The sequence below is a fragment of the Streptomyces sp. NPDC024698 genome (assembly GCF_055559015.1).
The window spans coordinates 452166-564789 of record NZ_JBVHLK010000002.1 but is presented as its reverse complement, the minus strand read 5'-3'; the positions used below and the strand labels follow the sequence as shown (position 1 = coordinate 564789).

At 72.1% G+C, this 112624-nt stretch carries 97 protein-coding genes and 1 riboswitch (1 of these 98 running past the window's edge); of the genes, 56 read left to right on the top strand and 41 right to left on the bottom strand.

Annotated elements, in window-relative coordinates:
• Nucleotides 1-225: the 5' portion of a pyridoxamine 5'-phosphate oxidase family protein gene (locus ACZ4AA_RS06950; protein ID WP_467596642.1), read on the bottom strand. 246 nt of this gene lie to the left of the window's left edge; the window shows 225 of its 471 coding nt (coding positions 1-225); the start codon lies at nt 223-225; its stop codon lies off the left edge, out of view.
• 202 nt (nt 226-427) lie between these two features.
• On the opposite strand from ACZ4AA_RS06950, the gene ACZ4AA_RS06945 reads away from it, so the two are divergent.
• Nucleotides 428-1222 carry a class II aldolase/adducin family protein gene (locus ACZ4AA_RS06945; RefSeq protein ID WP_467596637.1) on the top strand — a complete coding sequence of 265 codons (795 nt, stop codon included), beginning with the start codon at nt 428-430 and terminating at the stop codon, nt 1220-1222.
• On the opposite strand, the gene ACZ4AA_RS06940 is transcribed toward ACZ4AA_RS06945, so the two are convergent.
• Complete coding sequence (locus ACZ4AA_RS06940; RefSeq protein WP_467596634.1) at nt 1215-2141, bottom strand: DUF4429 domain-containing protein; 927 nt, start codon at nt 2139-2141, stop codon at nt 1215-1217. The two genes, ACZ4AA_RS06945 and ACZ4AA_RS06940, sit on opposite strands and share 8 nt — an antisense overlap.
• A gap of 323 nt (nt 2142-2464) precedes the next feature.
• Between ACZ4AA_RS06940 and ACZ4AA_RS06935 the strand changes: the two genes are divergently transcribed.
• Nucleotides 2465-3703 (top strand): hypothetical protein, encoded by a 1239-nt coding sequence (locus tag ACZ4AA_RS06935; RefSeq protein ID WP_467596631.1) that lies wholly within the window; start codon nt 2465-2467, stop codon nt 3701-3703.
• Nucleotides 3704-3987: 284 nt separating this feature from the next.
• The gene (locus tag ACZ4AA_RS06930) at nt 3988-4512 is read left to right on the top strand and encodes a DoxX family protein (RefSeq protein ID WP_467596628.1); all 525 of its coding nucleotides are present in this window, start codon (nt 3988-3990) and stop codon (nt 4510-4512) included.
• A gap of 19 nt (nt 4513-4531) precedes the next feature.
• On the opposite strand, the gene ACZ4AA_RS06925 is transcribed toward ACZ4AA_RS06930, so the two are convergent.
• Nucleotides 4532-4747 carry a hypothetical protein gene (locus ACZ4AA_RS06925; protein ID WP_467596625.1) on the bottom strand — a complete coding sequence of 72 codons (216 nt, stop codon included), beginning with the start codon at nt 4745-4747 and terminating at the stop codon, nt 4532-4534.
• Nucleotides 4734-6116 (bottom strand): PspC domain-containing protein, encoded by a 1383-nt coding sequence (locus tag ACZ4AA_RS06920; protein ID WP_467596622.1) that lies wholly within the window; start codon nt 6114-6116, stop codon nt 4734-4736. Before ACZ4AA_RS06920 ends, ACZ4AA_RS06925 begins: the two co-directional genes overlap by 14 nt.
• Nucleotides 6117-6293: 177 nt before the next feature.
• Between ACZ4AA_RS06920 and ACZ4AA_RS06915 the strand changes: the two genes are divergently transcribed.
• Both ACZ4AA_RS06915 and ACZ4AA_RS06910 read left to right on the top strand, forming a co-directional pair.
• Entirely contained in the window at nt 6294-7583 is a 1290-nt protein-coding gene (locus tag ACZ4AA_RS06915) for an ATP-binding protein (RefSeq protein WP_467596619.1), read from the top strand.
• The gene (locus ACZ4AA_RS06910) at nt 7580-8332 is read left to right on the top strand and encodes a LuxR C-terminal-related transcriptional regulator (protein WP_467596617.1); all 753 of its coding nucleotides are present in this window, start codon (nt 7580-7582) and stop codon (nt 8330-8332) included. Before ACZ4AA_RS06915 ends, ACZ4AA_RS06910 begins: the two co-directional genes overlap by 4 nt.
• A gap of 41 nt (nt 8333-8373) precedes the next feature.
• Here the strand turns inward: ACZ4AA_RS06910 and ACZ4AA_RS06905 are convergent, their stop codons facing one another.
• Nucleotides 8374-9471, bottom strand: coding sequence for a C40 family peptidase (locus ACZ4AA_RS06905; RefSeq protein ID WP_467596614.1), 1098 nt, complete (start codon nt 9469-9471; stop codon nt 8374-8376).
• Between the two features lie 524 nt (nt 9472-9995).
• Here ACZ4AA_RS06905 and ACZ4AA_RS06900 point away from each other — a divergent pair.
• Nucleotides 9996-10349 (top strand): hypothetical protein, encoded by a 354-nt coding sequence (locus tag ACZ4AA_RS06900; protein ID WP_467596611.1) that lies wholly within the window; start codon nt 9996-9998, stop codon nt 10347-10349.
• Nucleotides 10350-10409: 60 nt separating this feature from the next.
• On the opposite strand, the gene ACZ4AA_RS06895 is transcribed toward ACZ4AA_RS06900, so the two are convergent.
• Entirely contained in the window at nt 10410-11399 is a 990-nt protein-coding gene (locus ACZ4AA_RS06895) for a tellurite resistance/C4-dicarboxylate transporter family protein (RefSeq protein ID WP_467596608.1), read from the bottom strand.
• Between the two features lie 132 nt (nt 11400-11531).
• Nucleotides 11532-12716 carry a C40 family peptidase gene (locus ACZ4AA_RS06890; RefSeq protein ID WP_467596605.1) on the bottom strand — a complete coding sequence of 395 codons (1185 nt, stop codon included), beginning with the start codon at nt 12714-12716 and terminating at the stop codon, nt 11532-11534.
• A gap of 8 nt (nt 12717-12724) precedes the next feature.
• A riboswitch (cyclic di-AMP (ydaO/yuaA leader) is annotated at nt 12725-12894 on the bottom strand.
• A gap of 271 nt (nt 12895-13165) precedes the next feature.
• Between ACZ4AA_RS06890 and pcrA the strand changes: the two genes are divergently transcribed.
• Nucleotides 13166-15652 (top strand): DNA helicase PcrA, encoded by a 2487-nt coding sequence (pcrA, locus tag ACZ4AA_RS06885; protein ID WP_467596601.1) that lies wholly within the window; start codon nt 13166-13168, stop codon nt 15650-15652.
• A gap of 115 nt (nt 15653-15767) precedes the next feature.
• Here pcrA and ACZ4AA_RS06880 read toward each other — a convergent pair whose 3' ends face one another.
• Both ACZ4AA_RS06880 and ACZ4AA_RS06875 read right to left on the bottom strand, forming a co-directional pair.
• Entirely contained in the window at nt 15768-17405 is a 1638-nt protein-coding gene (locus tag ACZ4AA_RS06880; RefSeq protein ID WP_467596598.1) for a M23 family metallopeptidase, read from the bottom strand.
• A gap of 280 nt (nt 17406-17685) precedes the next feature.
• A complete protein-coding gene (locus tag ACZ4AA_RS06875) occupies nt 17686-18549 on the bottom strand; it encodes an esterase/lipase family protein (protein WP_467596595.1) in 864 nt (287 codons plus the stop codon).
• An 814-nt stretch (nt 18550-19363) separates the two neighbouring features.
• Between ACZ4AA_RS06875 and ACZ4AA_RS06870 the strand changes: the two genes are divergently transcribed.
• Nucleotides 19364-19780 carry a cobalamin B12-binding domain-containing protein gene (locus ACZ4AA_RS06870; protein WP_037626795.1) on the top strand — a complete coding sequence of 139 codons (417 nt, stop codon included), beginning with the start codon at nt 19364-19366 and terminating at the stop codon, nt 19778-19780.
• 347 nt (nt 19781-20127) lie between these two features.
• On the opposite strand, the gene ACZ4AA_RS06865 is transcribed toward ACZ4AA_RS06870, so the two are convergent.
• From ACZ4AA_RS06865 to ACZ4AA_RS06855, 3 genes are read right to left on the bottom strand one after another with little or no spacing between them, the layout of a single operon-like run.
• A complete protein-coding gene (locus ACZ4AA_RS06865) occupies nt 20128-21780 on the bottom strand; it encodes a DUF5691 domain-containing protein (protein ID WP_467596592.1) in 1653 nt (550 codons plus the stop codon).
• Nucleotides 21777-22052 (bottom strand): hypothetical protein, encoded by a 276-nt coding sequence (locus ACZ4AA_RS06860; protein WP_467596589.1) that lies wholly within the window; start codon nt 22050-22052, stop codon nt 21777-21779. Before ACZ4AA_RS06860 ends, ACZ4AA_RS06865 begins: the two co-directional genes overlap by 4 nt.
• Nucleotides 22046-23401 carry an SWIM zinc finger family protein gene (locus tag ACZ4AA_RS06855; RefSeq protein ID WP_467596584.1) on the bottom strand — a complete coding sequence of 452 codons (1356 nt, stop codon included), beginning with the start codon at nt 23399-23401 and terminating at the stop codon, nt 22046-22048. Before ACZ4AA_RS06855 ends, ACZ4AA_RS06860 begins: the two co-directional genes overlap by 7 nt.
• Nucleotides 23402-23534: 133 nt before the next feature.
• On the opposite strand from ACZ4AA_RS06855, the gene ACZ4AA_RS06850 reads away from it, so the two are divergent.
• The 5 genes from ACZ4AA_RS06850 (at nt 23535) to sucD (ending at nt 31068) form a co-directional block, all read left to right on the top strand.
• Complete coding sequence (locus ACZ4AA_RS06850; RefSeq protein ID WP_467596581.1) at nt 23535-24680, top strand: ATP-binding protein; 1146 nt, start codon at nt 23535-23537, stop codon at nt 24678-24680.
• A gap of 101 nt (nt 24681-24781) precedes the next feature.
• Entirely contained in the window at nt 24782-27373 is a 2592-nt protein-coding gene (locus tag ACZ4AA_RS06845; RefSeq protein ID WP_467597113.1) for a DUF5682 family protein, read from the top strand.
• The gene (locus ACZ4AA_RS06840; RefSeq protein WP_467596578.1) at nt 27370-28533 is read left to right on the top strand and encodes a VWA domain-containing protein; all 1164 of its coding nucleotides are present in this window, start codon (nt 27370-27372) and stop codon (nt 28531-28533) included. The genes ACZ4AA_RS06845 and ACZ4AA_RS06840 overlap by 4 nt, the downstream gene beginning before the upstream one ends.
• Before the next feature lie 450 nt (nt 28534-28983).
• Nucleotides 28984-30162, top strand: coding sequence for an ADP-forming succinate--CoA ligase subunit beta (gene sucC / locus ACZ4AA_RS06835; protein WP_081218968.1), 1179 nt, complete (start codon nt 28984-28986; stop codon nt 30160-30162).
• A gap of 21 nt (nt 30163-30183) precedes the next feature.
• Nucleotides 30184-31068 (top strand): succinate--CoA ligase subunit alpha, encoded by an 885-nt coding sequence (gene sucD / locus ACZ4AA_RS06830; RefSeq protein ID WP_329301294.1) that lies wholly within the window; start codon nt 30184-30186, stop codon nt 31066-31068.
• Between the two features lie 110 nt (nt 31069-31178).
• Here sucD and ACZ4AA_RS06825 read toward each other — a convergent pair whose 3' ends face one another.
• Complete coding sequence (locus ACZ4AA_RS06825) at nt 31179-32378, bottom strand: helix-turn-helix domain-containing protein (RefSeq protein ID WP_467597111.1); 1200 nt, start codon at nt 32376-32378, stop codon at nt 31179-31181.
• A 108-nt stretch (nt 32379-32486) separates the two neighbouring features.
• Here ACZ4AA_RS06825 and ACZ4AA_RS06820 point away from each other — a divergent pair, with 108 nt between their 5' ends.
• On the top strand, nt 32487-34343 hold the full coding sequence (locus ACZ4AA_RS06820) for a cell division protein PerM (protein ID WP_467596573.1): 1857 nt from the start codon (nt 32487-32489) through the stop codon (nt 34341-34343).
• A gap of 46 nt (nt 34344-34389) precedes the next feature.
• Here the strand turns inward: ACZ4AA_RS06820 and ACZ4AA_RS06815 are convergent, their stop codons facing one another.
• On the bottom strand, nt 34390-35259 hold the full coding sequence (locus ACZ4AA_RS06815; RefSeq protein WP_467596570.1) for a hypothetical protein: 870 nt from the start codon (nt 35257-35259) through the stop codon (nt 34390-34392).
• A gap of 470 nt (nt 35260-35729) precedes the next feature.
• Here ACZ4AA_RS06815 and purN point away from each other — a divergent pair, with 470 nt between their 5' ends.
• Nucleotides 35730-36350, top strand: coding sequence for a phosphoribosylglycinamide formyltransferase (gene purN, locus ACZ4AA_RS06810; RefSeq protein WP_467596567.1), 621 nt, complete (start codon nt 35730-35732; stop codon nt 36348-36350).
• The gene (gene purH / locus ACZ4AA_RS06805; RefSeq protein ID WP_467596562.1) at nt 36347-37960 is read left to right on the top strand and encodes a bifunctional phosphoribosylaminoimidazolecarboxamide formyltransferase/IMP cyclohydrolase; all 1614 of its coding nucleotides are present in this window, start codon (nt 36347-36349) and stop codon (nt 37958-37960) included. Before purN ends, purH begins: the two co-directional genes overlap by 4 nt.
• A gap of 138 nt (nt 37961-38098) precedes the next feature.
• Here the strand turns inward: purH and ACZ4AA_RS06800 are convergent, their stop codons facing one another.
• Nucleotides 38099-38737: a hypothetical protein gene (locus ACZ4AA_RS06800; protein WP_467596557.1), complete on the bottom strand. Its 639-nt coding sequence runs from the start codon at nt 38735-38737 to the stop codon at nt 38099-38101.
• A 314-nt stretch (nt 38738-39051) separates the two neighbouring features.
• On the opposite strand from ACZ4AA_RS06800, the gene ACZ4AA_RS06795 reads away from it, so the two are divergent.
• The 10 genes from ACZ4AA_RS06795 (at nt 39052) to ACZ4AA_RS06750 (ending at nt 52248) form a co-directional block, all read left to right on the top strand.
• A complete protein-coding gene (locus tag ACZ4AA_RS06795) occupies nt 39052-39906 on the top strand; it encodes a bifunctional methylenetetrahydrofolate dehydrogenase/methenyltetrahydrofolate cyclohydrolase (protein ID WP_081218974.1) in 855 nt (284 codons plus the stop codon).
• 244 nt (nt 39907-40150) lie between these two features.
• Nucleotides 40151-40600, top strand: coding sequence for a DUF3017 domain-containing protein (locus ACZ4AA_RS06790; protein ID WP_467596551.1), 450 nt, complete (start codon nt 40151-40153; stop codon nt 40598-40600).
• A 340-nt stretch (nt 40601-40940) separates the two neighbouring features.
• On the top strand, nt 40941-41813 hold the full coding sequence (locus ACZ4AA_RS06785; RefSeq protein WP_467596548.1) for an XRE family transcriptional regulator: 873 nt from the start codon (nt 40941-40943) through the stop codon (nt 41811-41813).
• A gap of 704 nt (nt 41814-42517) precedes the next feature.
• Nucleotides 42518-43507, top strand: a complete 990-nt coding sequence (locus tag ACZ4AA_RS06780; RefSeq protein WP_467596545.1) for a malate dehydrogenase — start codon at nt 42518-42520, stop codon at nt 43505-43507.
• A 321-nt stretch (nt 43508-43828) separates the two neighbouring features.
• Complete coding sequence (locus ACZ4AA_RS06775; RefSeq protein ID WP_467596542.1) at nt 43829-44857, top strand: hypothetical protein; 1029 nt, start codon at nt 43829-43831, stop codon at nt 44855-44857.
• Between the two features lie 249 nt (nt 44858-45106).
• The gene (locus ACZ4AA_RS06770) at nt 45107-46618 is read left to right on the top strand and encodes an aldehyde dehydrogenase family protein (protein WP_467596539.1); all 1512 of its coding nucleotides are present in this window, start codon (nt 45107-45109) and stop codon (nt 46616-46618) included.
• 54 nt (nt 46619-46672) lie between these two features.
• Nucleotides 46673-48205: a GMC family oxidoreductase gene (locus tag ACZ4AA_RS06765; protein WP_467596536.1), complete on the top strand. Its 1533-nt coding sequence runs from the start codon at nt 46673-46675 to the stop codon at nt 48203-48205.
• Nucleotides 48202-49338: a quaternary amine ABC transporter ATP-binding protein gene (locus tag ACZ4AA_RS06760; RefSeq protein ID WP_467596533.1), complete on the top strand. Its 1137-nt coding sequence runs from the start codon at nt 48202-48204 to the stop codon at nt 49336-49338. Before ACZ4AA_RS06765 ends, ACZ4AA_RS06760 begins: the two co-directional genes overlap by 4 nt.
• Nucleotides 49338-51287 carry an ABC transporter permease gene (locus ACZ4AA_RS06755; protein WP_467596530.1) on the top strand — a complete coding sequence of 650 codons (1950 nt, stop codon included), beginning with the start codon at nt 49338-49340 and terminating at the stop codon, nt 51285-51287. Before ACZ4AA_RS06760 ends, ACZ4AA_RS06755 begins: the two co-directional genes overlap by 1 nt.
• A gap of 1 nt (nt 51288) precedes the next feature.
• Nucleotides 51289-52248, top strand: coding sequence for an ABC transporter substrate-binding protein (locus ACZ4AA_RS06750; protein WP_467596526.1), 960 nt, complete (start codon nt 51289-51291; stop codon nt 52246-52248).
• Nucleotides 52249-52272: 24 nt separating this feature from the next.
• Here the strand turns inward: ACZ4AA_RS06750 and ACZ4AA_RS06745 are convergent, their stop codons facing one another.
• Together ACZ4AA_RS06745 and ACZ4AA_RS06740 are read right to left on the bottom strand one after the other, a co-directional pair.
• The gene (locus ACZ4AA_RS06745) at nt 52273-53025 is read right to left on the bottom strand and encodes an isocitrate lyase/PEP mutase family protein (protein WP_467596522.1); all 753 of its coding nucleotides are present in this window, start codon (nt 53023-53025) and stop codon (nt 52273-52275) included.
• Nucleotides 53022-53564 carry a carboxymuconolactone decarboxylase family protein gene (locus tag ACZ4AA_RS06740; protein ID WP_467596519.1) on the bottom strand — a complete coding sequence of 181 codons (543 nt, stop codon included), beginning with the start codon at nt 53562-53564 and terminating at the stop codon, nt 53022-53024. The genes ACZ4AA_RS06745 and ACZ4AA_RS06740 overlap by 4 nt, the downstream gene beginning before the upstream one ends.
• Before the next feature lie 47 nt (nt 53565-53611).
• On the opposite strand from ACZ4AA_RS06740, the gene pdxR reads away from it, so the two are divergent.
• Nucleotides 53612-55003: a MocR-like pyridoxine biosynthesis transcription factor PdxR gene (pdxR, locus tag ACZ4AA_RS06735; protein ID WP_467596513.1), complete on the top strand. Its 1392-nt coding sequence runs from the start codon at nt 53612-53614 to the stop codon at nt 55001-55003.
• A gap of 4 nt (nt 55004-55007) precedes the next feature.
• Here pdxR and ACZ4AA_RS06730 read toward each other — a convergent pair whose 3' ends face one another.
• From ACZ4AA_RS06730 to rocD, 3 genes are read right to left on the bottom strand one after another with little or no spacing between them, the layout of a single operon-like run.
• Complete coding sequence (locus ACZ4AA_RS06730) at nt 55008-55862, bottom strand: DMT family protein (RefSeq protein ID WP_467597108.1); 855 nt, start codon at nt 55860-55862, stop codon at nt 55008-55010.
• A gap of 21 nt (nt 55863-55883) precedes the next feature.
• Complete coding sequence (locus ACZ4AA_RS06725) at nt 55884-56111, bottom strand: hypothetical protein (RefSeq protein WP_467596508.1); 228 nt, start codon at nt 56109-56111, stop codon at nt 55884-55886.
• Between the two features lie 18 nt (nt 56112-56129).
• On the bottom strand, nt 56130-57344 hold the full coding sequence (gene rocD, locus ACZ4AA_RS06720; protein WP_467597104.1) for an ornithine--oxo-acid transaminase: 1215 nt from the start codon (nt 57342-57344) through the stop codon (nt 56130-56132).
• A 320-nt stretch (nt 57345-57664) separates the two neighbouring features.
• On the opposite strand from rocD, the gene ACZ4AA_RS06715 reads away from it, so the two are divergent.
• Nucleotides 57665-59110, top strand: a complete 1446-nt coding sequence (locus ACZ4AA_RS06715) for a glycine hydroxymethyltransferase (protein WP_467596503.1) — start codon at nt 57665-57667, stop codon at nt 59108-59110.
• 80 nt (nt 59111-59190) lie between these two features.
• On the opposite strand, the gene ACZ4AA_RS06710 is transcribed toward ACZ4AA_RS06715, so the two are convergent.
• The gene (locus ACZ4AA_RS06710) at nt 59191-59937 is read right to left on the bottom strand and encodes a hypothetical protein (RefSeq protein ID WP_467596501.1); all 747 of its coding nucleotides are present in this window, start codon (nt 59935-59937) and stop codon (nt 59191-59193) included.
• Nucleotides 59938-60325: 388 nt separating this feature from the next.
• Between ACZ4AA_RS06710 and trpS the strand changes: the two genes are divergently transcribed.
• Together trpS and ACZ4AA_RS06700 are read left to right on the top strand one after the other, a co-directional pair.
• A complete protein-coding gene (trpS, locus tag ACZ4AA_RS06705) occupies nt 60326-61339 on the top strand; it encodes a tryptophan--tRNA ligase (RefSeq protein WP_467596499.1) in 1014 nt (337 codons plus the stop codon).
• A gap of 226 nt (nt 61340-61565) precedes the next feature.
• Nucleotides 61566-62147 (top strand): 2'-5' RNA ligase family protein, encoded by a 582-nt coding sequence (locus tag ACZ4AA_RS06700; protein WP_467596495.1) that lies wholly within the window; start codon nt 61566-61568, stop codon nt 62145-62147.
• Nucleotides 62148-62204: 57 nt separating this feature from the next.
• On the opposite strand, the gene ACZ4AA_RS06695 is transcribed toward ACZ4AA_RS06700, so the two are convergent.
• Nucleotides 62205-62960 carry a decaprenylphospho-beta-D-erythro-pentofuranosid-2-ulose 2-reductase gene (locus tag ACZ4AA_RS06695; protein ID WP_467596492.1) on the bottom strand — a complete coding sequence of 252 codons (756 nt, stop codon included), beginning with the start codon at nt 62958-62960 and terminating at the stop codon, nt 62205-62207.
• A 124-nt stretch (nt 62961-63084) separates the two neighbouring features.
• A complete protein-coding gene (locus ACZ4AA_RS06690; protein WP_467596487.1) occupies nt 63085-64434 on the bottom strand; it encodes an FAD-binding protein in 1350 nt (449 codons plus the stop codon).
• A gap of 250 nt (nt 64435-64684) precedes the next feature.
• Here ACZ4AA_RS06690 and ACZ4AA_RS06685 point away from each other — a divergent pair, with 250 nt between their 5' ends.
• From ACZ4AA_RS06685 to ACZ4AA_RS06670, 4 genes are all read left to right on the top strand, one after another.
• Nucleotides 64685-65173 carry a phosphatase PAP2 family protein gene (locus ACZ4AA_RS06685; protein ID WP_467597099.1) on the top strand — a complete coding sequence of 163 codons (489 nt, stop codon included), beginning with the start codon at nt 64685-64687 and terminating at the stop codon, nt 65171-65173.
• Nucleotides 65166-66110 carry a decaprenyl-phosphate phosphoribosyltransferase gene (locus ACZ4AA_RS06680; RefSeq protein ID WP_467596484.1) on the top strand — a complete coding sequence of 315 codons (945 nt, stop codon included), beginning with the start codon at nt 65166-65168 and terminating at the stop codon, nt 66108-66110. Before ACZ4AA_RS06685 ends, ACZ4AA_RS06680 begins: the two co-directional genes overlap by 8 nt.
• 95 nt (nt 66111-66205) lie before the next feature.
• The gene (locus ACZ4AA_RS06675; protein WP_467597097.1) at nt 66206-66661 is read left to right on the top strand and encodes a GtrA family protein; all 456 of its coding nucleotides are present in this window, start codon (nt 66206-66208) and stop codon (nt 66659-66661) included.
• Nucleotides 66649-67680: a YihY/virulence factor BrkB family protein gene (locus ACZ4AA_RS06670; protein WP_467596481.1), complete on the top strand. Its 1032-nt coding sequence runs from the start codon at nt 66649-66651 to the stop codon at nt 67678-67680. Before ACZ4AA_RS06675 ends, ACZ4AA_RS06670 begins: the two co-directional genes overlap by 13 nt.
• Here the strand turns inward: ACZ4AA_RS06670 and ACZ4AA_RS06665 are convergent.
• The gene (locus ACZ4AA_RS06665; protein WP_467596478.1) at nt 67634-68962 is read right to left on the bottom strand and encodes a D-alanyl-D-alanine carboxypeptidase family protein; all 1329 of its coding nucleotides are present in this window, start codon (nt 68960-68962) and stop codon (nt 67634-67636) included. The genes ACZ4AA_RS06670 and ACZ4AA_RS06665 overlap by 47 nt on opposite strands.
• 112 nt (nt 68963-69074) lie before the next feature.
• Between ACZ4AA_RS06665 and ACZ4AA_RS06660 the strand changes: the two genes are divergently transcribed.
• The 3 genes from ACZ4AA_RS06660 to ACZ4AA_RS06650 all read left to right on the top strand — a co-directional run bounded on the left by ACZ4AA_RS06660 (nt 69075) and on the right by ACZ4AA_RS06650 (nt 72327).
• Nucleotides 69075-69317, top strand: coding sequence for an SCO4848 family membrane protein (locus ACZ4AA_RS06660; RefSeq protein WP_339131045.1), 243 nt, complete (start codon nt 69075-69077; stop codon nt 69315-69317).
• 16 nt (nt 69318-69333) lie between these two features.
• The gene (locus ACZ4AA_RS06655; protein ID WP_467596474.1) at nt 69334-70626 is read left to right on the top strand and encodes a metallophosphoesterase; all 1293 of its coding nucleotides are present in this window, start codon (nt 69334-69336) and stop codon (nt 70624-70626) included.
• A gap of 144 nt (nt 70627-70770) precedes the next feature.
• Nucleotides 70771-72327: an ABC transporter substrate-binding protein gene (locus tag ACZ4AA_RS06650; protein WP_467596471.1), complete on the top strand. Its 1557-nt coding sequence runs from the start codon at nt 70771-70773 to the stop codon at nt 72325-72327.
• A 104-nt stretch (nt 72328-72431) separates the two neighbouring features.
• Here ACZ4AA_RS06650 and ACZ4AA_RS06645 read toward each other — a convergent pair whose 3' ends face one another.
• From ACZ4AA_RS06645 to ACZ4AA_RS06635, 3 genes are all read right to left on the bottom strand, one after another.
• Nucleotides 72432-74555: a sulfatase-like hydrolase/transferase gene (locus ACZ4AA_RS06645; RefSeq protein WP_467596468.1), complete on the bottom strand. Its 2124-nt coding sequence runs from the start codon at nt 74553-74555 to the stop codon at nt 72432-72434.
• A gap of 202 nt (nt 74556-74757) precedes the next feature.
• Nucleotides 74758-76212 (bottom strand): sensor histidine kinase, encoded by a 1455-nt coding sequence (locus tag ACZ4AA_RS06640; RefSeq protein WP_467596465.1) that lies wholly within the window; start codon nt 76210-76212, stop codon nt 74758-74760.
• A complete protein-coding gene (locus ACZ4AA_RS06635) occupies nt 76209-76898 on the bottom strand; it encodes a response regulator transcription factor (RefSeq protein WP_467596462.1) in 690 nt (229 codons plus the stop codon). Before ACZ4AA_RS06635 ends, ACZ4AA_RS06640 begins: the two co-directional genes overlap by 4 nt.
• Before the next feature lie 160 nt (nt 76899-77058).
• On the opposite strand from ACZ4AA_RS06635, the gene ACZ4AA_RS06630 reads away from it, so the two are divergent.
• Nucleotides 77059-79473 carry an MMPL family transporter gene (locus tag ACZ4AA_RS06630; protein WP_467597094.1) on the top strand — a complete coding sequence of 805 codons (2415 nt, stop codon included), beginning with the start codon at nt 77059-77061 and terminating at the stop codon, nt 79471-79473.
• A 60-nt stretch (nt 79474-79533) separates the two neighbouring features.
• Here the strand turns inward: ACZ4AA_RS06630 and ACZ4AA_RS06625 are convergent, their stop codons facing one another.
• The 4 genes from ACZ4AA_RS06625 to ACZ4AA_RS06610 form a co-directional block, all read right to left on the bottom strand.
• Nucleotides 79534-80217, bottom strand: coding sequence for a TetR family transcriptional regulator (locus ACZ4AA_RS06625; protein ID WP_467597091.1), 684 nt, complete (start codon nt 80215-80217; stop codon nt 79534-79536).
• A 150-nt stretch (nt 80218-80367) separates the two neighbouring features.
• Nucleotides 80368-80883 carry a thiol-disulfide oxidoreductase DCC family protein gene (locus ACZ4AA_RS06620; protein ID WP_467596459.1) on the bottom strand — a complete coding sequence of 172 codons (516 nt, stop codon included), beginning with the start codon at nt 80881-80883 and terminating at the stop codon, nt 80368-80370.
• Nucleotides 80884-80888: 5 nt separating this feature from the next.
• The gene (locus tag ACZ4AA_RS06615) at nt 80889-81296 is read right to left on the bottom strand and encodes a hypothetical protein (RefSeq protein WP_467596456.1); all 408 of its coding nucleotides are present in this window, start codon (nt 81294-81296) and stop codon (nt 80889-80891) included.
• Between the two features lie 212 nt (nt 81297-81508).
• Nucleotides 81509-82495, bottom strand: coding sequence for an ArsR/SmtB family transcription factor (locus ACZ4AA_RS06610; RefSeq protein WP_467596453.1), 987 nt, complete (start codon nt 82493-82495; stop codon nt 81509-81511).
• Nucleotides 82496-82865: 370 nt separating this feature from the next.
• Between ACZ4AA_RS06610 and ACZ4AA_RS06605 the strand changes: the two genes are divergently transcribed.
• Together ACZ4AA_RS06605 and ACZ4AA_RS06600 are read left to right on the top strand one after the other, a co-directional pair.
• Nucleotides 82866-83318, top strand: a complete 453-nt coding sequence (locus tag ACZ4AA_RS06605) for a hypothetical protein (protein ID WP_467596450.1) — start codon at nt 82866-82868, stop codon at nt 83316-83318.
• A gap of 64 nt (nt 83319-83382) precedes the next feature.
• The gene (locus tag ACZ4AA_RS06600; RefSeq protein WP_467596447.1) at nt 83383-84258 is read left to right on the top strand and encodes a hypothetical protein; all 876 of its coding nucleotides are present in this window, start codon (nt 83383-83385) and stop codon (nt 84256-84258) included.
• Between the two features lie 182 nt (nt 84259-84440).
• Here ACZ4AA_RS06600 and ACZ4AA_RS06595 read toward each other — a convergent pair whose 3' ends face one another.
• The 5 genes from ACZ4AA_RS06595 to ACZ4AA_RS06575 all read right to left on the bottom strand — a co-directional run bounded on the left by ACZ4AA_RS06595 (nt 84441) and on the right by ACZ4AA_RS06575 (nt 88615).
• On the bottom strand, nt 84441-85220 hold the full coding sequence (locus ACZ4AA_RS06595) for a succinate dehydrogenase iron-sulfur subunit (protein WP_467596445.1): 780 nt from the start codon (nt 85218-85220) through the stop codon (nt 84441-84443).
• Nucleotides 85220-86974, bottom strand: a complete 1755-nt coding sequence (sdhA, locus tag ACZ4AA_RS06590) for a succinate dehydrogenase flavoprotein subunit (RefSeq protein WP_467596442.1) — start codon at nt 86972-86974, stop codon at nt 85220-85222. The genes ACZ4AA_RS06595 and sdhA overlap by 1 nt, the downstream gene beginning before the upstream one ends.
• Before the next feature lie 23 nt (nt 86975-86997).
• Nucleotides 86998-87489 carry a succinate dehydrogenase hydrophobic membrane anchor subunit gene (locus ACZ4AA_RS06585; RefSeq protein WP_261705971.1) on the bottom strand — a complete coding sequence of 164 codons (492 nt, stop codon included), beginning with the start codon at nt 87487-87489 and terminating at the stop codon, nt 86998-87000.
• Between the two features lie 5 nt (nt 87490-87494).
• Nucleotides 87495-87875, bottom strand: a complete 381-nt coding sequence (sdhC, locus tag ACZ4AA_RS06580; RefSeq protein WP_467596438.1) for a succinate dehydrogenase, cytochrome b556 subunit — start codon at nt 87873-87875, stop codon at nt 87495-87497.
• Nucleotides 87876-88042: 167 nt separating this feature from the next.
• Nucleotides 88043-88615: a 2-oxo-4-hydroxy-4-carboxy-5-ureidoimidazoline decarboxylase gene (locus ACZ4AA_RS06575; RefSeq protein ID WP_467597090.1), complete on the bottom strand. Its 573-nt coding sequence runs from the start codon at nt 88613-88615 to the stop codon at nt 88043-88045.
• 444 nt (nt 88616-89059) lie between these two features.
• On the opposite strand from ACZ4AA_RS06575, the gene ACZ4AA_RS06570 reads away from it, so the two are divergent.
• The 8 genes from ACZ4AA_RS06570 to ACZ4AA_RS06535 all read left to right on the top strand — a co-directional run bounded on the left by ACZ4AA_RS06570 (nt 89060) and on the right by ACZ4AA_RS06535 (nt 97109).
• Nucleotides 89060-90691: a beta-N-acetylhexosaminidase gene (locus ACZ4AA_RS06570; protein WP_467596435.1), complete on the top strand. Its 1632-nt coding sequence runs from the start codon at nt 89060-89062 to the stop codon at nt 90689-90691.
• Between the two features lie 152 nt (nt 90692-90843).
• A complete protein-coding gene (locus ACZ4AA_RS06565; RefSeq protein WP_467596430.1) occupies nt 90844-91575 on the top strand; it encodes a DUF4328 domain-containing protein in 732 nt (243 codons plus the stop codon).
• A 203-nt stretch (nt 91576-91778) separates the two neighbouring features.
• Complete coding sequence (locus ACZ4AA_RS06560) at nt 91779-92351, top strand: hypothetical protein (RefSeq protein WP_467596428.1); 573 nt, start codon at nt 91779-91781, stop codon at nt 92349-92351.
• Between the two features lie 198 nt (nt 92352-92549).
• The gene (locus ACZ4AA_RS06555; protein WP_467596426.1) at nt 92550-92930 is read left to right on the top strand and encodes a hypothetical protein; all 381 of its coding nucleotides are present in this window, start codon (nt 92550-92552) and stop codon (nt 92928-92930) included.
• Between the two features lie 166 nt (nt 92931-93096).
• Nucleotides 93097-93714, top strand: a complete 618-nt coding sequence (locus ACZ4AA_RS06550) for an RNA polymerase sigma factor (RefSeq protein ID WP_467596424.1) — start codon at nt 93097-93099, stop codon at nt 93712-93714.
• A gap of 294 nt (nt 93715-94008) precedes the next feature.
• Nucleotides 94009-94791 (top strand): hypothetical protein, encoded by a 783-nt coding sequence (locus ACZ4AA_RS06545; protein ID WP_467596421.1) that lies wholly within the window; start codon nt 94009-94011, stop codon nt 94789-94791.
• Nucleotides 94792-95370: 579 nt separating this feature from the next.
• Complete coding sequence (locus tag ACZ4AA_RS06540; RefSeq protein ID WP_467596418.1) at nt 95371-96033, top strand: RNA polymerase sigma factor; 663 nt, start codon at nt 95371-95373, stop codon at nt 96031-96033.
• Nucleotides 96033-97109 carry a hypothetical protein gene (locus ACZ4AA_RS06535; RefSeq protein WP_467596415.1) on the top strand — a complete coding sequence of 359 codons (1077 nt, stop codon included), beginning with the start codon at nt 96033-96035 and terminating at the stop codon, nt 97107-97109. The genes ACZ4AA_RS06540 and ACZ4AA_RS06535 overlap by 1 nt, the downstream gene beginning before the upstream one ends.
• Nucleotides 97110-97416: 307 nt before the next feature.
• Here the strand turns inward: ACZ4AA_RS06535 and ACZ4AA_RS06530 are convergent, their stop codons facing one another.
• Nucleotides 97417-98289, bottom strand: coding sequence for a L,D-transpeptidase family protein (locus ACZ4AA_RS06530; RefSeq protein ID WP_467596412.1), 873 nt, complete (start codon nt 98287-98289; stop codon nt 97417-97419).
• A 156-nt stretch (nt 98290-98445) separates the two neighbouring features.
• Between ACZ4AA_RS06530 and ACZ4AA_RS06525 the strand changes: the two genes are divergently transcribed.
• From ACZ4AA_RS06525 to leuE, 3 genes are all read left to right on the top strand, one after another.
• Nucleotides 98446-100026, top strand: coding sequence for an acyl-CoA mutase large subunit family protein (locus ACZ4AA_RS06525; protein WP_467596408.1), 1581 nt, complete (start codon nt 98446-98448; stop codon nt 100024-100026).
• Between the two features lie 92 nt (nt 100027-100118).
• The gene (locus tag ACZ4AA_RS06520) at nt 100119-100697 is read left to right on the top strand and encodes a Uma2 family endonuclease (protein WP_467596403.1); all 579 of its coding nucleotides are present in this window, start codon (nt 100119-100121) and stop codon (nt 100695-100697) included.
• 54 nt (nt 100698-100751) lie between these two features.
• A complete protein-coding gene (leuE, locus tag ACZ4AA_RS06515; protein WP_467596397.1) occupies nt 100752-101402 on the top strand; it encodes a leucine efflux protein LeuE in 651 nt (216 codons plus the stop codon).
• A 12-nt stretch (nt 101403-101414) separates the two neighbouring features.
• Here leuE and ACZ4AA_RS06510 read toward each other — a convergent pair whose 3' ends face one another.
• Nucleotides 101415-102881 carry an FAD-dependent monooxygenase gene (locus tag ACZ4AA_RS06510; protein ID WP_467597087.1) on the bottom strand — a complete coding sequence of 489 codons (1467 nt, stop codon included), beginning with the start codon at nt 102879-102881 and terminating at the stop codon, nt 101415-101417.
• A gap of 77 nt (nt 102882-102958) precedes the next feature.
• Between ACZ4AA_RS06510 and ACZ4AA_RS06505 the strand changes: the two genes are divergently transcribed.
• On the top strand, nt 102959-103618 hold the full coding sequence (locus ACZ4AA_RS06505; protein WP_467596394.1) for a TetR/AcrR family transcriptional regulator C-terminal domain-containing protein: 660 nt from the start codon (nt 102959-102961) through the stop codon (nt 103616-103618).
• Between the two features lie 31 nt (nt 103619-103649).
• Here the strand turns inward: ACZ4AA_RS06505 and ACZ4AA_RS06500 are convergent, their stop codons facing one another.
• From ACZ4AA_RS06500 to ACZ4AA_RS06490, 3 genes are all read right to left on the bottom strand, one after another.
• Nucleotides 103650-104813, bottom strand: a complete 1164-nt coding sequence (locus ACZ4AA_RS06500) for an acyltransferase family protein (RefSeq protein WP_467596391.1) — start codon at nt 104811-104813, stop codon at nt 103650-103652.
• Between the two features lie 341 nt (nt 104814-105154).
• Nucleotides 105155-106489, bottom strand: coding sequence for an alpha-2,8-polysialyltransferase family protein (locus ACZ4AA_RS06495; RefSeq protein ID WP_467596388.1), 1335 nt, complete (start codon nt 106487-106489; stop codon nt 105155-105157).
• Entirely contained in the window at nt 106486-107466 is a 981-nt protein-coding gene (locus ACZ4AA_RS06490) for a glycosyltransferase family 2 protein (protein ID WP_467596385.1), read from the bottom strand. Before ACZ4AA_RS06490 ends, ACZ4AA_RS06495 begins: the two co-directional genes overlap by 4 nt.
• Before the next feature lie 198 nt (nt 107467-107664).
• Here ACZ4AA_RS06490 and ACZ4AA_RS06485 point away from each other — a divergent pair, with 198 nt between their 5' ends.
• The 4 genes from ACZ4AA_RS06485 (at nt 107665) to ACZ4AA_RS06470 (ending at nt 112457) form a co-directional block, all read left to right on the top strand.
• Nucleotides 107665-109002: a DUF6716 putative glycosyltransferase gene (locus ACZ4AA_RS06485; RefSeq protein ID WP_467596382.1), complete on the top strand. Its 1338-nt coding sequence runs from the start codon at nt 107665-107667 to the stop codon at nt 109000-109002.
• Nucleotides 109003-109078: 76 nt separating this feature from the next.
• Complete coding sequence (locus tag ACZ4AA_RS06480) at nt 109079-110386, top strand: cytidylyltransferase domain-containing protein (protein WP_467596380.1); 1308 nt, start codon at nt 109079-109081, stop codon at nt 110384-110386.
• A 14-nt stretch (nt 110387-110400) separates the two neighbouring features.
• Nucleotides 110401-111339, top strand: coding sequence for an N-acetylneuraminate synthase family protein (locus ACZ4AA_RS06475; RefSeq protein ID WP_467596375.1), 939 nt, complete (start codon nt 110401-110403; stop codon nt 111337-111339).
• A gap of 38 nt (nt 111340-111377) precedes the next feature.
• Nucleotides 111378-112457: a hypothetical protein gene (locus tag ACZ4AA_RS06470; protein ID WP_467596373.1), complete on the top strand. Its 1080-nt coding sequence runs from the start codon at nt 111378-111380 to the stop codon at nt 112455-112457.
• Nucleotides 112458-112624 lie beyond the last annotated feature (167 nt).

Here is a 112624-nt window from a genome sequence, read left to right as displayed (position 1 = left end):
CTGGAGCGCGAAGCGCGGGTCGCGGCGCAGGTCGAGCACCTTGAGCGAGTCCGGCATCATGCCGAGCCACAGCTCGCCGTCCAGGAAGCGCACCTCGATCCCGGAGGTGCGCGGTGAGCCGTCCTTGCGCAGGGTCGCGAGGACGTGATGGGTGAAGGCGCCGAAGCGCTGTTCGACGGTGGCGGCGAAGGCCGGTTCCGCGGTGGAGAGAGCTGCCCAGTTCATGGCACCGAGTCTGGCGCCCATACCCGACATCTCCTGTCGGGTTTCGGCTGTGTCTCTCCTCCGTGTTCCGTCGCGGCTCTCTCCCGGCGGCCGGCTCCGGCTCTCGGCCGGCCGGATTTTTCTCTCCTGGAACACCCCTGTTCTCCTGCGCTGACCCCGGGTAACTTCCGCTCGTACCGACCACGCCAGTGCTGGAGGACAGATGCACGGGTCCACTCCGCCGCTGCCCCGCCCCACCGACCAGCTGCGCTTCGCCATGCCGCCGATGCACGAGTCGACGGACGACGAACGACGGCACCGCAAGGAGCGGCTCGCCGGTGCGCTGCGCCTGTTCGGACGGCTCGGCTTCGAGGACGGCGTCTCCGGGCACATCACCGCGCGCGACCCCGAGTACAGCGACTGCTTCTGGGTCAATCCCTTCGGCATGCCGTTCAAGCACGTCACCGTGGGCGACCTGGTCATGGCCAACCAGGAGGGCCAGGTGATCGAGGGCCGCTACCACGTCAACCAGGCGGCGTTCACCGTGCACTCCCAGGTCCACGCGGCCCGTCCCGACGTCGTCGCCGTCGCCCACTGCCACTCCGTGCACGGCCGCGCGCTCGCCGCCCTCGGCGACCTGCTCGACCCGATCACCCAGGAGAGCTGTGCCTTCTACGAGGACCACGCGCTGTACGACGCCTACACCGGAGTCGCCGTCGACGCCGAGGAGGGACGCAGGATCGCGTCCGCGCTGGGCAGCCGCAAGGCGCTGGTGCTGCGCAACCACGGACTGCTGACCGTCGGGGACTCGGTGGACGCGGCGGCCTGGTGGTTCCTGTCCATGGAGCGGTCGAGCCAGGTCCAGCTCACCGCGAAGGCCGCGGGCCGGCCCGTCCTCATCGACCACAAGCAGGCGGTCGCCACCCGCGAACAGCTCGGCGGCGACCTGGTGGCGTGGATCAACTACCAGCCCCTCTGGCAGGACGTCTGCCGCAGCGAACCGGACCTGCTCAGCTAGCGCCGCGACGCGTCTTCCAGGGATCCGCCCGGTCGGCGGGCAGTTGCCGGAATCCCTGGAGGACCGCCGCCTTCGTCAGGGCGAACTCCTCGTCCGTCAGGACGCCGTCACGGTGCAGCTCGCCCAACTCCCGCAGCCGGCGCAGCAGTACGTCGTGATGGTCGGACCCCGACGGCACCGGCCGGGGCCGCTCCGTGTGCGCTCCGCCGCGGGTGGAGGGATGCGGCAGCCGCGCCGTGACCGCCGTGGCGACCAGCGCGGTGAGCAGGTCGCGGCGGGTACTGCCCCACAGATCGAGGGTGTACGGGTCCTTCTCGGGCGGCAGCTTGGAGAAAACGGCCTCACCCGTCACGAAACGCAGGAAACCGTCACCGTAGCCGGAGTTGGGCACCCATTCGACCTGGACCAGATCGCCCAGGTCGATGATCCGCGGGCCCGTCGCCCGTTTGACCCGGTCCGAGGTGTCCGCCCAGTCGATCCGCACCCGCGTCCCGTCGAAGGAGACCGTGCCGTCGCTGGAGCGCACGGACACCGGGACCGGCGGCCCCATGAGCAGATACGCCGTCGCCGGTTCCTTGGGGACCCGGTCCAGGAGCAGCGCGCGGCGGATCTCCTCGGCCAGGTACGCGGCCACCCCGGAACGGTCGGTGTCGACCGACAGGCTGTAGGGGTCCGCCGCTTCGGGCAGCCGGCCCCCGGTCGCCTGGAGCAGCGGGTCCGCACCCTCGCGCAGCCGCAACCGCAGCCGGCCGCGCCTGCGTTCGGGTTCGTGCACGACGCCCGCCACCGCCTCCAGCGGAACGGAGACCTCCCCGTACGTCTGCCGGAACAGCGGCACGCTGCGGTGCAGTCCCGGCGTGATCCTGACCGTGCTGCCGTCGAAGTCCCAGCCGCCGTCGCGCTGGATGATCTCGGCCATGGACGAATTGTCGCAGCCGGGTCAACAACGGGGCATCCGTTTTCGCGCGCGCCGAGCGACCTGTGGCGTGCGCCCGCTGTTCCGTACGGCACAATTCGCTCTCGTCACCGGAGAGTTGCCGGGTGGGGGCGCGGCGGCCGGAGATTCGTGACATTCCGGCTCTACGGAGCTATTTCTGGCGCGGGAAGGCGGCAGCGGGCGTGGCGGTGCAGGAGACGGGACACGGTGCCGGGCCGGGGGGCGTGGCGGGTGCCGGGCGGAGCGGTGGCCCGGGCGGCGGGTCCGGCCGAGGCTTCGGTGCGGAACCGGGCGGGGGATCGGGCGTGCACGAGGGCGGCTGTACGTGCGGGGACTGTCCGCACGGGGCGCGTACGGGGCACCGGCGCGCCGTCGCCGCGTTCCTCGCCCAACGTGACGCGCTGGCGTCCGGGCGGGGGCTGCCCGCCGGGGTCGCGCACTCCGCCTCGGCCTCCCGGCAGTGGGTGTCCGACGAGCTCACCCAGTCCGCGGACCTGGTCGCCGAGCGCGGCCGTCTGGAGGGCGAGGCATGGCTGGGCCGCCTGTGGCGGTACACCGCGTACACCGTCTGGGCCGCCGTCGTCGTCCTTCTGCTCGTGCAGTCGCTCACCGCGATCGGGGCGGGCTGGACGGCGGCGCGGACGGCGGGGCTGCTCGCCGCGGTCGTCCTGGCCGGACTGCTGAGCGGGGCGGCCTGGCTGCACCGGGCGCGGGGCGGGGCCCTGGCGCCGGTCATCGGCGAGGACAACCGGCTCTCCACCTCCCGCGCGGTGGCCGCCGGCTGGGTGCTGCTCGTGGTGTACGCGGTGCTCGTGCTGGTGGGACAGCTGGCGGCGGCCTCGGCGCACGGCCGCCGGGACGAGCTGATCGCCGGGCTCGAACTGGACCGGGCCGCCGGTGTCGTGACCGTCGTCGCCGTGGTGTGCGGGGTCGCGGTGCTGGTGCGGCGGGTGGTCGGGCTGCGGGTGCTGGGGCAGCGGCTCCAGAAGCTCCGCGCGGACCGGCCGCGGGCCGCGGACCTGCTGACCGACGACTCCGGCCGGGGGGCGTTCGCCGACATCCAGTACGTCGTGATCAGCGGGGTCGCCCTGGTCTTCGCGGCGGTGCGGCTGGCCAGGCGGCCGTCGCAGCTGCCCGATCTTCCGTGGGGGCTGGCCCTGCTGGTGCTGGTGTCGGCCGCGACCTATCTCGCGGGGAAGTACGCCGAGGGCGGGCGGCCGGTGATCCTTTCCGTGGTCAGGTCCCGTGAGGCCGGCGATCTGGACGCGCCGATCCGCACCGGGGACGACATCGAGATCCGGGGTGCCGGATTCGTGCCGCCGGGGGCGCGGACCGCGGACCGGCTGTCGCGGATGGTCGTGCGGATCGGGCCGGTCCACGTGCATGTGCCGCTGGTGCCGGTGTCCGGGGGGTTCAGCAATCCCACGGACGCGGTGCTGACGGTGCCGGTGCCGGTGGACGTGGAGCCGGGGCGGGTGGAGGTCCAGGTGATCACGGCGGCAGGCGCGGAGACGAACCGCTACGAGATCGACGTGACGGACTGAGACAGCTCGCCTCCGGCGTGAGACCGGTTCGGTGGGTGGGTCCGGCCCGTCCCTCACGCCGGATTCCGGCTGATTTCAGCCCCTCCGGCGTTTGAGGAGCGGGGGTGCGGGGGCGGCGCCCCCGGTTCGGGTCGGGTAGGGGCGGAGGGGGCGAAAGAAGGTTGTGGTCGGGGGACCGGGGTCGCGGGGCGGAAAAAGGTTCCGAGGGGTGAGTCAGGGAACTGATTCGTACGTATGGTCTGTTGAGTGGTCAACGGCACGCGGGTGAGAGGTGGCGGAGAGCGATGACTCACGGGATGCGGACGGATACTCACACCCAGTATCTGGAGGAACGAGGCGGCTGGCGGGAGACCGCCACGCGCTACTCCCTGCTACCACTCCGGATCTTCCTGGGCGTCACCTTCATCTACGCCGGCCTGGACAAACTCACGAACAGCGCCTTCATGAAGGCCTCAGGCTCGGGTTCGATCGGCGACATGATGCGCACGGTGCGTGACTCCTCCGCGATACCGGCCCTCGTGGACCTGTCCCTGAAGAGCCCCGTCGGCTTCGGCTACGCCATCGCCTTCGGTGAACTCGCCGTCGGGATCGGCACCTTGATAGGCCTGCTGGCCCGCCTCGCCGCGCTCGGCGGCGCGCTCATATCGCTCAGCCTGTGGCTGACGGTGAGCTGGGCCTCCGACCCGTACTACTACGGCAACGACCTTCCGTACCTGTTCCTCTGGACCCCGCTCCTGCTGGCCGGGGCGTCCTACTGGTCGCTGGACGCGGTGATCAAACGACGGCGTCAGCAACGGAGCGCCTACTGACGCTCCGTGCCGCCGCCTTCTAGGAGTTCACGCCCCGCGTCCCGCGGCGTCTGCGGACGGCGTGGTTGACGGAGGCCACGGCGCCCGCGAGGCACAGGCCGATGAGGACGAGGGGGACGACGGCGAACCACGGGGTCTCCCACCAGCCGCCCGCGTCCCCGGCGTAGGCGATGCCCGCGGCGGTGAGGAAGAGGCCCGCCACCAGCTTTCCCGGCTGGAACTCATGACGCGGCACGGGCCACCTCCGCCTGTCCGACGCCGACCTGGAGATCGAGGTCCAGGATGCCGCCCTTCGTGCCGACCGTCGCCGGCGGCAGGGTCGCCTTTTCGTGCTTGCCCGGTTGCACGTCCACGTCCTTCTTGTCGTCACTCGGCAGTTGAATGTCCCCGACGCCCACCTCGACGGTGAGCCGCACGGTCACGTCCCTGGGGACGATCACCTTCAGCCGGCCCGCTCCCACCTGGGCGCCGGTCTTCAGCGTCTGTCCCCCGGCGAGGTCGACCCGGCTGAGGTCGAGCGTGCCCACTCCTGTGCCCAGTTCGTAGCGCGGCCGTACGTCGGCCACGGCCGCCGGGGTCCAGTTCGTCCGCACCCAGTGCGTGTCGATGTCCTTGGGCAGAGCCGCCGAGGCCGCGAGGAGGCCGGCCGTGATCACCGCGAGGAAGACCGTTCCCGCGCCCGTGCGGCCCCGGAGGGAACTCACGGCGATGCCCAGGCCGAACACGATGAGCGCCGCGGCGAGTCCGGCCTGGAGGCTGGTGCCGAGCGCCCGGTCGTGCCAGTGCAGCCCCGTCGTCAGGCCGCCCGCGAGGAGCGCGAGCAGGAAGATCCGGCCGCCGATGGGACGGGGTCCGCGCGGCCCGCGGTCCCGTTCCGTGCGCGGATCGGGACGGGAGGTGCCGCGGGCGATGTTCAGCGCGGCCGCCACATCACGGTCCCGGGTCTCCACCGGGCCCCACATGTATCCCGTGCCGCCGACGTGCGAACCGTCCTTGACGATCGGGTCGCGCCACCAGGAGGGATAGGAGTCGGGGGCGGGCGGGGCCTTCGCCTCCGGCGGGGCGTCGGCGGCGGCCTGCGCGGCAAGGGGATCGGGGTCCGCGGCACCGCGGTTCTGCGACCAGTAGCCCGCGCCCGCCAGCAGCAGGGACAGGACGACGGCGAACGTCAGCACGCTGCCGTTCCTCAGCATGGACAGGAACACCCCGCAGCCCACCAGCGCGAACAGCACGGCGGTCAGCGCGGGGCCGTCGACCCGGCCGGTGAGCAGCTTGCGGACCTCGTTCTCCTCCTCGTCGTCGTACGGGACGAAGAGCCAGGCGAAGCCGTAGAAGATGAGGCCGATGCCCCCGGTCGCGGAGAGCACCGCGAGCACGATCCGGAAGATCACCGGGTCCATGTCGCACTGCCGGCCGAGCCCGGCGCACACCCCGCCGAGCACCTTCTGCCGGCGGTCGCGCCGGAACCTGCCCGGCCCCCCGGAGGAGACGTCGGCGCCGGAGCCCGCGGGCCGTGCCGCGGCCGCTTCCCCGTGAGCGCGCGGCTCGCCGCCCGCGACGGTGCCGGGGTCCGGCTCCGCCGCCGCGTGCTGCTGATCTGTCATGCGTCCATGGTGACGGGCGGGACGGCGCGGCGGCAGCCGGGATGACCCTGGCCGAACCCTGATATCCGCCCGGAGGGGGGCGGGAGAGGCTGTTCTAACGCCGGTTCCTGAAGATCAGGGGAGTCTCGGGGGCCGACCCTGATGCTCCGGTCCGCCGGGCGTGTGACCATCGATGGCATGCCGGAAGCCGTAGTCATGCCCGTCGACGACCCGCGGCCCCCGCGCAAGCTCTACCGCAGCAGCGACGGACGCTGGCTCGGGGGCGTGGCGCGAGGGCTCGCCGGGCATCTCGGGCTGCCCGTGGTCTGGGTGCGGCTGGTGTTCGCCGGGCTGTTCATGGCGGACGGGCTCGGCGCGCTGCTCTACGCGGCCTTCTGGTTCTTCGTGCCGCTCGGCGTCGGCGGCGTCGTCTCCGGCCGCACACCGGCGTTCACCACCGAGACCTCGCCCGACGGCCGGCGCAGACTGGTGGCCCGCAAGCCGGACAAGGGCCAGATCGTCGCCCTTCTCCTCATGGTCGTCGTGGCCATGGTCTTCGTCGGCAACGTGAACCTCGGCGGCGGCACGAAGGCGTATCTGTGGCCGACGGTCCTCGTCGGCGCGGGCGTCGCCCTGGTCTGGCGCCAGGCGGACAACGCCCGGCGGGCCCGCTGGGCGGAGGTCGGCCGCCGCCGCCGTACGCTCACGCTGCTGCGGTCCGCCGCGGGCGTGCTGCTCGTCACCGCCGGCGTCTCCGGGATCTTCGTCCTCCAGGGCTCCGCGGCCCACCTCGGCTCGGTGCTCCAGGCGGCGCTCGCGGTCCTCGTCGGCATCGCGCTGCTCGCCGGCCCGTATCTGATCCGGATGACCCAGGACCTCTCCGAGGAGCGCCTGATGCGTATCCGGGCCCAGGAGCGGGCCGAAGTCGCCGCCCACGTCCACGACTCGGTGCTGCACACCCTGACCCTGATCCAGCGCAACGCGGAGAACGCGAACGAGGTGCGGCGCCTCGCCCGCGCGCAGGAACGCGACCTGCGGGCCTGGCTCTACAAACCGGACGGCAGCGGCAAGGACGAGGACGAGGAGCCCGACACCCTCGCCGAGGCCGTCCGCGGCCACGCCGCCGAGGTCGAGGACAAGCACGGCGTGCCCATCGAGGTCGTCGTCGTGGGCGACTGCCCGCTCGACGACCGGCTGACCGCGCAGATGCAGGCGGCGAGGGAAGCCATGGTGAACGCGGCCAAGTACGGTGGCGAGGGCGGCGCGGTGCAGGTCTACGCCGAGGTCGAGGGAAGGACGGTCTTCGTGTCCGTCCGCGACCGCGGCCCCGGCTTCGACCTCGACGCGATACCCGCCGACCGCATGGGCGTCAGAGAATCGATCATCGGCCGTATGGAGCGCAACGGCGGCACGGCGCGGCTACGCGCGGTGCCGGACGGCGGCACGGAGGTCGAGCTGGAGATGGAGAGGGCGGAGAAAACGTCATGAGCGACACGAACGAGCCTGTGGAGTCCGGCGGTTCGGCCGCGGAGGCCCCTGGCGCCGCCGCATCCGCGGGTGCCGCCGCCGAGGGCGGGCGCCGGGTGCGCGTGGTGCTCGTCGACGACCACCGCATGTTCCGTACGGGGGTGCAGGCCGAGATCGGCGAGACCGCGCGGACCGGCGTCGAGGTGGTCGGCGAGGCCGCGGACGTCGACCAGGCGGTCACGGTCATCACGGCCACCCGCCCCGAGGTCGTCCTCCTGGACGTCCACCTTCCCGGCGGCGGCGGGGTCGAAGTGCTGCGCCGCTGTGCCCCGTTGATGGCCGACGCCGAGCGGCCGGTCCGCTTCCTCGCGCTGTCCGTGTCGGACGCCGCGGAGGACGTGATCGGGGTGATCCGCGGCGGCGCCAGGGGGTACGTGACCAAGACGATCACCGGCACGGATCTCGTGGACTCGGTCTTCCGCGTCCAGGACGGCGACGCGGTCTTCTCCCCGCGCCTCGCCGGATTCGTGCTCGACGCCTTCGCCTCCACCGACGCCCCGCCCGTCGACGAGGACATGGACCGCCTCACCCAGCGCGAACGCGAGGTCCTGCGCCTCATCGCCCGGGGGTACGCGTACAAGGAGATCGCCAAGCAGCTGTTCATCTCCGTCAAGACGGTCGAGTCGCACGTCTCGGCGGTCCTGCGCAAGCTCCAGCTCTCCAACCGCCACGAACTGACCCGCTGGGCGACGGCGAGGCGCCTGGTCTGACCCGGCCGACCCGGTGACCGCCCGGACCGCGGACCGCGCGATCACGCGACCCGGGCCGCCCCCGCGAAGGGCATCTCGCTGATCGGGGCCAGCCGCACGGGCGCCGACGGATTCGGGGCGTGGATCATCTGGCCGTTGCCGACGTAGATGCCCACGTGCGTGACGCCCGAGTAGAAGAACACCAGGTCGCCCGGCTGGAGTTGGGAGAGGGTGACCCGCTGGCCCGCGTTGATCTGCGCATAGGTGGTCCGGGGCAGGGAGATGCCCGCGGAGCGGTACGCGGCCTGGGCGAGCCCGGAGCAGTCGAAGGCGTCGGGGCCGGTGGCGCCCCAGACGTAGGGGCTGCCGAGCTTGGAGTAGGCGTAGGCGACGGCGGCCGCCGCGCGGGAGTTGGGCGCCGCCACCCCGGAGCCGGCCGCGGAGCCACCGGACGCGCCGGACGAGGCGACCGGCGCGGGATCGCGGGCCGCGTCGCGCGAGACGTGCTGCTGGTCGTCCGCGCCCCCGCGCTCCGCGTACTGCGCGCGCTGCCGGGGAGCGAGGCGGTCGAGCAACTGGCGTGCCGCAGTGAGCTTTTCGTTGATCGTCTTCTTCTGCCGCTTCAGCTCGGTCTGCCGTGAGGTGAGCGCGGCCAGCTGGATGTGCGCCGCACCGCGCAACTGCTCCAGCTCGCGCAACTGCTTGCGCACCCCGGTGATCTCCGCCGACTGCCGGGAGCCGACCCGCTCGGCGAACGCGGCCCCCTCCAGATACTGATCCGGGTGGTCGGAGAGGGCGAGTTGCACCACGGGGTCGAGTCCACCGCTGCGGTACTGCGCCGCCGCCATCGAACCCAGCGCGTCCCGGGCCGAGTTGAGCTTGTCCTCCCGGCGGGCCGCCTCGTCGCGGAGCTTGCGCAGGTTCGCCTCCGCCTCGCCGGCCTTCTCCTTGGCGCCGTCGTACTTCTGGGTGGCGGCCTCCGCCTCCACGTACAGCTTGTCGACCTGGGCCTTCACCTGTGCCGGGGTGAGCTGGGGGTCGGCGTGCCCGACTCCGTCGAAGCCGGTGGCCGTCGCCGCGCCCGCGAGGGCGATGGTGGCTGCCGTGCGGGCCGTGTTTCCGCCGATCGAGCGCTGTTTGGCCTTGCGGTGCGCTGCCACGAGGGCCCACATCCTTCCGTGCGACCGCCCCTGAGGTGCGGTCTTGCGGTGACATGTCCGGCGGCGGCTCACAGGGGGAGCGGCCGCCGCCGGACCTTCTCGGCGGTGGTGTCCGACTGCCGTCCCTGGCCCGGACGGTGGTGGGGAGCCGGCCACCTGGTGGAGGACGCTAAACCTGCGCGTGCGCCGTTGGTAACGCTATGTACGGAACTATTGCGTTTGGATCGCTGAGTGACCGTATGAAGGCGATTTATCGGCCACGTGACGCCGAGTCGACGCGGGGTGATGACCGAAGCGGTGCATCGCGTGGAGTCCGTGCGATACCGGTGCTACGGGTGACGCGCGACGGCCGCGAGGAGAGGGAGGGGTGCCGGGGGCCGGAGAGGAGAGGGCGCCCCGGCGGGCGACGGCGGCCGGGAGGGCGGGCCCGGCCGGAAGGGCGTGAAGGGGCGGCCCCGTCGGCAGGGGCTGAAGGGGCGGCCCCGTGTCGGGGGCGTGAAAGGGGGCGATTAGGCTCCGGCCCCATGGGCGTACTCATCCACCTCTTCGTCGGCCTGCACATCATCGGCATCGCCGCGCTCCTCGGCGGCTTCTTCACCCAGATGAAGGCGATGGGCAACGGCACCGCCCGCTTCGTCCCGGCGATGCTGCACGGCGCGCTGACCATGCTGGTGACCGGAGTCGCCCTGGTCGGGCTCAACCAGGCCGACGGCAACACGGTCAACACCGTCAAGGTCGGCGTCAAACTGGCCCTGCTGATCGTGATCCTCGGGCTCGTCTACGTGAAGCGGGACGACGAGACGGTGGACAAGCGTCTCTTCGGCCTGGTCGGCCTGCTGACCGTCACGAACATCTTCATCGCCGTCCTGTGGACCTGATCGCCGGCCTCCGTACCTGATCGCCGGCCTCCGTACCTGATCGCCGGCCTCCGTACCTGATCAGCGCCCTCGCTCCCGCACGGTGGAGCGGAAGGCGAGGGCGGTGCCCACGGCCGCCGCGAGCCACGCCGCCACCGCGATCCACAGCAGCACCTGTCCCGGCCCCCTGAGCCGGAAGACGTCGAGGGCGTCCGCGACCGCGAGGGCCGCCACCGCCGTCATCCCCATCGGGAAGACGGTCGACCACCGCCGTACGTCGTAGCGCCGGCGTGGCCACACCACCTCCGCGACGGCCAGCAGGACGTAGCAGACGAGGTCGAGCGCCAGCAGCGCGCCGGTCGTGGCGCGCAGGACGCCCTGGTCGTCGTTGTTCCACAGATACGGATTCACGTGGTGCGCCGCGACGAGTCCCGCCCCGGCCAGCGCCGAGATGCCCAGCGCGCCGGCCGCCACCCAGTGGTCCCCTGCCCCCTTCCTCACCTCCTCCAGGTCGAAGGAGGCGAACGAGAGCACGTAGAGCACGGTCCCCACCCAGAACAGCGTCATCGCGGCATGGGCGAGCCAGTCCGAGCCCGCCTCGGTGGCGATCGCCGACCCGAGGACCGAGAGCCCCTGCGTGGCCACGCAGACGAGGAACACCTCTCCGGCCATACGGCGCCGCCAGTGCCGCAGGACGGCCAGGAGCAGCACCGGCCACAGGACGGCCGACAGCGCGAGCAGGACTTCGGCGAGCCCCCGCCACCCCAGCGCCGAGAACCGGGTGCCGAGCACGGTGGTCGCCGCGACCGCGTCGAGCCCGGCCGGCGTCGCGGCCCGCCGCGCCCACTGCCGCCGGTCGCCCAGCAGCCGGGCGAGGAAGTCCGAGGCGAGCGCCGCCCAGGCGAGCGAGGCGAGGACCAGCGCGATCCGGGACAGGGCCTCGTGGCCGGTCAGACGCAGGCCGATCGAGAGGATGCCGGTGGCCATCACGGCGGCCCCGGCGGCGGGCGCCCAGCCCACCCACCAGGCGCGGAGCGGAATGGTGTCCGGCATGTCCGGTGTGTCTGGCATGCGTCGATGCTAGGGATCCGCGGAGCGGTTGCGGGTGGGCCACGCGCGGGCGGCGGCGAAAACGCGGGGCGGGCGCACGGGGATCGGTGAGCCCGCGCGCACGCCCCGCGGCAAGGGCGTCCGTGCTCCGGTCTACGCCGGGCGCACCACGCTGTGGATCGCCGACGTGCCGTCGTAGTAGATCGACTCCTCGCGGACGTACGCCCCCGGCTTCGGCGCGTGGATCATCATCCCGTCGCCGATGTAGAGGCCGACGTGGCTGATGTCGTCGTAGAAGAAGACGAGGTCGCCGGGCCGGGCGTCGGCGAGGGGGACCGTCGTGCCGGCGTTCACCTGGTCGTAGGTGACGCGCGGGAGGCTGACGCCCGCGGCCTTCCAGGCGGCCTGGGTCAGACCCGAGCAGTCGTAGGAACCGGGGCCGGTGGCGCCCCAGACGTACGGCTTGCCGATCTGCGCGCGGGCGAACGCGAGCGCGTCGGCGGCCTTCGCCGTGTACGAGGGGTCCGTGCCGGTCGACCCGGACGCCGAGCCCGCCGTCGAGCCGGACCCGGACCCGGACGCGGAGCCGCTGGAGGTGCCCGACGGCTGCGGCTGTGCCGCCTTCGCCGCGGCCGCCTGCTGCCGGGCCAGCTCCGCCGCCTTGGCCGCGGCCTGCTCCCGCTTCTTCTTCTCGATCGCCGCCAGCCGCGCCTTCTCCGCGGTGTTCAGCTTCGAGAGCAGGTCACGGGCTTCGGAGAGCTTGCGCTGCACGGTGGCCTTGGACGTCTTGAGCGCCCGCTGCGAGGCGGTCAGCGACTCCAGGCTCTCGGTGGCCTCCGACCGCTTCTTGGTGGTGGCGGCCTGTTCCGTGATGTAGTCGTCGACGGAAGCCTTCTGGCGGGTCGTCAGACGGCTCATCAACTGCGTCTGGTCGAAGTAGTCCTGGGGGTTGTCCGCCAGGAGCAGGGTCGCGGTGCCGGGCGCGGCGGCCCCCGTGCGGTACTGCGCCGCCGCGAACGAACCCAGCTTCTCGCGAGCGGTGTTGAGCTTCTCGGTGCGCCGGGCGACGTCGTCGAGCAGGGTGTCGACGCGCTTGCGCTGCTCGGCGGTCTTCTCCCGGGTCGCGTTGTACTTGTCCGTGGCCGTCTCGGCCTGGTGGTAGAGGTCGTCGACCTTCTTCGAGACCGCCTCGATGCTGGGCCTGGGTTCGGCCGCGGGAGCCGCTGCGGCCGTCTGGGAGAGCAGGGCCACGGAGGTGAGGGCCGCGGTGGCCAGGACCGGGGTCCGTATGCCGGAGATGCGCGCACCCGTGGGGCGCGCCTTGCGGTGTGACGCCAAGAGAGGCGACTCCTTCCGTCGTCCGCCTGCCGAGTTAGCTGTCGGGTTCGGGCGGGTTGATCCGGAAGGTTTCCCTACGGTCCGTGCCCCACAAGGCGGTTGGACCGATTCACCCCTAAGTCGGTGGGTCCCCGGCTCCGGTGGCCTCGCGGCGTACCGGATTAGGCGGAGGCCGCCCGGCCCGGCGATGTTCGCCGGTGGTGGTCGAGCGGCGTTCCGGCACGCTAGCCAACCGGCGTGGCCCGTGTGAAGGTTGATGTGCGATATGTCCGATACATTTTCGTGACCTCGCGCGGACCCGCCGCCCCGCGGCGACGGAAGCGGGAGCGGCCCCTCGCCCGACGTGTCCGGCCGGACGCTTTCGGTGAAGGTGTCCCGCGTCACGACTTCCGGTGGAGTTCCCGAGGTGGCGGCGGGTTGTCGGTGGGGCGGCCTAGACTCGGAGAGCGATGAGCAGCCTCTTTGACGACAGCTTCCTGGCGGACCTCAAGCCCTCCGCGGCCCACGAGGACGAGCACCCGCCGCCGCCCGAGGACGATCACGTACCGGAACCGGTTCCGGACGATCTGTTCGGCGGGAAGTTCGACGCGCCGCCGACCCGTGACACGTACTACCGCGACGGCGCGCCCAGGCCCGCCGTGGACCCCGCGGCCCTGCTGGACGGACTGAACGAGAACCAGCGCGCGGCCGTGGTGCACTCCGGCTCCCCGCTGCTCATCGTGGCCGGCGCCGGCTCCGGCAAGACCCGCGTGCTCACGCACCGGATCGCGCATCTGCTCGGCGAGCGGAACGTCCACCCCGGCCAGATCCTCGCGATCACCTTCACGAACAAGGCCGCGGGCGAGATGAAGGAGCGCGTCGAGGCGCTCGTGGGCCCGCGCGCCAACGCGATGTGGGTGATGACCTTCCACAGCGCCTGTGTGCGCATCCTGCGCCGCGAGAGCAAGACGCTCGGTTTCACCTCGTCGTTCTCGATCTACGACGCCGCGGACTCCAAGCGTCTGATGGCGCTCGTCTGCCGTGATCTCGACCTCGACCCCAAGCGCTTCCCGCCGAAGTCCTTCAGCGCCAAGATCTCGAACCTGAAGAACGAGCTGATCGACGAGGAGGACTTCGCGGCGCAGGCAACCGACGGTTTCGAGAAGACCCTCGCCCAGGCGTACGCGATGTACCAGTCGAGACTGCGCGAGGCCAACGCGCTCGACTTCGACGACCTGATCATGACCACGGTCAACCTGCTGCGCGCCTTCCCGGACGTCGCCGAGCACTACCGCCGCCGCTTCCGGCACGTCATGGTCGACGAGTACCAGGACACCAACCACGCGCAGTACGCGCTCGTCCGTGAACTCGTGGGGACCTCCGAGCACCCCGTGGACGTACCGCCCAGCGCGTACGACCTGCCTCCGGCCGAGCTGTGCGTGGTGGGTGACGCGGACCAGTCGATCTACGCCTTCCGCGGCGCGACGATCCGCAACATCCTCCAGTTCGAGGAGGACTACCCGAACGCGACGACGATCCTCCTGGAGCAGAACTACCGCTCCACCCAGACGATCCTGTCCGCCGCCAACGCGGTCATCGAGCGCAACGAGTCCCGCCGTCCCAAGAACCTGTGGACCAACGCCGGCGCGGGCTCGAACATCACGGGTTACGTCGCGGACACCGAGCACGACGAGGCCCAGTTCGTCGCCGACGAGATAGACCGTCTCACCGACGCCGGCGAGGCGCGGGCCGGCGACGTCGCGGTCTTCTACCGCACGAACGCGCAGTCCCGTGTCTTCGAAGAGGTCTTCATCCGCGTCGGCCTGCCGTACAAGGTCGTCGGCGGTGTCCGCTTCTACGAGCGCAAGGAGGTCCGGGACGTCCTGGCGTACCTCAGGGTGCTGGCCAACCCCGAGGACTCGGTCCCGATGCGCCGCATCCTGAACGTGCCCAAGCGCGGCATCGGCGACCGCGCCGAGGCGATGATCGACGCTCTGTCGCAGCGCGAGAAGATCAGCTTCCCGCAGGCGCTGCGCCGCGTCGACGAGGCCTACGGCATGGCCGCGCGCTCCACCAACGCGGTCAAGCGGTTCAACACGCTCATGGAGGAGCTCCGTACGATCGTCGAGTCCGGCGCGGGCCCGGCCACCATTTTGGAGGCCGTCCTCGAACGCACCGGCTATCTCGCCGAGTTGCAGGCCTCGACCGACCCGCAGGACGAGACCCGGATCGAGAACCTCCAGGAACTCGCCGCCGTGGCCCTGGAGTTCGAGCAGGAGACCGGTGAGGACGAGACCCCGGCCGGACTCTCCGCGTTCCTGGAGCGGGTCGCGCTCGTCGCCGACTCCGACCAGATCCCGGACGAGGAGGACGGCAACGGCGTCATCACCCTGATGACCCTGCACACCGCCAAGGGCCTCGAATTCCCCGTGGTCTTCCTGACCGGTATGGAGGACGGCGTCTTCCCGCACATGCGCGCGCTCGGACAGGTCAAGGAGCTGGAGGAGGAGCGGCGCCTGGCGTACGTGGGCATCACGCGTGCTCGGGAGCGGCTCTACCTCACCCGGTCCTCGATGCGCAGCGCGTGGGGACAGCCCTCGTACAACCCGCCCTCCCGCTTCCTGGAGGAGATCCCGGCGACCCATCTGGACTGGAAGCGCACGGGGGCGACCGCGCCCATGCCGGCCGGTCCCGTCTCCGGTGTCGCCGCCTCCCTCTCGTCCTCGCGTGCGCGGTCCGCGGCCTCGGGTGCCTCCGGGTTCGCCACCCGCCGCGGCGCCGCCGAGAAGCCGGTGGTCTCACTGTCCGTCGGGGACCGGGTCACGCACGACCAGTTCGGCCTCGGCACCGTCGTCGGGGTGAAGGGGACGGGCGCGAACGCGGAGGCGACGGTCGACTTCGGAGAGCCCAAGCCGAAGCGGCTGCTGCTGCGGTACGCGCCCGTGGAGAAGCTGTAGTCCGCGCGAGCGGGCCCGGGATCTGATCGCGGGATCCCCGGCCGTCCGATGACGGCCGGGGCGCGCGGTCACGCGCCGGCCGGGCGGTCACCGACTCCCCGGACGGGGGCCGCTGTTACGTGGGATCCAGACCGTGGCTGCGCAGCCACGGCAGCGGGTCGATCGCCGCGCCGCCGGCCGGGCGGACCTCGAAGTGCAGGTGCGGGCCGGTCGAGTTGCCGGAGTTCCCGGAGAAGGCGATCTGGTCACCGGCCTTGACGGTGGTGCCGGAGGGGACCTTGTACGTCGAGAGGTGGCAGTACCACGTCTCGGTGCCGTCCATCGCGGTCACGATCATCATGTTGCCGTACGCGCTGTTCCACTGCGTCCGCACGGTCCCGTCGATCGCGGACATCACCGGCGTCCCGTACGAGACGGGGAAGTCGATGCCCGTGTGCACGGACATCCAGTTGACGCCGGCCTGGCCGAAGTAGGCGCTCAGGCCCCGCTGCGTCACGGGAAGGACGAACTTCGGACGCAGCCGCTCCTTGCGGGCCGCCGCCTCCGCCGCCTTCTTCCTCTCCGTCGCCTGCTGGGCCTTGAGGTCGATGCGTTCCTGCGTGCGGCTCGCCCGGTCGGCGAAGTCGTCCGCGCCCGCGGACAGACTCTGGAGCTGGGTGTCCAGTTTGATGTTGGCGGCCGACGGCTTCACCGAGGTCGCGTCGGGGGCGCTGGCCGTCGTGTCCTTCGCGTCGCTTCCTCCGAGGCCGCCGACCCCGCCCACGGAGGCGGCGGCGATCCCCGCGACCCCCATCACGCAGGCCGAGGGCACCGCGACGGTCAGCAGCGCGGAACGCTTGGCGGGGCTGCGGCGCCGGGAGCGGGAAGCGGCACGGCCCGCGGGATGCCGGACCGGGGCGATCTCCTCCTGGTCCTCCAGCAGAGGCCGCTCGCGTCCCTCGTCGTAGGGGTCGCGGCCGTCGTCGTATCCGTTGTCGGGGCCGTCCGTGCCCGTGAAGTCCTCGGCCGCGTCGAACTCGTCCTGCTGCGAGGCGTGGTCGCCGTGGACCGCCTGGTCGAAGGTCGCGGTCGCCTGCTGGTCGAAGGGGACCGGGTCCGCCGCGTCCGTGTACGTCATGTCGAGCTGGGTGAGCTCATGGCCGTACGGCTCGGACTCCGCCCGCGGCTGTTCGTACGACTCGGCCGGCTGGTGCTCGTAGGCCTGGTAGGCGTCCTGGCCCCCGGCGCCGTTCCACTGCGTGGCGTCGTACGCGCCCGTGTCCTGCGTCGGCACGGTCCACTGCTGGGTCCCGTCGAGCGGCTGGTCCGGCTGGGTCCAGGCGTTCGCGTCCCACTGGCCCGAGGCGTCGGGGCCCGGGTGCTGGGCGGGGACGTCGGCGAGCTGCTGGTAGCCGTCGGTCCAGGCCGTCGTGTCGTGGGCGCCGGTGTCGTAGCCGGTGTGCCGGCCCGCGTACGGGTCGTAGCCCATCGGCTGCTGGACCCCGGCGTTCCACTGCGTGGCGTCGTACGAGCCGGTGCCCGCCCCGCCCGGCATGGTGCCGAAGAGCGGGTCGCCCGCGAAGTCGGAGGTGGGGTAGCCGCCCGCCGCGGCCGTGTTCGCGCCCGAGTCGGAAGGAGCGGCGGCGTAGTCGCCGTACGCGGTGAAGTCACCGTACTGGGCTTCGTGCGCGCCATAGGGCCCGTAGAGCGCCGAGGCGGCGTCGGAAGCCGGAGCCGGGGGAGTCGCGATCCCCGACGGGTGACGGTCGTTCACCAACTTCTCTTTCGCCTCGACAACAGGGGCTGGCAGAGCAGTGCGGCGACTGTACCCGGCGGTATGCGCGCGCGACAATCTTCGGCAGGTTTCCCCGTCGCAGGAAACGGGCATTCGGCCGTGTTTCGGGGGAGCGCGGGCAAGGCCTTGGCCTGGCGTTCGATAAGTGTTCGAGATTTCCGGTCGGTGCAAGGGCCGTCGGGCGGCCGTCAGCCCTCCCGACGGCCACCCTCGGGCCGGTCCGCGGTGCCCCTGGTACCACCGTGGGGCCTGGCGCCCTTCACGCCACCGTGAGGCCGCCGGTCCTGGCCACGGCGCGGGGCCCCGACATCTCGATGTCGAGTGCCTGCCGGATTCCGGTCGCCACGGCCGGATGCACCGGAAGCGCGAGATGGCCGACACCGCTCACCCGGACGTTCTGCGCCAGCAGGTCGGGATGCTCGACGCAGGCGGTCTCCAGCGGGTCCATCAGATGGTCGAGGTCGCTCCAGAAGCTGACGAACTGCGTGCGGCAGCCCGGCGCTGGACCGGTCAGTTCCTCGATCACCGCGGAACCGGGGCGCATCTGGCGCACGATCGGGTGCGCGTTCATCAGCGGCGCGACGCGGGTGCCTGAGTGCGGGGTGCCGAGCGTGACGAGGGTGCGGACATGGATGTCGCCGCCCAGGCACTGAACGTAGTAGCGCGCGATCAGTCCGCCGAGGCTGTGCCCGACGATGTCCACCCGGTCGTGGCCCGTGCGCTCGCAGATCTCCTCGATGTGCCGGCCCAGCAGCTCCGCCGCCGTACGGATGTCGCACGTCAGCGGTGAGTAGTTCAGGGACTCGATGTGCTGTCTGCCGTGCTGCGCGAGGTTGCGGCGCAGCAGCAGGAACACGGAGCGGTTGTCGATGAAGCCGTGCAGGAGGACCACCGGGGGCTTGGACTCGGTGGGCAGCCGGTCGGCGGCCTCGGGCCCGGGAAGCGGGTGTCCGGTGCGGCGTTCCTGGGTGATGCCGGAGGGATACAGGAGGAGGTGCCCGGCGAGGATCGCCAGCTCCAGGGCCGTCGCCTTCAGCAGGGCCACCGAGAGCCCCGCCAGTTTCGTCGGGAACAGGCGCTGGCACAGGGGCAGAAGGGGCGACGCAGCCTCAGTGACCTTCATGGCCGACCTCCAGTCGGCACGCGGGAGGACCACTCCGTCCCCCGTGTGCCCTAGTGGAAAGCCGTGAGGTCGGCGACGACGGCGGCCGACGGCGCGTCCGCGGTGGGTGAGACCGGTGACGCTGCGGAGTGCTCGGCCGAAGGATGCGGAAGACGACGCCGACCCCGGCTCCCCGACCGTCTGCCGCGCCGACTGCGGCGGCCTCGTGTCGTGGCGTGGAGTCGCCCTCGCGTTCCCCTGGTCCTCTGGCCCGGCCTCGCTCCCCGCTGTCGTGCCGTCGTCGATGTGCCCCCGCACCCCGCCGTCCCGCTGACGACGCGATGGTGAGGCCACCTGGTCGCGGCTCTTCTTGCGCCTGCTCCGGCCGTGGCCCGTACGCCGCAGGTCCCTGTGGCGCCAGTGCCGCGATACGGAACCGTGCGCGGCGAACTTGTCCCAGTGTGTGATTTCCCCCTCGGTCTCCACCGCGAAACTGCCGGTTGCGGGATGCTGGCGATAACGTTCGTTCACTTCCCGGACCGAAAGGGCCCGGGACGCGTGTGCCGCTTGGCGCGATCGATGATCCGGAGCGATCCGGAGTGGCGAGCGGAAAACTGAGCGATATGTGTCGATGGTCAGTACTCGACACGGTCGGTGGGCGCCCGTTGGTGACGACGGGTAGTCGCATAGGGTCGATCGGTGCATCATCGATCGGCCACCGACCGTGGGCGGCCGACTGTCGGCCGCCGGCCGCCGTCCGTGGTGGCCGGCGCAGGCGTGTGCCGGCAGTCCTCGCCGGTGCAGGGTGTGAGGTAGTCCGTTCATGGAGGCAGTGATGGGTGTGGCAGCCGGTCCGATCCGCGTGGTGGTGGCCAAGCCGGGGCTCGACGGCCACGATCGTGGGGCCAAGGTGATCGCGCGTGCGCTGCGCGACGCCGGTATGGAGGTCATCTACACCGGGCTGCATCAGACCCCCGAGCAGATCGTCGACACCGCGATCCAGGAGGACGCCGACGCGATCGGCCTGTCCATCCTGTCCGGTGCGCACAACACGCTCTTCGCGGCCGTCATCGCCCTCCTCAAGGAGCGCGAGGCCGAGGACATCAAGGTCTTCGGCGGTGGCATCATCCCCGAGGCGGACATCGCCCCGCTCAAGGAGAAGGGCGTCGCGGAGATCTTCACCCCGGGCGCAACGACGGTGTCCATCGTGGACTGGGTCCGCGCGAACGTCCGCCAGCCGGCCGGCGCCTGACCGTCCGGGCGTCCGCGCCGTCCGGGCGTCCGCTCCGTCGGGCGTGAATCGCGGGGAGCCTCGGCCACCCGTGACCGCCGGACGCGTCGCCGTCATCCGGGCTCACGGCCCTTCCGGCCCCTGGCCTCTCGGGGGCACGCGGGGTGCGAGGGGCGCGTGGAGCGTGCGGGGGCGCTCGGCGTTCCTCGGGGGCTCCTTTCGATCCCGAGCGGCGGAATCCGGGGCGGGCCGGGACTCCGGGCCCCTGAACGCAGCGACCCCTGAACGCCGCGAGGCGGGGCAGGAGACGGGCCGGGGCGGAATCCGGCTCGGCCGGGAACGGGCGGGCGTGAGGTGATGGACGGCGGTCATGGCGCGGTGAGCTCGGCGGACATGGTCGCTCTCAGCCGCAGCGTCGTCACGAGCCGCTGGAAGGCCTCAGCCCAGTAGTCACCGGCACCCGGCGCCGCGTGCTCCGACTCGTCGGGCACCGAGGTGAGACCTTCGAGCCGCCCGGCCTCCGCGGGGTCGAGACAGCGCTCGGCCAGCCCCATCACCCCGCTGAAGCTCCACGGATAGCTTCCGGCGTCCCGCGCGATGTCGAGCGCGTCGACCACCGCCCGCCCCAGGCTCCCCGACCACGGCACCGCGCACACCCCGAGCAGCTGGAACGCCTCGGACAGCCCGTGCGTACCGATGAACCCGGCCACCCACTCCGCCCGCTCCCCGGCGTCCAGCGTGGCGAGCAGCTTGGCCCGCTCGGCCAGGGACACCGCCCCCGGCCCCCCGGCCTCCGGAGCGGAGGGCGACCCGAGGAGCGCCCTCGACCACGCGGGATCGCGCTGCCGTACCGCCGCCCGGCACCAGGCCGCATGCAGCTCGGCCTGCCAGCCGTCCGCCACGGCCAGCGCCACCATCTCCTCCGGCGAACGCCCCCCGAGCCGGTCCCGCCAGGTCCCGAGCGGCGCTGCCTCCACCAACTGGCCCAGCCACCAGGACCGTTCACCCCGGCCGGCCGGTGGTTTCGGCACCACCCCGTCCCGTTCCATCGCCGCGTCGCACTCGTGCGGCGCCTCGACGGTGATCACCGGTGTCCTCTGTGTACGGTCCACGGCCACACAGGTGACGGCCCTGGCCGCCATCCTCGCGGCGAGCGCGGACCCCGGCAGGGCGGAGAGCAGCTCGGCCGCCGTGGCCCGTACGTTGCGGCTGCGGTCGGCCAGGGCCCGCTCCAGGAACGCCTCGTCCTCGGCGCACAGCCCGGACCGCAGCAGGTCGAGGAACATCAGCCGGTCCTCGGCACGCTCCGTCGCCCAGGTCGCGACGAGCAACTCCCGCCCGGCGGAAGGATCCTTGGCCCGGACCGCCGCCAGCAGGGCGACCCGCTCCGCGAACAGGCCCTCCTGCCAGAGCCGTTGGATGTGAACGGCGTCCTCCGGCAGCGCGGCCGCCCCTCCCGACGAGGAACGCAGCGCGAACCGCCACTCCGGGTTCAGCCGGGCCAGCCACAGGGCCCGCGGCCCGGCGAAGGCGAGTGCCGCGGGCCGCAGGTCCGTACGCCCACGGGCCGCGTCGAGGAGCGCCGGAAGGGTCTGCGGGGGTGCGCCGAAACCGCGGGTGTTCGCCAGGGCGAGCCACTGGGGCAGCAGTTCCATGAGGTCGGGCGCCGCGCCTCTGCGGCCGCCGCCGCCCGCGCCGGGGCGGTCCGCCAGCAGCGTCGCCAGCCGCCGGGCCGCGGCGGGCGGCAGTGCGGGGCGCGGGTCCGGCGCCGCGGGCTCGGGCCGTTCCGCCGCCCGCGCCGGCCGGATTCCGGCCCGTCGCCGTACGGTCTCCACGGCGGCCGCGTCCAGCAGCGCCAGGGGGGCCTGCCGCCCAGGGTGCTGTTCCGGGAGCGCCCGTCGGTCGGTGCCGAGGAGCGCCACGGTGACGAGTTCCTCCCAGGAACCACCGGCGGGCGCGCCGGCCGGAGCCGGAGCCGGACCCGAGGCCGTGGTCGAGGCGGGGCTGGGGGTCGGGTTCATGAGCGTCCTTTCTGCGCGGAGGGCATGGGCTTCAGTGGTGTCCTGCGGCCGGCCGCGGGGCTGTGGGCCTGGGTGACGAGAGTGGCGAAGGCGGGGGTGGGGTGAGAGTGGTGCTCCCGGCGTACCCGGCACACTCGGTGGGCGTGGCGAAGCCGGCGGGTGGCGCTCTCGGCGCGCTCGTCGTACCCGGCGTACTCGGTGGGCGTGGTGAGTTCGGTGGGCGGGACGGTGGCGGGGGAGTCGCTGGGGCCGGTGACGGGCTCGGTCAGCACAGGGGCACCGCCTCGCCCTCGCCCTCCGGCCACGCCGTCAGGGGAGTGAACCCGCGGTGTCCGCACTCCCCGAAGACCGTCACCGGCGCGCCGCCGGACAGGGCGACCAGCCGCCACAGTTCGGGGCGTGCCCGCGAGGAAGGACTGAGCGGCAGGGCCAACTCGCCATCCATGTCGGCCAGTTGCCATGAGTCGCCGTCCGGGGTCGGCACGACCCGGTCCAGGGTGACCGGACAGGAGTCCAGCCAGGGGTCCTCGCGCAGGGCCTCTCCGTAACGGGCGGCGGCCTGGGTGGTGGTCAGCCCCGTCGGCCGTACCGCCGCGGGCGCCGGGGCGGTGAACCATTCGCCCAGCGCCGACCGCAGTTGACCGGCTCCCGGGTACGCGGACAGTTCCGCCTCGAAGGCCAGCCCGACCGGAAGCGCCAGTTCGGGTGCCCGGCCCGCCGCGCCGTAGGAGAGGAGCAGGGCGGTTCGGCCCGACTCGGCGCCGTACAGCCAGATCCTGCGGGTCGTGAGCCGGGCGTCCGCCGTGTCGTACTGAGCGAGCACCAGCCAGCGGTCCCGCAGCGGCGGGCCGTCCGCGGAGCCGGGCAGCCCGACACGGGAACGGACCGTCGCGGCCACACTGTCCGGCAGTCGCTCGCGCCGCAGCCAGCCCTGGTCGAGGAGATGCAGCAGCGCACACTCCTCCAGCAACCGCACGGGCCAGCCCGGACCCGAGGACGGGATCGCCCCCAACTCCCGTACCCGCGAGGCCAGGCCGGGGGCCTGGGCGTCGACCATCCGGGCCGCCGTCTCCTCCCACATGCCGTACCCCGCCCGCTCGGCGGAGGCGAGACCGCCGCGCAGCAGGTCCGCGAGCCGCTGCTCCAACTCCGCCGCCCCCGCGGTGATCCGCTCCGCCCTCCGCTCGGCCCTGCGTCGCGCCGCCTCGGGATCAGCCGTCGAGGAAGCTCCAGATCCCCCGCCCGCCGCGTGCCTCTCCTCCGCGCGCCTGCGTCGTGCCTCCAGCCACTGGGCGGCCCAGTCCGGCGCCTGCCCGGCCGGCACCGCCCCGTCCCCGCCCGCCCAGAGCAGCAACAGCCCCAGCGCGTGCTTGCACGGGAACTTCCGGCTCGGGCAACTGCACTTGTAAGCAGGACCCGCAGAGTCCGCGATGTCCGCGACCGTCTGATACGGCTTGCTGCCACTTCCCCTGCACAGTCCCCATACCGTCCCCTCCTCGGTAGTGCCCGCCCCCGACCATGGTCCGGCCGCGCCGAGCTTGCTCCCCGCCTTGCGTGACGCGACGTCAGGCGCCAGTGCCAGCACCTGATCCGCCGTCCAGCGCACCGCCTGCTGTGTCATGCCATCGAAGGTAGATCCCGCCACTGACAATCGACCGTCGCGAACGCATTTGCGCAGGTCAGGGCGCATTGTCAGTGGCGTGGTGCACGGTGGAACCAGATCCGAACCGGCCGAGCTGGAGGGGGACCGAGCCATGTCCGTGTCCGTTGAACCGACGTCCGTCGACGCACCCACGGGAGAGAGGGGGGAGAGCCGGCCGAGCGAGGCGCTGCGACCGCATGCCGAGCACGCCTTCGCCGCCGAACTCGCCGCGCTCGCGGCCCAGGACGACCGGCCCCGCCCGGAACGCTGGCTGCTCTCGCCCTGGGCCGTGGCCACCTATCTGCTGGGCGGCACCCTGCCGGACGGCACCGTGATCACCCCCAAATATGTCGGGCCGCGCCGCATCGTCGAGGTCGCCGTCACCACCCTCGCCACCGACCGGGCGCTGCTCCTGCTCGGTGTGCCCGGCACCGCGAAGACCTGGGTGTCCGAGCATCTGGCGGCCGCGGTCAGCGGCGACTCGACGCTGCTCGTGCAGGGCACAGCCGGCACCCCGGAGGAGGCCATCCGGTACGGCTGGAACTACGCGCGGCTGCTCGCGCACGGGCCCAGCCGGGACGCGCTCGTGCCGAGCCCGGTCATGCGGGCCATGGCCGAGGGCATGACGGCCCGCGTCGAGGAACTCACGCGCGTCCCCGCGGACGTGCAGGACAGCCTGATCACGATCCTCTCCGAAAAGACCCTGCCGATACCGGAACTGGGCCAGGAGGTGCAGGCCGTGCGCGGGTTCAACCTGATCGCCACGGCCAACGACCGCGACCGCGGTGTCAACGAACTCTCCAGCGCGCTGCGCCGCCGTTTCAACACCGTGGTGCTGCCGCTGCCGGAGAGCGCCGACGCCGAGGTCGACATCGTCTCGCGCCGTGTCGACCAGATCGGCCGCTCCCTCGATCTGCCCGCCGTGCCCGACGGCGTGGACGAGATCCGCCGGGTCGTCACCGTCTTCCGTGAACTGCGGGACGGGATCACGTCCGACGGCCGGACGAAGCTGAAGTCGCCCAGCGGCACACTGTCCACGGCCGAGGCGATCTCCGTCGTGACCAACGGCCTGGCCCTGGCAGCCCACTTCGGCGACGGCGTCCTGCGGGCGGGTGACGTCGCCGCCGGCATCCTCGGTGCCGTCGTGCGCGACCCGGCGGCCGACCGCGTCATCTGGCAGGAGTATCTGGAAGCGGTCGTCCGCGAACGGGACGGCTGGAAGGACTTCTACCGCGCCTGCCGCGAGGTGAGCGTATGAATGCCGGGCGTGACGCCGGACCGCCCGCGCCGGACGCCGGACCGCCCGCGCCGGACGCCGGACCGCCGGACGCCGGACCGCCCGTGCGGCGGAAGGGGGCGATGAGCCGGGATCCGGGGCCGTTGCTGCTCGGTGTACGGCATCACGGACCCGGGTCGGCCCGGGCCGTACGGGCGGCGCTGGAGGCGGCGGCCCCCCGGGTCGTGCTGATCGAGGGGCCGCCCGAGGCGGACGCGCTGGTCCCGCTGGCCGCCGACAAGGAGATGCGGCCGCCCGTGGCGCTGCTCGCCCATGTCGTGGACGAACCCGGCCGGTCGGCCTTCTGGCCGCTCGCCGAGTTCTCCCCGGAGTGGGTGGCGATCCAGTGGGCCCAGGAGCACGGGGTGGCGGCCCGTTTCATCGACCTTCCGGCCGCCCACACCCTCGCCTGGGAGGACGAGGAGGCGGCCCTCGACCGGGACGGGACGGACACCGGGCCTGCCGATGCGGACACCGGCCCGGCCGGGACGGATCCCGACGGAGCCAGCCCGGGGCACGCGCCGTTCGGGGACCCGCTCGACCCGCTCCCGGCCGGGAACACCGACACCGCCGGACCCGGAGGAGACACCGGCTCCGGGGGAGACATCGACCCCGGAGGCGATCCCGGTCTCCCGGGGGACCGCGGCTCCGCGGGCGCCCCCGGAGGGCCGGCCGCGGCCGGGGGTTCCGGAAGCCCGCCCGACGTGAGCGCCGTCCGGATCGACCCCCTCGCGGTGCTCGCCGAGGCGGCCGGGTACGACGACCCGGAGCGCTGGTGGGAGGACGTGGTCGAGCACAGGGCCGGGACGGCGGACGACCCGTTCGCTCCGTTCACGGTGCTGGAGGAGGCCATGGGGGCGCTGCGCGAGGTGTACGGGGCCGGAGGGCACGACCGGGACCCGGTGCGCGAGGCGTACATGCGGCTCCAGATCCGTTCGGCGCGGCGGGAGTTCGGGGACGACGTGGCCGTGGTGTGCGGGGCCTGGCATGTCCCCGCGCTGCGACAGGGGGCCACCGTCGGCGCCGACCGAGCGCTCCTCAAGGGCCTGCCGAAGGCCAAGGTCCAGCTGACCTGGGTGCCCTGGACCCACCGCAGGCTGTCCCGGTCCAGTGGGTACGGCGCGGGCATCGACTCGCCGGGCTGGTACGGACACCTGTTCAGCGCTCCCGACCGCCCTGTCGAGCGCTGGATGACCAAGGTCGCCCGGCTGCTGCGAGACGAGGACCGGGGTGTGTCGTCGGCCCATGTCATCGAGGCCGTGCGACTGGCCGGCACACTCGCCGCGATGCGCGGCCGCCCGCTGCCGGGGCTGACCGAGACCACCGACGCCGTCCGGGCCGTGATGTGCGAGGGCTCGGACGTCCCCCTGGGGCTGGTGCGCGACCGGCTCGTGGTCGGCGACGTGCTCGGGGAGGTGCCGGAGTCCGCTCCGGCGGTGCCGTTGCAGCGGGACCTCACCCGGTCCCAGCGGCGATTGCGGCTCAGGCCCGAGGCACTGGAGCGGGAGCTGGAGCTCGATCTGCGCAAGGAGACCGACGCGGGGCGCAGCACCCTGCTGCACCGGTTGCGGCTCCTCGGCGTCGCGTGGGGCGAGCCCTCGGCGTCCCGCGGCAGCACGGGCACCTTCCGGGAGACCTGGCGGCTGCGCTGGGAGCCGGAGCTGGTGGTGCGGGTCGCCGAGGCCGGCGTCTGGGGCACGACGGTCCCCGCCGCCGCGACGGCCAAGGCCGAGGCGGACGCTGTCGGTGCGCCCTCGCTCGTGGAGGTCACCGCACTCGCCGAGCACTGCCTTCTCGCCGGGCTCGCGGACGCGCTGCCGGTGGTGATGCGGGTGCTCGCCGACCGCGCCGCCCTCGACACGGACGTGGGCCGGCTCGCGCAGGCCCTGCCCGCACTCGTCCGCTCCCTGCGCTACGGCGACGTGCGCGGCACCGACACCCGCGCCCTCGCCGAGGTCGCGGCCGGTCTCGCCGAGCGGGTGTTCGTCGGTCTCCCGCCGGCCTGTGCCGCCCTGGACGGCGACGCCGCCCAGGAGATGCGCGGCCACGTCGACGCCGTGCACGGGGCGGTGGGACTGCTGGAGGAGGCGACCGCGGGGGCCGCCGAGGCGGGCGGTGTCCGCGGACGCTGGTACGCGGTGCTGCGGGTGCTCGCGACACGGGACACCGTGCCGGGGGTGGTCAGAGGCCGGGCGGTCCGTCTGCTCCTCGACGAGGGGGAGCTGGCGCAGGAGGAGGCCGCGCGGCTCATGGGTCTCGTGCTGTCGCCGGGGACGGCGCCGGCGGACGGGGCCGCGTGGATCGAGGGCTTCGTCGGAGGTGGTTCCGGCGGCATGCTGCTCGTGCACGACGAACGGCTGCTCGCCCTGGTGGACGTGTGGCTGACCGGGGTGCCTGCGGAGGCGTTCACCGATGTGCTGCCGCTGCTGCGCCGGACGTTCTCGGCCTACGAGACGGGGGTGCGCAGGACGCTGGGCGAGCTCGTCCGGCGCGGCCTGGCCCCGCGGGCGACCACCGAGGCCGGCGGCTCCGGCTCCGGTGTACCCGGGTTCGCCCCCGGTCTGGACACCGGGCGTGCCGACGCCGTCCTGCCGCTGCTGAGCCTGCTCCTGGGGCTCGGCGACCCCGAAACCGACCTCCACACCGGAAACGATCTTGCGAGGGTGGCCCCATGACCGAGGTGACGGTGGACGCCGGGGAGGAGCGGCTGCGGCGGTGGCGGCTGGTGCTCGGCGGCGACGAGGCGGACGGCACCGGATGCGCGCTCTCGGGCCGGGACGCGGGCATGGACGGGGCGCTGAGCGCGCTCTACGGAAAGGGAGGCGGCGGGCGGCCGGGGCGGGACCGGTCGGCGGGGCTCGGGGCGTCGGCGCCGTCGGTCGCGCGCTGGCTCGGCGACATCCGGACCTACTTCCCCTCCTCCGTCGTCCAGGTGATGCAGCGGGACGCCATCGACCGGCTCGGGCTGTCCGCGCTGCTCCTGGAGCCCGAGATGCTGGAGGCGGTGGAGGCCGACGTGCACCTGGTCGGCACCCTCCTCTCCCTCAACAAGGCCATGCCGGAGACGACGAAGGAGACCGCGAGGGCCGTGGTGCGCAAGGTCGTGGAGGACCTGGAGAAGCGGCTCGCCACCCGCACCCGGGCCACCCTCACCGGCGCCCTCGACCGCAGCGCCCGGATCAGCAGACCCCGCCACCACGACATCGACTGGAACCGCACGATCGCGGCCAACCTGAAGCACTACCTGCCCGAGTACCGCACGGTCGTCCCCGAGCGGCTGATCGGCTACGGGCGGGCCTCGCAGTCCGTGAAGAAGGAGGTCGTCCTCTGCATCGACCAGTCGGGGTCGATGGCGGCGTCGGTCGTCTACGCCTCCGTGTTCGGTGCGGTGCTGGCGTCGATGCGGTCCATCGCCACCCGGCTCGTCGTCTTCGACACGGCCGTCGTCGATCTCACCGACCAGCTCGACGACCCGGTCGACGTCCTCTTCGGCACACAGCTCGGCGGCGGCACGGACATCAACCGGGCGCTCGCCTACTGCCAGTCGCAGATCACCAGACCGGCCGACACGGTCGTCGTCCTCATCAGCGACCTCTACGAGGGCGGCATCCGCGAGGAGATGCTGAAGCGGGTCGCGGCGATGAAGGCGTCGGGGGTGCAGTTCGTGACGCTGCTCGCGCTGTCCGACGAGGGGGCGCCGGCCTACGACCGTGAACACGCGGCGGCGCTCGCGGCGCTCGACGCGCCGGCCTTCGCCTGCACGCCCGATCTGTTTCCCGAGGTGATGGCGGCGGCGATCGAGAAGCGGCCCCTTCCGATACCGGACGCGGGGTGAGACCGGCCCCTGGCCGTGAATGCGGCAATGGCAGTGAATGGTCTTGAATGATCGGTTTCGAGTGGTTCGGGGACCCGGACGGCCGAAGGGAGACGGCTCCACCTGACCGGACGCCCGGCTCCACCCGACCGGACGCCAAGGTCCACCCGACCGGTCTCCCCGGGTTGCGGGAGCGGTCGCGCGGGGCGCTCGGCGGCTGCTCACAGGGCCTCACCTGGTGATCCATGGCCTGGTGAGGGCCCCTCCGGGCCCGTTCTGTGACAGGTATCACCGCTGTGGTGTGAGCTGCGATTTAGGGTCCCGTGCCCCTCGGCGATAACCTGCGAGACGGACATGCCGCGCGCTCGGACATCGTGTGCGCCACCCTTGTGACAGCGGACGTCACGTTGCCCTTCGCGGCACGCCCACGCATCCAACGAACCGCGAGATCACTGATAGGGACGGACGCGCGTGGACCTGTTCGAGTACCAGGCGAGGGACCTCTTCGCCAAGCACGGTGTACCGGTGCTGGCCGGTGAAGTCATTGACACGCCTGAGGCAGCCCGCGAGGCGACCGAGCGTCTTGGCGGCAAGTCCGTCGTCAAGGCCCAGGTGAAGGTCGGTGGCCGAGGAAAGGCCGGTGGCGTCAAGCTCGCCGCCACCCCGGACGAGGCCGTCGCCCGCGCGACGGACATCCTCGGCATGGACATCAAGGGCCACACGGTCAACAAGGTGATGATCGCCGAGACCGCGCCCGAGATCGTCGAGGAGTACTACGTCTCGTACCTCCTCGACCGCACGAACCGCACCTTCCTCGCCATGGCGTCCGTTCAGGGCGGCGTGGAGATCGAGGTCGTCGCGGAGGAGAACCCCGAGGCCCTGGCCAAGGTGCCGGTCGACGCCAACGAGGGCGTCTCGATCGAGAAGGCCCGCGAGATCGCCGCCCAGGCGAAGTTCCCGGCCGAGGTCGCCGAGCAGGTGGCCGAGATCCTGGTGACGCTGTGGGACACCTTCATCAAGGAGGACGCCCTCCTCGTCGAGGTGAACCCCCTCGCCAAGGTCGCCTCCGGCAAGGTCATCGCCCTTGACGGCAAGGTGTCGCTGGACGAGAACGCCGAGTTCCGTCAGCCCGACCACGAGGCGCTGGTCGACCACGCGGCCGCCAACCCCCTCGAGGCCGCCGCCAAGGCCAAGAACCTCAACTACGTCAAGCTCGACGGTGAGGTCGGCATCATCGGCAACGGCGCGGGTCTCGTCATGAGCACCCTCGACGTCGTCGCGTACGCCGGTGAGAACCACGGCGGCGTCAAGCCCGCCAACTTCCTCGACATCGGCGGCGGCGCCTCCGCCGCGGTCATGGCGAACGGCCTGGAGATCATCCTGGGCGACCCGGACGTCAAGTCCGTCTTCGTCAACGTCTTCGGTGGCATCACCGCCTGTGACGAGGTCGCCAACGGCATCGTCCAGGCGCTCCAGCTGCTCGCCGACAAGGGCGAGGCCGTGACCAAGCCGCTGGTCGTGCGTCTCGACGGCAACAACGCCGAGCTGGGTCGCAAGATCCTGTCGGACGCCAACCACCCGCTGGTCCAGCGCGTGGACACCATGGACGGCGCGGCCGACAAGGCCGCCGAGCTCGCGGCTGCGAAGTAAGGGACGAGGGACTAAACAGCCATGGCTATTTTCCTCAACAAGGACTCCAAGGTCATCGTCCAGGGCATGACCGGTGCCACGGGTATGAAGCACACCAAGCTCATGCTCGCGGACGGGACGAACATCGTCGGTGGCGTGAACCCGCGCAAGGCGGGCACCTCCGTCGACATCGACGGCAACGAGATCCCCGTCTTCGGCACGGTCGCCGAGGCGATCGAGAAGACGGGTGCCAACGTGTCCGTCCTCTTCGTGCCGCCGGCCTTCGCCAAGGCCGCCGTGGTCGAGGCGATCGACGCGGAGATCCCCCTCGCGGTCGTCATCACCGAGGGCATCGCCGTCCACGACTCCGCCGCCTTCTGGGCGTACGCGAAGTCGAAGGGCAACAAGACCCGCATCATCGGCCCGAACTGCCCCGGTCTCATCACCCCGGGCCAGTCCAACGCCGGCATCATCCCGGGCGACATCACGAAGCCGGGCCGCATCGGCCTGGTCTCGAAGTCCGGCACGCTGACGTACCAGATGATGTACGAGCTCCGTGACATCGGCTTCTCGTCCGCCGTCGGCATCGGTGGCGACCCGGTCATCGGCACGACGCACATCGACGCGCTCGCCGCGTTCGAGGCCGACCCCGACACCGACCTGATCGTCATGATCGGCGAGATCGGCGGCGACGCCGAGGAGCGTGCGGCGGACTTCATCGCGAAGAACGTGACGAAGCCGGTCGTCGGCTACGTCGCCGGCTTCACCGCGCCCGAGGGCAAGACCATGGGCCACGCCGGCGCCATCGTCTCCGGTTCCTCCGGCACGGCCGCCGCGAAGAAGGAGGCCCTCGAGGCCGCGGGCGTCAAGGTCGGCAAGACCCCGACCGAGACGGCCAAGCTGGCGCGCGAGATCCTCGCCGGCTGAGCACGCGCCCGACCGAACGCCGGTGGGCCCGCACCCTTTCGAGGGGTGCGGGCCCACCGGCGTTCGGCGTCACCGGGGTTCCGGGTCACCGGCCCTCAGTGCCGCTGACCTCAGCGGTTGTCCGGGATCAGCCGCTCCGGGCCGTTCATCTCCTGGGACCTCAGCCGGGCGCGAAGCTTCAGCTGCGCCGCGGAGAGCGGCCCGGGGGCGCCGCGGGGCGGCAGACCGTGGACGGTCTCCGGTGGCGCGAGGGGCTCCTCGTAGTGGTCCGGGGCCGTGCCCAGCGTCACGAGGGTCACCCCGATCAGCAGGACGGTGAAGGCGATCGCGGCCCGGGTCCACTGCTGGGCCCGGCGTTCGCCGTACCAGCGGACCGTACGGGGCTTCGCCGCGCGCAGCCGCTCCGCGCTCGCGAGTTCGGCGAGCCGCCAGTGCAGGTCCTCGGGCGACGCCAGTTCCGGCAGCTTCGTGGCGACGGCCTCGCGCGCGTGCAGCACCCGGTTGGCCGCCGCGGGCGTGCTCGCCTCCGTCTCGGCCGCGGTCTCCGGCAGCCCGAGTCCCACACCGTCGTAGAGGACGAGCGTGCGCCGGTACACGGGCGGCAGTTCGAGGAGCGCGTCCAGCAGGGCGCGGTCGGCGGCGCCGGCGGGCGGTGCCTCCGGGTGGCGGTAGCGGGGGCGCAGCCGGTGCCAGGGGGAGAGCGCGTACTCGTACGCCGTCGCGCGCACCCATCCGGCCGGGTCCCGGTCCACGGCCACCTCGGGCCAGCGGTACCAGGCCTGCTGGAAGGCCCGCTCCACGGACTCGCGGGCCAGTTCGCGCCGCCCGGTCAGCAGATAGGCCTGTCGTACGAGGGCGGGGGCGCAGAACGCGTAGAGCGCGTCGAAGGCCTGAGCGGGCGTCAGTGACGGTTCGCGGAGCCCGGAGAGCCCGTCATCGGTGACGCGCTCCTCGGCGAGACGGTCCTCGGCGGGGTGCAGCGCGGACCGCGCCCCGGCTCGGGCGGAACGTTTCTCTACCCTCGCGTCTGGCTCCCCGCGGACAGCGGCGGCCCCCACCGGCTCGGTGCCGGTCTCCTCCTGAGGGGTGTTCACCTCCGCCGGGGCGGAGGCGGGATCGGCCAGGAGCAGCCTCGTGTACGCCTCCCGCATCCGGCCGCGCGGGGCCGAACGGCCGGTCTCCCACGAGCGGACCGTCGCCCGGCTGACGCCGAGCCGGGTCGCCATGTCGGCCTGGGACAGGGACCGGTTCTCGCGCAGACGGCGGCGCTCCTTGGGCGCCGGCAGCGGGGTGGCGGGGCTCTGTGTCAGATCGGATTCCACAGAAGGCCCCTTCGTACGAAAAAGTACATAACTGCATATTGAGCGACACATCCAGGGTTCGCCTGTTACGACGAGAAAGCGCGTGTCGTTGGGAGCATGAGGGGCGTGACTCAAATCACCCACCGCAGGCTCCCGTTGTCGCACCTGCTCACCCGGATGCGTGACCGGTCACCCGGACTGGCCGCGAGCGTCCTGGGCGGCGCCCTCGCTGCGGGGCTCGGGCTCGCCTCGCTCGCCGTCCTCGTCATGGTGCTCTGGATCAGCTCGCCGTTTCCGGACAGCGGTCCGGGCGGCGCGCTGCATGTCGCCGCGGCGCTCTGGCTGCTCGCGCACGGCGTGGAGCTGATCCGCACCGACACCCTGTCAGGCCTGCCCATGCCGGTCGGGGTGACACCGCTCCTCCTGCTCGCCCTGCCGGTGTGGCTGCTGCACCGGGCCGCCCGGGAGGCGGCCGACGCCACGGCGCGGTCGTCGCCGGGCACGGCGTGGGCCGGTGTCGTGGCCGGCTATCTGTCCGTGGCCTGGGCCGCGGCGCTGTACGCCTCGGGCGGGACACTGCGCCCCTCCTGGGCCTGGGCCGCGGTCTGTCTGCCGCTCCTCACGGTGATCGCCGCGGGAGCGGGGGTCTGGACGGCGAACGGGCGCCCATGGACGCCGGGACCGTTCCCGGGGAAGCGGGCCGCGAAGGCGCTTCCGCTTCCCGGCGGGCGACTGCCCGAAGGGCGTCCCGCGGTCTCGGCCGTACGCCGTCTCGCCGCCGACGACCGGATGCTCGGCGGCGCCGCACGGGCCGCCGCGGCCGGGGTCGCGGTCCTCGTCGGAGGCGGGGCCCTGCTCGTGGTGGCCTCGCTCGTGTGGCACGGGGACACGGCGCGCACCGCGTTCGTCCAGCTCACCGGGGTGTGGTCGGGCCGGTTCGCCGTACTGCTGCTGTGTCTGGTCCTGGTGCCGAACGCGGCCGTGTGGGGGGCCGCGTACGGACTCGGGCCCGGCGTCGTCCTGAGCGCGGGGCATGTCGCCGGACCGCTGACCGCGGCGATTCCGGCGGAGCACGCGCCGACCGATCTGCTCCCCGCGTTTCCGCTGCTCGCCGCCCTGCCGCGAGCGGGTTCGGACGCGCCCTCCGCCTGGCTGAGCGCGCTCGTGCCGCTGGCCGCCGGTGTCACGGTGGCGTGGTCCGCGGTGAAGGCGGGCGCCGCGCAGGGAACGCCGGGCCGCGCGGAGCCCTGGCCGCTCCGGCGGACGGTGGTCGCCGTCTCGATCGCCGCCGCATGGTGCGGTGTCGCGCTCGGGGTGCTCGCCGGGCTGGCCGGAGGGCCGCTGGGGGTCCGCACCCTGACCCATTTCGGGCCGGTGTGGTGGCAGGTGGGGCCCGCGACGGCGGTGTGGACGGCGGTCGTCGGGATTCCCGTCGCGGTGGGTGCGGCCGAGTGGAGGGACCGGGGTCGCGCGACTGCCGGGCGCCCGGGTGCCCGCCGGTTCGGGCGCGGGACCGGATGGACGGCGCGGCTCCGGCCGCGCGTCCGGCTGCCGTGGCGCGGGGGCATCTCCGCGGTGCCGACGCCGGTTCCGCTCCAGGGCGCGCGGCCGGCTTCCGGCCGGGTCGACCCCACGGTGCTGGAGTCCGTCGTCGAGAGTTTCGACCCGTACGAGGCCTACGACCCCGACGACTCCTACGACCCGTTCGAGCCGTACGACCTGCTGCCGGGGGAGGCCGCGCCGGGCGCCTGGTACGGGGACCTGTCGAAGGAGACCCGCCGGGAGACCCTGCGGAAGGCGAGCGGGTCCCCCGAGTCCGGGCCGGAGGGTCCGACGGGTCCTGAAGGCCGGAAGGAGCCGGAGTCGCACGACCGGGACGCGGAACGCCCGGAGGACGCGCCGGACGAGGGGAATCCGCACGACGCGGAACACCGGGACGGCCCGGACGCGGTGGGCGGCGGTTCCCCCCGCTGACCGCGGTGCCTCCCGTCCGGCGGCGGAGCCGGGCGGGAGGCGGGTGTCAGTTCCGGCTGCCCAGCAGCCCGCGCAGATCCTTCGGGAGAAGGTCGTTGCAGGACTGCTTCGCGGCGTTCGTCAGGGCGTCGTCCGCGCAGGAGTAGTAGTCGCTGTAGACGAGGTGCGCGGTGAAGACCCCGGCGACCAGCACGATGGCCAGCGAGGCGGTGACGATCCCGCTCACCGCGGCCGTCATCTGCGGGCGCAGGTTCGGATCGGGCGCGGGGGCGTCCGGGTCCGGCGTGCGCCCCTTGGAACGCAGCGCGCTGCCGCCCCAGTACAGGGCGAGCGCGCCGAGCAGCAACGCCACGTACGGCCAGCCGAAGAGGACGAAGAAGAATGCCCACATGCCGGAGAGCAACGCGTACCGGGCGCGGCGCTGGGCCGGGTCCTTCGGGTCCCAGCGCATACCGCCACCGGGGGTGCCGCCGGGGCCCTCGGGACCGCTCCGTCCCTGCTGCTGCGAGCCCGGCCGGTCGCCGAAACCGCCGCCGCTGGAGGGTCCGGGCTGCCGGTCGCTCCACTGGCTTCCCCAGGGGGAGTGCCCCGGGTCCTGCTGTCCGTCCCCGCCGCTCCCGCCGGAGCCCGCTCCTGGCCGGCGCGGCTGCCAGGGCCGGTCGGGTGTTCCCTCCGGCGGCGGCGCGAACGGGTTGTCGTCCTGGCCGGAGGCAGACTCCGGGCCGGACGGGGGAGTGCCGGGCGCGTCGGAGCCGCGCTCGTCCGAGGGGCCGCCGCTTCCTCCCGCCGAGCCGCCCTCACCGCTCGCGGAACCGGGCCCGCCCGTGGGGCCTTCCCCTTCCGGCCTCGGCGGGGTGGACGAAGAGCGCCGCTCGCGCAGCAGGAGCGGAGGGAGTCGGAGACTGCGGTCCGGCATCAGGTGAGCGTCTTCCCCTTGGTGGTTCTGGCAGGCGGTATGTCCACACGGTCTGGCCGCTCGTGACGCGCCCCCGGGCCGGTCCTCCCGGGCTGACGCCTCGGCCGGTCCGCCCCGGACGGACGCCCCGAGCTTCGCACTCCGGACTCGCGTCCCGAGCTTCGTGCCCCCGGACACGCGCTCCGGAGGTCTCCGGGGCCCGTGCCGCAGGTGGTGCCGGGGCCGTGCCCCGGACGTTCGTCCCCGTCCCGGATCAACGTCCCGCGCGCACAGGGCGTTCCCCGTGCCGGAGGCGTTCCCGGGTGGATCCTCCCCAGACGCTACCTTCCGGCCTCGCCCCCGTCCCGTGGGGGCCGCCCGGTGTGCCGGTATCGTTGCTGACGGTCGGCCGCTTCGTAGACTTCCCCGTATCCCGGGGCGCGAAGCATTCGTACGACCGTACAAACGCTCCCCCGAGAAAGGGCCCCGTCGTGGCCAAGGCCAAGCGCCTCGTCGTGCTGGTCTCCGGATCAGGTACGAATCTGAAGGCACTGATCGACGCCGTCGCGGAGGCGGGCCCGGCGGCCTACGGTGCCGAGATCGTGGCCGTCGGCGCCGACCGGGACGGCATCGAGGGGCTCGCGCGGGCCGAGCGGGCCGGGCTCCCGACCTTCGTGTGCAAGGTCAAGGACCACGCCGGCCGGGACGCTTGGGACCGGGCGCTCGCCGAGGCGACCGCCGCGTACGAGCCCGACCTCGTCGTGTCCGCCGGGTTCATGAAGATCGTGGGGAAGGAATTCCTCGCCCGGTTCGGCGGACGGTTCGTCAACACCCATCCCGCGTTGCTGCCCAGTTTTCCCGGCGCCCACGGAGTCCGTGACGCGCTCGCGTACGGAGTCCGGGTCACCGGCTGCACCGTCCACTTCGTCGACGACGGCGTCGACACCGGCCCGATCATCGCCCAGGGCGTGGTCGAGGTCCGCAACGAGGACGACGAGAGCGCTCTGCACGAGCGCATCAAGGAAGTCGAGCGAAGACTGCTCGTCGATGTCGTGGGGCGGCTCGCCCGCAACGGCTATCGCATTGAGGGACGAAAGGTAGTTATCCAGTGACCGCCGACAGCACAGTCACGGCCGAGAGCACCGAGGGCACCAAGCGGGTCATCCGGCGCGCGCTCGTCAGCGTGTACGACAAGACCGGACTCGAGGAGCTGGCCCGCGGGCTGCACGCGGCCGGTGTCGAGCTCGTCTCCACCGGTTCCACCGCCGCGCGGATCGCCGCGGCCGGCGTGCCCGTCACCAAGGTGGAGGAGCTGACCGGCTTCCCCGAGTGCCTGGACGGCCGCGTCAAGACCCTGCACCCCAAGGTCCACGCCGGCATCCTCGCCGACCTGCGTCTGGAGAGCCACCGGCAGCAGCTCGCCGAGCTCGGAGTCGAGCCGTTCGACCTCGTCGTCGTCAACCTCTACCCGTTCCGGGAGACGGTCGCGTCCGGGGCCACCCCCGACGAGTGCGTCGAGCAGATCGACATCGGCGGTCCCTCGATGGTCCGCGCGGCGGCCAAGAACCACCCCTCCGTCGCCGTCGTCACCAGCCCCGGCCGCTACGGCGACGTCCTCGCCGCCGCGCAGGGGGGCGGCTTCGACCTGCACACCCGCAAGCGGCTCGCCGCCGAGGCCTTCCAGCACACGGCCGCATACGACGTCGCCGTCGCCTCCTGGTTCGCGTCCTCGTACGCGCCGGTCGACGCCGCGGCCGACGGCGGCTCCGACGCGGGGCAGTTCCCCGACTTCCTCGGTGCCACCTGGCAGCGCGCTCACACCCTGCGCTACGGCGAGAACCCGCACCAGCCCGCGGCTCTCTACACCTCGGGCACGGGCGGCCTCGCCGAGGCGGAGCAGCTGCACGGCAAGGAGATGTCGTACAACAACTACACGGACACGGACGCCGCGCGCCGTGCCGCGTACGACCACGAGGACCCCTGCGTCGCGATCATCAAGCACGCCAACCCGTGCGGGATCGCGGTCGCCTCGAACGTCGCCGAGGCGCACCGCAAGGCGCACGCCTGCGACCCGCTGTCCGCGTTCGGCGGTGTGATCGCGGTCAACCGCCCGGTCACCAAGGAGATGGCCGAGCAGGTCGCGGAGATCTTCACCGAGGTCATCGTGGCGCCCGAGTACGAGGACGGCGCCCTCGAAGCCCTCGCCAAGAAGAAGAACATCCGTGTGCTGCGGGCCCACAACGCCCCGGCCGACCCCGTCGAGATCAAGCCCGTCGACGGCGGCGCGCTGCTCCAGGTCACCGACCGGCTCCAGGCCCCCGGCGACAACCCGGCGAGCTGGACGCTCGCGACCGGTGACGCCCTGAGCGAGGGCGAGCTCGACGAGCTGGCCTTCGCCTGGCGCGCCTGCCGCGCGGTGAAGTCCAACGCGATCCTGCTCGCCAAGGACGGCGCCTCGGTCGGCGTCGGCATGGGCCAGGTCAACCGGGTCGACTCCGCGAAGCTCGCGGTCGAGCGGGCAGGCGCCGAGCGCGCCCGCGGCTCCTACGCCGCCTCGGACGCGTTCTTCCCGTTCCCCGACGGCCTGGAGATCCTCGCCGACGCGGGCGTCAAGGCCGTGGTCCAGCCCGGTGGTTCGGTCCGCGACGAGCTGGTCGTGGAGGCCGCGAAGAAGGCCGGCGTCACGATGTACTTCACCGGCACGCGGCACTTCTTCCACTGATCACGTCGATCGGGTCGGTCACGTCGGTCACGGCGATCGGGCTGATCCCGCCGATCGGGCTGATCCCGTAGACGACGCGAGGGCCGTGTCCCACCCCGGCAAGGGGTGGGACACGGCCCTCGGTGCGTACCGGAGCGTTCAGTAACGGGGGCGGTTGAACCACGCGGAGCCCGACGGCGCGATCATCGCCGCCGCCATCACACCGCCGAAGCCGATCCACAGCAGCGCGAACACGAGCGCCGCCGAGGAGTTGACGTTCGACGCGTTGATCAGGCCGAGGACGCCGAACAGGGAGCCGATGATGCCGTACACCATGGTGGTGATCCGGATCCCCTGGCCGCCTCTGCTGAACTTGACGCCCAGCGTGATCGACAGGCCCGCGAGGGCGAGGAAGAGCAGCGCGATCACGAAGATGATGCCCGCGGAGTCGTGGCCGATGTCGGACAGGCCGTTGTTGCCGAAGGTGTCCTCACCGGCGTTGGAGGCGTCGTTGATGGTGGCCGCGCCGAAGATGGCGAAGATGCCGATCAGGACCTGGACGCCCGCCACGATGAAGAGCAGCACGCGCGCGGTCATCATCAGACCCGGCATGGTCTGCGGCATCATGTTGCCGCCCGGGTAGCCGGGGTAGGCCGGCTGCTGCGGATAGCCGTAGCCCTGCGGGGGCACGCTGGGCGGCGCCTGCGGGTACCCGTACCCGGGAGGAGCGGCCGGCGGCGCGACGGGAGGCTGCTGCGGCGGCGGGCCGTAGGGGTTGTTCGGGTCGCCGAAACTCATGGCGGGTTTCCTCCGTTGCCTGGTGCGGGGACTACGCGCGGCACGGTTCGGAGGAATTTCTACAGAGCGGTCCGTCCCCCCGGTACTGCCCGCGGCACTGTATGTGCTCATCGTTCTTTAGCAGACTCTTACTTGTCCAGCGCCATTCGGTATGTGTTGTCCAAGTGCAACATGAGTGATCATGGCTGGATACGGGCGAATCGGTCGGCCGGGAGCCGCCGGGAGGCCGTTCGGACACCGCTGAGCGGGCGCTTACGGGGCTGCCGCGGCCCCGGATTGGAACCTGGGCCGCGTCATCCGGGAGGATGGGGGGCATGACCGCCCAGATTCTCGATGGCAAGGCCACCGCAGCCGCGATCAAGTCCGACCTGACCGTCCGCGTGGCGGCCCTGAAGGAGAAGGGCGTCACGCCCGGCCTCGGGACGGTCCTGGTCGGGGACGACCCCGGAAGCCAGAAGTACGTAGCGGGCAAGCACCGCGACTGCGCCCAGGTCGGCATCGCCTCCATCCAGCGCGAACTGCCCGCCACCGCCACGCAGGAAGAGATCGAGGCGGTGGTCCGCGAGCTGAACGAGGACCCTGCCTGCACCGGCTACATCGTCCAGCTGCCGCTCCCCAAGGGCATCGACGAGAACCGCATCCTGGAACTGATGGACCCGGACAAGGACGCGGACGGCCTGCACCCGATGAACCTCGGGCGCCTCGTCCTCAACGAGCCCGCCCCGCTGCCCTGCACCCCCAACGGTGTCCTCACGCTCCTGCGCCGCTACGGCGTGGAGATCAAGGGTGCCGAGGTCGTGGTCGTCGGCCGCGGTGTGACCATCGGGCGCCCGATGCCGCTGCTGCTGACGCGGCGCAGCGAGAACGCGACGGTCACCCAGTGCCACACCGGCACCCGTGACCTCTCCGCGCACCTCAAGCGCGCCGACATCATCGTCGCCGCCGCCGGTTCCGCGCACCTCATCCGGGCCGAGGACGTGAAGCCGGGCGCCGCCGTCCTCGACGTCGGCGTCTCGCGCAGCGCCGAGGGCAAGATCGTCGGTGACGTCCACCCGGACGTCGCCGAGGTCGCCGCCTGGATCTCCCCGAACCCCGGCGGTGTCGGCCCGATGACCCGGGCCCAGCTGCTCGTCAACGTGGTGGAAGCGGCGGAACGCAGTGTCGGCTGACGGGAAGACGCACGCGTCCGGTGCCGGCGCTGAAGCAGTTTCCGGGGCCGGGGCCGGGGTCGAGCCCGAGTCCGGGGCTGAGGCTGTGATCGCGGCTGCGGGCGGGGCCGGGGCCAGGTCAGAGGCTGGGACCAAGTCAGAGGCTGGGCCTGGGTCCGGGGCCAAGTCCGAGGCCGGGGCCAAGTCTGGGTCTGGGGTCAGGTCTGAGGCCAAGTCCAAGTCCGGGTCTGGGGCCGAGGCCGAGGTGGAGGCCGAGACCACTGTGCGGGACGCGATCAGCGCGCCCGACGCCCAGGGGAACCCGCGCCGCACCACGCGGCGCTTCCCGCTGTTCACGCGGGACACGGCACGGCCCGAGGGCGGCGGCCGGGCCGCGCCCCGGGACGCCCCGGCGCCCGCGCGCCAGTGGCCCATCCTCACCGTGCTGTCCACCGTCGCGCTCGGGCTCCTGCTCACCGCGCTCGACGCGTTCCGCGTCGGGACGATCCTGATCGGCGTGGCGCTGCTCGCGGGTGCGGTGATGCGATGGATGCTGCCCAGCGTCGGCATGCTCGCGGTCCGCTCCCGCTTCACGGACATGCTCACCTACAGCGTCCTGGGCATCGCCATCGTGGTGCTCGCGCTGATGGCGCAGCCCAGCCCGTGGCTGGAGATCCCGTTCCTCGACGACACCCTGCACTTCACGGTTCGCTGACCGGCGGACGGCTCCCAGGGCCCGCCCTCTCCTTCCGGGAGGGCGGGCCCTGTCGTCTCCCCGGCCACGCGTGCGGGTCCGGCAAACGACGGCGGCCCATCCTCTCCCCCGAGTCAAGGACGGGCCGCGATCGGGCGAGCGTTCCGCCCGGGGTCAACCCTTGTGCACGCGAACGTGCCGTTCAACAGCCCGCGGTCCCCTGTGGCACGGAAGTGACCATTCCGGCACGGTGTGCGCGCCCTATGACAGGAACCGGCCCAACTCCGCCTCGCGGCAGGGTCATTGCGATACTTGATCTTCTGCCCCATGGGGCATGTGTCAGGGGAGGTAGGGGGAGGGAATGCCGCGTTGGAAGGCTCTGCCGGATGAACTCGATCCGCGGGTGACGGAGTTCGTCGGCCAGTTGCGCCTGCTCGTCGACCGGAGCGGGCTGGACCTCGCGGCCGTGGCCGACCGCACGGGCTACGCCAGGACGTCCTGGGAGCGTTATCTGAACGGCGGGCTGCTCGCGCCCAAGGGGGCGGTCGTCGCGCTCGCGGAGGTGACCGGGGCCAGTCCCGTGCATCTGGCGACGATGTGGGAGTTGGCCGAGCGTGCCTGGAGCCGGTCGGAGGTGCGCCGCGACTCGGCGATGGAGGCGATGCGGATGTCCAGGGCGCGGGCCGCGCCGGAGCCGCGGGACGCGCGGCCTGCGGGGGCCGGTGCGGGGGGCTCCGCTCGGCGGAGGCGGCTCTGGACCGTGATCCTCGCGGGTGCTGCGGGGGTTCTGGTCGTCGTCGTGGCCGTCGTCCGATTCACCGGCGGCGGGGAGAAGGCGGCTTCCGGCGGTGTGCCGAAGGCGTCGGCGGCCTCCGTGAGCGCTCGGCCCGAGCTGCCGCCCGGGGTGAAGTGCGGCGGAGCCTCGTGCGCCGGGAAGGACCCGGAGACCATGGGCTGTAGTGGCAGGCTGGCCACGACGACCACCAGTGTGACGGTGGGGGCCGCGCTGGTGGAGGTGCGGTACAGCGCGACGTGCGGGGTCGCCTGGGCCCGGGTCGCGCGGGCGGGGGTGGGGGACCGGGTCGAGGTGTCGGCGCCGGGTTCCGCCGGGACGCGGACGGCTGTCGCGGGCACGGACGTGTACACGTACACACCGATGGTCGCCGTGAAGGACGCCGGCTCCGTGAAGGCTTGTCTGGTGCCGAGTTCGGGGCGACGGGAGTGCACCTCGTAGTGGGTTCGTTCGCGGGTGCGGCTTCGGTCCGGTGGGTGGGTGGGTCGGGGCCGTGCCGGTGCATCAGCCCGTCGCCGTCGGTGAGGAGTGGGCGTCGGTGGCGACGGGCATCGATGTACCGGCACGTCCCCTCGCGCCGTATTCCGGCTGCGGGTGCATCGTGGTGACCGGCCCATATTTCGGCCCCGGCCAGGGGAAGTTTCAGCCCCTCGTGTGCGTGATTTTCAGCCCCTCCGGCGATTGAGGAGCGGGGGTGCGGTGGCGGGGGCCCCGGGGTCGGGTCGGGTAGGGGCGGAGGGGGCGAGAAGGAGGTTGTGGGCAGGGGTGGAGGAAACTTCCGGTTTGGGGGGTTGAGTTGGTTCCGAGGGGGCAGGGGCCTCGTACCCCCACGGGATCCGGTGCTGTCGGGAAGGAGGGAGATTCCTTCCCGCGAGCCCCCGGTACCCCCCTTTGGCGGTCGCCGAGTTCACCCTCTCCCGAGCCCGGCGACCGCCAACCCCGGGTCATCCCGGGACATCTGTGGGGTGGGCCACACGCACCCTGACGTCCGGCGTCCCGGATGCGCGATAGCCTGACGGCGGATCTCTCTTGACGCCGAGAGATCGATCATCGGGACCTTTGATCGATCATTGCGGTGGTTGCAGGGGACGATCCTGCACCCGGGGCAGGGACGCCCCACCGCCAGCTGTCATACGGAGAACGCCATGACTCGCACTCCCGTGAACGTCACCGTCACCGGCGCGGCCGGCCAGATCGGTTACGCCCTGCTCTTCCGCATCGCCTCCGGCCAGTTGCTCGGCGCGGACGTGCCGGTCAAGCTGCGCCTGCTGGAGATCACGCCGGCGCTGAAGGCCGCCGAGGGCACCGCCATGGAGCTCGACGACTGCGCCTTCCCGCTGCTTCAGGGCATCGACATCACGGACGACCCGAACGTCGCCTTCGACGGCACCAACGTCGGTCTGCTCGTCGGCGCCCGCCCCCGCACCAAGGGGATGGAGCGCGGTGACCTGCTCTCGGCCAACGGCGGCATCTTCAAGCCGCAGGGCAAGGCGATCAACGACAACGCCGCCGACGACGTCAAGATCCTGGTCGTCGGCAACCCGGCGAACACGAACGCGCTGATCGCCCAGGCCGCCGCTCCGGACGTACCCGCCGAGCGCTTCACCGCGATGACCCGTCTGGACCACAACCGCGCGCTGACCCAGCTCGCGAAGAAGACGGGCACCACGGTCGCCGACATCAAGCGTCTGACCATCTGGGGCAACCACTCCGCCACCCAGTACCCCGACATCTTCCACGCCTCGGTCGACGGCAAGAACGCCGCCGAGGTCGTGGGCGACGAGAAGTGGCTGGCGGAGGAGTTCATCCCGACCGTCGCCAAGCGCGGTGCGGCGATCATCGAGGCCCGTGGCGCGTCCTCGGCCGCCTCGGCCGCCAACGCCGCCATCGACCACGTCCACACGTGGGTCAACGGCACCGCCGAGGGCGACTGGACCTCCATGGGCATCCCGTCGGACGGTTCGTACGGTGTGCCGGAGGGCCTCATCTCCTCCTTCCCCGTCACCACGAAGGACGGCCGGTACGAGATCGTCCAGGGCCTGGACATCAACGAGTTCTCCCGCACCCGCATCGACGCCTCCGTCAAGGAGCTCGAGGAGGAGCGCGAGGCGGTTCGCGCCCTCGGCCTGATCTGATCCGGCGCGAACCGGGCTGAGCCGGACCGAGCCGGACTGCTGTCCGGCCGGCCCGACTCGGCGGCGTTCGTTCCGCGGCGGTACCCGTGATGCCCGGGTGGTGATCAACCACCCGGGCATCCGTGTGTTCGGGGGTCATTGGGCGTAGGGAAAGTACGCGCCGAACGTATGTGCTTTGTCGCCATAAAGAGGGGTGCCGATGGCGAAAACCTCACTATGGTCGTGAGGTGCGGTCCGCCGGGGGGCTGGGCGCGGCAGGGTACGGCGGACAACACGCCGGGATCGGGCCGTCGGGTGGGGCCGACGGGGAGCGGGGGCGGCATGGCGCAACGATGGGACGCGGACCGTCGGCAGTGGGTCGACGACGGTACGGGCCCGGCGGACGGCGGGGTCCAGGACGGTGCGGACGCCGGCGGAGCGCCGCCGGCCGGGGACCAGCAGTGGTGGGCGGCGGCCACGCAGACGGGTCCGCCGCGACCCGACGCCTTCCCGCCCGCGGGCTTCACGCCGCAACAGCCACCGCTTCCTCCGCAACAGCAGCAGCAACAGCAGTGGGCCCAGGCGCAGCAGCAGGCCCAGGCCGCCTGGTCGCACCAGCAGTCGCAGCAGCCGCAGACCTGGCCCGGCGGGGTGATGCCGCCCGGGAACGGTGGCCGGCCGCCGGGTTCCGGTGACGCGCGGAAACTGCTTCTGGTGATCGTGGCCGTGGCCGTCCTCGCGGGCGGCGTGGGCGGGGGACTGTGGGCGGTGACCCGGGGTGGCTCGGCGCGCCATCCGCAGGCGCACTCCTCCGGTCCCTCGGTCGGCGTCACGACTCCACAGCCCGGCGTCACGCCGGAGAACTCGAACGTCTCCGGCGGCGAGGGCACGTACACCGCTCCGGCCGTGAGCACCGCACCGGCGCCCGCTCCCGGGTACAGCCGCTCGGTCGATCCGGTCGGCTACACCGTGGACGTGCCGTCCGGCTGGTCGCGTCAGGAGAAGCAGGGCAAGCTGGCGCCCGTCGTCACGTACACGGCACCCGGCGGTGACCGCAGCCTCCTGGTCTTCGAGATCAAGGAGGACTCCGTGGCGGAGTCCTCGGCGCAGGCCCAGTCCATCGCGGAGGGCGCCCAGGACTACCAGTACCTGGACCGGCGCAGCGGCAGCGACTGGACGGAGTTCAGCTACCGCTACGACAGCAAGCAGACCGGGCCCACCCAGAACATCGACCACCGGTTCCAGGCCGCCGACGGTACGCCGTACGCCATCGTCGCCAGCAGCCCGCCGGGCACGGACATGACCGAGCAGCTCACGACGGCCGTGAACTCCTTCTGCCCGAGCGGGTACGCCTGCGCGAACCCCACCTGAGACCCGCTCGACGCGGCGGCTGCCATCCGTTGACGGGCAGCCGCCTCTCTCGAACCGGTGCGCCGCGTACGCATGTCACTTCAGGGCGCCCGTTCCTGTCCCTTTTCGTGGGATTTTTCAGTGACCCGGAGCACTTCGGACGCCCGATCGCGCATGCGGCGGGGGCCGAAGGGCAGGTGCTCACAGCTCACGGGGGCGAAACCACCGTGACGCAGGGGGATCGAACAGGAACGGAAGGCAACACCGACCATGGCAGGACAGCAGGCAGAACAGACCATCCACGTGGGCGGCGAGTGGCGCCCTGCGCTCTCCGGAGCGACACGCGAGATCCTCGACCCCGCCGATGCCGAGCCGTTCGCCGTGGTCGCCGAGGGTGACGAGAAGGACGCGGACCTCGCGGTCGCCGCCGCGCGCCGCGCCTTCGACGAGGGCCCCTGGCCGCACACCCCCGTCGCCGAACGCGCCGCCCTGCTGCGCCGCGTGGCCGATCTCCTGGTCCGTGACCGCGAGACGCTCGGGCTGCTCGAAAGCCGTGACGCGGGCAAGACGGCGGAGGAGGGGCGCGTCGACATCGACTGTGTCGCCGACGCCTTCCGCTACTTCGCCGACCTCGTGGTGGGAGAGGGCGGCGGCCGCGTCGTCGACGCCGGATCGGCCGACGTCCACAGCGTGGTCGTGCACGAACCCGTCGGTGTGTGCGCCCTGATCACCCCCTGGAACTACCCTCTGCTCCAAGCCAGTTGGAAGATCGCCCCGGCCCTCGCCGCCGGCAACACCTTCGTGGTCAAGCCGAGCGAGATCACCCCGATGACGACCGTCGCCCTGCTCCGGCTGCTGGCCGAGGCGGGCCTGCCCGAGGGGGTCGCGGGTCTCGTCACCGGCCCCGGACACACCGTCGGCGCCCGCCTCGCCGAGCACCCCGACGTCGACCTCGTCTCCTTCACCGGTGGCCTGGCCAGCGGGACGAAGGTGGCGCGCGCCGCCGCCGACACGGTCAAGAAGGTCGCGCTCGAACTCGGCGGCAAGAACCCCAACATCGTCTTCGCCGACGCCTGCGCCACCGCGGAGGGCTTCGACACCGCCGTCGACCAGGCGCTCAACGCCGCCTTCATCCACAGCGGTCAGGTGTGCTCGGCCGGTTCCCGGCTCATCGTCGAGGAGTCGGTGCGCGAGCGCTTCGTCGCCGAACTCGCCCGCAGGGCGGGCGCGATCCGCCTCGGCCGCGGCACCGAGGACGGCGTCGAGTGCGGACCGCTGGTCTCCGAGGGACAGCGCGCGAAGACCGAGGAGTACGTCGCCTCAGCGCTCGCCGAGGGAGCGGTGCTGCGGGCCGGCGGCAGGCGGCCCGAGCCGTCCGAAGTCCGGCCCGCCACCGGGTACTTCTACGAGCCGACCGTGCTCGACCAGTGCCACCGCGGGATGCGGGTCGTCCGCGAGGAGGTCTTCGGACCCGTCCTGACCGTCGAGACGTTCGCCACCGAGGACGAGGCCGTCGCGCTCGGCAACGACACCGAGTACGGCCTCGCGGGCGCCGTCTGGACCGCCGACGCCGGCCGCGCCCGCCGGGTCGCGGGGCGGCTGCGCCACGGCACCGTCTGGATCAACGACTTCCACCCCTATCTCCCGCAGGCGGAGTGGGGCGGCTTCGGACGCAGCGGCGTCGGACGCGAACTCGGCCCCGCCGGGCTCGCCGAGTACCGCGAGAGCAAGCACGTCTACCAGAACCTCGCGCCGAAGCCCGTCCGCTGGTTCGCCGGCTGACTCCCGCCGACCGGCGAACTCCCCACCTTCCCAGGACTTCTGGAGCACCCCTTCATGTCCCAGCACGAGAACACGTACGACTACGTCGTCATCGGCGGCGGCACCGCGGGCTCCGTGATCGCCTCCCGCCTCACCGAGAACCCGGATGTCAGCGTCGCCGTCATCGAGGGCGGCCCCAGCGACGTGGGACGCGAGGACGTCCTCACCCTGCGCCGCTGGATGGGCCTGCTCGGTGGTGAGCTCGACTACGACTACCCGACCACCGAACAGCCGCGCGGCAACTCGCACATCCGGCACAGCCGCGCCCGGGTGCTCGGCGGCTGCTCGTCGCACAACACCCTGATCGCGTTCAAGCCCCTGCCGTCCGACTGGGACGAGTGGGAGGCGGCCGGCGCCAAGGGCTGGGGCGCGGCGGGGATGGAGGCGTACTTCACGCGGCTCCTGAACAACATCGTCCCCGTCGACGAGAAGGACCGCAACGCCATCGCGAGAGACTTCGTGGACGCCGCCCGGTCCGCCCTCGACGTGCCGCTGGTCGAGGGCTTCAACCGGCAGCCCTTCACCGAGGGCGCCGGCTTCTTCGACCTCGCCTACCACCCCGATGACAACAAGAGGTCGAGTGCCTCGGTGGCGTATCTGCACCCCGTGATGGACGAGCGGCCCAATCTGACACTCCTGCTGGAGACCTGGGCGTACAAGCTGGAACTCGACGCGAAGCGGGTCACCGGCGTGCACGTCCGCACGAAGGACGACGAGGAGGTGCTCGTCCACGCGCGCCGCGAGGTCCTGCTGTGCGCGGGCGCCGTCGACTCGCCCCGCCTGCTGCTGCACTCCGGCATCGGACCCGCCGGTGACCTGGAGGAGCTGGACATCCCCGTCGTGCACGATCTGCCGGGCGTCGGCGAGAACCTGCTCGACCACCCCGAGTCGGTGATCGTCTGGGAGACGCACGGACCGATCCCGGAGAACTCCGCGATGGACTCCGACGCGGGACTCTTCGTGCGCCGAGACCCCGGACAGGCGGGCCCCGACCTGATGTTCCACTTCTACCAGATCCCCTTCACGGACAATCCGGAGCGCATCGGCTACGAACGGCCCGCGCACGGCGTCTCGATGACCCCCAACATCCCCAAACCGCGCAGCCGCGGCCGCCTCTACCTCACCAGCGCCGACCCGACCGTCAAACCCGCCCTCGACTTCCGGTACTTCACGGACGAGGACGACTACGACGGCCGTACCCTCGTCGACGGCATCAGGATCGCCCGTGAGATCGCCGCGGCCGAACCGCTCGCCGGCTGGCTCAAGCGGGAGGTCTGCCCGGGGCCCGACGTCACCGGCGACGAGGAACTCAGCGCGTACGCACGCCAGGTCGCGCACACCGTGTACCACCCGGCGGGAACCTGCCGGATGGGTGAGGTCATGGACGAACTCGCCGTGGTGGACCCCGAGTTGAGGGTCCACGGTCTCGACGGCATCAGGATCGCCGACGCCTCCGTGTTCCCGGCCATGCCCGCGGTGAACCCGATGATCGGGGTGCTCATGGTCGGCGAGAAGGCGGCCGACCTGATCGGCGGTGACGCCCGATGAACACACCTACCGAGAACACCGAGAACATCCGGAGCACCGAGAACACCCGGAGCGCCGGGAACGCCGTGCCCACGACCGCCGAGAGCACCGCCCCCGGCACCGTCTTCTCCGTACGCGGTCTGTGGAAGGTGTTCGGTCCGAAGGCCGACCGCGTCCCCGGCGATCCCGAACTCGCCTCCCTGGACGCCGCCGCGCTGCGCGAGGCCACCGGCTGCACCGCCGCCGTCCGTGACGTCGGCTTCGATGTACGCAAGGGCGAGGTCTTCGTCGTCATGGGCCTGTCCGGTTCCGGCAAGTCCACCCTCGTACGCTGCCTCACCCGGCTGATCGAACCCACCTCGGGCAGCCTCGCGATCGACGGCGAGGACGTCCTCGCGATGGACAAGGGACGGCTGCGTGAACTGCGCCGCCACCGTGCCGCCATGGTCTTCCAGCACTTCGGCCTGCTGCCGCACCGCACGGTCCTCGACAACGTGGCCTACGGCCTGGAGATCCAGGGCGTCCCGCGCGAGGAACGCCGGAAGCGGGCCGCCGAGGTCGTGGCCAAGGTCGGCCTTGAGGGCCTGGAACAGCGCAGGCCCGCGGAACTCTCCGGCGGTCAGCAGCAGCGCGTCGGACTGGCCCGCGCGCTCGCCGTCGACCCCGAGGTCCTGCTCTTCGACGAGCCGTTCAGCGCGCTCGACCCGATGATCCGGCGCGACATGCAGGAGGAGGTCGTGCGGCTGCACCGCGAGGAGGGTCGCACGATGGTCTTCATCACCCACGACCTGACCGAGGCCCTGCGTCTCGGCGACCGCATCGCCCTGATGCGCGACGGCCGGATCGTCCAGCTCGGCACCCCGGAGGAGATCGTCGGCTCCCCGGCCGACGCCTACGTCCGCGAGTTCGTCCGGGACGTGCCCCGCGAGCAGGTCATGACGGTCCGCACGGCCATGCGGCCCGGGGACTGCGGCGGCCCGGAGCACCCCGGCGCCCTCGCCCCCGACACCGTGGTCGCCGACGCGATCAAGGCCGTCGCCCGCACCGGCCGCGCCGCCTGCGTCGTCCACGAAGGCCGCTGCCTCGGTGTCGTCGACCAGGAGCGGCTGCTCCAGGTCGTCGCGGGCCCGGACGCGATCGGGGAGGCGGCGTGATGGCAGCTGTCACCGCATCCGCTCCCCGTACGGTCCTGCCCGGCCGACTGCGGCACCCGGCCGTCGGCAAGCTCGCGCTGCTCGCCGTCGTCGCCGCGGTGCTCGTACCGCTCGCCGAGGCCCGCTGGTCCGGCGGCAGCTGGCCGCACGCCCTGACCGTCGACCTGACCGGACCGCTCGGCCGGGCCGGCGACTGGATCATCGACAACCGCGACAGCCACCCGCTGTTCCTGTACTTCTTCGGCTACGTCAGCAACGCCGTCGTCCTGTCCGTCCGCGCCGTCTATCTGCTGCTCCTCGCGGCCGGCTGGGCCGGAGTCACCGGCCTGGCCGCGCTGGTGGCCTGGCGGGCCGCCGGAGTGCGCCAGGCCCTCGGCGCGGGGGCCGCGTTCCTCGTCTGCGGACTGCTCGGCATGTGGGTGCCCACCATGCAGACCCTCGCGGTCATGACGGTCGCCGTGCTCGCCTCCGTCGTGCTGGGCCTGCTACTCGGCCTCGCCGCCGGGCTCTCCGAGCGCACCCACCGCGCGCTGCGCCCCGTCCTCGACACCATGCAGGTGCTTCCGGCGTTCGCGTATCTGCTGCCCGTCGTGCTGGTCTTCGGCATCGGCGTCCCCGCGGCCGTGCTCGCCACCGTCGTCTACGCCGCCCCGCCCATGGCCCGTCTCACCGCGCTCGGCCTGCGCGACGCCGACGAGGGGGTGATGGAGGCCGTCGCCTCCCTCGGTGCCACCGCCCGCCAGCGCCTGTTCACCGCCCGCCTCCCGCTGGCCCGCAAGGAACTCCTCCTCGGCCTCAACCAGACGATCATGATGGCGCTGTCCATGGCCGTCATCGCCTCCGTGATCGGCGCCGGCGGCCTCGGCGACCGTGTCTACCAGGCCCTCGCCTCCGTGGACGTGGGCGCCGCCCTCTCCGCCGGCATCCCGATCGTGCTCCTCGCCGTCGTCCTCGACCGGGTCACGGCCGCCGCCGGGGAACGGATCGGAGCGGCCCGCGGGAACCCGCCCCGGCTGTACTCGGCGCTCGCCGCCGTCGCCGTCGTGGCCCTCGCCCTCACCGGCCGGCTCACGGGCGGCACTGACTGGCCCGACGCCTGGGTGGTGAACATCGCCGAGCCGGTGAACAGCGCCGTCGACTGGATGACCGGGCATCTGTACTCGGGCGTCCCGTACATCGGCGGCACCGCCGACTGGGCGGGCCACTTCACCACCTGGGTCCTCGACCCGCTCCGGGACGGACTCCAGTGGCTGCCCTGGTGGGCCGTCCTGCTGGCCGTCGCCGCCCTGGCCTGGCTGATCGGCACCTGGCGCACCGCCCTCACCGCCGTCCTCGCCATGGCCGCGATCGGTGTCCTGGGCGCGTGGAAGCCGTCCCTGGACACGCTCTCCCAGGTGCTCGCGGCGGTCGCCGTGACCCTGGTGCTCGGCTTCGCCACCGGGATCGCCGCCGCGCGCAGCGAACGCTTCGAGCGTCTGCTCCGGCCCGTGCTCGACGTCTTCCAGACCATGCCGCAGTTCGTCTATCTCATCCCCGTGGTCGCGCTGTTCGGTGTCGGCCGCGCCCCCGCCGTCGCCGCGGCCGTGGTCTACGCGCTGCCCGCCGTCGTCCGCATCACCACCCAGGGGCTGCGGGCCGTCGACCCCGCCGCACTGGAGTCGGCCCGCTCCCTCGGCGCGACCCCCGGGCAGCAACTGCGCCAGGTCCAGCTCCCGTTGGCGCGGCCCGCACTGCTGCTGGCCGTCAACCAGGGTGTCGTCCTGGTCCTCGCCGTGGTCATCATCGGCGGCCTGGTCGGCGGTGGCGCGCTCGGTTACGACGTCGTGTTCGGCCTGGCCCAGGGCGACCTGGCGACCGGGCTGGTCGCGGGCGCCGCGATCGTCTGCCTCGGACTGATGCTCGACCGGGTGACCCAGCCGACCGGGCGCCGCGCGAAGAAGGGAGCCTGACATGCGACTTCGTACGACATCCGCGGTGGCCGGAGCCTCGGCCCTGCTGCTGCTCACCGGCTGCGGCGCCGCCGACATGACCAAGCAGGCCTCGCCCTTCGCGAACGCCCGGGGCGCCAGGACGGTGACCCTGTCCGTGCAGTCGTGGGTCGGCGCGCAGTCCAACGTGGCGGTGGCGCAGTACCTCCTCGCCCACGAGATGGGCTATCGCGTCGACACCGTGCAGGTCGACGAGGTGCCCGCCTGGGACGCCCTCAGCCAGGGCCGTGTCGACGCCATCCTGGAGGACTGGGGCCACCCCGACCAGGAGAAGCGGTACGTCGAGGACAAGAAGACGATCGCGCCCGGCGGGGACCTGGGCGTGACCGGCCACATCGGCTGGTACGTCCCCACGTACTTCGCGCGACAGCATCCCGACGTGACGAACTGGAAGAACCTGAACAAGTACGCCGACCGGCTCCGCACCCCGGAGAGCGGCGGCAAGGGACAGCTCCTCGACGGCTCCCCGTCGTACGTCACCAACGACAAGGCGCTGGTGAACAACCTGAAGCTGAACTACCAGGTCGTGTTCGCCGGTTCGGAAGCCGCGCAGATCACGCAGATGAAGCAGTTCGCGAAGGAGAAGAAGCCCTTCCTCACGTACTGGTACTCCCCGCAGTGGCTGTTCGAGAAGGTCCCCATGACCGAGGTGAGGCTGCCCGCCTACAAGGAGGGCTGTGACGCCGACGCCGCGAAGGTCGCCTGCGCCTACCCGCAAACCCCGCTCAAGAAGTACCTCAACGCCGACTTCGCGAGGACCGGCGGCAAGGCGGCCGCGTTCCTCAAGAAGTTCAGGTGGACCACCGGGGACCAGAACGAGGTCTCCCTGATGATCGCCAACGACAAGCTGACCCCCCAGGAGGCGGCGAGGAAGTGGGTGGAGCGCCACCGGTCGACCTGGAAGGCGTGGCTGCCGTCGTGACCCGAACACCGCTCCGGACCCGGCCTAGGATCTGAGCTTCGCCGCGACGTCCGCCAGTGCCTCGGCCGCCCGGCGCTGTAGGCCCGGGCCGAACGTGACGCGGGTGGCGCCCAGTTCACCCAGTTCGGCCGGGGACACCCCGTCGATCCCGGCGAACGCGTTCAAGGGCCCCCGGATGCCGGACCGCAGCAGCGGAAGCGCCTCGGGCGGGGCCCCGATCGGGTACACGCAGTCGGCACCCGCCGCGACGTACAGCGCGGCCCGCCGGACGGCCTGCCCGGGATCGCCGTCGCCGTACGCGAAGACGTCGACCCGGGCGTTCAGGAACAGCCGGTCCGCCGCCTCGCTCCGCACCTCGGCCAGCCAGTCGGCGTGCCGGTCCGCGTCCTGGAGGACTCCGCCCTCGGAGTCCTCCAGGTTGCAGCCCACGGCGCCCGCCTCCAGCAACCGCTCCACCAGTTCCCGGGGCGCCAACCCGTAGCCGCCCTCGACGTCCGCCGACACCGGCACCTCGACCGCCCGGGCGATCCGCGCGACCGCGGCGAACATCTCACCGGCGGGCGTCCGCCCGTCCTCGTACCCGAGCGAGGCGGCCACCCCGGCGCTCGGCGTGGCGAGCGCCGGGAAGCCCGCGTCCGCGAACACCCGGGCGCTCGCGGCGTCCCAGGGCCCCGGCAGCACCAGCGGATCGCCCGGCATCCGCCCGTGGTGCAGCGCCCGGAACCGCTCCGCGCCGCTCGCCGCCGCGTGCTCCCCGCCCACGCCCGGCGCCGTCACTTGTGCCCGCCCGGCCGGTAGTGGCCCGGCACCATGCGGCACGTCACGGCGAACCGGTTCCAGGCGTTGATCACCGTGATCGAGGCGATCAGCTGGGCCAGGTCGGCCGCCTCGAAGTGCCGGGCCGCGCGCTCGTACACCTCGTCCGGAACGAAGCCTTCAGTGATCACGGTGACGGCCTCGGTCAGCTCGATCGCCGCGAGCTCCTTCTCCGTGTAGAAGTGCCGCGACTCCTCCCACGCGCCGAGCTGGATGATCCGCTCCACGCTCTCGCCCGCCGCGAGCGCGTCCTTGGTGTGCATGTCCAGGCAGAACGCGCAGTGGTTGAGCTGCGAGGCGCGGATCTTCACCAGTTCCAGGAGCGTGGGGTCCACCCCGCGCCGGGCCGCCGCGTCGAGCCTGACCATCGCCTTGTAGACGTCGGGGGCGAGCTCGGCCCAGGCCAGCCGGGGGGCGTGCTCGGGCACGTACGGCGCGCCCGCGGCGGGAGCGTCCCGGGTCGTCGGGGTGTGCTGTGTGGTCGTGTCCTGCGTCGTCATGCCATCGACCCTACGAGGGGAGTAGCCCGGGAGTATGGTCCATTCCCATGGGGAAAACATGGGCCACTCTGGGTGTCGACCTCCATGTCGAGCCGACCGGGTCCGGCATCCGCAAGGGGCTGACGGAGGCGCTGCGCGAGGCCGTCCGGGGCGGCCGGCTGGCCCCCGGGACCCGGTTGCCGTCCTCCCGCTCGCTCGCCGCCGACCTCGGCATCGCCCGCAACACGGTCGCCGAGTCCTACGCCGACCTCGTCGCCGAGGGCTGGCTCACCGCCCGCCAGGGCTCGGGCACGCGCGTGGCGGAGCGGAGCGTCGTACGACCGGCGCCGCAGGCCCCGCCCCGCCGCCGTGAACCGGCCGGTCCCGCCTACGACCTCGTCCCCGGCCGGCCCGACCTCGCGTCCTTCCCGCGCGCCGCCTGGCTCAAGGCGGCCCGCCGCGCCCTGGCCCGCGCCCCGCACGAGGCCCTCGGCTACGGCGATCCCCGCGGACGGCCCGAACTGCGCACCGCCCTCGCGGGCTATCTCTCCCGTGCCCGGGGCGTCCGCGCGGACCCCGAGCGCATCGTGATCTGTTCCGGCTTCTCGGACGGACTCACCCTGCTCGGCGTGATCCTGCGCAGGCGAGGGCTCCGCTCGGTCGCCGTGGAGTCGTACGGGCTGGACACGCACTGGAACCTCCTGCACCGGTCGGGCCTGCGCACGACCCCCCTGCCGTTCGACGAACTAGGCACCGACACAAGGGACATGGCCGGGGTGCGGGCCGTACTCCTCACCCCCGCCCACCAGTTCCCCATGGGCGTGCCCCTGCACCCGGACCGCCGGGCCGCCGTCGTCGCCTGGGCCCGCCGCACCGGCGGGCTCGTCCTGGACGACGACTACGACGGCGAGTTCCGCTACGACCGGCAGCCCGTCGGCGCGCTGCAAGGCCTGGACCCCGACCACGTGGTCCATCTGGGCACCGCCAGCAAGTCGTTGGCGCCCGCGCTGCGCCTCGGCTGGCTGGTCCTGCCGCCATCGCTCGTGGACGAGGTCGTCTCCCTGAAGAGGGAGGGCGGCTGGTCCACCGGGGTACTCGACCAGCTGACCCTGGCGGAGTTCATCACCTCGGGCGCCTACGACCGGCACGTCCGCTCCGCCCGGCTGCGCTACCGGCGCCGCAGGGACGCCCTCGTCGCCGCCCTCGCCACCCGCGCCCCCGAGGTGCGCGCCACCGGCATCGCGGCCGGGCTGCACGCCGTGCTCCGGCTCCCGCCCGGCACCGAGGGGCCGGTCGTGCAGGCCGCCGCCTTCCAGGGCCTGGCCGTGCACGGCCTCTCCCACCACCGCCACCCGGACGCGCTCACCCCGCACCAGGACGCCCTGGTCGTCGGCTACGGCACGCCGCCCGACCACGCCTGGGCGGGCGCCCTGGACGCGCTGTGCCGGGCGCTTCCCTGACGGCTCAGGAAGGCACCGGCGCGGAGGGCTCCTTGGCCGGCGCCTCACCGAACCGCGCCAGCGCCAGCGCCCCCGCCACCGCCACCGCGAAACCGAGCACGGCCAGCCAGGTCAGCCCCTCGCGGGTGCGGTCGCCCAGCCACACCACCCCGACCAGCGCGGGCCCGATCGTCTCCCCGATGACGAGACCCGCGGTGGCCGTCGTCACCGAACCCCGTTCCAGGGCCGTGGTGAGCAGCAGGAACGCGGCGCCGCCACCGATCAGCAGGGCGTACGTCGCCGGATTGGCCAGCAGCGTCCCCGGATCGAGGTCGGCGATCAGCCGGACCGCCACCTCGACCACCCCGAACCCGAAGCCCGACCCGAGGCCCAGCGCGAGCGCCCGCCCCCGGTCGGGCAGCCGTCCGCCGACGAGGGCCAGCACCAGGACGGCCACGGACGTCCCGAGCATCGCGTACTTCAGCGCCAGGGAGCCCGTACGGTCACCCTCCGCGCCGGACGCCAGCCCGAGCATCGCGAGTCCGCCGCACACCACCGCCACGGCGCCCCACTCGACCCGGCTCAGCCGCACATGGAGCAGCCGCGCCGCGACCACCGCGGTGACGGCCAGGCTCGCCGCGAGGGCCGCGCCGACCGCGTAGATCGGAAGGGACCGCAGAGCGAGGATCTGGAGCACGAACCCGACGCCGTCGAGGGCCAGTCCCGCCAGATAGCGCCACTGCCGCAGCGCGCGCAGCAGCAGTGTCGCCGCGCCGCCGGGGCCGCTGCCCGTCCCGCCCTCGCCCGCGGCCCGTGCGGCCATCGCCTGTAGAACCGTCGCCGTACCGAAACAGACCGACGCACCGAGGGCACACACCATTCCAAAGAGCACGAAGTGACTCTAGGGGACGGTGTGCCGCCCGGAGTCCGCCGGTGTCGGCGCGGACGAGCGCGCCGCCTCGGCACACACGCCCACGCCCGCGTCGCCGGGCTCGACCATGCCCACGTCTCCGTCGCCGGGCTCACCAGCGCCCGCGCCCCCGTCGCCGGGCTCGCCCGCACCCACGCCCCCGTCGCCGGGCTCGGCCGCGCTCGCCTCGATGCGGACGAGGGCGGCCGGCTGTTCCACCCGAGCCTCCGGACAGTCCTACGCCCCCAGTACGGCCCGCAGTTGGGCCAGGCCCCAGTCCAGGTCCTCCTCGGAGATGACCAGCGGCGGGGCGATCCGGACGGTGACGCCGTGGGTGTCCTTGACCAGGACACCCCGCTCCATCAGCTTCTCCGAGACCTCCCGGCCCGTGCCGTGGGCGGGGGCGATGTCGACGCCCGCCCACAGACCGCGTCCGCGCACCGCCGTGACCTGACCGGAGTCCTTGAGCAGGCCCAGTTCACGGTGCAGCCGCTCGCCGAGCCGGGCCGCCCGCTCCTGGTACTCGCCCGACCGCAGCATCGCGATCACCTCCAGGGCCACCGCGCAGGCCAGCGGATTCCCGCCGAAGGTCGACCCGTGCTCCCCGGGCCTGAACACCCCCAGCACCTCCGCGCTCGACACCACCGCGGACACCGGCACCACCCCGCCGCCGAGCGCCTTCCCGAGGACGTACATGTCCGGCACCACGCCCTCGTGCTCGCACGCGAACGTGCGGCCGGTGCGCCCGAGGCCCGACTGGATCTCGTCCGCGACGAACAGCACGTTCCGCTCCCGCGTCAGCTCCCGCACGGCCGGCAGATATCCGGCCGGCGGCACCAGCACCCCGGCCTCCCCCTGGATCGGCTCCAGCAGCACCGCCACCGTGTTCTCGGTGACCGCCGACCGCAGGGCCGTCAGGTCCCCGTACGGCACGATCTCGAACCCCGGTGTGTACGGGCCGAAGTCGGCGCGGGCCTCGGGGTCCGTCGAGAAGCTGATGACCGTCGTCGTACGCCCGTGGAAGTTGTTGCCCGCGACCACGATCTTCGCCATCTCGGCGGGGACGCCCTTGACCCGGTACCCCCACTTGCGGGCCGTCTTCACGGCCGTCTCCACCGCCTCCGCCCCGGTGTTCATCGGCAGCACCATGTCCATGCCGCACAGCGCGGCCAGCTCGCGGCAGAAGTCCGCGAACCGGTCGTGGTGGAACGCCCGCGAGGTCAGTGTCACCCGGTCCAGCTGCGCCTTGGCCGCCTCGATCAGCCGCCGGTTGCCGTGGCCGAAGTTCAGCGCCGAGTACCCGGCCAGCAGGTCGAGGAAGCGGCGCCCCTCGACATCCGTCATCCAGGCACCTTCCGCCGTCGCCACGACGACCGGCAGCGGGTGGTAGTTGTGCGCGCTGTGCGCCTCGGCCGAGGCGATGAACGCCTCCGTCGTCTCCCTGGCATCCATGGTGGTCACGGGGTCTCCGTTCGTGCGAGGGCGGGCTTGTGGCTCCTTTCCTATCGTCGCTCGCATGGTGGACCGGGGACCCCGGTGATCCGGCGCGCCCGGTAGGCTTCCCGGCGGGGCCGTGACTGGCGCGCTGGGATGGGACCGACCATCGGGGAGCGGCACCCGCGCTGTGGTTTTCCCGGGGCGATCCCGGACCGCTGGACGGAGTGACAGGCCGCCCCGAGGGGCCCGGACCGACCGGGCGAGGAGCCGTGGCAACCGAGTGCCGTGCGCCTGGGCCGACCCGTGAACGCTGAACGCAACGTCCGGAGGCCGTCATGCCAAAGCCCCTTTCCACCGAGTCCACCGCCTTCCGCAGCGCCCTCGACGTGATCAGGGCCGTGGAGCCCCGCGTCGCCGACGCCATCGGCCAGGAGATCGCCGACCAGCGCGACATGCTGAAGCTGATCGCCTCCGAGAACTACGCCTCCCCGGCCACGCTGCTGGCCATGGGCAACTGGTTCAGCGACAAGTACGCCGAGGGCACCGTCGGCCGCCGCTTCTACGCGGGCTGTCGCAACGTCGACACCGTCGAGGCACTCGCCGCCGAGCACGCCCGCGAACTGTTCGGCGCCGAGCACGCGTACGCCCAGCCGCACTCCGGCATCGACGCCAACCTCGTCGCCTTCTGGGCCGTCCTCGCCGCCCGCGTGGAGGCCCCGGCCCTCGCCGAGGCGGGCGTCCGCAACGTCAACGACCTCTCCGAGGCCGACTGGGCCGAACTGCGGCGCGCCTTCGGCAACCAGCGCATGCTCGGCATGTCCCTGGACGCCGGCGGCCACCTCACCCACGGCTTCCGCCCGAACATCTCAGGAAAGATGTTCGACCAGCGCTCCTACGGCACCGACCCCGCCACCGGTCTCATCGACTACGAGGCCCTGCGCGTCTCCGCCCGTGAGTTCAAGCCGCTGATCGTCGTCGCCGGCTACTCCGCGTACCCCCGTCTGGTGAACTTCCGGATCATGCGGGAGATCGCCGACGAGGTCGGCGCGACCCTCATGGTCGACATGGCGCACTTCGCCGGTCTGGTCGCGGGCAAGGTCCTCACCGGCGACTTCGACCCGGTCCCGCACGCCCAGATCGTCACGACCACCACGCACAAGTCGCTTCGCGGCCCGCGCGGCGGCATGGTCCTGTGCGACGAGACCCTCGCCGAGCAGGTCGACCGCGGCTGCCCGATGGTCCTCGGCGGCCCGCTGCCCCACGTCATGGCCGCCAAGGCCGTCGCGCTCGCCGAGGCCCGCCGCCCCGAGTTCCGCGACTACGCGCAGGCCGTCGTCGACAACTCCCGTGCCCTGGCCGAGGGCCTGATGCGACGCGGGGCCACCCTGGTCACCGGCGGCACGGACAACCACCTGAACCTCATCGACGTCGCCTCCTCCTACGGCCTGACGGGCCGCCAGGCCGAGTCCGCGCTGCTCGACTCGGGCATCGTCACCAACCGCAACGCCATCCCGGCCGACCCGAACGGCGCCTGGTACACCTCCGGCATCCGTATCGGCACGCCCGCGCTGACCACCCGCGGTCTCGGCGCGACCGAGATGGACGAGATCGCCGGCCTGATCGACCGGGTCCTGACCGCGGCGGAGGCCGGGACCACCGCCAAGGGCGCCCCGTCCAAGGCGCAGCACGTCCTGGACGCGAAGGTCTCCGACGAGATCGCCCACCGCGCGAGCGACCTGCTCACCGGCTTCCCGCTCTACCCGGAGATCGACCTCGGCTGACGCACGTCACCGGCGCCGGACCCCATCCGGCGCCGGGCACAGGCCGTCCGACCCGACGCCGCTCGGCTCGGGCCGGCCGGTCACGGGACTTCGACCAGCTCCTGGTGCGGCCCCAGCAGCGGCACGGCGTTCTCCCGCCGGGCCCGGACCGCCGCCTGGCTGATGAACCACGCGGCGCCGCCGCCGAGCGCCACGCCCGCCGCGAGTCCGGGCACCGCCCAGAACGCCGGGTCCAGCTGCACCGTGGGGGCGGACGCGACCGACCCTGAGCCGAAGAGCCGTCCGTCCTTCATCAGCTCGTCGAACACCGAGCGCGGCGCCACGTGCCAGCGGATGTCGTGGTTCATCGAGTCGGGCGACAGGTTCGACCGCACCCACGGCGTACCGTCCGAGTCGAGATACACCTGGTCCTGGCGGCTGAGGATGACATCGCCGCCGGGGGTCACATGGGCGGTCCGCGTCCCGTCCCCGGGACCCGTGACCCCCCAGATCACCGTGGCCTGAAGCTCGGGGAGGTGACCGTCCCTCCACCCGTCGGGCGCCTTCTGCGTTCCCGTGTACCGGGGAGACAGCAGCCGCCACAGCCGCCCGAAGTCCGGGTCCGCGTTGTGCAGGGTGGTCGTGCGTCCCGTGTCCCCCGCGATCGTCAGGGCGACGTCCGGGCTGTCGCCCGAGGAGCGCTGCGCGACGCTCTCGCGGACCGCCGGTGCGACCACCGGCCCGCTCGCCGCCGGGCCGGCCACGGCGGACGGCGCCACCGACATCACCGCGGCGGCGGTCGCCCCCAACGCCCCCACCACCGTGACCACTTCACGAAGCCCGCGCATGGAACCCCCAACCGGCCGACGAAGAGTCGGCCCGCACACCGTTGTGCCACATCCTGGGTGCGCCGAAGGACCCGCCGGGGGTTCCCCTCGACGGCGACGTCCGAGCAGCGCTCCGCCCTGCCGAATCCGGTTACCAGGCGGTCCGGCATTCTTAAACGCCGGTGACCTCGAACAACACCCCCTCCAGCAGGAACGTCATCTCACCGTTGCACTTCCATGACAGCGAGTGGCCGAAAGCTGCTCAGGTGAGCGAATCGGTCACCTTCTGTGCCGGTGGTGTGGAGGTCGGGTGGGCGCGGTTCCGGGAGCCACGGCGCGGACCCGCCCGAGGTGCATCTCTTTCCGGCCAGTTCCGGAGCGGGCCCCGGCACCTGAGAGAATGGTGAACATGGCCTCTGACAGTCCTCGCGTGCTCTCCGGAATCCAGCCCACGGCGGGCTCGTTCCACCTCGGCAACTACCTCGGCGCCGTCCGTCAGTGGGTGGCGCTCCAGGAGTCCCACGACGCGTTCTACATGGTCGTCGATCTGCACGCGATCACGATCCCGCAGGACCCCGCGGATCTGCGGGCCAACACCCGGCTGGCGGCGGCGCAGCTGCTCGCCGCGGGCCTCGACCCCGAGCGCTGCACGCTCTTCGTCCAGAGCCACGTCCCCGAGCACGCGCAGCTGGCCTGGGTCATGAACTGCCTCACCGGCTTCGGCGAGGCCTCCCGCATGACCCAGTTCAAGGACAAGTCCGCCAAGCAGGGCGCCGACCGCGCGAGCGTGGGCCTGTTCACGTACCCGGTCCTCCAGGTGGCGGACATCCTGCTGTACCAGGCCCACGAGGTCCCGGTCGGTGAGGACCAGCGCCAGCACATCGAGCTGACCCGCGACCTCGCGGAGCGCTTCAACGGCCGCTTCGGCGAGACGTTCCGGATTCCCAAGCCGTACATCCTCAAGGAGACGGCGAAGATCTTCGATCTCCAGGACCCGTCGATCAAGATGAGCAAGTCGGCGTCGACGCCGAAGGGCCTCATCAATCTGCTCGACGACCCGAAGGTGACGGCCAAGAAGGTCAAGAGCGCGGTCACCGACACGGACACCGTCATCAGGTACGACGCGAGCGCCAAGCCGGGTGTCAGCAACCTCCTGACCATCTACTCCACCCTCACCGGCACCTCGATCGCCGAGCTGGAGCAGGAGTACGAGGGCAAGATGTACGGCGCGCTGAAGACGGACCTCGCCGAGGTCATGGTCGACTTCGTGACGCCGTTCCGGGAGCGCACCCAGCAGTATCTGGACGACCCCGAGACGCTGGACTCGATCCTGGCCAAGGGTGCCGAGAAGGCGCGGGCCGTCGCCGCGGAGACGCTCTCCCAGGCGTACGACCGGGTCGGTTTCCTGCCCGCCAAGCACTGACGGCCGAGGCCGCCACCGCGGGAGTGGCCGTGCCCCGGCCGGACGGCGGCGGCACGGCTCCCTACCACAGCACCTTCGGCACTCAGTACGAGACGAGCGCGACACTCCCGCGACGGCCGATTGCGGGTCATACCGCCGTACAGTCGAAAGCCGGGGAGCCGAGGAATCGCCTCCGCCGCGCAGCACCAACCGGACAGCCCGAGCACCGACGACGACAGGAGACGACGTGGGGACCGTAACGATCGGCGTGTCGATCGCGGTCCCGGAGCCTCACGGCAGCCTGCTCCAGGAGCGGCGCGCGGGCTTCGGCGACCCCGCGGCCTGCTGCATTCCCACGCATGTCACCCTGCTGCCGCCGACCGAGGTCGAGCAGTCGGAGCTGCCCGCGGTCGAGGCGCACCTGGTCCAGGTCGCCGCCGCCGGGCGTCCGTTCCCGATGCGGCTGTCCGGCACGGGCACCTTCCGCCCGCTGTCGCCGGTCGTCTACGTACGTGTCGCCGAGGGCGCCGAGGCCTGCACCCGGCTCCAGCAGCGGGTCCGGGACGCCTCGGGCCCCGTCGCCCGTGAGCTCCTGTTCCCGTACCACCCGCACGTCACCGTGGCCCACGGCATCGGCGAAGAGGCCATGGACCACGCCTTCGAGGCGCTGTCCACGTTCGAGGCCGGGTGGCCCTGCACCGGATTCGCCCTCTACGAACAGGGTGCCGACGGTGTGTGGCGCAAGCTCCGCGAGTTCGCCTTCGGCGGCGCGGTGGTGCCCCCGCAGGCCTCCTCGCCCGAGCGGGACACCACCCTTCCGGCCCTCTGACCGGTCCGTCCGGCCCCCTGTCCGGTCTCTCCGTGGCTCCGCCCGGTCCGCGGGACCTCAGACCGGCAGCCGCCTGAACACCGCCCGGGGCGTGTGCCGCAGCGCCGACATGACCACCCTGAGCGCGCCCGGCACCCACACCGTCTCGGAGCGGCGCCTGAGCCCCAGCTCGATCGCCGCGGCCACCGCCTCCGGAGTCGTCGACAGCGGCACCTCCGGCAGATGGGCCGTCATCCGCGTACGGACGAACCCGGGGCGTACGACCATGACGTGGGCGCCGGTGCCGTGCAGGGCGTCGCCCAGGCCCTGCGCGAAGGCGTCGAGGCCCGCCTTGCTGGAGCCGTAGATGAAGTTCGAGCGACGGGCACGTTCGCCCGCGACCGAGGACAGCACCACCAGGGAGCCGTGCCCCTGCGTCTGGAGCGCCCGCGCGCACACCAGGCCCGAGGACACCGCGCCCGTGTAGTTGGTCTGCGCGACCCGGACCGCCGCGACCGGTTCCTTCTCGTCCAGGGCCTGGTCGCCGAGGACCCCGAAGGCCATCAGCACCATGTCGATGTCCCCCTCGGCGAACACCTTGCCGAGCACGGCCTCGTGGGACTCGGGATCGAGAGCGTCGAAGGCGAGGGTGCGGACGTCCGCGCCGAGCCCGCGCAGCCGCTCGGCCGCCTCCTCCAGGGCGGGCGCCGGCCGTCCGGCGAGCCACACCGTGCGGGTGCGCCGGGTGATCATCCGGCGTGCGGTGGCCAGCGCGATCTCGGACGTGCCGCCGAGGACCAGCAGGGACTGGGGGATACCGAAGGCGTCCTTCATGACAGCGAGCTCCTAGAGACGGGGGAACCGGACGGACGGCCGGGGATGGGGCCGCTGTGCGGGTGGGGGAACGGCGCGGGGGCACCGGTGCGTCGCCCTGCGGGCGGGACCTGGCGGGCACGCCCTAGAGGCCGAGCCGGCGGGACAGGTCCGAGGTGAACACTCCCCGCGGGTCCAGCTCCTGGCGCAGCGCCCGGAACACGCCGAGCCGCGGATACATCGAGGCCAGCAGTTCGGGCCGCAGCCGCGCGTCCTTGGCGAGGTACACGCGCCCTCCGGCGTCCGCCACCTCCTCGTCCAGCTCGTCGAGGAAGCCGCCGAGGCCCGGCAGGCCAGCCGGGATGTCCAGGGCCAGGGTCCAGCCGGGCACGGGGAAGGACAGCCAGCCCGGGTCGCCGTCGCCGAAGCGCTTCAGGACGGCGAGGAAGGAGGGGCAGCGACGCCCGGAGATGCGCCGCACGATCCGGCGCAGGGTCTCCTCCCGGCCGTGCCCGACGACGAACTGGTACTGGACGAAGCCGCCGCGCCCGTAGACGCGGTTCCAGTGCGGCACCCCGTCGAGGGGATGGAAGAAGGCCGGGATCGGCTGGAGTTCGCCGCGCCGGGCGCGCGGCGCCTTGCGGTACCAGAGCTCGTTGAACAGGCCCACCGTCGTGCGTCCGAGGAGCCCCTCGGGCAGGAAGGCGGGGGCGGCCGGCAGACGCGACGGGCGGAACGCCAGCGGGTGCCGGCGCGCCCGCGCGTCCAGCGCGTCCAGCGGCGCGTGATCGCCGCGGGTCAGCACCGCGCGGCCCGTGCCCGCCCCGCGCGCGAGGAGGTCGATCCAGGCCACCGAGTAGCGGTAGCGGTGGTCGGTGGCGGTGAGACGCGCCATCAGGTCGTCCAGGTCCACCGCGCGTTCGGTGTCGACGGACATCAGGCCGCTCTCCACCGGCTGGAGGCGGACGGTGGCCGTCAGGATCACACCGGTCAGGCCCATGCCGCCGGCCGTGGCGTCGAACAGGGGGGTGCCGCGCCCGACCGTCCTGATCTCGCCGTCCGCCGTCAGCAGCTCGAAGGACAGGACATGACGGGAGAAGGAGCCCGACACATGGTGGTTCTTGCCGTGGATGTCCGCGCCGATCGCGCCGCCGATCGTGACGTAGCGGGTCCCCGGGGTCACCGGCACGAACCAGCCCAGGGGGAGGAGGACCTCCATGAGCCGGTGCAGGGACACCCCCGCGTCGCACAGGACCGTTCCGCCGCTCGCGTCGATGGCGTGGATCCGGTCGAGGCCCGTCATGTCGAGCACCGCCCCGCCGGCGTTCTGCGCGGCGTCGCCGTACGCCCGTCCGAGTCCGCGGGCGATCCCTCCCCGTGCCCCGCACTCCCGGACGGCCGCCGCCGCCTCCCCGTAGGTGCGCGGACGGACCAGACGGGCGGTGGTCGGGGCGGTGCGGCCCCAACCCGTGACGGAGACGGAGTCGGCAGGCATGACCGTGACCGTAGCGCCGCGAAGGGAACGCGACGGGGCAATCCACCCAGCGCTCCGGGCTCCTCACCGAAATGGGTGATTAATGGGATGTCGTCCAAGATTGCCGTAATTCTTTGACCGCTCCCTAGAAGAGTGGCATCACATGGACGACCTTGACGACCGTGACGAGATGGATCGGCGGCTTGACGACCATGGCCACCGGGGCGACAGGGATCAACGCCCGAACGGCCACGGCCACCGGGGCGGCGGCATGGACCGACGGCTGCTGTCCGTGCTCCATGCCTACGGCGGGGACCCGCGCGTCGCGGCCGTCGCGCGCGCCCTGTCCTGGAGCGGGGAGCACGGCGCCCTGTGGCTGGCCGCGGGGCTCGCGGGGGCGGCCGCCGACGGCGCGCGGCGCGACGCGTGGCTTCGCGCCACGGCGCTCACCGCGGGCGCGCACCTCGCGAGCATGGGCGTGAAGCGGATCGTGCGCCGCCCGCGTCCGACGCACGTGGCGCCCCGGGCGCGCACCGCCGGACGGCACTCCTTCCCCAGCTCGCACGCGGCCTCCGCCGGCGCGGCCGCGGTGGCCTACGGCATGCTCGGCGCCTACGCCGTGCCGCCGCTCGCCGCCGCGATGTGCCTCTCGCGCCTGGTCGTCGGTGTCCACTACCCCACGGACATCGCCGCCGGCGTGGCCCTGGGCGCCGCGACGGCCGGACTGGGCGCCCGCTGGATCGGAGCCGGCCATGGCTGAGCGCACGGCGCTCCTGGAGCGCGCCCCGGTCCTGGCCCCGCCGCCGAGGACCCTGACCGGGCTGCTGCGGGGCCTGGTCAGGACCGCGCGCCCCCGCCAGTGGGTCAAGAACGTGCTGGTCGTGGCCGCCCCGGCCGCCGCGGGTCGGCTCTTCTCGCCGCACGCGTTCGGCCGGCTCGCCCTCGTGTTCGTCCTGTTCACGGCCTGCGCCGCCGCCGTGTACCTGATCAACGACGCCCGGGACGCCGCCGCCGACCGCGCCCACCCCGTCAAGCGCCACCGCCCCGTCGCCTCGGGCCAGGTCCCCGTCCCGGCCGCGTACGCCGTCGGCGGCGCCCTCGGGGTCCTCGGGCCCGCGGCCGCCGCCTGGTTCTGCTCGGCGGCCGTCTGCGCGCTGCTGACCGCGTACATCGGCATGCAGCTGGCGTACTGCGTCAGCCTCAAGCACGTGCTCGTCGTTGACCTCGTCGTCGTCACGACCGGGTTCCTGATGCGGGCCATGATCGGCGGCCTGGCCCTGGGCATCCCGCTCTCGCGCTGGTTCCTGATCACCACCGGGTTCGGCGCGCTGTTCATGGTCTCGGCGAAGCGATACTCCGAGGCCGTGCAGATGGCGGGGAAGGCGGGGGCCACGCGGGCGCTGCTCACCGAGTACACGACCGGCTATCTGCGCTTCGTCTGGCAGCTGGCCGCCGGGGTCTCCGTCCTCGGCTACTGCCTGTGGGCCCTTGAGGAGGGCGGGGCGCCGAGCACCGGCCTGCTGCCGTGGCGCCAGCTGTCCATGGTCGCCTTCATCCTGGCGGTCCTGCGCTACGCGGTCTTCGCCGACCGGGGCGCGGCGGGCGAGCCGGAGGACGTCGTCCTGCGCGACCGCCCGCTCGCCCTCATCGGGCTGGTGTGGCTGGCGATGTACGGGCTGGCCGTGGCGCACTGGTGAGCGTCACCGAGGACCGGCCCGGCCCCGGGTTCCCCACCGGTCGCGTGACCGACGCGGGGGCACCGGCCGCCCCGGCGGCCGTCGGCGCGGAACCGGTGGCGGAGCCCGGCGGCCCCGGGGCGGTCCGGCGGCCCTTCCTGCGGGAGCTCATCGGGTTCGCCGCGGTCGGCTCCCTCGCCTACGCGGCCGACCTCGGTCTCTTCGTCTGGCTCCGCGGCCCGGCCGGTCTCGACCCGCTGACCGCCAAGGCGCTGTCCTTCCTCGCGGGCTGCTCGGTGGCGTACGCCGGGAACGCGCTCGGCACCTACCGGCACGCGGCCGCCCGCGGCCCGCGCCCGTACATGATCTTCTTCGCGGTGAACATCGCGGGCGCGCTCGTGCAGCTGCTGTGCATCGCCGTCAGTCACTACGGGCTCGGTTTCACCTCGCCGCGCGCGGACACGGTCTCCGGAGCGGGGATCGGCATGGCGCTGGCGACTGTCCTGCGATTCTGGGGTACCCGCTCACTGGTTTTCCGAGGCGAGGGCAGAGTCGGATCATGGACTGGCTGAAAAAGATTCCCGGCGTGGGACCTCTGGTCGTACGCCTGATGGCCACGCACGCGTGGCGGTCGTACGAGCGGCTCGACCGGGTGAAATGGACACGGCTCGCCGCGGCGATGACCTTCATCAGCTTCATCGCGCTGTTCCCGCTGCTGACCGTGGCCGCCGCGATCGGCGCCGCCACGCTCAGCCCCCAGCAGCAGAAGGACCTCCAGGACAAGCTCGCCGAGCAGGTGCCGGGCATCTCCGACCAGCTCGACATCCACGCCCTGGTCCAGAACGCGGGCACGATCGGGCTCGTCGCGGGCGCCCTGCTGCTGATCACCGGCATCGGCTGGGTCGGCCAGATGCGGGACTGTCTGCGCGCGGTCTGGGAACTGCCCGACGGCGAGGAGAACCCCCTGCTGCGCAAGCTCAAGGACGGGGGCATCCTCATCGGTCTCGGCGGCGCCGTGCTCCTGACCATCGCCGTCTCCACCCTCGCGTCCACCGCGATGGGCTGGTCGGCGCGGCACGTGGGCCTCGACGAGAACGGCTGGGGGACCACCCTGCTCCAGGTCGTCGCGTTCGCGGTGGCCGTGCTCGCCGACTTCCTGGTCCTGCTGTACGTCCTGACGCTGCTGCCCGGAGTCGAGCCGCCGCGCCGCCGGCTGATCGTCGGGGCGCTGATCGGCGCCGTCGGGTTCGAACTGCTCAAGCTGCTGCTCAGCGGCTATATGCGCGGGGTGGCGTCGAAGAGCATGTACGGCGCCTTCGGTGTGCCGATCGCCCTCCTGCTGTGGATCAACTTCACCTCGAAGCTGCTCCTGTACGCCGCCGCCTGGACGGCGACCCGGAGCGAGGGGCAGGACCGGGAAGCGGCCCGTCCGCAGGAACCGGCGGCTCCGGACGAGCCCGCCGGTTCGCCGGAACCGGCGGGCGCCGAGGGCCGGAAGGACTCCGGGGCCGCGCGGTACGCGAAGGCCCCGAAGTCCCGGGCGGTCAGCGGCGGCGGCGCATCAGGTCCGGCAGCGGCCAGCGCCTGTTGACCAGGAACACGCCCGCCGCGAGCAGGACGAGGAAGCCGCCGGCCAGGCCGAGCGCGATCCCGATGCCGCTCGAACCGCCCCTTCCCGCGGCGGTGGAGGCCGCCACCGGCTTCGTGGAGGCGTTCGCGCCGCCCGAACCCGCGCCGGGGCTCGCGCCGCCCGACGCGTTCGCACCCGGCTGGGCGGTGGTGTCGACGCCCTTGGGCGGGACCAGTTCACCCACCGGCTCGACCTTGCCGGCGGCCTGGAATCCCCAGTCGAGCAGCTGCGCGGCCTCCTTGTAGACCTCGTTGTGCTCCTTCTTCTCCGGGTTCATGACCGTCACGAGCAGCACTTTTCCGCCGCGTTCGGCGACACCCGTGAAGGTGGCGCCCGCGTTGGTGGTGTTGCCGTTCTTCACGCCCGCGATGCCCTGGTACGGGGTCACGTCGCTGTCACCGGCCAGCAGCCGGTTGGTGTTCTGGATCTCGAAGGTCGGGCGGCCGGTCGTGCCCTTCCCCTTCCCCTTCCCCTTCCCCTTCTCGTTCCTGGCCGTCACGCCGGGGAACGAGGCCCGCACCGTCGAGCAGTACTCCCGGAAGTCCTTCTTCTGGAGCCCCGAACGGGCGAACAGCGTCAGGTCGTACGCCGACGACACCTGGCCCCCGGCGTCGTAGCCGTCCGGGCTGATCACGTGCGTGTCCAGGGCCTGGAGGTCGTCGGCGTGCGCCTGCATGTCCTTGACCGTCTCCGCGACGCCGCCGTTCATCGCGGACAGCACGTGCACGGCGTCGTTGCCGGAACGCAGGAACACCCCGAGCCACAGGTCGTGGACGGAGTACGTCTCGTTCTCCCTTATGCCCACCACGCTGGAGCCCGCGCCCATGCCCGCCAGGTCCGACGGGGTCACCTTGTGCGAGGTGCTCCTCGGGAACTTGGGCAGCACCGTGTCGGCGAACAGCATCTTCAGGGTGCTCGCCGGGGGCAGCCGCCAGTGCGCGTTGTGCGCGGCCAGGACGTCCCCGGACTCCGCGTCGGCGACGATCCAGGAACGGGCGGTGACGTCGGCGGGCAGGACGGGGGCGCCGCCGCCGAGGCTCACCTGGTTGCCGGGGCGGCCGAGCCGCTCGCCGCCGAGGCTCGACATGTGCGCGGGGGGTGTGGCCGTCGGCGAGGCCGTGGGACTCGCCGAGGGGCTCGCGTCGGCGGTGGCGGCGAACGCGGGCGCGGTGAGGGAAAGGGTCAGCAGGGTAGCGGAAGCGGTCAACAAGGATCGCCGAATGGTCTTTTTCGAGGCGGGCACGATCGAGAAAGTACAGGGGTTGTGACCGGAATTCGCGTCACCGACCGGCGAAGCCGCCCCGCCCTCTCCACCCCGGCGCCGGACCACGGTGGGTGACGGCGATACTGAACGCATGAAGCTCAGCCGCCCCGTGTCCTGGTTCCTGCTCGCCTTCGGGGTGTGGAGTTGGGTCATTTGGGTCACTTTCGCTAAGAATCTCTGGGAAGACGCCAGTGGGCTCGCGTTCGACGACGCGGGCGATCCGACGGCGTACTTCTGGGTGCATCTCACCCTCGCCGTCGTGTCGTTTGTCCTTGGGACGGTCGTCGGGGTCATCGGGTTGCGCGGCGTACGCGCTTTGCGCCAGACGTCATAACGGGGGCTACGGCGTCATGGTCATCTTGTTCGTGTCGGCGGTCCTGGCCGCGCTGGCCGTTCTCGTCGCCCTGCACCGGTACGCCTATCTGCGACTGGTGCGCGACACCACGAGCGGCCCAGGACCGGTCCGCCGGCTGGGCGCGGCCGTCTTCGTCGCCGGGCCGCTGCTGATGGTGGGCGCCGTCGCGAGCGAGCGCGCGGGAGCTCCGTTCTGGCTCCAGCGGACGCTGTCCTGGCCCGGGTTCCTGTGGATGCCGGTGGGCCTCTACCTCGTACTGGCGCTGCTGGCCGGAGAACTCGTCCGACCGCTCCTGAGGCGGACCCTGGAGCACAGGGCCGCCCGGCAGCGCGAGCACCAGGACCCCGCGCCCCCCATCGAGCCGACGACCCAACCGGAACCGGCCGAACCGGCGGAGCCCGCTGCACCGGCGGAGCGGGCTGGACGCGTGGTCCCCGCCGAGGCGACGGAGGCCGTTCCCGCGCCGTCGCGGCGGCTGTTCGTCTCCCGGGTCGTGGGCGGCACCGCCGCGGCCGTCGCCGTCGGGACCGTCGGCCTCGGAACGTACGGAGTGCTGCGCGGGCCCCGGGTGAAGCGGGTCACCGTGCCGCTCGCCAAGCTGCCCCGCTCCGCCCACGGTTTCCGGATCGCCGTCGTGAGCGACATCCACCTCGGGCCGGTCCTGGGGCGCGGGTTCGCGCAGAAGGTCGTCGACACCATCAACGCCACGCAGCCCGATCTGATCGCCGTCGTCGGCGACCTGGTCGACGGCAGCGTCAAGAACCTCGGTCCCGCGGCCGCGCCGCTCGCCGGGCTGCGCGCCCGGCACGGTTCCTACTTCGTCACCGGGAACCACGAGTACTTCTCCGGAGCCGCTCAGTGGGTCCGTCAGGTGCGGGAGCTGGGAATCCACCCCCTGGAGAACGCGCGCACCGAGCTGGCCGGGTTCGACCTCGCCGGAGTGAACGACCTCCAGGGCGAGAGCGAGGGACAGGGCCCCGACTTCGGCAAGGCGCTCGGCGACCGCGACCGGACACGGGCCTGCGTGCTGCTCGCCCACCAGCCGGTGCAGATCCACGAAGCCGTACGCCACGGCGTCGACCTCCAGCTGTCCGGACACACCCACGGCGGACAGCTGTGGCCGGGCAACTTCGTCGCGGCCGCCGCCAATCCGACGGTCGCCGGTCTGGAGCGCTACGGAGACACCCAGCTCTACGTGTCCCGGGGCGCGGGGGCCTGGGGACCGCCGACCCGCGTCGGCGCGCCGTCGGACATCACGGTCGTCGAGCTGGCGTCGCGCGAAGCCTGAGAATCCTCTGTGCGACGGCCGGAAAAGATCATTTTCGTCGGACCCGAGCTCTCTCCCCGATTCCCTTCCCCGGCTGAAACTCCTGTGGTTAGGTGATCCGCGTCACTAGGGGAGTGACGTGCGGGGCGCCTGGGGAGGGCACCGATGCGATCGGTTCGCTTATGGATTCTCGCGACACTGCTCGTCCTGGCGGGAGTGGGTGTGGCCGGCTGGCAACTGCTGCCGGCGAAGCAGAACAGCGACCGCACCATCACGGTGGGTACGACGGACGCCGTCACCTCGCTCGACCCGGCCGGCGCCTACGACGCCGGATCCTGGGCCCTGTTCAGCAATGTGTTCCAGTCGCTGCTCACCTTCGAGCCCGGCGGCACCAAGCCCGTTCCGGACGCGGCCAGGCGCTGCTCCTTCACCGACGCGGGGCTGCGCACCTACCGTTGCACGCTCCGTGACGACCTGACCTTCGCGAGCGGACGCAGGATGACCGCGGAGGACGTGAAGTTCTCCTTCGACCGGATCAAGCGCATCAACGACGAGGTCGGGCCCGCCTCCCTGCTCTCCACCCTGGGCAGTGTGGACGCGAGCGGCCTGACCGTCACCTTCCATCTGGCCTCGCCGGACGCGACGTTCCCGTTCAAGCTGGCGACCGGCGCCGGGTCGATCGTCGACAGCACCCGCTATCCCCGGCGCAGCCTGCGTACCGACAGCGGTGCCGACGGCACGGGGCCGTACGTCCTGACGACGTACGAGCGGGACGCGAAGGCCGTCCTCGCCCCCAACTCCCGCTACGAGGGTGCCGTCGGCGACCTCGGGCGGCCCGTCGTCCTGCGCTACTACCCCAACTCGCAGGCGCTCCAGGTGGCCTGGAAGGCGAAGGAGCTGGACGTCGTCGCCCGTCAGCTGCCGCCCGCCGTCCTCGCCGCGCTCTCGCCGAGCGACCCGGCCCAGCGCGTCACGGCGGCCGACAGCGCCGAGACCCGCAACCTGGTCCTCGACGTGCGCGCCGGCTCCCCGCTGCACGACCGGCGGGTCCGGCAGGCCCTCGCCTCGCTGATCGACCGCGAGAAGCTCGTCGCCCGGACGTACCGGGGGACCACCGAAGCGCTGTACGGGCTGATCCCGGCCGGGATCACGGGGCACACGACCGCGTTCTTCGACAGTTACCCGCAGCCCGACGCCAAGAAGGCGCGGGCCCTGCTGACCGAGGCCGGGGTCTCCCTGCCCGTGCGCTTCACCTACGGCTTCGCCGAGGGGCGTGGCGCCGCGGCCGAGGAGGCGGCCGAACTCAAGCGGCAGCTGGAGGCGGGCGGGCTGTTCAAGGTGACGACCGAGGGGTTCGAGTGGACCGAGTTCCAGAAGAAGTACGCGGAGGGCGGGCTGGACGCCTGGGCGGTCGGCTGGGTCGCCGACTACCCCGACGCCGACACCTTCGGCGCGCCGCTCGTGGGCACCGGCAACAGCATGAAGAACGGCTACAGCGACAAGGGCGTCGACCGGCTGATCCAGCAGACCCAGGAGGACGCCGACCGCAGCCGTACGGCGGACGCGTTCCGCAAGCTCCAGACGGACGTGGCCCGGGACGTCCCGCTCATACCGCTGTGGCAGCGCAAGGACTACGTCATCAGCACCGAGGACATCGGCGGCGGCGAGTACCTGTCCGACGGAACCGGCGTCTTCCGCCTCTGGCAGCTGAGCTGGCTGTGACCACCCCCGTGATGCCCACTGCCGCCGGCACCACGACCGCGGGCGGCGGTCGACGGCCGTAGCCGTGACCGCCGCCCGCGGACGAGGAGGGTGAGCGACAGGCCCTAGGGGTGCGGAGTGGATCCGTACGCCGTCAGGAAGCGGTCGCGGAACGCGCTCATCTTCCACACCGGGGCGGCGTGCTCGGGCTGGAGGCCGTCCGTCCAGCCCCAGTCGGCGATCTTGTCGAGCACCTTCGGGTCCTTGGCGACGATCGAGACGGGCACATCACGGCTGGCGTGGTCGCCGCTGACCCGGGCGATCGGCTGGTGGTCGCCGAGGTAGATCAGCACGGTGTTCTTGTTGCCGTACTTCACCAGGTAGTCGATCAGGCTCGTCACCGAGTACGAGATCGCCTTGCCGTACTCCACCTTCGACTTCGGCGAGCTGGTGATGATGTCGGAGGGGCTCTTGCCGGCCTTCTCGATCGCGTTGTAGATCGAGCCGTCGCCGACCTGGTCCTGGGGGACCGTCTTGGGGATGGGTGCCCAGGGCTGGTGGCTGGAGGTCAGGATGATCGTCGACAGCAGCGGCTTGTCGTGCTTCTTGCTGTGCACCAGGCGCTCGTACGCGGTCAGGGCGTACTGGTCGGGCATGGTCGACCAGCTGAACTTCGGGCCCTTGTAGCCGAGATGGTGGGCGTCGTAGAGCTTGTCGATGCCGTAGAACTTCTGCTCGGGCCAGGCCTTCTGGATACCCGGCATGACACCCACGGTGTCGTAGTCGCCGGTCTTTTTGAAGGCGCTGATCAGGGTCAGGTGATCGCCCGCGGTCACGGTGCGGTAGCGCTGCTGGTTGTTGATCCACAGGCCCGACAGGAACGTCGAGTGACCGAGCCAGCTGCTGCCGCCGTACGTCGCCGAGGTGAGCCAGCCGCTCTTCGCCGCGAAACCGGCCTGGGTCAGCTTCTTGTTCTCCGCGGTCAGCGTCGCGTCGACGCGCGGTGCCATCAGCGGGTCCTCGATGGCGCTGCGGCCGTAGCTCTCGATGAACGTGATGATCATGTCTTTGTCGCGCAGGTCGGTGAGCATCTGGCTGGGCGGCGTGTTGGCGAAGTTGTCCTTCTTGGAGATCCTCGCGAACTCGGCCTCGTCCCGCAGGGTCTGCCGCACGGCCTCGGCCCGGCCCTGGACCACCTGGGTGGTCTGCTCGGAGGCTATGGGGACTCCGGTGGGCTGTACGCCCAGAGCCGCGCAGGTGACCCAGGCCATGGCCAGGACCAGTGTCGTACGGGTCGCCTTCTCGGTGTTGCGGGCCGCCAGGTTGCCGAGCCGCACGACCGACAGCGTCATGACGGCCAGTACGGCGATCACGAGCGTCACGGCCAGGGCCGCGATGCCGAGCGCGCCGCCGTTGCCGAACGTGTCCTGGAGATAGGACTGCGCGTCACCGAAGAGCGACCAGTCGAGGATGACGTTGAAGCCCCGCCCGAGGTATTCGTTGAACTCGATGTCGAGGACGTTCAGGACGGTCAGGACGCCCAGGGCGAGACCGGCGAGCACGGACAGGACGATCCGCGGCGTGCGCGGCAGGACGATCAGCAGCGCGGCGCCGAAGATGGCCTCCACCGGGAGACGCAGGAACTCGGCCGGCTGGAACTTGTCCGCCTGGCTCGGCATGAGCAGCGCGAACAGGACGAGGGCGGCGGCGGCGAGGGTCGTGGCCCACGCGAGGGTACGGGCGGCGACGGGATACCGGTCCCGCCACCCGCGCCACCGGCCGCGCACGGGCGGCTCGTCTCCCGGAGGCTCCTCCCCGTCGCCCGCCCCGCCGCCGAGGGCCGTGTCCGGGGCCTCCTCGACCGGGGACGAGGTGGCCTCCGAGGCGTCGTCCGCGTCCGCCTCGACAGGCGCTTCGATCGCGACGTCGGTGGCGGTCTCGGTCGCGGTGTCGTCGCCGGTCCCGGCCGCTTCAGCCTGTTCACCGGAACCGGAGTCGGAACCGGAGTCGGAATCGGAATCAGAACCGGAGTCGGAACCGGAGTCTGCTTGCGCCGCGGTCCCTTGGGGGGCGCCGGAATCGATCGAGGCGGCCCCGTCGGTCTCCGGGGCCGCCCCTGCCGCTGCCTCTCCCTCACCCGGGGCGGCGGCGTCCTCATCGGTGTCCGCGAGCGGTTCCGGCGTCGGTTCGTCGCGCGCGGGCGCCTCGTCCGTGTTCGGCAGCTGTCGAGAGCTTGTGTTGAACGACAACCCGGCGGTCCTTCCGTGCGGTGCGCGGTGGTGTGTGGCGGGCCGATCGGAAGTGACCAATTCGCCCTCATCGTGGTGTACGGGGCCGCGCCGACCCGTGTTCAAGCCCCTCGGTCAGCTTTTGTTCAAGTCCCTTTCCGCAGGTCGCGACCGGGTGGTGAGGGCTTCCCGGCCGTTCGCGCCACCTCGCCGCCGCACACCCTCACCGCGCGGGCAGCGTCACCGTCACCGCCAGGCCCTCGCCCGGTGCCGTCCGGACCACGACGTCTCCCCCGTGCGCCCTCACCACGCCCTCCACGATCGCCAGGCCGAGCCCGCTGCCCGCGCCGCCGCCCGCCCGGAAGAAGCGGTCGAAGACGCGCACCGCGTCCTCCGGCGCGAGCCCGGAGCCCTTGTCGGCGACACACAGCCGCAGGACACCGTCCGCCCGCTCCAGAGCGAGCCGCACCGGCACGTCGTCGGGCGTGTGGGTGCGTACGTTGGCCACGAGATTGCCCAGCACCTGGCGCAGCCCCGACTCGTCGGCCCGTACGAGCAGCGTGCCGTCGGCGTCCACGGTCACCGGGCGGCCGGGCTGCTGGGCGCGCAGATCGGCGGCCGCGTCCCGCACGAGCCGGCTCAGATCGACGTTCCTGAAGCGCAGTTCGGGCCGCTGGTCGAGACGGGCCAGGGTGAGCAGCTCGTCGACCAGCCGGCCCATGCGGTCGGCCTCCGCGTTCATCCGGTCCCAGGCCCGTCGGCGCTCGGCGGGATCGGTCAGCATCCCCTTGTCGTACAGCTGGAGGTAGCCGCGTATCGCCGCGAGCGGGGTGCGCAGTTCGTGCGAGGCGTCACCGACGAAACGGCGCAGCTGGGCGGCGCTGTCCTCGCGCGTCCGGTAGGCCGACTCGACCTGGTGCAGCATGGAGTTGAGGGCGAGCCGCAGCTGTTCGACCTCCTGGGTCGGATGATGGCTGGAGGGGACGCGCCGGGTCAGATCGCCCTCGGCGATGGCGGACGAGGTCTCCACCATGGCTTCCAGCGGCAGCATCCGCCGGCGCACGCTGAACATCGTGAGGCACGCGAGGAGCGCCAACAGCAGGGTGCCCACGGCCAGATCGAGCTTGAGCGCCTTGGCGATCCCCTTGTGCAGTCCGTCGGTCGAGGTGGCGAACAGGACGTACGTCCCGTCGGCGAGCCGTGCCCCGGTCGCCCGGTAGGCGGCGCCGCGCACGGTGACGTCGCGCGGGTCGCCGCCGCGGGCGAGTGCGGCGGGATCGTCCACGGCGGCGGCGAACGCGCGCTGCGTCGCGCCGGGCCGGAAGCCGGCCACCTCGACGGCCGCGCCGTGCCGGTCGACGGCCGCGAAGATCGAGTCGGGTTTCGGCGACTCGTCCGCCGCGGGTCCGATGCGGTCGCGTACGAACGCGAGGGCGCTCAGCGAGTCGATCTGGCGCATGGTGAGCCGGGAGACGCCCAGTGAGTCACGGGTCTTGAGAAGCTCGGCGTCCACCTGGTCGAGCAGATAGTGCCGCATGCCCATCAGGCTCACGGCGGTCGCCACCACGATGCCGAGGGCCAGCAGTCCCACGTTCGCGAGGGTGAGCTGGCCGCGCAGCGAGTGGATGCCGTGCTTGCGGCGCACGGGCCGGCAGCCGGTCCGGAGCGGCGGCTTCATGCGAGCCCGTATCCCACGCCCCGGCGGGTCTCGATCACCGGCGGGCCCAGTGGTTCGAGCTTGCGCCGCAGGTAACTGATGTACGTCTCGACGACCGTGGACTCGGCCGGGTGCTCGTACTGCCAGACGTGGCGCAGGAGTTGCTCCTTGGACACGATCCGCCCGCCGTTGCGGACGAGGAAGCGCAGCAGCGCGTACTCGGTGGGGGTGAGTTCGACGGTGGTGCCCGCTCGGTGGACGCGGTAGGTCGTCTCGTCCAGCTCCAGATCGCCGTAGCGCAGGGGCGGCCGCTGCGGCAGGACGTCCTCGGGCCGGGTGCGGCGCAGGACCGCGGTGATCCGGGCGACGACCTCGTCGATGTTGAACGGCTTGGTGATGTAGTCGTCGCCGAAGCCGAGCGCGCCGACGATCTCGGCGGGCGCGTCCCGCGCGGTGAGGAAGACGACGGCCAGGTCGGGCTGCCGCAGGCGCAGTTCGCGGCCGAGGGCCCGGCCGTCGCCGTCCGGCAGCATCACGTCGAGCAGCGCCGCGTCGGGGCGGGTGCGTTCGGCCAGGGCGAGCGCCTCGCGGACGCAGCCCGCGGCCATCACCTCGAAGCGGTGGTAGCGCAGGGCGATGGTGAGGACGTCGGCGATGCTCGGCTCGTCCTCGACGACGAGGACGGTGGCTCCCTCGTGGGCGGTCATGTCCCCAGTATCGACGCGGCCGTTGACGGCGGGCGGCGTTCGCGCCTTGGAGTTCCTTGAGAGTCATGGGCGGGTCGGGTCCACTCGCGCGCGTGGTCGCGAATGCTGGTGTCCAGGACCTGGGGGACCGACCGACTAAGGAGCGTTGAACGTGGCGGTATTGGCACGGTGGTGCTATCGGCACCGGCTGGTGGTCCTGTTGCTTTGGGTGGGTGCGCTGTTCGGGCTCGGGTTCGCGGCGACCACCGCGGGCACGGACTACGCGAACGTGTTCTCCCTTCCGAACACGGACTCCAAGCGTGCGTACGACCAGATGGAGAAGGCCTTCCCCAACAGCGCGGGGGACACCGACACGGTGGTGTGGAAGGTCGCGGACGGCACGGTGAAGGACGCGTCCGTGCGGTCGCGGATCCAGCCGGTGCTGGACGAGATCGCCGGGATGAAGGGCGTCGGCCAGGTCGCGGGGCCGTACCAGGGGGAGGGGGGCGCCGCGCGGATCAGCAAGGACGGCCGGATCGCGTACGCCCAGATCACCTTCGCCGAGCAGGCGAACGCCGTACCCAAGGACCTGGTGCGGAAGGTCATGGACACCGCGCAGGGTGCCGAACGGTCCGGACTCCAGGTGGAGTTGGGCGGGCAGGCGATCCAGCGGGTGCAGGAGCCGCCCACCGGGCTCGCGGAGATGGTCGGCATCCTGGCGGCGGCCGTCGTCCTCTTCCTCGCCTTCGGTTCCTTCTTCGCGATGCTGCTGCCCATCGGCATCGCGATCTTCGGCGTAGGTACGGGGCTGTTCTCCACCCAACTGCTCAGCCACACCACGGACATCCCGGACCTGGCCCCGCTGCTGGCCACGTTGATCGGTCTCGGTGTCGGCATCGACTACGCGCTGTTCATCGTCACCCGGCACCGGCGCGGCCTGCTGCGCGGGCTGGCGCCCGAGGACGCTGCGGTCGTCGCCCTCAACACGTCCGGGCGCGCGGTGCTGTTCGCGGGCGGAACGGTGTGCATCGCGCTCGCGGGCATGCTGGTGACGAACCTCCGCTTCCTGGACGGGGTGGTCATCGGCACCTCCCTGACCGTCGTGTTCAGCGTCCTGGCCGCCGTCACGCTGCTGCCCGCGCTCCTCGGGGTGCTCGGTGTCCGGGTGCTCAGCCGGCGTCAGCGGCGCAAGCTGGCGGAAGGCGGCCCCGAACCGGAGCGGGCGAGCGGGGCCGCGGCGCGCTGGTCGATGACCGTGCAGCGCCGCCCCCGTACGATCGCGGCGCTCGCGGTGGCCGTGATGGCGGTCCTCGCGGTCCCCGTCCTCTCGCTGCACCTCGGTGCCACCGACCAAGGCAACGACGACGCGAAGACGACCACCCGGCAGGCCTACGACCTGCTCGCCGAAGGCTTCGGGCCCGGCTTCAACGGCCCCTTGCAGGTGGTCGTGACCGCGGGGGACACCCAGGCCCTGGCGAAGAGCATCGGGGGCACGCCCGGGGTCGCGGCGGTCGCCGCGCTGCCGCCGGCCAACGGGGTCACGGTGATCCAGGTGGTGCCGGCGACCTCACCGCAGTCGGTGCGGACCGACCACCTCATCGACACCCTGCGGGACCGGGTGATCCCGGACGCCGGGGCGACGGCCCATGTCGGCGGTGTGACCGCCGTGTCGAAGGACTTCGCCACGATCACCGGCGACCGGCTGCCCTGGTTCGTCGCCACGATCATCGGCCTCGGATTCCTGCTCCTGCTGATCGCCTTCCGCTCCCTGGTGGTCCCGCTGACGGCCGCCCTGATGAACCTGATCGCGGCCGCCGCCTCCTTCGGCGTCCTGGTCGCCGTCTTCCAGTGGGGCTGGGGCCTGGGGCCAATGGGCCTCGGCAAGGAGGGCCCGATCAACGCCTTCCTGCCCGTCATCATGCTCTCGCTCCTCTTCGGCCTGTCCATGGACTACCAGGTGTTCCTGGTGAGCCGGATGCACGAGGAGTGGGTGCACACGAGGGACAACGCGCGCGCGGTGCGCGTCGGGCTCGCGGAGACCGGCCGGGTCATCAACTCGGCCGCCCTGATCATGGTGTGCGTCTTCCTCGCCTTCGTCCTGAGCGGTGACTCGGGGGCGGCGATGGCGGGGGTCGGCCTCGCGGCCGCGGTCGCCCTGGACGCCTTCATCCTGCGTACGGCCCTGGTGCCCGCCGCGATGCATCTGCTCGGCGACTCCAACTGGTGGCTGCCCGCGTGGCTGGACAAGCGGCTGCCGCATCTGGCGGTGGAACCGGCCGAGGAGCCCTCGGGGGACGCGGCTCCGGTCCCGGGCGGGGCCTCGGCCGTGCACGGGTTCGTCCGGGACGCGGACGGCGAGGCCGTCGACGGAGCGGTCCTCACGCTGCTGTCCAAGGGCGGACGCCAGCTGGACCGGGTGACCTCGCTGGCCGACGGTTCCTACATCGTCTCGGTCCCAGCCCCGGGGACGTATCTGCTGTCGGCGACGGCCCGTTCGTACGGGGCGCGGGCACGGCACGTCGTCGTCACGGACGAGCCGCTGGTGCACGACGTGGAGCTGGCGCAGGGAGAGGTGGACGCCGACGCGGTCAACTGAGGCCGTACAGCCCCGGACCGTTCCGGCGCGACGGGGGGTGCCCGCCTCGGCGGGCGCCCCTCACTCCGTCTTCCCGGCCGGTGGGGAAGGTTCTCGTCCCGTCTTCTTCGCCGGGTCCGGCAGGGCCTTCGTCATGCCCGGCAGGAAGTCCGTGAACAGTTCGTGCACCTCGTGGACCAGGGGGCGCAGCAGCCGGAAGCGGGCCAGCGAGACACCGCGCGCCGTCAGCCGCGCGCCGCGCTCGGCGAGCCGGTAGCTGCGCTCGCGGTCCTCGGTCCGGTCGAAGACCCAGTACAGGACGAGCCCCATCTGCGAGAGCCACATCAGCTCGGGCAGCACCTCGCGCAGTTCCTCGGGGACCTTGGTCCTCGCCCCGGCCAGCACCTCCTTGTGGACGCTGATCGCCTCCTGGCGCGCGTGCTCGGACTCGGGAGAGAAGGGGCTGAGCGGACTGTCCGGGTCGGCCGCGTTCTTGAAGAACTGCACGGCGAACTCGTGGTACGGCGTGGCGATGTCCAGCCACACCCGCAGCACCCCGCCCAGCCGGGCCTCCAGGTCCCTCTCGCGGTCCAGCACGTCCCGGACCGCCGCCCGGTGTTCGGCGGCGATCCGGTCGTAGAAACCCTGGATCAGGTGTTCCTTGCCGGCGAAGTAGTAGTACGCGTTGCCGACGGAGACCCCGGCCTCCTGGGCGATGGCCCGCATCGTCGTCTTGTCGTAGCCGCGTTCCTGGAAGAGCCGCATCGCGGTCTCCAGGATCAGGGCCCGGGTCTGTTCGCTCTTCGCCGGGCTCCTGGCTTCCCTGCCCGGGGACTTGGCGGGCCCGGGGGACGCGGTGGGCTCGGGGGACCCGTCGGGGCCGGGGCTGTCTGTCGGTGCTGGCACGGGACGAGCCTAACGACTGGGGACGGCGGGGCAGCCCCCGCCGTCGCAGGCGGGCGGCTCGAAGGTCCAGCCGACGGCCGGGTCGTAGCGCCAGCCGTCGTTCCGGTCGTACGTGCCGCCGCCCCACCGCCCGGACGACTGCGCCTCGCGCCACTTGGCGGCGGCGAGGGTCGCGCCCCTGGCCAGCCGGGCACCCGCCGGAGTGCTCAGCCGATGGGCCAGGGGCCGGTACTCGCGCAGCGCCCACAGGGTGACGATCCAGGCGGAGGCTCCCTGGTAGACCTGCCCGGAGTCCCCGAGGACGGTGATCTCGTCCAGGGTGGCGCCGTGGTCGAGTCCCGGGCAGAGCCGGGCGGCCTCCCCGGAGCCGGCCGGCACGAACCGCAGCGGTACGAGCTGGTGCTGTCCGGCGAGCCACTTCTTCAGGGCCGCGCACAGGGAGCAGTGCGCGTCGTAGAGGACGGTGAGCCCGAGGACCGGGACGCGCTCGGCGTCCCGGTCCCGGCTGGCCGGTGTGCCGGTCACCGGTCTCACACCCCGCTCGCGGGCGCGGCCCAGTCCGTCGGCCGTACCGGCGGGGTCTGCTCCCGCTCCATGACGCCCCGCCGCCGGATCTTGTTGAGCGCGTAGACGTTGCCCAGGTGCATGACGCCGAGCACCAGCAGGACGACGCCCAGCTTGGTCGACAGGGCCTCGAAGATCTCGCGGGCGTTGGAGATCTCGTCGTTCTGGTGCAGATAGAGCGCGACGAAGCCCAGGTTGACGAGGTAGAAGCCCACCACCAGCAGGTGGTTGACGGCGTCGGCGAGCTTCTCGTTGCCGTGCAGGACGTCCGACAGGAAGATCCGTCCGTTGTGGCTCAGCGTGCGCGCCACCCAGACCGTCAGCGCGATGCTGACCAGCAGATAGATGACGTACGCGACGACCGTGAGGTCCATGTCCCCACCCCTTCTTGAACGCGTTCAAAACGCTGTCAGGGATGAATGTAGACCTGCTTTTGAACATGTTCAAGTCTGATCCGAGGAGGGTCGTCGCGGACCCGGCCGCCGCCGAACTCGGCATGCCCGAAGCCCCGTTGCCCGTGGGGGCTCGTACTGTCGTGCGGCAGGGGAAGGGTGACGTTCGTCCACCGTTCGCCGCCCGCCGCCGGTCAGGACAGCGCGGAGACCGGCCTGTCGGGGCCCCGCAGCAGGGCCGCCCCGAGCGGGGTGAGCGTGTGCAGGACACTCGCGCCGTACCGGAGGCTGCTGATGAGGCCCGCGTCCCGCAGGGCCGAGATGTGCTGGCTCACCGTGGGGGCCGACACCCCGGCCAGGCGGGCCAGTTCGCCCGTGTTCGCGCCCAGCGCGGTTCCTCGCAGCACCTGGGCCCGGGTCCGGCCCAGCAGCACGCCGAGCGGGCGGTCGACGGCGGCCGGCCGGACCTCCCGGAGCACGGGATAGACCAGCACGGGCGGCAGCGTCGAGTCGGCCAGCGAGACCGGAGGGCCCCAGCAGAAGTACGACGGCACGAGGGTCAGCCCCCGCCCGTCGAGCACGAGGTCGCGTTCCTCCGGCGGGTAGCGCACATGGAGCACCGGTGGATCCCAGCGCATCTGCGGGCCCAGCCCGTCGAGCAGCCCGTCCGCTCCGCCGGCCAGCAGGGCCCGTCCCCTGACCGACCGGTCCGCCTCCACCCGGGCCAGCGTCCGCTCCCGGTAGGGCGCCAGGGCGACCTCGTGGTACCGCCGCAGGGCGTTCGCCAGGTCCTGACGCATCTCGCGCTCCACGAGCCGCGGTGCCCACGACGGCGCCCCGACCGCCACGAAGCGCCTCACCTCCCGGCGCACCCGGTCGGTGGGGGTGTCCACCAGTGCCGCGAGTCCGGCCCCGAGTCCCTGGCCGCCCCGTGTCGGGGTCAGGAAGTCGGGGAAGTACGCCGCCCTCGGGAGGACCGGCAGCAGAAGGTGCCGCAGGACTCCCTCAAGCCCCTGGTCGGCCAGCCGCAGACGGGTCGCCCGGTACCACTCCGCGTGCGCGCTGCGCCCCTGCCGCGTCTGTAACCGGTGCAGGCTCAGGGCGATCTCCCAGAGCGGATCCGGCTCGGACGCCAGCCGGGTACGTGCCAAGTCGGCCTCGGTGAAATGGATGTGCAGCATGACGGCCTCCCGTACGGCCGCGCTGTGACAACGGCCGTCCCCCGTACGGCCGCACTGCGACAACGGCCGCCCCTGTACGGCCGCGCTGTGACGGCGGCCGCCCCCGTGCGGCCGCGCTGTGACAACGGCCGTCCGTCCGGCCTGTTCTGGCCCGGCGAGTCATCATGTCCGCCGCCGGACACGGCTGACAACACCTGCAACAGGCGGTATTCGGCCATGTACGGATATACCTGTGCATCACCTGTGCGCCTTCAGCGTTCCGCATTCGGCGTCTACCTGCGCTTTTCGGCCCTGGCCGCAACGCGTGGGAAATCGGTGGAGGTGCTGCCACTGTGGTGGGGCCACCTCGGGTCGACATGAAAGGATTGTCATGTTAGTACCGATAAAGGCTGGATGGGTCCGGTCACGCAAGGCGCTCGCGGCGACCGCGGCCCTGGCCGCGGCTCTCGCCGTCGGCGGAGTCGTCACGGCGTCTCCCGCATCGGCCGGCACGAACTGTTCCGGCGGCTACCACTGTGTGTTCTGGTCCAGCTTCAACAGCGCGAGGCACTCGTACTACGACAGCGACAGCAACTTCACGAACGACACCTTCAACAACACGACCTACGGCACCGCCGGCTCCGGCACGACCGTCAACGACAACGCGTGGTCCGCCAGTAACTCCAGCAGCGGCGGCTACTACTCCCGGTACTACCTGAACATCAACTCCGGCGGCGGGATGCTCTTCTGCGTCAAGCCCGGCAGCGAGGTCGAGGAACTGACCGCCGCGCTGTCGGCCAGCTCCCTCTCGCTGACCACCTCCAACCCGGGCGGCTGCTACTGACCCGTGCCGCGTCACGGATCCGGCGGTCCGCCGCCGGATCCACCGCGCCGGGAGGAGGAAGACCTTGGAGACCCGTAGGATCACCGCACTCGTCACGGCCGCGACCGCCGTGGTGGTCGCCGCCTGTGCCGCCTGGGTGTACGCGGGCCGGTCCGGTCCGTCGGCCGCCGCCCCGCGGCCGACGGCGGACGCCGGACGCCTGAGCGCCCGGCTGCCGTTCCACCCACTGCTCCACGCGCCCAGCGAACGGCAGTGGCGGATCGCGGAGGCGGAACGGCGGCTGGCCGTCAGCTGCATGACGGCCCACGGCCACCGGTACACACCGGCCGCGATTCCCCGGCCGAGCACGTCCACCGTCGACCATCCGCTGCCGTTCGGCCTGGAGTCGCTCACCACCGCGACCGCGAGCCCCGCGCCGGCCGCGACGGAACACCGGGAGAGCAAGGCGTTCCTCGCCGCGCTCTACGGCCCCGGCGACCGGCGCATCACCGCCCGCGGCAAGTCCATCAAGGTGTCCTGGCCGGCCCAGGGCTGCCAGGCGGAGGCCGAGAAGCGGCTGCTCGGATCCGAGCGCCTGCGGTGGCTCCAGGTCAGCATCCAGCTCGGCGAGGGCGAGGAGCAGGCCCGCAAGAACCTGGACAAGGACCCGGCCTTCCGCGCGGCCGACGCCCGCTGGGCGCGCTGCATGCGAGTCGCCGGAGTCGCCACGGACGACCCGGTCAACCTGCTCGACAGCCTCCCCCGCGACACCGACTTCGCCACCAACCCCGTCGCCCGGGCGGACATCCGCTGCAAGGCGGACACCGACTACCTGCGGACGGCCTACACGCGGCTGGCCGTCGTCCAGCGGGCCTGGCTGGAGGCGCACCCGGCGGCCCTCGCGTCCTGGCGCTCCCTCATGCAACGCCAGGACAAGGTCGCCACGGACGTACTGGGATGACGGCGCGGACCGTCTCCGGGCCCGGTCCTCACCGGCTCTCCCGGCCGTGACGGCACCCGCACCAACGACGACGTCGGCCTCCGAGACCGTTCCCAGGTCTCGAAGGCCGACGTCACAAGGTTCGGGACCGACCGGCAGGGCCCCGGAAGGAGCGGGCCCTGCGGCGGGTCACGGGGCGAGGGTCAGAAGCGGCGCGTGATCAGGGCGCGCTTGACTTCCTGGATCGCCTTGGTGACCTCGATACCGCGCGGGCAGGCGTCCGTGCAGTTGAACGTGGTGCGGCAGCGCCACACACCGTCCTTGTCGTTGAGGATCTCCAGCCGCTGCTCCCCGGCCTCGTCACGCGAGTCGAAGATGAAGCGGTGGGCGTTCACGATGGCGGCCGGACCGAAGTACTGGCCGTCGTTCCAGAACACCGGGCAGGACGACGTGCACGCCGCGCACAGGATGCACTTGGTCGTGTCGTCGAACCGCTCGCGGTCCTCGGCCGACTGAAGGCGCTCGCGCGTCGGCTCGTTGGTGTCCTTCGTGATGAGGAAGGGCATCACGTCGCGGTACGCCTGGAAGAACGGGTCCATGTCGACCACGAGGTCCTTGAGCACCGTCAGGCCCTTGATGGCCTCGACCGTGATCGGCTTCGCGGGGTTGAGGTCCTTGATCAGCGTCTTGCAGGCCAGACGGTTCTTGCCGTTGATCCGCATGGCGTCCGACCCGCAGATGCCGTGGGCGCAGGAGCGGCGGAAGGTGAGCGTGCCGTCCTGGTCCCACTTGATCTTGTGCAGCGCGTCGAGGACACGCTCCTTGGGGTCGATCTGGAGCTGGAAGTCTTCCCAGACCGACTCCGCCGAGACCTCCGGGTTGAACCGGCGGATGCGGAACGTGGCGGTGATGTAGGGGGAGTCGGCGAAACCGGGCTCGGGTGCGCCGGCCGCGTCCGCCTTGTCCAGAGTGGGAGTAGCCATCAGTACTTACGCTCCATCGGCTGGTAGCGGGTCTGGACGACCGGCTTGTAGTCGAGACGGATGGACTCGGTGCCGTCGTCGCCGACCTCGCGGTACGCCATGGTGTGGCGCATGAAGTTGACGTCGTCGCGGTTCGGGTAGTCCTCGCGGTAGTGACCGCCGCGGGACTCCTTGCGGGCGAGCGCGGAGACGGCCATGACCTCGGCCAGGTCGAGCAGGTTGCCCAGCTCGATGGCCTCCAGCAGGTCGGTGTTGAAGCGCCTGCCCTTGTCCTGGACCGAGACGTTCTTGTAGCGCTCGCGGAGCTCCGCGATCTTCTCCACGGCCGTCTTGATCGTCTGCTCGGTGCGGAACACCATCACGTTGGCGTCCATGCACTCCTGGAGCTCCAGGCGGATCGCGGCGACCCGCTCGGTGCCCGTGGAGCCGCGCAGGCCCTCGACCTGGGCGACGACCTGCTCGGCCGGGTTCTCGGGCAGCTCCACGAAGCCGGCCTTCGCCGAGTACTCCGCGGCCGCGATGCCGGCCCGGCGTCCGAAGACGTTGATGTCGAGCAGCGAGTTCGTGCCCAGACGGTTGGCGCCGTGCACGGACACACAGGCGACCTCGCCGGCGGCGTACAGGCCCGGGACGACGGTGGTGTTGTCCGAGAGGACCTCACCCTCGACGTTCGTCGGGATGCCGCCCATGGCGTAGTGCGCGGTGGGCTGGATCGGGATCGGGTCCGTGTAGGGCTCGATGCCGAGGTAGGTCCGCGCGAACTCCGTGATGTCCGGGAGCTTGGCGTCGAGCTGCTCCGGCGGGAGGTGCGTGAGGTCGAGGTAGACGTGGTCGCCCTCGGGACCGCAGCCGCGGCCCTCGCGGATCTCCGTGTAGATGGAGCGGGACACGACGTCACGGGACGCGAGGTCCTTCATGACCGGCGCGTACTTCTCCATGAAGCGCTCGCCGTCCTTGTTGCGGAGGATGCCGCCCTCACCGCGGGCGCCCTCCGTCAGCAGGATGCCCATGCGCCAGATGCCGGTCGGGTGGAACTGGAAGAACTCCATGTCCTCCAGTGGCAGCCCGCGCCGGTAGACGGCCGCCTGGCCGTCACCCGTGAGGGTGTGCGCGTTGGAGGTCACCTTGAAGAACTTGCCGGTGCCGCCGGACGCGTAGATCACGGACTTCGCCTGGAAGACGTGGATCTCGCCGGTCGCGAGCTCGTAGGCGACGACGCCCGCCGAGTGCTTGACGCCGTCGACCTCGACGATGAGCTGGTCGAGGACGTAGAACTCGTTGAAGAACTCCACGCCCTCCTTGACGCAGTTCTGGTACAGCGTCTGGAGGATCATGTGACCGGTGCGGTCCGCGGCGTAGCAGGACCGGCGCACCGGGGCCTCGCCGTGGTTGCGGGAGTGACCGCCGAAGCGGCGCTGGTCGATCGTCCCGTCGGGCGTCCGGTTGAACGGCAGGCCCATCTTCTCCAGGTCGAGGACCGAGTCGATGGCCTCCTTCGCCAGGATCTCGGCGGCGTCCTGGTCGACCAGGTAGTCACCGCCCTTGATCGTGTCGAAGGTGTGCCACTCCCAGTTGTCCTCTTCCACGTTGGCGAGCGCGGCGGCCATACCGCCCTGCGCGGCGCCCGTGTGGGAGCGGGTGGGGTAGAGCTTCGTCAGCACGGCGGTGCGGCTGCGCTTCGTCGCCTCGATGGCAGCGCGCATGCCGGCGCCGCCGGCGCCGACGATGACGGTGTCGTACTTGTGGATCTTCATGAGTGGTTGCCTCAGCCCCGTGCCTAGCGGATGTTCGGGTCGAAGGTGAAGATCACCAGCGTGCCCAGCAGGATCGTGAACACCGTGGCGGTGTAGAGCAGGCCCTTCAGCCACAGGCGGGTGCCCGCGCGTTCCGCGTAGTCGTTGATGACGGTACGCAGACCGTTGGAGCCGTGCAGCATGGCCAGCCACAGCATCGCGAGGTCCCAGGCCTGCCACCACGGGCTCGCCCAGCGGCCGGCCACGAAGGCGAAGCCGATCTTGGAGACGCCGCCGTCGAGGACGAGCTGGATCAGCAGGTGGCCGAGGACCAGGACGACCAGGACGATGCCGGACAGGCGCATGAAGAGCCAGCCGTACATCTCGAAGTTGCCGCGGGTCGACTTCGGGGTCTTCTTGGTGCGCTTGCGCGGGGCCTCGATGAACGGGGCCGGGTTGTCGACGCTGTAGGCCGAGAAATCTCCGGCACCTTCTACGGGGCCGATACCGGAAGCGGCGGTGTCAGTAGTGGACATCTGCGTCAGCTCCCGAATACTTCGCGGAATGCGTGACCGAGGACGGGGTAAAGAGCCCCGAACATCAGCACGACCCAGATACCGACGACGGACCAGAGCAACTGCTTCTGGTAGCGCGGGCCCTTGGACCAGAAGTCGACGGCGATGACACGCAGGCCGTTGAGCGCGTGGAAGAGAATGGCGGCCACGAGGCCGTATTCCAGCAGCGCGACGATCGGCGTCTTGTACGTGGCTACGACCTTGTCGTAGTCCTCGGGGGAGACACGGACGAGAGCGGTGTCCAGCACGTGTACGAACAGGAAGAAGAAGATGAGGACGCCGGTGACTCGATGAGCCACCCAGGACCACATTCCTTCCCGGCCGCGGTACAGCGTTCCAGCCGGCACGGAAGAACCCTCCGGGAGCGGGGATTGGGGCCGCGCCGGCTTCTCTGTCGGTCGGGCCCGGCCGGGTACGGTCCACCGGCCCTGGCCATCGTAGCGACGTGTTGTCGGAACGCTTACAGCGGCCCTATCAATGTGATCAAACTGGCAATCAATCAGGCACGTTCGGGCTATTCCGGACGCCGGATGTCGGCGTGTCGCGGCTCGTGGGCGAACTGGCGGACGAGACGGGTCAGCCGGCCGCGGGCGAGTCGGCGCAGCTCGTCCGCGGTGACGACCCGTTCCTCCTCGGGGTCGTTCGCCAGGCGCGACCGGATGCCGACGAGCACCTGGTCGAGGGCCTCACCCGGACTGAATGCGTCCAGACAGATGACGAACACATGCCCGAATCTGCTCTCGTACGCGGCGTGCGCGGCGCTGAGGGCCGTGTGCGCGGCGGAGTACGCGCCGTCCGGGAGCGGCGTCAGCGATTCGCCGGCCAGGGCTTCGGCCAGGTCGGCGGGGGTCAGGTCGTACGCCGCCTCGTCGGCCGCGGCCAGCAGGGCGCCGAGGTCCGGGTAGGGGCGGTGGTCGGCCAGGCGGTGGACCCAGCGCGGGCTGCGGCAGCAGCCCAGCAGGGCGCGGGTGACCTCTCCGGCGGGCGCGGAGTTGAACCCGTCGAGGCGGACCGGGGACGGTACCGCGCTCTTCTGTTCGGGCAGGGCGACCTGGCCGGGGAGGCGTGGGAGACGGTGAGACGTCAGCGTGGGTCCTCGGCGTGGGGGTGGGACGCGCGACGTCCGGCTGAGCGTGACGTGCGTGCGATACGTGTGTTTCGGCAGGGGGAGAAGTGAAAGCTGTGCCGCTCACGCTATCGAGGTGTGTCGTGACCTGTCCGACGGATGCCCGGATTTCACCCGCACGGGAGAGTTTCGGAGCGTGTGGTGGACGGTTGGGGTGACGGTCGGGGCAGAGTTCGCCCCGGGGCGGGGAGCAGGTCCGGCGTGAGGTCCCGAGAAGGCGGACGACGCGCGGGGGGAGTACACCTGAACGGAGTACCGGCCGGGCGACGGCACGATGAGATGGGCGCTCGGACGCGAGCGCGGTGAAGCGCGCGCTCGGACGCGGGCGTGGTGACGGACGGGCGCACGTGAGCGGGCCTGGCAAGTGAGCGCTGTGGGCGGGCGCGGTGAGACGAGGGTGGCGGAGTGAGCGGTGGCAGGCGGCGCGCGCCGCGGCGGCGGACGGAACAGCACGGGCGGGCCAAACTCGTCGCGGCCGGTCTGGCGGTCGCCGGCGTGGTGGCGGTGGCCGTGGCGGTCTGGCCCGACGGAACAGGGGGGCCGGCCGGGGCCAAGGTGCCGTCCGCCGACAGGTCGCAGGCCGTGTCCGCGGCCTCTCCCTCCCCGACCCGGAGCTACCCGCTCTCCACGGCGCCGCGCACCATCCCCGCCGTACGCGAGCACATCGCGGCCCACGGCCCCGGCTGGCGCCCGGCACCCGGAGGCCGGGTGGTCGTGGACACCGACGGCCTCGCCGACGAGGGCAGGCTGCTCGCCGGCGAACTGAAGCTGACGTACGCGGGACGGACGGGCGCGAAGGCGGGCGATGTCGAACTCGGCCTCGACAAGGGGAACGCGGGCCCGGAGTCGTACACCCTCACCGTCGCGAACGGGCGGGTCGCCATCACCGGGCCCGCCGAGGCCGGGGTCTTCTACGGCACGCGCACCCTCAAGCAGGAGGTGCACGGAGGCGGTACGGCGCCGGAGGGCGTCGTGCACGACCGGCCCGCGAAGCCGGTCCGCGGGTTCATGCTGGACATCGCGCGCAAGTACTTCACCGCTGCCTGGATCGAGGACCGGGTGCGCGAGCTCGGTGACCTGAAGTACAACCAGCTCGGCCTGCACTTCTCCGACGACCAGGGCTTCCGCATCGCGTCCGACACGCACCCCGAGATCGTCTCGCAGCAGCATCTGACCAAGGACGAGGTGCGCCGGATCGTCGCCCTCGCGGCGAGCCGGCACATCACCGTCGTGCCCGAGATCGACTCACCGGGACACCTCGGCGCGGTCATCGCGGCCCACACCGACCTCCAGCTGCGCAATGTGTCGGGCGTCCCCGTCCGTGGCGCCGTGGACATCTCCAAGCCCGCCGCGGCGAAGATCGTCGACGATCTGCTCACCGAGTACGCCGACCTGTTCCCCGGCACCGACTGGCACCTCGGCGGCGACGAGTACCAGGCCCTGACGGTGGCGAACCCCGCCGCGTCCTTCCCGCAGCTGGCCGCGGCGGCGCGGAGCAGATACGGGCCGGGCGCGGGCGTCGCCGACCTGACCACCGGCTGGCTGAACGACCGCGCCAAGCTGATCCACGGTCACGGCCGCACGGCACGGGCCTGGAACGACGGGTTCTTCCGCAGCAGCACCGTCCGGGCCGACGGCGCCCTCCAGGTGGCGTACTGGACGGGCAAGGAGATCGGCGCCCGGCAGCCGGTGGAGTACCTGAGCGCGGGCCGCAAGGTCATCAACTACAACGACGAGTACCTGTACTACGTCCTCGGCGAGCCGCAGACCTTCGTCTATCCGACCGGGCGGCGCATCTACGAGCAGTGGACACCCCTCGTGCTGCGCGGTACGACGCCGGTGCCCGCGCGGTACGACTCCCAGATCCTCGGCGGGTCCTTCGCCGTCTGGTGCGACCTCGCGAACTCCCAGACGCAGGACCAGGTCGCGGCGGGCATCCGCATGCCGCTGCGAGCCCTGACCCAGAAACTGTGGGACCCGCGCCCACCGTCCCTGTCCTGGCCCCGGTTCACGGCACTGGCGGACCAACTGAACTGAGCCGCCGTCACCGCAGGCCGGGGCTGGACGCGGAGGCGCCCAGAACCTTAAGTTCCTCTTACTTGTTCGCGTACCGGGCGTAACCCCTGGGGAGGGGTGCGCCCGGTTTCTTGTGCCGTCACCCTGGCGTGACGGCAGTTCTGGGGGGTCCCATGACCGTGCCACCACCGCCGCAGCCCACGGCGCCGCTGCCGCCGCACCCCTCGCCGCACGCTGCCATGTCGCTGCGCTCGCCCGTCCTCCTCGGGAGGCTCGCGGCCGCGCTGCTCGGCCTGGTGATCGCCGCGGACCTCTTCGCGGTCTGGGCGGACTACACGCTGTACGACGTGTCGAGCGATATAGGGAGCGCTCTCGCGGGCGGCGAGTCCCTCGACGCCCTCGCGCGACGGGCCGATCGGGCCGACTCGCTCGACGCCGCCGCCGGATGTGTGCAGGTGGCGTCCCTGGTGGCGGCCGCCGTCGGTTACCTGGTCTGGCTGTTCCGGGTCCGTGTCAACGCCGAGGTCTTCAACCCGTCCGGGCACACCCACTCCCGGTCCTGGGTGGTCTGGGGCTGGTTCGCACCGTTCGTGAACGTGGTCCGCCCGCGCCGGATCGTGGCCGAGATATGGGACGCGAGCCGTCCCGAGGGCAGCCGCGTCCGGCACGGGCTCGTCAACACCTGGTGGACGTTCTGGATCGTCGGGCTGCTGGCCGACCGCCTCGCCCTCTCCGCCTCCAGCAAGGCCGAGACCGCCGAGGCGATCCAGGACGCCGCCTTCCAGGCGCTGCTCACCGACGCCCTCGACGTCGTGGCCGCGCTGCTGGCCATCGCCGTCGTCCTCAGGCTGACCGGGATGCAGGACCGGAAGGCGCGCGGGGGGCCGGGCGTGGTCCTGGGCTGACGGGTCCTGGGCCGGTGACCGACCCGGCGCCCGGATTCCTGCCGGTCCGTCGGCGCACGTTTGGCCGAAAACCTAGTCATTCGCCTTCCGGACCGGCAGGGTGGGCTCGCACTGTGACACTCCTGGTCCGTTGCACGCAGTAAGGGGAAGTGCGGGCTCCGTAAGGCAAGGGCGCCCTGTCGAGGCATTTCGAGGGAGTCGTGATGAGTCTGGTGGAACTGATCGCTCAGGCCGACGAGCGAGGTCTGGCGGCGAGCGGTCTGGCTTGTTTGGATCGGTGTGTGCCCCTGCTGGGCGGGGACGACGACGTCCTGCGTCCGCTGTGGGCGAGCCTGTCGGAGGCGGACGCCTGGGCCCAGTGGGGAACACGCCTGGAAGAGGCGCGCGCCAAGATGGACGCGGAGGACCCCGAGCCCGCCGTGACCGACGAGGACCACGCCGCCCTGCTGGCCCGCGGCATGCTCGACGCCGTTCCCGAGAAGCCCTCCGAGGAGGAGCTGCGTGCCTGGTCGGACGCGTGCTCGGTGGCGGCGCTCCAGGTGCACCGGTTCCTCGACCACGCCGACGACGCGGAGGCGTGCGTGACGGCACGCCGTGAGGGGCGCACCGAGGGCATGTCCCCGCTCGTCGCCGCCGAACTGCGCCGTCAGGTCAATGTCCTCGAACTGCTCAACGAGCACGGCAAGGGCGGGCTGCGGCTCGCGCTGGACGCGTCGACGGAGGGGCGACGCGTCCTGCGAGCGGTGGTCTCCCGCAGGGCGCGCGGCCGGGTGTAGCCACAGGACGAGCGGGCGGGAGTGCGCCGGAGGCGGTACGGCTCCGGCGCACCCCGAACCCGGATCCGCCGCACCCCAAACCCCGTGCCCGAGGGGTTCCTGTGATGGTCCTGAGGGGGAGATGGCGGTCCTGGGCCGGTGTCGCGAACCCCCGCCCGGACGCGTGACGAATCCGGCCGCCGTCGCGCTCTACCGGATGTGAACGCAACTCAAGCAACTCGGCCCTCGGCTGCCACGAAGCCCGTTCGCTGGGCGGCCGACACGGTCGCGACCATGCGCGAGGGCGCCCGGCTGCGCCTCGACTACTCGGCCCGGAGCCTGTGGCGGGTCGACCGGGTGATCGACGAGATCCGCAGGGACGGCGCCCCGTACGCCGCCGTCGCGAGCGTGCTGCGCGGATTCGGAGCGTACGCGGGTGAGGTGATCGCCCGTCATACCGGCGCCGAGTGGTGGGAGAGCGGCGGCGAGCACTGGCTCCGAACCCCCGACGGACGCATGTGGGACCCGATCGAGGAGGCCCGCCGTTGCTACGCGGGCGACGGCTCCCTGCGGCTGCTGTGCCGCGAGACCTCCCGCTGAGAGGTCCGCGCGGACACGACCCGGCCCCGCCGGCCGGTCCGGACACGGTGGCTGACGCACTGTGACACTTCCGTGGGGCCCGACGCTGATGACCATGGGGGTGTCGACGCGGACGGCCGCGCCGGCAGGGCACATTCGGGCGAACTCGGTGCGAACGAGGACAGTGTTGGGCCAGCGAGGGGAACCCCGCCGCGTGCAGCCGTACGACGCGGAACTGGGCGCGGCGGTGGCGCGGGCGCAGGAGGGGGACGAGGTCGCCTTCGCGGCCGCGTACCGGATCGTGCAGCCAGGACTGCTGGGCTATCTGCGCGGGATCGTCGGTGACGACGCCGAGGACGTGGCGTCCGACGCCTGGCTGGAGATCGCCCGGGACCTCGGCCGCTTCCGTGGGGACGGCGCCGGGTTCCGCGGCTGGACCGCGACCATCGCCCGGCACCGGGCGCTCGACCATCTGCGGCGGCAGCGGGTGCGGCCCCGCGGAACCACCCTCGAACAGGACGCGCTGGACCTGCCCGGCAGGCACAGCACCCAGGACGAGGCGCTGGAGAGCCTGTCCACCGAGTACGCCCTGGAACTGGTCGCGGGGCTGCCGCGCGACCAGGCCGAGGCCGTGCTCCTGCGGGTGGTCGTCGGCCTCGACGGACCGGCCGCGGCCCGTGTGCTCGGCAAGCGCCCCGGCGCGGTGCGCACCTCCGCCCACCGGGGCCTGAAGCGGCTCGCACGCCAGCTCGGCGTCGCGGGTGTGACGGAAGAGGAGTCCCGGACGCTGGGGGAATCGGGATGAGAAGTGCATCCGGAACGGCCGGCACCGCGCCGCCTTCCGGAACCGCGTCGTCGTACGGCGGAAGGAAGTCGACCGGTGTACGGATGGTGCACGGCGGACGGCCGGGGCGCGCAGGACGGTTGCGGCACGGCGGTGGGCCGCCGGCCGCGGCCCGCGCGCCGGGCCCGGGAGTGCCGTCGGGCGGACGGCGGCCGGTACGTGGGCCGTTGCCGCTGTACGGCGTGGAGCGCGGAGCGGAGTCCTGGCACGGCGAGGGGTTGCAGGGCGGAGCGGCAGGCGGAGATGGAACCGGACGTGGAACCGCACAGGGAACCGGTCGTGCAGCCGGGCAGGGGTGAACGGCGCGCCGGCGACGGCGTGGCCCCCGGCCCGCGCGTCGCGCCCGTGAACGGCCCCGGCGCCGGGCGGGCCTCGCTGGAGAGACTCCTCGCCACGGCGATGCGCGGCCGTGGGGCGGAGGACCGGGCGGCCGAGACGCGGGCCGTGGCCGCCTTCCGGACCGCGCGGGACAGCGGCGCGCACCTGGCCGGCACCCGGCGCCGGGACGACTGGCGTCCCGGGGAGCAAGGACCGCCGAGCCGTTCGCTGAGGGCCGCGTTCGCCGTACTGCTGGCCGGTCTGACCCTGGGCGGCGTCGCCTTCGCGGCGATCGGGCCCATCGCGCACGACGCCGCCGGGCACCGGGGCGGAGCCGTGCCCCGGCCGTCCGGGAGCGTCGCGGACCGGCTCCCCGGATCCGTCCCGCGGGCCGGCTCCGGGCTTCCCGGCGCCTCCGCCCCGGGCACCTCGGCCCCCGGCGGTCCCGTGGACCGTCCCTCGCGGGCCCAGGACACCGAGGCCCACTGCCGTGCGTACGCGTCGGTGCGGGGCCGGGGCGACGCCCTGGACTCGCGGGCCTGGCAGCGGCTCGTCGAGGCCGCGGGCGGAGCGGACAAGGTCGAGGCGTTCTGCGCCGCGCGACTGGCCGCGGGTACGGGGACGAAGGCTTCGAAGGGCGCCGGGAGCGCGGCCGACGCGGGCAAGCGGGGGAAGTCCGACGCGACACCGAAGCCGGGCAGGTCCAAGAACGGGCGGTAGAGGGGCGACGGCGGGAGTGTTCGCCGGAGTCGGAGGGTGCCCCGGCCCGGGACCGCGGACGGGATCGTTCCGCCGACATCGCGTGGGCGGGCTCCGCCGACGTCGCGGGAGACGTTTCCGCCGGAGTCACGGCGGGTGCCCTCGCCGGAGACCGCGGCGGGGTGTCGACTGCCGATGGCAACGGCCGGGGCCGCCACCCCCCACAGGAGAGGCCCCGACCGTCGCGCGGCACGGGCCGCGCGGCGACCCGTATTCTCTACAGCGCCGCGACTGCGTTTTGTGTCACACCTCGCACGGTCACCGTGTAGTTGCAGGTTGTACGAACATGGACGGGGACCTGTTTCAGGCCGTAACGTGCCTTTCGCGCCGGTGCGGAGAACGGACGACCGCGACCACGAGGGACCTGGACCACCACTGTGTGGACCTTGGTTCCGCGACCACGTGGGGCCAGGACCGGAGCCGTGTGGGGCCATGGACCAGAACCACGCGGACCCCGGACCACAACGGTCCGTTCAGACAACGACGGCGAGAACCCGGTCCGCGCGAGCGGCGCCGGTTGAGGCACAGAGGGGCGCGGGGGTGCTGGGGGACGACGCGGAGCTGACCGCCGCGGTGCTTGCCGCACAGGACGGGGACGAGACCGCGTTCCGGACTGTGTACCGGGCGGTGCACCCACGCCTGCTCGGATACGTCCGGACGCTGGTCGGTGAGCCGGACGCCGAGGACGTCACGTCCGAGGCCTGGCTCCAGATCGCCCGTGACCTGGAACGCTTCAGCGGGGACGCCGACCGCTTCCGCGGCTGGGCGGCCCGGATCGCGCGCAACCGCGCGCTGGACCACATACGGATGCGCGGACGCCGTCCCGCGATAGGCGGCGACGAGACCGAGCTGACCGGCAAGGCCGCCGAGTCCGACACCGCGACCGAGGCGATGGAGGCGCTGTCCACCGGCAGCACCCTCTCCCTCATCGCCCAGCTCCCGCAGGACCAGGCGGAGGCCGTCGTGCTGCGTGTCGTGGTCGGCCTCGACGCCAAGTCGGCCGCCGAGACCCTCGGCAAGCGCCCGGGAGCCGTCAGGACGGCCGCCCACCGGGGTCTGAAACGGCTCGCGGAGCTGCTCGGCACCGATCCGGAATCCGTCGGCGCGCTCGACGCCGTTCCCCCGCAACGAGGTTCGCGCACCAGCGCGGTGACGTCCGCCGGTGTGACGCATACGCGTTCGCGGGCGCAGAAGGACATGTGATGGCCGACGAGCAGTACAGGTGGCTGGACCGGGACGCCGCGGAGCGTCTGCTGAACGGGGAGCCGCTGGAAACCGTCGACCCCGCCGCGCGTGACCAGGCCCACCGCCTCATCGAAACCCTGGGCGCACTGGCCGCCGAACCCGAGCCGACCAGCGACGAACTCCCGGGCGAGGCAGCCGCGTTGGCAGCGTTCCGCAAGGCGCGTGCGGACGGGGACGGCGTCGTCGCGCAGCCCGCTCACCGCGGTCGCGGCCGTTCCGGCGCGCATGCCGCGGACGCCCCGCTGGTGCGGATCGGACGCCCCGCCGCGCCCGCGCACGGACGCCGGACGCGCTGGGGACGGCCCACCCGGTTCGGGCTGGCCGCGGTGCTGGCCGTCGGGATGGTCGGCGGGGTCGCCGTCGCGGCCGGAACCGGAGTGCTGCCGACCCCGTTCACCCGTGAACACCCGGGCCCCGCCGCCTCGGCCACGGCCGTACGCACGCCGGAGCTCCCGCTCGTCTCGGCCTCGCCCCTGCCCTCGCCCGGGACCTCGGGCGGCAACGGCAGCGTGGCGCCCCCGCCTGACAGCCCGTCGGGCGAACCGTCCGCCGACGCCTCCGCTTCCACGGGCGCGGGCCTCGCGAGCGGACTGCCGAGTCCCGACCCCACCGGGAACGCCGACCGCTCCCGCGCCTGGTGGGCCCGGACGCGTTCGTACTGCCGCGACATCCTCGACGGCAAGGAACTCGAAGCGGACCGCCGACGCCTCCTTGAGCACGTGGCCGGCGGCGGCGCCCGCGTGAGGCTGTACTGCTCGGCCGTCCTCGGCCGCGGACTCGGCGGCGGCGACGACGGCGCGGGCGACGGCGGCGACCAGGGCACCGGACAGGGCTCGGGGGACGGCTCGGGCCAGGGCGACCAGGGCGGCGGCGACGGCCACCACATGGCGCCCGGCGGCAACGACTCCCGGGGCGACGGCGTCACCACCTCGTCCCTGCTGCGCCCGGGACGCGCCCCGCTCCCGCCGGCCGTGCCGGCCTGGCTCCGGCCGCCGAACCCGGCGCGGACCCCGTCGGCCGACGTCCTCTCCTGAACCGCCCGGCTCCCCGGCCGACAGGCCGTCAGTTCCCCCGTGCGCGCGCCGCCGCACCGTCAGCTGCCTGACTCGCTGGCCCTGTTACCCATCTGACCTGCGCTTTTGTATTTCGTTGAAAATTTTATCGGCTGGGTGTGACGTTTTCGGCCGCCGCGACGCAGTACGTGATGAGCCGACTGGTCATCGGCCGTAGCACGGAGCCGGGGTTCCCCCCGTACCCACGGCTTCGTGCAACTGGCGCGGGCGGGACACGTTCCCCCGGTCCCGCCCGCGCCCCATACTCCCCCCGCCGTCGCGCGCCCCGTCACCAGTAGACGACGACCTTGTCGCCCGTGCGGACCTGGGCGAACAGCGCGGCCACCTTGCTCTCGTCCCGCACGTTGACGCAGCCGTGCGAGGCGCCGTAGTAGCCGCGGGCCGCGAAGTCCGAGGAATAGTGCACCGCTTGGCCGCCGCTGAAGAACATCGCGTACGGCATCGACGTGTGGTAGATCGTCGACACGTGGTGGCGCGACTTGAAGGAGACGCTGAAGACACCCTCGCGGGTCGGCGTGTACTGGGCGCCGAACCGCACGTCCATCTCCGAGACCGTCCTGCCGTCGATCATCCAGCGCAGTGTGCGGCTCGTCTTGCTGACGCACAGCACGCGGCCCGTCAGGCAGCGCGGGTCGGGTTTCGCGGCCGGCTGTCCGCCGTAGGGGTACAGCTCCCAGGCCGCCGGCTCGTGGGTCATCCGCCGCAGCCGCTGCCAGGTGACGGTGTCCAGATCGCCGGTGCGCGGCAGCCCCCGCTTGCCCTGGAACCCCTTCACGGCCGCGACCGTCCGCGCGTCGTACGTCCCCGTCGGCGGGGTGATCAGCCAGGCGACCTGGTGCAGCCGGGCCTGTGCCCTGCGGATGTCGTCGCCCCGGTCGCCCGGGGACCACAGGACCGCGGCGGGCTCCGCGGCGGGCCCGCCGCCGCCCTTCCCCGAGCCGGACGCTCCGCCCTTGCCCTCCGGGGAGGCTCCGGACGCTCCGCCGCCCTTCCCGTCCGCGCCGGAGCCGTGCCCCGCCGAAGCGGCGGTCCGCGCCCGCGGCTCCTTCCCCTGCGCGTTCCCGGCGTTCACCGTGCAGCCGCTCACCACGGCGAACACCGCGAGCCCGGCCAGCGATCTCTTCAAGCCAGTCGTACGCATCCGGACCCCTGTTCCACCCGTCCTGTCGTGCACATCGGGCCGCCCTCCCGCCGTCGTGTCACCTGAGATGCTCCCCGCGGGTGACCGGTTGCGAACGGGGCGTCATGGTGGAAGAGAACCACGGAAACATCGGACCGTTTCACGGGAGGCACAGCAATGGCGCGCGAATCCGAGTCCGGACTGCCCATCGAGCCGGTCTACGGCCCCGAGGCCCTGGAGGGCTGGGACCCGGCCGAGAAGCTCGGCGCGCCGGGCGCCTACCCCTTCACCCGCGGGGTGTACCCGTCGATGTACACGGGCCGTCCCTGGACCATGCGGCAGTACGCCGGGTTCGGTACGGCCGTGGAGTCCAACGCCCGCTACCAGCAGCTCATCGCCAACGGAACGACGGGCCTGTCGGTCGCCTTCGACCTGCCCACCCAGATGGGCCACGACTCGGACGCCCCTCTCGCGCACGGCGAGGTCGGCAAGGTCGGGGTCGCGATCGACTCGGTCGACGACATGCGTGTCCTGTTCGGCGGGATCCCGCTGGACAAGGTCTCCACCTCGATGACGATCAACGCGCCCGCCGCGCTGCTGCTGCTGATGTACCAGCTCGTCGGCGAGGAACAGGGCGTGTCCGCCGACGAGTTGACCGGTACCGTCCAGAACGACGTCCTCAAGGAGTACATCGCCCGCGGGACGTACATCTTCCCGCCCAAGCCGTCCCTGCGGCTGATCGCGGACATCTTCAAGTACTGCCGGGCCGAGATCCCGAAGTGGAACACCATCTCGATCTCGGGCTACCACATGGCCGAGGCGGGAGCGACTCCCGCGCAGGAGATCGCGTTCACGCTCGCCGACGGCATCGAGTACGTCCGGACCGCCGTCGCCGCCGGCATGGACGTCGACGACTTCGCGCCCCGTCTCTCCTTCTTCTTCGTCGCCCGTACGACGATCCTGGAGGAGGTCGCCAAGTTCCGCGCCGCCAGGCGTATCTGGGCCCGGGTCATGCGCGACGAGTTCGGTGCGAGGAACCCCAAGTCGCTGATGCTGCGCTTCCACACCCAGACGGCGGGCGTCCAGCTCACCGCCCAGCAGCCCGAGGTGAACCTGGTCCGCGTCGCCGTCCAGGGCCTGGGCGCGGTCCTCGGCGGGACCCAGTCGCTGCACACCAACTCCTTCGACGAGGCCATCGCGCTGCCCACCGACAAGTCCGCGCGACTGGCCCTGCGCACCCAGCAGGTCCTCGCCTACGAGACGGACGTGACGGCGACGGTCGACCCCTTCGCGGGCTCGTACGTCGTCGAGAGGATGACCGACGACGTCGAGGCGGCCGCCGTCGCCCTCATGACGAGGGTCGAGGACCTCGGCGGCGCCGTCGAAGCGATCGAGCACGGCTTCCAGAAGGGCGAGATCGAGCGCTCCGCCTACCGGGTCGCCCAGGAGACCGACTCCGGCGAGCGGGTCGTGGTCGGCGTCAACCGCTTCCAGCTCGACACCGAGGAACCGTACGATCCCCTCCGCGTCGACCCGGCCATCGAGGCCCAGCAGGCCGAACGCCTCGCCCGTCTCCGCGCGGAGAGGGAGCAGAAGGCCGTCGACACCGCCCTCGCCGCCCTGAGGAAGGCCGCCGAGGGCACGGACAACGTCCTCTACCCGATGAAGGAGGCCCTGCGCGCCCGCGCGACGGTCGGCGAGGTCTGCAACGCCCTGCGCGAGATCTGGGGTACGTACGTGCCGACCGACGCCTTCTGACCTGGGGGATTCCCTCGTACGAGTGATCGAGGGCGGCAGCCGGGCGCCCCCGGCTACGCTCTGGGAGCGTGACCCCTGAAAAGGAGGATGCCGTGGCCGTACTGCAACACGAGCTGACGTTGGGCGAAGCCGCCGACCTGCTCTCCCGTGCACTGCCTGGCCACCGCGTGGAGATTCTCCAGGGGAGGCTGACTGTGACACCACCGCCGGACGGCTCGCATGCGCTGTCGCTGACCAAGCTGGGCAGGGCTTTCGACCGAGCAGGAATCGTGGAGGCGGGACTCGAGTACGTCCAGGGCGTCGGCCTCTTGCTGCCCACGCTGCCCGCCGACTTCGCGATCCCCGACTTCTCGATCGTCGACGAGGACTTCCGTGACGCCCTCGTCCAGAAGAACTGCTACGCCCCGAACGTCTTCCGTCTCGTGGTCGAGGTGACCTCGTCGAACTGGTCCGACGACCTCGGCCCCAAGGTCGAGTGCTACGCCGAGGCCGGTGTCCCCGTCTACATCGTCGCCGACCGCAAGCACGACGAGGTCCTGTTGTACCGGGATCCGGTCAACGGTAAATATCCGGCCCCCGAGCGCTACGAGCGGGGCCGGAGCGTTCCGGTCCCGGCGTCCGTCGGCGTCGCTCTCGACCTGGCGGTGGACACCCTCCTCGACGGTGACTGAGCCGTGATGGGACGCTCGGACGCGATGTCGTAGCCGCGTGCGACACTCGCTCTCATGCTTGGTGTCATCGACCTCCCCACCTATCTCGCGGGCCTCGTCCTGATCGTCCTGCTGCCGGGGCCGAACTCGCTGTACGTGCTGTCCGTCGCCGCCCGCCGGGGCGTCCGTACGGGCTATACCGCCGCCGCCGGTGTGTGGTGCGGTGACACCGTGCTGATGACGCTGTCGGCCGCCGGTGTGGCCTCGCTGCTCCAGGCGAACGCCGTGCTGTTCAGCATCGTGAAGTACGCCGGTGCGGGCTATCTGACCTGGCTGGCGGTCGGGATGCTGCGCGCCGCGCGGGCGATGTGGCGGACCCGGCGGGATCCGGTCGCCGAGAGCGCGGAGACCGAGGCGGTGACGGGGGAGCGGCCGTTCAGGCGGGCACTGGTGATCAGCCTGTTCAACCCGAAGGCGATCCTGTTCTTCGTGGCCTTCTTCGTTCAGTTCGTCGACCCCGGCTATGCCTATCCGGCGCTCTCGTTCGTCGTCCTCGGCGCCTTCGCCCAGCTCGCGAGCGTCCTCTATCTGACCGCGCTGATCTTCAGCGGCACCCGTCTCGCGGAGGCCTTCCGCCGGCGCAAGCGCCTCTCCGCGGGTGCCACCACCGCCGCGGGCGCCCTCTTCCTCGGCTTCGCGGTCAAGCTCACCCTCGCCAGCGCGTAGGGCGGGTCCCGGCTAGCCGAGACCCAGGCCCACCCCGGCCGCGTACTCCCGCAGGTCCCGCGCGTCGGTGCCCGCCCAGCCCACGTACCCGTCGGGGCGGACCAGGAAGACGCCGGTCCCGTAGCGCTCGTAGGACCCGATCCGCGCGGTGCGGACGCCGGGGAGCGCCGGCGGCTCCGGGACGGCGCCGGCCGTGAGCAGCGTCCAGTGCGCTCCCCGGAACACGTCGGAGAGGCCCACGCCGTCCACGGATGCGTCGGGCGCGCGGTCGCCCGCGCGAAGCGCCTTGTCCGGCAGGCCCGTACGGGTTTCCACGGCGAGGGAGGAGCCCCGGTAGCCGAGGCCGAGCTGACGGGTCTCCCTGCCGCGGCGGGCCTCGCCGCGGTGGATCCGGGTGGACAGGCCCAGCATGGCGGCGGCGACGGGGCGCCGCTCCTCCTCGTAGGTGTCGAGCAGGGACGCGGGAGCCTCGCCGCGCAGGACCGCGTCGAGCTTCCAGCCCAGGTTGTAGGCGTCCTGCACGCTGGTGTTGAGCCCCTGGCCGCCGGCCGGGGAGTGGATGTGCGCCGCGTCCCCGGCGAGGAACACCCGCCCGGCGCGGAAGCGGTCCGCCAGGGCCGCGCGCGGCCGGAAGTCCGAGACCCAGCGCACCTCGGTCACCGCGTCGGCGGCGAGGTGCGAGCGGGCGGCGACGGTCCCGCGCACGCCGTCGGGGGTGGCGTCGACGGCGGTTCCGGCCGGGAATCCGGCGACGACCTGGAAGTACTCCGTGCCCGCGAGGGGGCAGAGGGCCAGGAAGCCGTCGCCGTCGCCGCGCGGCGGGAAGAGATGCCAGTGGTCGCGGTCCAGGCCGTCGATCAGCGCGTCCCCCACCAGGATCGGGGCCGGGTCCACGACACCCGATCCGTCGGCCCCGGCACCGGTCATGGCGACGCCCACGGCCCGGCGTACGGCCGAGCGGCCGCCGTCGGCGGCGACCACGTACCGCGCGCGGATCGTCCCCGTGCCCGCGCCGGAGGTGAAGCGCACGCTCACACCGTGCTCGTCCTGGTCGAGCGCGGTCACCTCGCGGCCGAAGGCGACCCGGCCGCCGAGTACGGTCAGCCGCTCGTACAGGATCTCCAGGGTGCGCCACTGGGGCACCATCCACGGCTCGGTGAACGGGGAGCCCTCCTCACCGTCCTCGGCCGGGTCGAACATCGTCCGCTCGCCCGCCGGCTTCCCGTCCTGCCAGATCAGCCCGACCGGGTAGTCGCCGCCCGCCGCGCGGATCGCCTCCAGTACGCCGAGGTCGTCCAGCACCTCCATCGTGCGCGGCTGGATCCCCTTCCCGCGTGATCCCGGGGCCAGTCCCTCGCCCCGCTCCACGACGAGCGCGTCCACGCCCCGCCGTGCCAGATCGACGCCGAGGGCGAGGCCGGCCGGGCCCGCGCCCACGACCAGTACGTCCACGTCCACGTTCGTCCCGTGCTCCGTCATGGTGTCCACGACCCTCTCCTTAACGCTGTTAAGTTCCTTGCTGCGAGCATCTCCTTAACGGCGTTAAACTGTCAAGCGTGGCTACCCCGAGACCTCAGCGGTCCCCCCGGCTGGACAAGAAGCAGGTCGTCGAGACCGCGCTGCGGCTCCTCAACGAGACGGGCCTCGACGGCCTCACCCTGCGGGCCATCGCCAAGGAGCTCAACGTCCAGGCGCCGGCGCTCTACTGGCATTTCAAGAACAAGCAGGAACTGCTCGACGAGATGGCCACGGAGATGTACCGGCGAATGGCCGACACTCCCCGGGCGGCCGAGGGCGACGGCTGGCGGGAGCGGCTGCTGGCCACCAGCCGCGGACTGCGCGCCGCCCTGCTGAGCTATCGCGACGGCGCCAAGGTCTTCAGCGGTTCACGCTTCACCGGCACCCTGCACGCCGTCGAGATGGAGCGGACGCTGACGCTCTTCACCCGGGCGGGATTCACCCTCGCCCAGGCGGTCCGCGCGACCTCGACGGCGTACTTCTACACGCTCGGCTTCGTCACCGAGGAGCAGGGCGTGCAGCCGCTGCCGGGCGAGCGCCGCGAGGGGTACGACACGGACGAACGCGCCCGCCGCATGGCCGACTTCCCGCTGACGGCCGCGGCGGGCGCGGAGATCTTCGACGACTACGAGCGGCACTTCGAGGAGGGGCTCGCCCTGATCGTCGCAGGCGTCGAGGCGCGCTACGGCGTCGGCTGAGCGGGCCGGACGCCCGTCTCCCGGGCGGGTGTCACGGGCGCGGCTTCGACAGGGCCGTACGCAGTCTCGGGGTGAGCCGGTTCTCCACGAAGCGGTTGAGCAGCCAGGCGAGCAGCAGCATCGTGGCGACCGTGGCCGGGAGGGTGCCGTACGACGGGATGTGCAGGCTCCGGTGGTAGGCCTTGATGACGACCCAGCCCAGGTGTTCGTGGACCAGGTAGAACGGGTACGTCAGCGCGCCCGCGACCGTCAGCCAGCGCCAGTTCGCCCAGTGCAGCCAGCCCAGCGCGATCGCGGCGACGGCCACGTAGCCGAAGGTGACGACGAGGAGGATGACGAAGGACGAGCGGTTGGAGAAGAACTCCGGGTTCGGGGCGTGCCACAGGCGCTGGACGGCGTAGTGCTGGCCGATGAGCCAGCTCACGCCGACGATGCCCCAGGCGTACGCGTCCCGGCGGTCGCGGTGGACGAGGTAGAGGCCGACGCCGCCGATGAAGTACGGCGCGTACTCCGGCATCAGGACCGTGGTGAGCAGGGGCTCGTGGACACCCTGCGCGATGGCCGCGGCCAGCGTCCAGCCGGCGCAGAACAGGATCACGCGCTGCCGGTTCGCCCCCGGCAGCACGATGCACAGCGCGAAGAGGGCGTAGAAGCGGACCTCGGCCCACAGGGTCCAGCACACGCCGAGCACCCGGTCGACGCCCAGCGGCTGCTGGAGCATCGTCAGGTTGACCAGCGCGTCGCTCGGCGAGACCGCCTTGTACGCGACGACGGGCAGGGCGAACACGGCCGTCACGATGATGATCGCGGCCCAGTACGCGGGCAGCAGCCGTGAGGCGCGGGAGGCGAAGAAGGAGCGCAGCGGCCGGCCCCAGCCGCTCATGCAGATGACGAAGCCGCTGATCACGAAGAAGATCTGCACGCCCAGACAGCCGTAGGCGAACAGATGGTGCAGGGTGGGGAACTGGTGCTTCGGCGAGCTGCCCCAGGCCTGGACGACCTCGCCGTCCCGGCCGCCGTAGTGGTACCCCGCCACCATCAGGGCCGCGACGAGCCGCAGTCCGTCCAGGGCGCGCAGCCGGTTCTCCCGGCGCACCACGGGTCTGGGGGCGGCGGACGTCTCGGCGGGTGGCAGGACGGTACGGACCACGGTGCCGGTCGACGTCCCGCGGGCCTCCCCGGGCGTGTCGATCACAAGGTTCCCCTCCATGGGACTCAGCTGGCCCACAGCACGTTAGTCCGATAGTCGGGGATGCTTACGGCCTGGCGAGGCCGGTTCCTCGTCCCGCCCACGGGAGTTCATCTGGGGGACGCCCCCGCGTTGACGACTCTTCCGAAGCGTGACAAATCGGACGCGGGGGAGCCGGGGGTCGAACGGGGTCGAAGCCGGGGGGCGAGCGGGGTCGAAGTCAGGGGGCGAACGAGGGCGGGGCCGGGGTCGAACAGGGGCGGGGCCCGGGTCGAACAGGGGCGGGGCCGGGTCGTCTCCCGACCCGGCCCCGCCCCTGGTGTCCCGCGCGGGAAGCGCCCGCCGCCTCAGCGGCCCACCGCCCGCTTCAGCGAGCGCGCCCTGCGGGCGACTCGGCGCACGGTCGCGTTGCGCGGGATGAAGGCGAGCTGGGCCGGGACCGCCCCGGGCAGGGCCAGCGAGGTCAGGCGCTTGCGCTTGAAGTAGCGCCAGGTGTCCTGGGTCAGCCGGTTCGTCAGATAGCTCTCGGCCGCCGGACGCAGCTCCGGACAGATCTTCGGCTGCATCGCGTAACCGACGGCTCTCAGGAGTCTCGTCAGGTCCGCCACGTCCATGCCGGGCCGCTGCGCGGTGACGGCCGCGCCGTCCGCCAGGTCGGGCACCAGCGCGTCGACGATGGTCACCGGGACACGGTTGCTGTTCTCGTACGGGGTGAGCCGGTCGAGCAGCGAGCCGGTGCCGACGCGGGCGACCGGCAGACCGTACAGCGCGGACGCCGTGAACAGCGCCGTGGAGAAGCAGCCGACGACCAGCGCGGGACGCATGCGCTGGTAGAGCACCTCGGCCAGGACCGGGGTGTCGAGGACGGTGAGGTCCGCGCCGAGCTTCTCGGCCTCCTTCTCCAGCATCCGCGACCAGCGTGCCGGGGCCGAGGGGTGCGGCTTGAACACCACACGGGTGTGCCCGAGCGCGAGGGCGCCCTTCAGCATCCGTACGTGCAGCTGCTCCTCCTCCTCGGCGGTGAGGATCTCCAGCGCCGAGAGGTACTGGCCGAGGAGCAGCGCGGGCTCCTCGGCCGACGGCAGCTCGTCACCGGTGTCGACGAGTTCCGCGAGCACCTTCACGAACGCGTCCGTGGACACGATCTCCGGCTCGACGCCGAACTCGGTGAGCAGCAACGGCTTCAGACCGGGGACCAGGTCCAGATGGAGCAGTCGGGTCACCCGCGTGCCGACCAGCGGGTCGATCTTGTTGCGGGTGGGTCCGTAGCTCATCAGACCGTCGGCGTAGACCGTCACGGGCGCGCCCATGAAGATCTGGGAGACGCCGAGCGCCGGGTTGACCTGGATCGACTCCACGGCCAGTTCGACGTCGTCGTCGCCGAGGTTCCAGGCGAGCCGCAGATGCCGCTCCCACAGCGGGACGTCGTCGGGCCGCGGAGTCCAGCCGCCCGGGTGGAACGGGGAGATGGTCTCGTTCCAGGAGATGACGTCGTCGAAGCGGCCGCGCAGCCGCTCGAAGCCGGGCATCTCGTCCACGCCGGGCGTCGTCTCGGGCGTCGCCGCGTTGTTGGAGACGAGCAGGATGCGCCGGTCGGCGGGCCCGAAGCTGTCGGTGTCGAGGGCCGCGGCGAGCGTGGCCGTGCCGTACAGCGTCGACGCCATGAAGATCTGGGTGGTCACGCGGCCACCCCCGCGGCGGGCGCGGGCCGTCGGCGCAGCCGGCGCAGCCGGGTGGCGCGCTGGATGTCCATCGAGTCGAGTGCCTCGTCGAGCACGCCCTGGGGCATGCGGCGCAGTGCGACGGCACTCATGGACTTCAGTTTCCGTGCCACTGCCGGCTCGAACCTTTCGATGGATCCCAGGTGATGGGAAATAATCGCGCAATAGGTGCGCACGGCTTTGGGAAGGAGTTTCTCCGCGTCCCGGTCCTCGGCGGTTTCCGCCACGACCTGGTCGAACGCGCGAATGAAATCGAGTTGGCGCACGTCCCCGATCTGGGTGAGGGAGGAGGCGACACCACGCCGGTAGTACACGCCGAGCAGCCCCACCGTGGCGAAGGATTCCGCCTCCCGGTGCAGCTTCCAGATCCACGGCCGGTCCTCGGCCGTGCGCAGCCCGTCGGTGAAGTGGAGCAGCCCCCGGTCGACCAGCCGGCGGTGGTAGATGCCCGCCCAGGCGTACGCGTAGTCGACGGAGGTGGAGCGGTCGGAGGGAAGGATGGCGTCGCGGGGATTCAGGACGACTCCGCGCCGGCCGTGCGGAACACGGTGGACGGTCCGGGCCCGCGCGGTGCACTGGACATGGTCCGTGCGCACGAAGTCGCACCCCAGGTCCTCGATGGAGGAGACGAGTTGCTCGTAGTATCCGGGGGCGAGCCAGTCGTCCCCGTCGAGGAACGTGAGGTACTCGCCACGCGCTGCGTCGATCCCGGTGTTGCGGGCGGTGGCCAGTCCTCCGTTCTTCTCGTGTCTGACATACACCGCACCCGGGAGCTCGCGCTCCGCGCGCGCGAGGATGTCCGGTGTCTCGTCGCGCGAACAGTCGTCGACGAGAATGAATTCGAAATCCTGCCGTGCGTTCGCACGCAGGCTCTTCAGGGTGTCGGGCGCATATTGCTGCACGTTGTAGAACGGCACGATGACGGAGAGCTTGACCACGCCTGTGACGTTAGGGGGAAGCCCGGCATTCGTCTTTACCGTTGGTGAGATGCAAGGTGAACGACGCGTGGCGGTACCGTGAACCACATCGTTTTCTCAGCCGATCCTGGGCCGATTCCCCATTCGTCGGCGTGCTGTTAACCGTTTGTTGTATTCGGGTTGGGCCGCTCCTCGAAATGGCTTCCTAGCGTCTAGGACGTGCCAGCAAGTACCCCGAAGCCGCTGCGGGTCGCCGTCCTCGCGGATTCCGACACCCGGTGGAAATGGGGTTCGCTCACCGCGAACCGCGTCTCCCCGGTCGAATCGGACATCCGCCTCGACGGATTCCTCCTGCGTGGCCGAGCCACCCCGACCCCCCGCCAGCTCGAAGAGGTCGGCGTCCGCGCGGACTCCCTCCGCGAGGTCACCGCCGTCGAGTTCCTGCGCGAGATGGGCCAGGAGGACCGCGTCTACGACCTGGTCGTCCTCGCCCTGGTCGGCGGTGCCGTCCAGGCGGTCCTGCACGGCCTCTCCCGTGCCTGGGAAGGACGGGCGAAGCGGCCCCTGGTCGTCACCGGCTATGTCGGCGTCGTCTACGAGAAGCTCGCCGACGGACTGCTCCTGCGGCACGGCGCGGACCTCGTCCTCGCCAACTCCCGCCAGGACGCGGACCGTTTCCGGGCCGTGTACGAGGGGGTCGGCGCGGACGCCGGAGCGGTGACCGAGGTGGCGCTGCCCTTCCTCGGCGGGGCCGCCTACACGCAGGACGACCCGTCCGCGAAGCAGGGGCGCAAGCCCTACACGGTCGTCTTCGCCGCCCAGCCCTCCGTACCGGAGAGCCGCAAGGACCGTACGTACCTGTTGGACCGGCTCATCGGCCACGCGCGGCTCCACCCGGACCGCGAGGTCCTGCTCAAGCTGCGCTCCAAGCCGGGTGAACACACCACCCACATCGAGGAGCTGCCGTACCAGAAGCTGGTGCAGAAGGCGGACCCGCCGGCCAACTTCCGCCTGGTGTACGGGCACATGGGCGAGGTCCTCGACCGCACCGACCTGCTCGTCACCATCAGCTCCACCGCCGCCCTGGAGTCCCTGCACCGCCGTATCCCCACCGTCGTCCTCAGCGACCTCGGGGTGCGCGAGGCGCTCGGCAACCACCACTTCGTGGGATCTGGCTGCCTCGCCTCCTGGGACCAGCTCGACACGGGACACCGGCCGGTGCCCGACCCGCAGTGGGTGGCCCGCCAGGGCGTCGCCGCCGACGGGTCCTACGAGACGGCCTTCGACGCGGCCGGGCGGCGCATCACCGCACTGCTGGCCGCGGACGAACTGCCGCCCCTCGCCCCCTACTACACCCCCGTCACCGCGCCCGGCTATCTGCCCGGCATCCTCGCCCGCCACCACCTCGGACCCGACGGCAGCCCGCTGCCCGGGGCCCCGGCGGCGGACCGGGAACCCAGCCCCGTACGGCAGTTCGTGCGCAAGGCCGCCCGCGGCGCCTACCGCCACGGCGTCCAGCGCGTGGCCCCGGTGATCCGGCGGATGGGCGAACTGTGAGCGCCCCGGCAACGGGCCGGCCGCGGCCCACCGCCCCCCACGCCTTCCTCGCCTCCCTCGTCAAGGAGAACAGCGCATGACCAACTCGGAAGCGGGCCAGGCCGCGCCGGTGCGCCGCGTACTCGCGGTGATCCCCGCGCGCGGCGGCTCCAAGGGCGTGCCCGCCAAGAACCTCCTGCCCGTCGGCGGTGTGCCGCTGGTGGCCCGCGCGGTGCGCGAGTGCCGTGCCGCCCGTCTCGTGACGGACGTCGTCGTCTCCACCGACGACCAGGCCATCGCGGCGGCCGCCCGCCAGGCCGGCGCCGAGGTCGTGCTGCGCCCCGCCGCCATCGCCGGCGACACCGCCACCTCCGAGGCCGCCGTCCTGCACGCCATGGACACCCACGAGGCGCTGCACGGCTCCCCGGTCGACGTGGTGCTGCTCGTGCAGTGCACCAGTCCGTTCATCATCCGCGAGGACGTGGACGGCGTCGTCGACGCGATCGTCGCGAACGGCGCGGACACGGCGCTGACCGTGGCCCCCTTCCACGGCTTCGTGTGGCGCGACGGCGACGACGAGCCCGCGGCCGCGGTGGCCGCCGGGACCGGCGGCGCGAGCGTCGACGGCCGCACCGGCGTCCTGGTCGCCGACACCGCCACCACCGGCGGCTACGGCGTCAACCACGACAAGTCCTTCCGCCCGCGCCGCCAGGACCGCCCCCAGGACCTCCTGGAGACCGGAGCCGTCTACGCCATGGAGGCCACCGGCTTCCGTGAGGCCAGGCACCGCTTCTTCGGCCGCACCGAACTCGTGCGCACCGACCCGGCCCGTGTGCTGGAGATCGACGACCCGCACGACCTCGCCCGCGCCCGGGCCCTCGCGCCGCTCTTCGACGCGACGAGGCCGGGCTCCCTGCCGACCGCCGACGACATCGACGCGGTCGTCCTCGACTTCGACGGCACCCAGACCGACGACCGGGTGCTGATCGACTCCGACGGACGGGAGTTCGTCTCCGTGCACCGCGGAGACGGCCTCGGTATCGCCGCCCTCCGCAGGAGCGGACTGGCGATGCTGATCCTGTCCACGGAAAAGAACCCGGTCGTCGCCGCCCGGGCCCGGAAGCTCAAGATCCCGGTCCTGCACGGCATCGACCGGAAAGACCTCGCACTGAAGCAGTGGTGCGAGGAACAGGGCATCGCGCCCGAGCGCGTGCTCTACGCCGGCAACGACGTCAACGACCTCCCGTGCTTCGCCCTCGTGGGCTGGCCGGTGGCGGTCGCGAGCGCCCACGACGTCGTGCGCGGCGCCGCACGCGCGGTCACCACCGTCCCCGGTGGCGACGGCGCGATCCGAGAGATCGCCAGCTGGATCCTCGGCCCCTCTCTCGACTCCCTCGACAAGTAAGGAACCACCCCGCTATGAGCACCAACTCCCGTCTGCGCCAGTTCGGTTCGAAGACCGCCGGCCCCGGCCACCCCGTCTACGTCGTCGGCGAGATCGGCATCAACCACAACGGTGAGCTGGAGAACGCCTTCAAGCTCATCGACGCCGCCGCCGAGGCCGGCTGCGACGCCGTCAAGTTCCAGAAGCGCACCCCGGAGATCTGCACCCCGCGCGACCAGTGGGACATCGAGCGCGACACCCCCTGGGGCCGCATGACCTACATCGACTACCGCCACCGCGTGGAGTTCGGCGAGGACGAGTACCGCCAGATCGACGAGTACGCCAAGAGCAAGAACATCGACTGGTTCGCCTCCCCGTGGGACACCGAGGCCGTCGCCTTCCTGGAGAAGTTCGACGTCCCCGCCCACAAGGTGGCCTCCGCCTCGCTGACCGACGACGAGCTGCTCCGCTCGCTGCGCGCCACCGGCCGCACGGTCATCCTCTCCACCGGCATGTCGACGCCGAAGCAGATCCGCCACGCGGTCGAGGTCCTCGGCAGCGACAACATCCTGATGTGCCACGCCACCTCGACCTACCCGGCGCAGGCGGAGGAGCTCAACCTCCGGGTCATCAATTCCCTCCAGGCCGAGTACCCGAACGTGCCGATCGGCTACTCCGGCCACGAGACGGGCCTTCAGACCACGCTCGCCGCGGTCGCGCTCGGCGCCACCTTCGTCGAGCGCCACATCACCCTGGACCGCGCGATGTGGGGCTCCGACCAGGCCGCCTCCGTCGAGCCGCAGGGCCTGACCCGCCTCGTCCGCGACATCCGCACCATCGAGGCCTCCCTCGGTGACGGTGTCAAGAAGGTCTACGCGTCCGAGCTCGGCCCGATGAAGAAGCTGCGCCGCGTCACGGGCGTCGTCGCCGAGGCCGAGATCGCCGCGGCCGCGGGCGAGCCCGTCTCGGTCTGAACGCCCTGAACTCCTTACGACGGGACGGTCGTACGTCGATGAGACCCCGCGCCGGTTCGGCCGGCTCCACCACGCTCGCCTTCGTCGAGAGTCCGGTACAGCTCCTGAACGTGCTGGAGTGGGCGCACACACGCGCCCGCGACGACGCGGCGCCCGGCGCGGGGCTCACCCTCGTCGTCCTGTCACCCAACGACCCGATGACCCGCGGCCAGCTCCGCCGGATGGCGGAACTGGCCCGCGACGAGGGCCACGCGGTCCGCTGGGAGGAGGCGCGCGGCGGCACCACGGCTCCCTTCCACACCATCGGAGGACTGGCCCCGCTGCTGCGCAGGGCGCGGCGGATCGTCATGGGGGACCCGTTCTCCCGCTATGTGCAGCTGTTGCTGACCATCACCAAGGCGTGCGAGCTGGTGGTGGTCGACGACGGGACGGCGACGATGGAGTTCGTCGCCCAGCTCGCCCGCGGTGAGAGACTGGTGCGCTGGCACCGACGCGGTGGCCGCCCCGGCCTCCGGGACGTGCTCTTCGCCCCCGTCTCCGCCTCGGCCCGCCGCCGGCTGACGCCCAGTGACCGCCGCAGCGTCGAGGTCTTCTCCTCGATGCCGATCGCGTCGGCACCGGACGGTGTCACGATCACCGCCAACGACTTCTCCTGGACCCGGGACCGGTTCGGCCCGCCGCGCATCACCAGGACCGCGGACCTGGTCGGCACCTCGCTCGTCGAGACGGGCGTGGTCGACCCCGACCGCTATCTGGACGCGGTCCGCGCGCTCGCCACGGCGCACGGCGCGACCCGCTACTTCGCGCACCGCCGCGAGAGCGTCGACAAACTGCACCGGCTGGCGGCCGAGACGGGCCTGGAGATCGTCAGGCCCGACCTGCCCCTCGAACTGATCGCCCGGCGCGGCCCGATAGGCCGGACGATCCTCAGCTTCCCCTCGACGGTCGTCCACACGCTGCCGCTCGCCCTGGCCGGCACCGAGGTGCGCGTCGCGGTCTGCGACATCGACCCCGCCTGGCTGACGGAGAACGCCTCGCCCAGAGCCCAGGGCTTCCTGTCCGGCGTCACGGGCACCGCCCGAGACGTCCACCGACTGTCGGCGGTGTCCACCGTCTAGGCCCCGCCCGTCGGGGCACTGGTTCAAGCCATGAACCGTCACGGCGTTTCAGAGCCCGGCGCACCGCGCCGGGCTTCGTCGTTCCACCGTTCCATGATCTACGCGCATCGCCCGAACGGCCTCCGCGCATCCTCCACGATGAACGCACCGAACAGCCTTGTGCTGTT

What these genes read in the sequence shown, in the direction of transcription:
- ACZ4AA_RS06945 (WP_467596637.1), top strand. Translation starts at nt 428, where the DNA reads ATGCACGGGTCCACTCCGCCGCTGCCCCGCCCCACCGACCAGCTGCGC.
- ACZ4AA_RS06940 (WP_467596634.1), bottom strand. Translation starts at nt 2,141, where the DNA reads ATGGCCGAGATCATCCAGCGCGACGGCGGCTGGGACTTCGACGGCAGC.
- ACZ4AA_RS06930 (WP_467596628.1), top strand. Translation starts at nt 3,988, where the DNA reads ATGACTCACGGGATGCGGACGGATACTCACACCCAGTATCTGGAGGAA.
- ACZ4AA_RS06920 (WP_467596622.1), bottom strand. Translation starts at nt 6,116, where the DNA reads ATGACAGATCAGCAGCACGCGGCGGCGGAGCCGGACCCCGGCACCGTC.
- ACZ4AA_RS06915 (WP_467596619.1), top strand. Translation starts at nt 6,294, where the DNA reads ATGCCGGAAGCCGTAGTCATGCCCGTCGACGACCCGCGGCCCCCGCGC.
- ACZ4AA_RS06910 (WP_467596617.1), top strand. Translation starts at nt 7,580, where the DNA reads ATGAGCGACACGAACGAGCCTGTGGAGTCCGGCGGTTCGGCCGCGGAG.
- ACZ4AA_RS06900 (WP_467596611.1), top strand. Translation starts at nt 9,996, where the DNA reads ATGGGCGTACTCATCCACCTCTTCGTCGGCCTGCACATCATCGGCATC.
- ACZ4AA_RS06895 (WP_467596608.1), bottom strand. Translation starts at nt 11,399, where the DNA reads ATGCCAGACACACCGGACATGCCGGACACCATTCCGCTCCGCGCCTGG.
- pcrA (WP_467596601.1), top strand. Translation starts at nt 13,166, where the DNA reads ATGAGCAGCCTCTTTGACGACAGCTTCCTGGCGGACCTCAAGCCCTCC.
- ACZ4AA_RS06875 (WP_467596595.1), bottom strand. Translation starts at nt 18,549, where the DNA reads ATGAAGGTCACTGAGGCTGCGTCGCCCCTTCTGCCCCTGTGCCAGCGC.
- ACZ4AA_RS06870 (WP_037626795.1), top strand. Translation starts at nt 19,364, where the DNA reads ATGGGTGTGGCAGCCGGTCCGATCCGCGTGGTGGTGGCCAAGCCGGGG.
- ACZ4AA_RS06865 (WP_467596592.1), bottom strand. Translation starts at nt 21,780, where the DNA reads ATGAACCCGACCCCCAGCCCCGCCTCGACCACGGCCTCGGGTCCGGCT.
- ACZ4AA_RS06855 (WP_467596584.1), bottom strand. Translation starts at nt 23,401, where the DNA reads ATGACACAGCAGGCGGTGCGCTGGACGGCGGATCAGGTGCTGGCACTG.
- ACZ4AA_RS06850 (WP_467596581.1), top strand. Translation starts at nt 23,535, where the DNA reads ATGTCCGTGTCCGTTGAACCGACGTCCGTCGACGCACCCACGGGAGAG.
- ACZ4AA_RS06845 (WP_467597113.1), top strand. Translation starts at nt 24,782, where the DNA reads ATGAGCCGGGATCCGGGGCCGTTGCTGCTCGGTGTACGGCATCACGGA.
- ACZ4AA_RS06840 (WP_467596578.1), top strand. Translation starts at nt 27,370, where the DNA reads ATGACCGAGGTGACGGTGGACGCCGGGGAGGAGCGGCTGCGGCGGTGG.
- sucD (WP_329301294.1), top strand. Translation starts at nt 30,184, where the DNA reads ATGGCTATTTTCCTCAACAAGGACTCCAAGGTCATCGTCCAGGGCATG.
- ACZ4AA_RS06820 (WP_467596573.1), top strand. Translation starts at nt 32,487, where the DNA reads ATGAGGGGCGTGACTCAAATCACCCACCGCAGGCTCCCGTTGTCGCAC.
- ACZ4AA_RS06815 (WP_467596570.1), bottom strand. Translation starts at nt 35,259, where the DNA reads ATGCCGGACCGCAGTCTCCGACTCCCTCCGCTCCTGCTGCGCGAGCGG.
- ACZ4AA_RS06800 (WP_467596557.1), bottom strand. Translation starts at nt 38,737, where the DNA reads ATGAGTTTCGGCGACCCGAACAACCCCTACGGCCCGCCGCCGCAGCAG.
- ACZ4AA_RS06795 (WP_081218974.1), top strand. Translation starts at nt 39,052, where the DNA reads ATGACCGCCCAGATTCTCGATGGCAAGGCCACCGCAGCCGCGATCAAG.
- ACZ4AA_RS06785 (WP_467596548.1), top strand. Translation starts at nt 40,941, where the DNA reads ATGCCGCGTTGGAAGGCTCTGCCGGATGAACTCGATCCGCGGGTGACG.
- ACZ4AA_RS06780 (WP_467596545.1), top strand. Translation starts at nt 42,518, where the DNA reads ATGACTCGCACTCCCGTGAACGTCACCGTCACCGGCGCGGCCGGCCAG.
- ACZ4AA_RS06775 (WP_467596542.1), top strand. Translation starts at nt 43,829, where the DNA reads ATGGCGCAACGATGGGACGCGGACCGTCGGCAGTGGGTCGACGACGGT.
- ACZ4AA_RS06770 (WP_467596539.1), top strand. Translation starts at nt 45,107, where the DNA reads ATGGCAGGACAGCAGGCAGAACAGACCATCCACGTGGGCGGCGAGTGG.
- ACZ4AA_RS06765 (WP_467596536.1), top strand. Translation starts at nt 46,673, where the DNA reads ATGTCCCAGCACGAGAACACGTACGACTACGTCGTCATCGGCGGCGGC.
- ACZ4AA_RS06760 (WP_467596533.1), top strand. Translation starts at nt 48,202, where the DNA reads ATGAACACACCTACCGAGAACACCGAGAACATCCGGAGCACCGAGAAC.
- ACZ4AA_RS06755 (WP_467596530.1), top strand. Translation starts at nt 49,338, where the DNA reads ATGGCAGCTGTCACCGCATCCGCTCCCCGTACGGTCCTGCCCGGCCGA.
- ACZ4AA_RS06750 (WP_467596526.1), top strand. Translation starts at nt 51,289, where the DNA reads ATGCGACTTCGTACGACATCCGCGGTGGCCGGAGCCTCGGCCCTGCTG.
- ACZ4AA_RS06740 (WP_467596519.1), bottom strand. Translation starts at nt 53,564, where the DNA reads ATGACGACGCAGGACACGACCACACAGCACACCCCGACGACCCGGGAC.
- pdxR (WP_467596513.1), top strand. Translation starts at nt 53,612, where the DNA reads ATGGGGAAAACATGGGCCACTCTGGGTGTCGACCTCCATGTCGAGCCG.
- ACZ4AA_RS06730 (WP_467597108.1), bottom strand. Translation starts at nt 55,862, where the DNA reads ATGGTGTGTGCCCTCGGTGCGTCGGTCTGTTTCGGTACGGCGACGGTT.
- rocD (WP_467597104.1), bottom strand. Translation starts at nt 57,344, where the DNA reads ATGGATGCCAGGGAGACGACGGAGGCGTTCATCGCCTCGGCCGAGGCG.
- ACZ4AA_RS06715 (WP_467596503.1), top strand. Translation starts at nt 57,665, where the DNA reads ATGCCAAAGCCCCTTTCCACCGAGTCCACCGCCTTCCGCAGCGCCCTC.
- ACZ4AA_RS06710 (WP_467596501.1), bottom strand. Translation starts at nt 59,937, where the DNA reads ATGCGCGGGCTTCGTGAAGTGGTCACGGTGGTGGGGGCGTTGGGGGCG.
- trpS (WP_467596499.1), top strand. Translation starts at nt 60,326, where the DNA reads ATGGCCTCTGACAGTCCTCGCGTGCTCTCCGGAATCCAGCCCACGGCG.
- ACZ4AA_RS06695 (WP_467596492.1), bottom strand. Translation starts at nt 62,960, where the DNA reads ATGAAGGACGCCTTCGGTATCCCCCAGTCCCTGCTGGTCCTCGGCGGC.
- ACZ4AA_RS06690 (WP_467596487.1), bottom strand. Translation starts at nt 64,434, where the DNA reads ATGCCTGCCGACTCCGTCTCCGTCACGGGTTGGGGCCGCACCGCCCCG.
- ACZ4AA_RS06685 (WP_467597099.1), top strand. Translation starts at nt 64,685, where the DNA reads ATGGACCGACGGCTGCTGTCCGTGCTCCATGCCTACGGCGGGGACCCG.
- ACZ4AA_RS06680 (WP_467596484.1), top strand. Translation starts at nt 65,166, where the DNA reads ATGGCTGAGCGCACGGCGCTCCTGGAGCGCGCCCCGGTCCTGGCCCCG.
- ACZ4AA_RS06670 (WP_467596481.1), top strand. Translation starts at nt 66,649, where the DNA reads ATGGACTGGCTGAAAAAGATTCCCGGCGTGGGACCTCTGGTCGTACGC.
- ACZ4AA_RS06660 (WP_339131045.1), top strand. Translation starts at nt 69,075, where the DNA reads ATGAAGCTCAGCCGCCCCGTGTCCTGGTTCCTGCTCGCCTTCGGGGTG.
- ACZ4AA_RS06655 (WP_467596474.1), top strand. Translation starts at nt 69,334, where the DNA reads ATGGTCATCTTGTTCGTGTCGGCGGTCCTGGCCGCGCTGGCCGTTCTC.
- ACZ4AA_RS06650 (WP_467596471.1), top strand. Translation starts at nt 70,771, where the DNA reads ATGCGATCGGTTCGCTTATGGATTCTCGCGACACTGCTCGTCCTGGCG.
- ACZ4AA_RS06640 (WP_467596465.1), bottom strand. Translation starts at nt 76,212, where the DNA reads ATGAAGCCGCCGCTCCGGACCGGCTGCCGGCCCGTGCGCCGCAAGCAC.
- ACZ4AA_RS06635 (WP_467596462.1), bottom strand. Translation starts at nt 76,898, where the DNA reads ATGACCGCCCACGAGGGAGCCACCGTCCTCGTCGTCGAGGACGAGCCG.
- ACZ4AA_RS06625 (WP_467597091.1), bottom strand. Translation starts at nt 80,217, where the DNA reads ATGCGGCTCTTCCAGGAACGCGGCTACGACAAGACGACGATGCGGGCC.
- ACZ4AA_RS06615 (WP_467596456.1), bottom strand. Translation starts at nt 81,296, where the DNA reads ATGGACCTCACGGTCGTCGCGTACGTCATCTATCTGCTGGTCAGCATC.
- ACZ4AA_RS06610 (WP_467596453.1), bottom strand. Translation starts at nt 82,495, where the DNA reads ATGCTGCACATCCATTTCACCGAGGCCGACTTGGCACGTACCCGGCTG.
- ACZ4AA_RS06605 (WP_467596450.1), top strand. Translation starts at nt 82,866, where the DNA reads ATGTTAGTACCGATAAAGGCTGGATGGGTCCGGTCACGCAAGGCGCTC.
- ACZ4AA_RS06595 (WP_467596445.1), bottom strand. Translation starts at nt 85,220, where the DNA reads ATGGCTACTCCCACTCTGGACAAGGCGGACGCGGCCGGCGCACCCGAG.
- sdhA (WP_467596442.1), bottom strand. Translation starts at nt 86,974, where the DNA reads ATGAAGATCCACAAGTACGACACCGTCATCGTCGGCGCCGGCGGCGCC.
- ACZ4AA_RS06585 (WP_261705971.1), bottom strand. Translation starts at nt 87,489, where the DNA reads ATGTCCACTACTGACACCGCCGCTTCCGGTATCGGCCCCGTAGAAGGT.
- ACZ4AA_RS06565 (WP_467596430.1), top strand. Translation starts at nt 90,844, where the DNA reads ATGACCGTGCCACCACCGCCGCAGCCCACGGCGCCGCTGCCGCCGCAC.
- ACZ4AA_RS06560 (WP_467596428.1), top strand. Translation starts at nt 91,779, where the DNA reads ATGAGTCTGGTGGAACTGATCGCTCAGGCCGACGAGCGAGGTCTGGCG.
- ACZ4AA_RS06535 (WP_467596415.1), top strand. Translation starts at nt 96,033, where the DNA reads ATGGCCGACGAGCAGTACAGGTGGCTGGACCGGGACGCCGCGGAGCGT.
- ACZ4AA_RS06530 (WP_467596412.1), bottom strand. Translation starts at nt 98,289, where the DNA reads ATGCGTACGACTGGCTTGAAGAGATCGCTGGCCGGGCTCGCGGTGTTC.
- ACZ4AA_RS06525 (WP_467596408.1), top strand. Translation starts at nt 98,446, where the DNA reads ATGGCGCGCGAATCCGAGTCCGGACTGCCCATCGAGCCGGTCTACGGC.
- leuE (WP_467596397.1), top strand. Translation starts at nt 100,752, where the DNA reads ATGCTTGGTGTCATCGACCTCCCCACCTATCTCGCGGGCCTCGTCCTG.
- ACZ4AA_RS06510 (WP_467597087.1), bottom strand. Translation starts at nt 102,881, where the DNA reads ATGACGGAGCACGGGACGAACGTGGACGTGGACGTACTGGTCGTGGGC.
- ACZ4AA_RS06480 (WP_467596380.1), top strand. Translation starts at nt 109,079, where the DNA reads ATGACCAACTCGGAAGCGGGCCAGGCCGCGCCGGTGCGCCGCGTACTC.
- ACZ4AA_RS06475 (WP_467596375.1), top strand. Translation starts at nt 110,401, where the DNA reads ATGAGCACCAACTCCCGTCTGCGCCAGTTCGGTTCGAAGACCGCCGGC.
- ACZ4AA_RS06470 (WP_467596373.1), top strand. Translation starts at nt 111,378, where the DNA reads ATGAGACCCCGCGCCGGTTCGGCCGGCTCCACCACGCTCGCCTTCGTC.